Origin of the sequence: Ensifer sp. YR511, from assembly GCF_900103045.1 — a bacterium.
Lineage (GTDB): Bacteria > Pseudomonadota > Alphaproteobacteria > Rhizobiales > Rhizobiaceae > Ensifer > Ensifer adhaerens.
In genome coordinates, this window is the sequence record NZ_FNGR01000003.1 from 303,113 (window position 1) to 417,639 (window position 114,527).

At 63.2% G+C, this 114,527-nt stretch carries 101 protein-coding genes, 3 tRNA genes and 1 riboswitch (2 of these 105 running past the window's edge); of the genes, 42 read left to right on the forward strand and 62 right to left on the reverse strand.

Annotation, left to right across the window (positions count from 1 at the left end; genetic code table 11):
• From yacG to BLU15_RS38905, 9 genes are all read right to left on the reverse strand, one after another.
• Positions 1-123 carry the 5' portion of a DNA gyrase inhibitor YacG gene (gene yacG, locus BLU15_RS08600; RefSeq protein WP_034797000.1) on the reverse strand. Its footprint begins 90 nt before the window's first position, so 123 of the gene's 213 nt are visible here — the first part of the coding sequence; it begins with the start codon at positions 121-123; its stop codon lies beyond the left edge, outside the window.
• Between the two features lie 4 nt (positions 124-127).
• The gene (locus BLU15_RS08605; RefSeq protein WP_034797002.1) at positions 128-748 is read right to left on the reverse strand and encodes a Maf-like protein; all 621 of its coding nucleotides are present in this window, start codon (positions 746-748) and stop codon (positions 128-130) included.
• 147 nt (positions 749-895) lie between these two features.
• The gene (gene infA / locus BLU15_RS08610; RefSeq protein ID WP_004435948.1) at positions 896-1,114 is read right to left on the reverse strand and encodes a translation initiation factor IF-1; all 219 of its coding nucleotides are present in this window, start codon (positions 1,112-1,114) and stop codon (positions 896-898) included.
• A 271-nt stretch (positions 1,115-1,385) separates the two neighbouring features.
• On the reverse strand, positions 1,386-1,853 hold the full coding sequence (locus BLU15_RS08615) for an arsenate-mycothiol transferase ArsC (RefSeq protein ID WP_034797006.1): 468 nt from the start codon (positions 1,851-1,853) through the stop codon (positions 1,386-1,388).
• A gap of 14 nt (positions 1,854-1,867) precedes the next feature.
• Complete coding sequence (locus tag BLU15_RS08620) at positions 1,868-2,344, reverse strand: UPF0262 family protein (RefSeq protein WP_034797007.1); 477 nt, start codon at positions 2,342-2,344, stop codon at positions 1,868-1,870.
• The gene (hisD, locus tag BLU15_RS08625) at positions 2,341-3,645 is read right to left on the reverse strand and encodes a histidinol dehydrogenase (protein ID WP_060522280.1); all 1,305 of its coding nucleotides are present in this window, start codon (positions 3,643-3,645) and stop codon (positions 2,341-2,343) included. Before hisD ends, BLU15_RS08620 begins: the two co-directional genes overlap by 4 nt.
• Positions 3,646-3,688: 43 nt before the next feature.
• Positions 3,689-4,129, reverse strand: a complete 441-nt coding sequence (locus BLU15_RS08630) for a DUF2948 family protein (RefSeq protein WP_034797590.1) — start codon at positions 4,127-4,129, stop codon at positions 3,689-3,691.
• Between the two features lie 106 nt (positions 4,130-4,235).
• On the reverse strand, positions 4,236-5,528 hold the full coding sequence (murA, locus tag BLU15_RS08635) for a UDP-N-acetylglucosamine 1-carboxyvinyltransferase (protein WP_060522281.1): 1,293 nt from the start codon (positions 5,526-5,528) through the stop codon (positions 4,236-4,238).
• Positions 5,529-5,789: 261 nt separating this feature from the next.
• Positions 5,790-6,041 carry a hypothetical protein gene (locus BLU15_RS38905; protein WP_371589643.1) on the reverse strand — a complete coding sequence of 84 codons (252 nt, stop codon included), beginning with the start codon at positions 6,039-6,041 and terminating at the stop codon, positions 5,790-5,792.
• A 151-nt stretch (positions 6,042-6,192) separates the two neighbouring features.
• Here BLU15_RS38905 and BLU15_RS08645 point away from each other — a divergent pair.
• Both BLU15_RS08645 and BLU15_RS08650 read left to right on the forward strand, forming a co-directional pair.
• A tRNA-Thr gene (locus tag BLU15_RS08645) sits at positions 6,193-6,267 on the forward strand.
• Between the two features lie 325 nt (positions 6,268-6,592).
• Positions 6,593-7,327: a DNA helicase gene (locus BLU15_RS08650; protein WP_090294988.1), complete on the forward strand. Its 735-nt coding sequence runs from the start codon at positions 6,593-6,595 to the stop codon at positions 7,325-7,327.
• Between the two features lie 310 nt (positions 7,328-7,637).
• Here the strand turns inward: BLU15_RS08650 and pncB are convergent, their stop codons facing one another.
• The 3 genes from pncB to BLU15_RS08665 form a co-directional block, all read right to left on the reverse strand.
• Positions 7,638-8,942, reverse strand: coding sequence for a nicotinate phosphoribosyltransferase (pncB, locus tag BLU15_RS08655; RefSeq protein WP_034797014.1), 1,305 nt, complete (start codon positions 8,940-8,942; stop codon positions 7,638-7,640).
• 45 nt (positions 8,943-8,987) lie between these two features.
• Positions 8,988-9,587, reverse strand: coding sequence for a bifunctional nicotinamidase/pyrazinamidase (gene pncA, locus BLU15_RS08660; RefSeq protein WP_090295137.1), 600 nt, complete (start codon positions 9,585-9,587; stop codon positions 8,988-8,990).
• Between the two features lie 179 nt (positions 9,588-9,766).
• Positions 9,767-10,954, reverse strand: a complete 1,188-nt coding sequence (locus tag BLU15_RS08665; protein ID WP_034797015.1) for a polysaccharide biosynthesis/export family protein — start codon at positions 10,952-10,954, stop codon at positions 9,767-9,769.
• Between the two features lie 408 nt (positions 10,955-11,362).
• Between BLU15_RS08665 and BLU15_RS08670 the strand changes: the two genes are divergently transcribed.
• The 5 genes from BLU15_RS08670 (at position 11,363) to BLU15_RS08690 (ending at position 24,242) form a co-directional block, all read left to right on the forward strand.
• Positions 11,363-18,874, forward strand: a complete 7,512-nt coding sequence (locus BLU15_RS08670; protein WP_090294990.1) for a type I polyketide synthase — start codon at positions 11,363-11,365, stop codon at positions 18,872-18,874.
• Positions 18,871-20,286, forward strand: coding sequence for an aminotransferase class I/II-fold pyridoxal phosphate-dependent enzyme (locus tag BLU15_RS08675; protein ID WP_060522318.1), 1,416 nt, complete (start codon positions 18,871-18,873; stop codon positions 20,284-20,286). The genes BLU15_RS08670 and BLU15_RS08675 overlap by 4 nt, the downstream gene beginning before the upstream one ends.
• An 84-nt stretch (positions 20,287-20,370) precedes the next feature.
• On the forward strand, positions 20,371-21,210 hold the full coding sequence (locus tag BLU15_RS08680; protein WP_090294991.1) for an SDR family oxidoreductase: 840 nt from the start codon (positions 20,371-20,373) through the stop codon (positions 21,208-21,210).
• A 97-nt stretch (positions 21,211-21,307) separates the two neighbouring features.
• Positions 21,308-22,900: an LTA synthase family protein gene (locus BLU15_RS08685; protein ID WP_090294992.1), complete on the forward strand. Its 1,593-nt coding sequence runs from the start codon at positions 21,308-21,310 to the stop codon at positions 22,898-22,900.
• A gap of 13 nt (positions 22,901-22,913) precedes the next feature.
• The gene (locus BLU15_RS08690; RefSeq protein WP_090294994.1) at positions 22,914-24,242 is read left to right on the forward strand and encodes a capsule biosynthesis protein; all 1,329 of its coding nucleotides are present in this window, start codon (positions 22,914-22,916) and stop codon (positions 24,240-24,242) included.
• 21 nt (positions 24,243-24,263) lie between these two features.
• On the opposite strand, the gene BLU15_RS08695 is transcribed toward BLU15_RS08690, so the two are convergent.
• Positions 24,264-25,451 (reverse strand): MFS transporter, encoded by a 1,188-nt coding sequence (locus BLU15_RS08695; RefSeq protein ID WP_060607073.1) that lies wholly within the window; start codon positions 25,449-25,451, stop codon positions 24,264-24,266.
• A 48-nt stretch (positions 25,452-25,499) separates the two neighbouring features.
• On the opposite strand from BLU15_RS08695, the gene BLU15_RS08700 reads away from it, so the two are divergent.
• Positions 25,500-26,024 (forward strand): Lrp/AsnC family transcriptional regulator, encoded by a 525-nt coding sequence (locus BLU15_RS08700; RefSeq protein WP_034797032.1) that lies wholly within the window; start codon positions 25,500-25,502, stop codon positions 26,022-26,024.
• Between the two features lie 36 nt (positions 26,025-26,060).
• Here the strand turns inward: BLU15_RS08700 and BLU15_RS08705 are convergent, their stop codons facing one another.
• From BLU15_RS08705 to BLU15_RS08740, 8 genes are all read right to left on the reverse strand, one after another.
• Positions 26,061-27,071 carry a KpsF/GutQ family sugar-phosphate isomerase gene (locus BLU15_RS08705; protein ID WP_090294995.1) on the reverse strand — a complete coding sequence of 337 codons (1,011 nt, stop codon included), beginning with the start codon at positions 27,069-27,071 and terminating at the stop codon, positions 26,061-26,063.
• A gap of 144 nt (positions 27,072-27,215) precedes the next feature.
• Positions 27,216-27,668 (reverse strand): RrF2 family transcriptional regulator, encoded by a 453-nt coding sequence (locus BLU15_RS08710; RefSeq protein WP_034797035.1) that lies wholly within the window; start codon positions 27,666-27,668, stop codon positions 27,216-27,218.
• A gap of 233 nt (positions 27,669-27,901) precedes the next feature.
• A complete protein-coding gene (locus BLU15_RS08715; RefSeq protein WP_034797039.1) occupies positions 27,902-28,114 on the reverse strand; it encodes a hypothetical protein in 213 nt (70 codons plus the stop codon).
• Positions 28,115-28,627: 513 nt separating this feature from the next.
• Positions 28,628-31,168 (reverse strand): protein translocase subunit SecD, encoded by a 2,541-nt coding sequence (gene secD, locus BLU15_RS08720; protein ID WP_090294997.1) that lies wholly within the window; start codon positions 31,166-31,168, stop codon positions 28,628-28,630.
• A gap of 111 nt (positions 31,169-31,279) precedes the next feature.
• Positions 31,280-31,687, reverse strand: a complete 408-nt coding sequence (locus tag BLU15_RS39965; RefSeq protein WP_034797046.1) for a hypothetical protein — start codon at positions 31,685-31,687, stop codon at positions 31,280-31,282.
• Positions 31,688-31,852: 165 nt separating this feature from the next.
• On the reverse strand, positions 31,853-33,460 hold the full coding sequence (locus tag BLU15_RS08730) for a 5-guanidino-2-oxopentanoate decarboxylase (RefSeq protein WP_034797049.1): 1,608 nt from the start codon (positions 33,458-33,460) through the stop codon (positions 31,853-31,855).
• On the reverse strand, positions 33,457-34,647 hold the full coding sequence (locus BLU15_RS08735; protein WP_090294999.1) for a pyridoxal phosphate-dependent aminotransferase: 1,191 nt from the start codon (positions 34,645-34,647) through the stop codon (positions 33,457-33,459). Before BLU15_RS08735 ends, BLU15_RS08730 begins: the two co-directional genes overlap by 4 nt.
• A gap of 17 nt (positions 34,648-34,664) precedes the next feature.
• A complete protein-coding gene (locus BLU15_RS08740; RefSeq protein ID WP_060581878.1) occupies positions 34,665-35,288 on the reverse strand; it encodes a TetR/AcrR family transcriptional regulator in 624 nt (207 codons plus the stop codon).
• Positions 35,289-35,573: 285 nt separating this feature from the next.
• Here BLU15_RS08740 and BLU15_RS08745 point away from each other — a divergent pair, with 285 nt between their 5' ends.
• The 8 genes from BLU15_RS08745 (at position 35,574) to BLU15_RS08780 (ending at position 43,441) form a co-directional block, all read left to right on the forward strand.
• Positions 35,574-36,347: an ABC transporter ATP-binding protein gene (locus BLU15_RS08745; RefSeq protein ID WP_034797059.1), complete on the forward strand. Its 774-nt coding sequence runs from the start codon at positions 35,574-35,576 to the stop codon at positions 36,345-36,347.
• Positions 36,348-36,383: 36 nt separating this feature from the next.
• Positions 36,384-37,166, forward strand: coding sequence for a transporter substrate-binding domain-containing protein (locus BLU15_RS08750; protein ID WP_034797062.1), 783 nt, complete (start codon positions 36,384-36,386; stop codon positions 37,164-37,166).
• 104 nt (positions 37,167-37,270) lie between these two features.
• Positions 37,271-37,996, forward strand: a complete 726-nt coding sequence (locus BLU15_RS08755) for an ABC transporter permease (protein ID WP_089043253.1) — start codon at positions 37,271-37,273, stop codon at positions 37,994-37,996.
• The gene (locus tag BLU15_RS08760) at positions 37,993-38,817 is read left to right on the forward strand and encodes an ABC transporter permease (protein WP_034797068.1); all 825 of its coding nucleotides are present in this window, start codon (positions 37,993-37,995) and stop codon (positions 38,815-38,817) included. Before BLU15_RS08755 ends, BLU15_RS08760 begins: the two co-directional genes overlap by 4 nt.
• Before the next feature lies 1 nt (position 38,818).
• On the forward strand, positions 38,819-39,988 hold the full coding sequence (locus BLU15_RS08765; RefSeq protein ID WP_034797071.1) for a M20 aminoacylase family protein: 1,170 nt from the start codon (positions 38,819-38,821) through the stop codon (positions 39,986-39,988).
• A gap of 271 nt (positions 39,989-40,259) precedes the next feature.
• Entirely contained in the window at positions 40,260-41,687 is a 1,428-nt protein-coding gene (locus tag BLU15_RS08770) for a cytochrome ubiquinol oxidase subunit I (protein ID WP_090295000.1), read from the forward strand.
• A complete protein-coding gene (cydB, locus tag BLU15_RS08775) occupies positions 41,677-42,681 on the forward strand; it encodes a cytochrome d ubiquinol oxidase subunit II (protein WP_090295002.1) in 1,005 nt (334 codons plus the stop codon). Before BLU15_RS08770 ends, cydB begins: the two co-directional genes overlap by 11 nt.
• 451 nt (positions 42,682-43,132) lie before the next feature.
• Entirely contained in the window at positions 43,133-43,441 is a 309-nt protein-coding gene (locus tag BLU15_RS08780; protein WP_034797078.1) for a chorismate mutase family protein, read from the forward strand.
• Between the two features lie 32 nt (positions 43,442-43,473).
• Here the strand turns inward: BLU15_RS08780 and BLU15_RS08785 are convergent, their stop codons facing one another.
• Positions 43,474-44,640, reverse strand: a complete 1,167-nt coding sequence (locus BLU15_RS08785; protein WP_090295003.1) for a pyridoxal phosphate-dependent aminotransferase — start codon at positions 44,638-44,640, stop codon at positions 43,474-43,476.
• A 205-nt stretch (positions 44,641-44,845) separates the two neighbouring features.
• Positions 44,846-45,274: a large conductance mechanosensitive channel protein MscL gene (mscL, locus tag BLU15_RS08790; protein WP_034797082.1), complete on the reverse strand. Its 429-nt coding sequence runs from the start codon at positions 45,272-45,274 to the stop codon at positions 44,846-44,848.
• Positions 45,275-45,535: 261 nt separating this feature from the next.
• Here mscL and BLU15_RS08795 point away from each other — a divergent pair, with 261 nt between their 5' ends.
• Positions 45,536-49,039 (forward strand): PAS domain-containing hybrid sensor histidine kinase/response regulator, encoded by a 3,504-nt coding sequence (locus BLU15_RS08795; protein ID WP_090295005.1) that lies wholly within the window; start codon positions 45,536-45,538, stop codon positions 49,037-49,039.
• Between the two features lie 62 nt (positions 49,040-49,101).
• Here BLU15_RS08795 and BLU15_RS08800 read toward each other — a convergent pair whose 3' ends face one another.
• Together BLU15_RS08800 and BLU15_RS08805 are read right to left on the reverse strand one after the other, a co-directional pair.
• On the reverse strand, positions 49,102-49,752 hold the full coding sequence (locus tag BLU15_RS08800) for a response regulator (protein WP_034797087.1): 651 nt from the start codon (positions 49,750-49,752) through the stop codon (positions 49,102-49,104).
• Positions 49,753-49,833: 81 nt separating this feature from the next.
• Positions 49,834-50,253 (reverse strand): hypothetical protein, encoded by a 420-nt coding sequence (locus tag BLU15_RS08805; RefSeq protein WP_034797089.1) that lies wholly within the window; start codon positions 50,251-50,253, stop codon positions 49,834-49,836.
• Between the two features lie 169 nt (positions 50,254-50,422).
• On the opposite strand from BLU15_RS08805, the gene BLU15_RS08810 reads away from it, so the two are divergent.
• Positions 50,423-50,770 (forward strand): DUF952 domain-containing protein, encoded by a 348-nt coding sequence (locus tag BLU15_RS08810; RefSeq protein WP_034797103.1) that lies wholly within the window; start codon positions 50,423-50,425, stop codon positions 50,768-50,770.
• Positions 50,767-51,852 carry a quinone-dependent dihydroorotate dehydrogenase gene (locus tag BLU15_RS08815; protein WP_060522330.1) on the forward strand — a complete coding sequence of 362 codons (1,086 nt, stop codon included), beginning with the start codon at positions 50,767-50,769 and terminating at the stop codon, positions 51,850-51,852. Before BLU15_RS08810 ends, BLU15_RS08815 begins: the two co-directional genes overlap by 4 nt.
• Here BLU15_RS08815 and BLU15_RS08820 read toward each other — a convergent pair.
• From BLU15_RS08820 to BLU15_RS08830, 3 genes are all read right to left on the reverse strand, one after another.
• Positions 51,828-53,183 (reverse strand): MATE family efflux transporter, encoded by a 1,356-nt coding sequence (locus tag BLU15_RS08820; protein ID WP_090295006.1) that lies wholly within the window; start codon positions 53,181-53,183, stop codon positions 51,828-51,830. The two genes, BLU15_RS08815 and BLU15_RS08820, sit on opposite strands and share 25 nt — an antisense overlap.
• Before the next feature lie 308 nt (positions 53,184-53,491).
• The gene (locus tag BLU15_RS08825) at positions 53,492-53,995 is read right to left on the reverse strand and encodes a CAP domain-containing protein (RefSeq protein ID WP_090295008.1); all 504 of its coding nucleotides are present in this window, start codon (positions 53,993-53,995) and stop codon (positions 53,492-53,494) included.
• Positions 53,996-53,997: 2 nt separating this feature from the next.
• Positions 53,998-54,264, reverse strand: a complete 267-nt coding sequence (locus tag BLU15_RS08830) for a DUF6460 domain-containing protein (RefSeq protein WP_034797119.1) — start codon at positions 54,262-54,264, stop codon at positions 53,998-54,000.
• A 162-nt stretch (positions 54,265-54,426) separates the two neighbouring features.
• On the opposite strand from BLU15_RS08830, the gene BLU15_RS08835 reads away from it, so the two are divergent.
• Positions 54,427-55,380 carry a methyltransferase gene (locus BLU15_RS08835; RefSeq protein ID WP_060607105.1) on the forward strand — a complete coding sequence of 318 codons (954 nt, stop codon included), beginning with the start codon at positions 54,427-54,429 and terminating at the stop codon, positions 55,378-55,380.
• A gap of 106 nt (positions 55,381-55,486) precedes the next feature.
• Positions 55,487-56,122, forward strand: coding sequence for a YitT family protein (locus BLU15_RS08840; RefSeq protein WP_034797123.1), 636 nt, complete (start codon positions 55,487-55,489; stop codon positions 56,120-56,122).
• 96 nt (positions 56,123-56,218) lie between these two features.
• Here BLU15_RS08840 and BLU15_RS08845 read toward each other — a convergent pair whose 3' ends face one another.
• Positions 56,219-56,683 (reverse strand): carboxymuconolactone decarboxylase family protein, encoded by a 465-nt coding sequence (locus tag BLU15_RS08845; protein ID WP_034797125.1) that lies wholly within the window; start codon positions 56,681-56,683, stop codon positions 56,219-56,221.
• A gap of 34 nt (positions 56,684-56,717) precedes the next feature.
• Positions 56,718-57,221, reverse strand: a complete 504-nt coding sequence (locus BLU15_RS08850) for an Rrf2 family transcriptional regulator (protein ID WP_060522333.1) — start codon at positions 57,219-57,221, stop codon at positions 56,718-56,720.
• 108 nt (positions 57,222-57,329) lie between these two features.
• On the opposite strand from BLU15_RS08850, the gene BLU15_RS08855 reads away from it, so the two are divergent.
• On the forward strand, positions 57,330-59,876 hold the full coding sequence (locus tag BLU15_RS08855) for a ligase-associated DNA damage response DEXH box helicase (protein ID WP_034797128.1): 2,547 nt from the start codon (positions 57,330-57,332) through the stop codon (positions 59,874-59,876).
• A gap of 114 nt (positions 59,877-59,990) precedes the next feature.
• Positions 59,991-60,716 carry a ligase-associated DNA damage response endonuclease PdeM gene (gene pdeM / locus BLU15_RS08860; RefSeq protein ID WP_060581904.1) on the forward strand — a complete coding sequence of 242 codons (726 nt, stop codon included), beginning with the start codon at positions 59,991-59,993 and terminating at the stop codon, positions 60,714-60,716.
• 51 nt (positions 60,717-60,767) lie between these two features.
• Here the strand turns inward: pdeM and BLU15_RS08865 are convergent, their stop codons facing one another.
• The 4 genes from BLU15_RS08865 to BLU15_RS08880 form a co-directional block, all read right to left on the reverse strand.
• Positions 60,768-61,004 (reverse strand): Lrp/AsnC ligand binding domain-containing protein, encoded by a 237-nt coding sequence (locus tag BLU15_RS08865; RefSeq protein WP_034797129.1) that lies wholly within the window; start codon positions 61,002-61,004, stop codon positions 60,768-60,770.
• Positions 61,005-61,117: 113 nt separating this feature from the next.
• Complete coding sequence (locus BLU15_RS08870; protein WP_060522335.1) at positions 61,118-61,918, reverse strand: TIGR02186 family protein; 801 nt, start codon at positions 61,916-61,918, stop codon at positions 61,118-61,120.
• Positions 61,918-62,844 (reverse strand): sulfite exporter TauE/SafE family protein, encoded by a 927-nt coding sequence (locus BLU15_RS08875; RefSeq protein WP_034797131.1) that lies wholly within the window; start codon positions 62,842-62,844, stop codon positions 61,918-61,920. The genes BLU15_RS08870 and BLU15_RS08875 overlap by 1 nt, the downstream gene beginning before the upstream one ends.
• Positions 62,845-63,184: 340 nt before the next feature.
• Entirely contained in the window at positions 63,185-67,015 is a 3,831-nt protein-coding gene (locus BLU15_RS08880; RefSeq protein WP_090295011.1) for a peptidoglycan-binding protein, read from the reverse strand.
• Positions 67,016-67,489: 474 nt separating this feature from the next.
• Here BLU15_RS08880 and BLU15_RS08885 point away from each other — a divergent pair, with 474 nt between their 5' ends.
• The 6 genes from BLU15_RS08885 to BLU15_RS08910 all read left to right on the forward strand — a co-directional run bounded on the left by BLU15_RS08885 (position 67,490) and on the right by BLU15_RS08910 (position 74,712).
• Positions 67,490-69,286 carry an acyl-CoA dehydrogenase C-terminal domain-containing protein gene (locus BLU15_RS08885; RefSeq protein WP_090295012.1) on the forward strand — a complete coding sequence of 599 codons (1,797 nt, stop codon included), beginning with the start codon at positions 67,490-67,492 and terminating at the stop codon, positions 69,284-69,286.
• Between the two features lie 72 nt (positions 69,287-69,358).
• Positions 69,359-70,567 (forward strand): acetyl-CoA C-acetyltransferase, encoded by a 1,209-nt coding sequence (locus BLU15_RS08890; RefSeq protein ID WP_034797134.1) that lies wholly within the window; start codon positions 69,359-69,361, stop codon positions 70,565-70,567.
• Positions 70,568-70,578: 11 nt separating this feature from the next.
• Positions 70,579-70,983 carry a YbaY family lipoprotein gene (locus tag BLU15_RS08895; RefSeq protein WP_162727257.1) on the forward strand — a complete coding sequence of 135 codons (405 nt, stop codon included), beginning with the start codon at positions 70,579-70,581 and terminating at the stop codon, positions 70,981-70,983.
• Positions 70,984-70,994: 11 nt separating this feature from the next.
• Positions 70,995-73,211, forward strand: a complete 2,217-nt coding sequence (locus tag BLU15_RS08900; protein WP_090295014.1) for an FAD-dependent oxidoreductase — start codon at positions 70,995-70,997, stop codon at positions 73,209-73,211.
• A gap of 165 nt (positions 73,212-73,376) precedes the next feature.
• On the forward strand, positions 73,377-73,805 hold the full coding sequence (locus BLU15_RS08905) for a GNAT family N-acetyltransferase (RefSeq protein WP_090295016.1): 429 nt from the start codon (positions 73,377-73,379) through the stop codon (positions 73,803-73,805).
• A gap of 73 nt (positions 73,806-73,878) precedes the next feature.
• Positions 73,879-74,712, forward strand: a complete 834-nt coding sequence (locus tag BLU15_RS08910; RefSeq protein WP_090295017.1) for a methyltransferase domain-containing protein — start codon at positions 73,879-73,881, stop codon at positions 74,710-74,712.
• Positions 74,713-74,738: 26 nt separating this feature from the next.
• Here the strand turns inward: BLU15_RS08910 and BLU15_RS08915 are convergent, their stop codons facing one another.
• The gene (locus BLU15_RS08915; protein ID WP_090295019.1) at positions 74,739-75,623 is read right to left on the reverse strand and encodes a DMT family transporter; all 885 of its coding nucleotides are present in this window, start codon (positions 75,621-75,623) and stop codon (positions 74,739-74,741) included.
• Positions 75,624-75,843: 220 nt separating this feature from the next.
• Here BLU15_RS08915 and BLU15_RS08920 point away from each other — a divergent pair, with 220 nt between their 5' ends.
• Positions 75,844-76,425: a LysE family translocator gene (locus BLU15_RS08920; RefSeq protein WP_090295020.1), complete on the forward strand. Its 582-nt coding sequence runs from the start codon at positions 75,844-75,846 to the stop codon at positions 76,423-76,425.
• A 68-nt stretch (positions 76,426-76,493) separates the two neighbouring features.
• Here BLU15_RS08920 and BLU15_RS08925 read toward each other — a convergent pair whose 3' ends face one another.
• A complete protein-coding gene (locus BLU15_RS08925) occupies positions 76,494-76,958 on the reverse strand; it encodes an SRPBCC family protein (RefSeq protein WP_090295021.1) in 465 nt (154 codons plus the stop codon).
• Positions 76,959-77,091: 133 nt separating this feature from the next.
• On the opposite strand from BLU15_RS08925, the gene BLU15_RS08930 reads away from it, so the two are divergent.
• On the forward strand, positions 77,092-77,601 hold the full coding sequence (locus BLU15_RS08930) for a winged helix-turn-helix transcriptional regulator (RefSeq protein ID WP_060581860.1): 510 nt from the start codon (positions 77,092-77,094) through the stop codon (positions 77,599-77,601).
• 19 nt (positions 77,602-77,620) lie between these two features.
• Here the strand turns inward: BLU15_RS08930 and BLU15_RS08935 are convergent, their stop codons facing one another.
• Complete coding sequence (locus tag BLU15_RS08935; protein WP_034797145.1) at positions 77,621-78,703, reverse strand: calcium:cation antiporter; 1,083 nt, start codon at positions 78,701-78,703, stop codon at positions 77,621-77,623.
• Positions 78,704-78,890: 187 nt separating this feature from the next.
• Here BLU15_RS08935 and BLU15_RS08940 point away from each other — a divergent pair, with 187 nt between their 5' ends.
• The 3 genes from BLU15_RS08940 (at position 78,891) to BLU15_RS08950 (ending at position 80,908) form a co-directional block, all read left to right on the forward strand.
• Positions 78,891-79,544, forward strand: a complete 654-nt coding sequence (locus tag BLU15_RS08940; protein ID WP_060581859.1) for a S24 family peptidase — start codon at positions 78,891-78,893, stop codon at positions 79,542-79,544.
• A gap of 13 nt (positions 79,545-79,557) precedes the next feature.
• Positions 79,558-80,370, forward strand: a complete 813-nt coding sequence (locus tag BLU15_RS08945; protein WP_034797148.1) for a thermonuclease family protein — start codon at positions 79,558-79,560, stop codon at positions 80,368-80,370.
• A gap of 127 nt (positions 80,371-80,497) precedes the next feature.
• Entirely contained in the window at positions 80,498-80,908 is a 411-nt protein-coding gene (locus tag BLU15_RS08950) for a tellurite resistance TerB family protein (RefSeq protein WP_034797150.1), read from the forward strand.
• Positions 80,909-80,942: 34 nt separating this feature from the next.
• On the opposite strand, the gene BLU15_RS08955 is transcribed toward BLU15_RS08950, so the two are convergent.
• The 3 genes from BLU15_RS08955 to BLU15_RS08965 form a co-directional block, all read right to left on the reverse strand.
• Entirely contained in the window at positions 80,943-81,776 is an 834-nt protein-coding gene (locus BLU15_RS08955) for a transporter substrate-binding domain-containing protein (protein ID WP_090295025.1), read from the reverse strand.
• A 144-nt stretch (positions 81,777-81,920) separates the two neighbouring features.
• Positions 81,921-81,995, reverse strand: a tRNA-Gly gene (locus BLU15_RS08960).
• A gap of 81 nt (positions 81,996-82,076) precedes the next feature.
• Positions 82,077-83,174 carry a 2'-deoxycytidine 5'-triphosphate deaminase gene (locus tag BLU15_RS08965; RefSeq protein WP_090295027.1) on the reverse strand — a complete coding sequence of 366 codons (1,098 nt, stop codon included), beginning with the start codon at positions 83,172-83,174 and terminating at the stop codon, positions 82,077-82,079.
• 74 nt (positions 83,175-83,248) lie between these two features.
• Positions 83,249-83,327: riboswitch (SAM riboswitch) on the forward strand.
• A 44-nt stretch (positions 83,328-83,371) separates the two neighbouring features.
• Between BLU15_RS08965 and BLU15_RS08970 the strand changes: the two genes are divergently transcribed.
• Positions 83,372-84,556, forward strand: a complete 1,185-nt coding sequence (locus BLU15_RS08970) for an O-succinylhomoserine sulfhydrylase (RefSeq protein ID WP_090295028.1) — start codon at positions 83,372-83,374, stop codon at positions 84,554-84,556.
• A gap of 55 nt (positions 84,557-84,611) precedes the next feature.
• On the opposite strand, the gene BLU15_RS39490 is transcribed toward BLU15_RS08970, so the two are convergent.
• Complete coding sequence (locus tag BLU15_RS39490) at positions 84,612-84,785, reverse strand: hypothetical protein (protein WP_156552925.1); 174 nt, start codon at positions 84,783-84,785, stop codon at positions 84,612-84,614.
• On the opposite strand from BLU15_RS39490, the gene apaG reads away from it, so the two are divergent.
• On the forward strand, positions 84,784-85,176 hold the full coding sequence (gene apaG, locus BLU15_RS08975; RefSeq protein ID WP_034797159.1) for a Co2+/Mg2+ efflux protein ApaG: 393 nt from the start codon (positions 84,784-84,786) through the stop codon (positions 85,174-85,176). The genes BLU15_RS39490 and apaG overlap by 2 nt on opposite strands.
• Positions 85,177-85,234: 58 nt before the next feature.
• Here the strand turns inward: apaG and BLU15_RS08980 are convergent, their stop codons facing one another.
• From BLU15_RS08980 to BLU15_RS08990, 3 genes are all read right to left on the reverse strand, one after another.
• Entirely contained in the window at positions 85,235-86,224 is a 990-nt protein-coding gene (locus BLU15_RS08980; protein WP_034797161.1) for an Hsp33 family molecular chaperone, read from the reverse strand.
• A 298-nt stretch (positions 86,225-86,522) separates the two neighbouring features.
• Positions 86,523-87,440 carry an ornithine carbamoyltransferase gene (gene argF / locus BLU15_RS08985; protein WP_034797163.1) on the reverse strand — a complete coding sequence of 306 codons (918 nt, stop codon included), beginning with the start codon at positions 87,438-87,440 and terminating at the stop codon, positions 86,523-86,525.
• Positions 87,441-87,544: 104 nt separating this feature from the next.
• Positions 87,545-88,744 carry an aspartate aminotransferase family protein gene (locus BLU15_RS08990; protein WP_034797165.1) on the reverse strand — a complete coding sequence of 400 codons (1,200 nt, stop codon included), beginning with the start codon at positions 88,742-88,744 and terminating at the stop codon, positions 87,545-87,547.
• Positions 88,745-89,165: 421 nt separating this feature from the next.
• Between BLU15_RS08990 and BLU15_RS08995 the strand changes: the two genes are divergently transcribed.
• Entirely contained in the window at positions 89,166-89,687 is a 522-nt protein-coding gene (locus BLU15_RS08995; RefSeq protein ID WP_034797167.1) for a GcrA family cell cycle regulator, read from the forward strand.
• Between the two features lie 68 nt (positions 89,688-89,755).
• Here the strand turns inward: BLU15_RS08995 and phoB are convergent, their stop codons facing one another.
• From phoB to phoR, 7 genes are all read right to left on the reverse strand, one after another.
• A complete protein-coding gene (gene phoB / locus BLU15_RS09000; protein ID WP_034797168.1) occupies positions 89,756-90,439 on the reverse strand; it encodes a phosphate regulon transcriptional regulator PhoB in 684 nt (227 codons plus the stop codon).
• A gap of 202 nt (positions 90,440-90,641) precedes the next feature.
• Complete coding sequence (phoU, locus tag BLU15_RS09005) at positions 90,642-91,355, reverse strand: phosphate signaling complex protein PhoU (protein ID WP_089043230.1); 714 nt, start codon at positions 91,353-91,355, stop codon at positions 90,642-90,644.
• A gap of 50 nt (positions 91,356-91,405) precedes the next feature.
• Positions 91,406-92,221 carry a phosphate ABC transporter ATP-binding protein PstB gene (pstB, locus tag BLU15_RS09010; protein WP_034797173.1) on the reverse strand — a complete coding sequence of 272 codons (816 nt, stop codon included), beginning with the start codon at positions 92,219-92,221 and terminating at the stop codon, positions 91,406-91,408.
• A 13-nt stretch (positions 92,222-92,234) separates the two neighbouring features.
• Positions 92,235-93,557 carry a phosphate ABC transporter permease PstA gene (pstA, locus tag BLU15_RS09015; protein ID WP_034797174.1) on the reverse strand — a complete coding sequence of 441 codons (1,323 nt, stop codon included), beginning with the start codon at positions 93,555-93,557 and terminating at the stop codon, positions 92,235-92,237.
• Positions 93,554-95,038, reverse strand: a complete 1,485-nt coding sequence (gene pstC, locus BLU15_RS09020; protein ID WP_090295030.1) for a phosphate ABC transporter permease subunit PstC — start codon at positions 95,036-95,038, stop codon at positions 93,554-93,556. The genes pstA and pstC overlap by 4 nt, the downstream gene beginning before the upstream one ends.
• A 94-nt stretch (positions 95,039-95,132) precedes the next feature.
• Complete coding sequence (locus BLU15_RS09025; RefSeq protein ID WP_034797176.1) at positions 95,133-96,167, reverse strand: substrate-binding domain-containing protein; 1,035 nt, start codon at positions 96,165-96,167, stop codon at positions 95,133-95,135.
• A 195-nt stretch (positions 96,168-96,362) separates the two neighbouring features.
• The gene (gene phoR, locus BLU15_RS09030) at positions 96,363-97,628 is read right to left on the reverse strand and encodes a phosphate regulon sensor histidine kinase PhoR (RefSeq protein ID WP_034797603.1); all 1,266 of its coding nucleotides are present in this window, start codon (positions 97,626-97,628) and stop codon (positions 96,363-96,365) included.
• 232 nt (positions 97,629-97,860) lie between these two features.
• Between phoR and ppk2 the strand changes: the two genes are divergently transcribed.
• On the forward strand, positions 97,861-98,757 hold the full coding sequence (gene ppk2 / locus BLU15_RS09035; RefSeq protein WP_034797604.1) for a polyphosphate kinase 2: 897 nt from the start codon (positions 97,861-97,863) through the stop codon (positions 98,755-98,757).
• A gap of 85 nt (positions 98,758-98,842) precedes the next feature.
• On the opposite strand, the gene BLU15_RS09040 is transcribed toward ppk2, so the two are convergent.
• The gene (locus BLU15_RS09040; RefSeq protein WP_090295031.1) at positions 98,843-100,069 is read right to left on the reverse strand and encodes a biotin transporter BioY; all 1,227 of its coding nucleotides are present in this window, start codon (positions 100,067-100,069) and stop codon (positions 98,843-98,845) included.
• Positions 100,070-100,411: 342 nt separating this feature from the next.
• Here BLU15_RS09040 and BLU15_RS09045 point away from each other — a divergent pair, with 342 nt between their 5' ends.
• Both BLU15_RS09045 and BLU15_RS09050 read left to right on the forward strand, forming a co-directional pair.
• Positions 100,412-101,422 (forward strand): NAD(P)H-dependent flavin oxidoreductase, encoded by a 1,011-nt coding sequence (locus tag BLU15_RS09045; RefSeq protein ID WP_034797180.1) that lies wholly within the window; start codon positions 100,412-100,414, stop codon positions 101,420-101,422.
• A gap of 76 nt (positions 101,423-101,498) precedes the next feature.
• Positions 101,499-101,574: transfer RNA gene (locus BLU15_RS09050), tRNA-Thr, on the forward strand.
• Between the two features lie 80 nt (positions 101,575-101,654).
• Here the strand turns inward: BLU15_RS09050 and BLU15_RS09055 are convergent.
• From BLU15_RS09055 to BLU15_RS09080, 6 genes are all read right to left on the reverse strand, one after another.
• Complete coding sequence (locus tag BLU15_RS09055; RefSeq protein WP_210187436.1) at positions 101,655-102,170, reverse strand: hypothetical protein; 516 nt, start codon at positions 102,168-102,170, stop codon at positions 101,655-101,657.
• 350 nt (positions 102,171-102,520) lie between these two features.
• A complete protein-coding gene (locus tag BLU15_RS09060) occupies positions 102,521-103,753 on the reverse strand; it encodes a hypothetical protein (protein WP_090295033.1) in 1,233 nt (410 codons plus the stop codon).
• A 5-nt stretch (positions 103,754-103,758) separates the two neighbouring features.
• On the reverse strand, positions 103,759-104,715 hold the full coding sequence (locus BLU15_RS09065; protein ID WP_089043225.1) for a DUF2950 domain-containing protein: 957 nt from the start codon (positions 104,713-104,715) through the stop codon (positions 103,759-103,761).
• A 20-nt stretch (positions 104,716-104,735) separates the two neighbouring features.
• A complete protein-coding gene (locus BLU15_RS09070) occupies positions 104,736-106,094 on the reverse strand; it encodes a DUF3300 domain-containing protein (protein WP_051659370.1) in 1,359 nt (452 codons plus the stop codon).
• A 396-nt stretch (positions 106,095-106,490) separates the two neighbouring features.
• Positions 106,491-106,841: an EF-hand domain-containing protein gene (locus BLU15_RS09075; RefSeq protein WP_090295034.1), complete on the reverse strand. Its 351-nt coding sequence runs from the start codon at positions 106,839-106,841 to the stop codon at positions 106,491-106,493.
• 17 nt (positions 106,842-106,858) lie between these two features.
• The gene (locus BLU15_RS09080; RefSeq protein WP_034797201.1) at positions 106,859-107,110 is read right to left on the reverse strand and encodes a glycine zipper 2TM domain-containing protein; all 252 of its coding nucleotides are present in this window, start codon (positions 107,108-107,110) and stop codon (positions 106,859-106,861) included.
• Between the two features lie 534 nt (positions 107,111-107,644).
• Between BLU15_RS09080 and ampC the strand changes: the two genes are divergently transcribed.
• Both ampC and BLU15_RS09090 read left to right on the forward strand, forming a co-directional pair.
• A complete protein-coding gene (ampC, locus tag BLU15_RS09085) occupies positions 107,645-108,817 on the forward strand; it encodes a class C beta-lactamase (RefSeq protein ID WP_060581846.1) in 1,173 nt (390 codons plus the stop codon).
• A 248-nt stretch (positions 108,818-109,065) separates the two neighbouring features.
• Positions 109,066-110,280 (forward strand): alpha/beta hydrolase, encoded by a 1,215-nt coding sequence (locus BLU15_RS09090; RefSeq protein ID WP_051659371.1) that lies wholly within the window; start codon positions 109,066-109,068, stop codon positions 110,278-110,280.
• A 20-nt stretch (positions 110,281-110,300) separates the two neighbouring features.
• Here the strand turns inward: BLU15_RS09090 and BLU15_RS09095 are convergent, their stop codons facing one another.
• From BLU15_RS09095 to kdpB, 4 genes are all read right to left on the reverse strand, one after another.
• Complete coding sequence (locus BLU15_RS09095; RefSeq protein WP_090295038.1) at positions 110,301-110,993, reverse strand: response regulator; 693 nt, start codon at positions 110,991-110,993, stop codon at positions 110,301-110,303.
• Entirely contained in the window at positions 110,990-113,686 is a 2,697-nt protein-coding gene (locus BLU15_RS09100; protein ID WP_090295039.1) for a sensor histidine kinase, read from the reverse strand. The genes BLU15_RS09095 and BLU15_RS09100 overlap by 4 nt, the downstream gene beginning before the upstream one ends.
• Before the next feature lie 82 nt (positions 113,687-113,768).
• The gene (gene kdpC / locus BLU15_RS09105; protein WP_060581843.1) at positions 113,769-114,338 is read right to left on the reverse strand and encodes a potassium-transporting ATPase subunit KdpC; all 570 of its coding nucleotides are present in this window, start codon (positions 114,336-114,338) and stop codon (positions 113,769-113,771) included.
• A gap of 2 nt (positions 114,339-114,340) precedes the next feature.
• Positions 114,341-114,527, reverse strand: the 3' end of a protein-coding gene (gene kdpB / locus BLU15_RS09110) for a potassium-transporting ATPase subunit KdpB (protein ID WP_090295041.1). The gene runs 1,931 nt beyond the window's last position; 187 of the gene's 2,118 nt are visible here — the last part of the coding sequence; its start codon lies beyond the right edge, outside the window — the gene reads right to left on this strand; the stop codon is at positions 114,341-114,343.

A 114,527-nucleotide genomic window follows, 5' to 3' on the forward strand; every position in this document is an offset into this window, starting at 1 on the left:
GCGGCAGCGGTCGGAGCAGAAGGGATAGTGTTCCCGATGCGACGGCCGGCCACATTCCGGACACGGGCGCGGTGCACGCAGGGGCGCAACGTTCGAAGCGCTTTTCTTCGTTTCGTCGGTCACTCGTTCAGCCTTCCAGCCAACGATTGTGCACGTCATAGCCTTCGCCGACAAGCAGGCTGACGGTTTCGTAAAGCGGCAGGCCAACGACGTTGCTGTAGGAGCCGACGAGCTTGACCACGAAGCTGCCGGCGATGCCCTGGATGCCGTAGCCGCCCGCCTTGCCGCGCCATTGGCCCGAGGCGAGATAGCTCTCGATATCGAAACCGGACAGGCGCTTGAAGCGCACCTTGGTGTCGACGACCTTCTGGCGCACGGTCTTGTCCGGGGTGATCAGGCAGACGCCGGTGTAGACGCGATGACTGCGGCCGGAAAGAAGATGCAGCGCGCTCGAGGCTTCGCTGACGAGTTCCGGTTTCGGCAGGATGCGGCGGCCAACGCAAACGACCGTATCGGCTGCCAGAATGTAGCTTCCGTCCCAGCCGGCCTCGCCCTTGACTGCAGCAAGCGCCGCTCGCGCCTTTTCGGCCGACAGGCGCCTTGCGAGCGAACGCGGATGTTCGGCACGCTTCGGCGTCTCATCGAGATCCATCGGCATCAGGCGCGCGGGCTCGATGCCGGCTTGCGCCAGAAGCTCGACGCGACGCGGCGAACCGGACGCAAGTATCAGTTTCTTGGCCACTGTCATCGGAACGAGCCGTCACTCCAAAGCAATTCCAGCAAAATGCGATAGGCGGTTTACGTCTGGAATTGCAATCCAACCAAAGGTTAGAGCGTTTTCGCGATTCGAAGTAGAAGCGGAAATGCTCCAGGAATTGCTAAGAGCCGGAGCGGCTTACTTGAAGCGGTAGGTGATACGGCCCTTGGTAAGGTCGTACGGGGTCATTTCAACGAGAACCTTGTCGCCGGCAAGCACGCGAATGCGGTTCTTGCGCATACGACCGGCAGTGTGAGCGATGATCTCATGCTCGTTTTCGAGCTTCACGCGGAAGGTCGCATTCGGAAGCAATTCGGTGACCACGCCCGGAAATTCAAGGACTTCTTCTTTCGCCATGTAGGACTGTTCTTTCTATCTTTGTTTAGGGAACCGTCAGGTATCCCGAAAAATTCGCCGGAAACTACACAATCGACGAGGATTTGTGAACCATCTAAGACCGGCTTTTGCGCTTTTGTGACGGGCTACTGTGCCGCGCGTCGGATCAGAAGCGCGAAGCCGCTATAGCACTTCGTACCGCTCCATGTCTCTAGTCTTAAATCGATCGAGATTTACGCCGGCATGGAAGCGACGGAGACTGCGGACCGCGCGGGGATTTTTCGCAACACTCTCAAGCGTCTTCCGACTTCCTGGAGCCGATCAACCGATGATTGATCAGCGTCGACAGGTGATCGCGCACGGCGCGGTAGGCATCGACGATCTGCTCGCGCGTGCCGGCAGCCACCGTCGGATCCGGCGTCGGCCAGTAGACCACGTCGACGGCCATGGAGCGCGTCAATTCGAGCGCCTTGTGATGCGCCTCCGGCGCCAGCGTGACGATAAGGTCGAAATAGTCATCCTCGAGTTCATCGAGCGTATGCGGCTGGTGGCGACCGAGGCTCAGGCCCACTTCGGCCATGACCACGTCGACGAAGGGGTCGCGTTCGCCATGCCGCACGCCGGCGGAGGCGACATAGGTTCCGGCCGGCAGCGCCGCCTTGGCGAGCGCTTCGGCCATCGGCGAGCGAATAGCGTTCATGCCGCACATGAAGAGGACCGAGCGGGGCATTTTCAAGCGCTGAGCCTCGGTTCCCGCCATGCCGGTCGTCGCCCTCACCCGCGCCAGTAGAGCACGCAGACGAGCGTGAACAGGCGGCGGGCGGTATCGAAGTCCAGCCGGATCTTGCCGGAGAGGCGATCCATCAGCGTCTGCGAACCCTCGTTGTGAATGCCGCGGCGCCCCATGTCGATCGCCTCGATCTGGCTCGGCGTCGCCGAGCGGATCGCTTCGTAGTAACTTTCGCAGATCATGAAGTAGTCCTTCACGATCCGGCGGAACGGCGTCAGCGACAGAATATGGGTGGCGACGTCGCTGCCCTTGTCGGTCGAGATCGCAAAGACGAGCTTGGCGTCGACGAGCGAGAGATTGAGCTTATAGGGGCCGCCTGGATGGCCGACCGGCTCGAACAGGTTTTCTTCGAGCAGGTCGAAGATCGCAACCGCGCGCTCATGCTCCACGTCAGGGGTCGAGCGGCCGATGGTCTCGTCCAGAACGACATCGCAGAGACGCTGGTTGCGGTCCGCCTTCATCCAGCGTCCCCGAGATTGAGGCGAATGGCGACGGAGCGCGCATGGGCCTCAAGGCCTTCGGATTTTGCCAGCACGATGGCCGCCGGTCCGAGGATCCGCAATTGTTCGGCATCAAGCCGCAGGATCGACGTGCGCTTCATGTAATCCAGCACGCCAAGGCCGGAGGAGAAGCGCGCGGAGCGGGCGGTCGGCAGCACGTGGTTGGAGCCGCCGACATAGTCGCCGATGACCTCGGGCGTGTGGCGACCGACGAAGATCGCGCCGGCGTTGCGGATCTTGGCCACCATCGGTTCGGGGTCGGCAAGCGCCAGCTCCAAGTGTTCGGCAGCGATGCGGTTCGCGAGCGGCACGGCCTTCTCAAGATCGGGCACGAGGATGACGGCGCCGAAATCGCGCCAGCTTGCCGACGCCGTTTCGGCGCGTGGCAGCGTTTTCAGCTGCCGCTCGACCGCGCTCTCGACCGCCTGGCCGAAATCCGCATCGTCGGTGATCAGGATCGACTGGGCGCCGACATCGTGCTCGGCCTGGGCCAAGAGATCGGCTGCGATCCAGTCCGGATCGTTGTGCTTGTCGGCAATAACAAGCACTTCGGAGGGGCCGGCGATCATGTCGATGCCGACCGTGCCGAAGACCTGGCGCTTGGCCGCAGCCACATAGGCATTGCCCGGGCCGACGATCTTGGCAACCGGTGCAATCGTCTCGGTGCCATAGGCAAGGGCGGCCACAGCCTGCGCGCCGCCGATGCGGTAGATTTCCTCGACGCCGGCAAGGCGTGCAGCAGCCAGCACCGCCGGGTTGATCTTGCCGCCGGTTGCCGGCACCACCATGACGATGCGGGACACGCCGGCAACCTTTGCCGGCAGCGCGTTCATCAGCACCGAGCTCGGATAGCTCGCGGTGCCGCCGGGCACATAGAGGCCGACGGCATCGACCGCAGTCCAGCGCGAGCCGAGGCCGACGCCCATGGCGTCCTGGTAGATATCGTCCTTCGGGCGCTGGCGGGCATGGTGCGCCTCGATGCGGGTGGCGGCGACCTTTAGCGCGCCGAGAACTTCCGGCTCGACCGCCTGGATCGCCGCATCGATCTCGGCGGCGCTGACCGCCATCGGCGTCGTCTGGAAATCGACGCCATCAAAACGCTTGGAGTATTCGGCGAGCGCCGCGTCACCGTGTGCCCGCACGTCGTCGATGATCGCCTTGACCACCGCATTGACGTCCTCGGACACCTCTCGCTTGGTCGTCAGGAATGCCGCGAACTTTTGTTCGAAGTCACCGTCGAGAAAATTGAGCCTGATTGCCAAAGGGGACGTCCTTGTATGCCAGTGTCGGTCGGGTCGATCAGCGTCAAGCGCCTTCGGGATGCTTGGGCTTGAAAGCGGTTTCCCACGCCCCGCCGGTATCCGCAAGCTGCGTTTCGATGCATTCGACGTCAAGCGCGATCGAGGCGTCGCCAGCCAGAACCAACTCCAGCGTGCCTTCCGGCCCCTCGCCCTGCAGCGCGAACTTCAGCGTCAGCAGATCGAGCACCGCCTCGCCGTCACGCCGGTCGAAGCCGACGGAGCGCACTGCATTCACACGTTTGAAGAGGAGAGCCGCACGCCGGCGCTCAAAGGAGCGGCGCTTGCCATCGGCCGTCTCCCAGACGAAGCGGTTGACGATGAGAGAAAACTGCTTGCGACGCGCGTCGTATTCCAGGCCCGAAACCTTGAACACGGCATCCTGGACGTGGGCGGAGACGACAGCGAGATCCTCCTCGTCGAGCGCCAGCAGCTTCAATCCGGTCATGCCATCCATTCCTTTCGTTTCGCCGCACATCTTGCCGTGCCACAATTGAAATGGACATAGGATGTTGCGCCTGAAACCGCAACGGTATCAGGCGCAACCGTTCAAATCAGTCGCTGACGCGCTCGACGTGCGCGCCGCACCGGGTAAGCTTCTCTTCGAGCCGCTCGAAGCCGCGGTCGAGATGATAGACGCGCGAGACCATGGTCTCGCCTTCGGCGGCTAGGCCGGCGATGACGAGCGAGACGGAGGCGCGAAGGTCGGTCGCCATGACAGGCGCGCCCTTCAGGCGGCTGACGCCCTCGATTTTCGCCGTCTGGCCGGAAAGCGAGATCTTGGCGCCGAGACGGGCGAGTTCCTGCACGTGCATGAAGCGGTTCTCGAAGATCGTCTCGGTGATGTGCGAGGTGCCCTTCGCCATGGTCATCAGACCCATGAACTGCGCCTGCAGGTCGGTCGGGAAGCCCGGGAAGGGATCAGTGACGATATCGACCGGCTTAATGCCGGCGCCGTTGCGCACGACGCGGATGCCGCTGTTGGTCTCGGTGATCTCGGCGCCAGCGCGGCGGATCGCTTCCAGCGCCGTGTCGAGCAGCGCCATGTCGGTGTCTTCGAGGATGACGTCGCCACCGGTCATGGCAACGGCCATGGCGTAGGTGCCGGTCTCGATGCGATCGGGAAGAACGCGGTGACGGGCGCCGGAGAGCGAGCGAACGCCCTCGATGGTGATCGTCGAGGTTCCCTGGCCGGTAATCTTGGCGCCCATGGCGTTCAGGCAGTTGGCGAGGTCGACGACTTCAGGCTCGCGCGCGGCGTTGCCGAGCACCGTGGTGCCGTTGGCAAGCGTCGCTGCCATCATCAGCACATGGGTGGCGCCGACCGACACCTTCGGGAAGGTGTAGCGCGCGCCGATCAGGCCGCCAGCCGGCGCCGTCGCGTTGACGTAACCGCTGTCGATCTCGATGTTGGCGGAAAGCGCCTGCAGGCCTTCGATGAAGAGATCGACCGGACGCGTGCCGATGGCGCAACCGCCCGGCAGCGATACCCGCGCCTTGCCTTCACGGGCAAGCAACGGGCCGATAACCCAGAAGCTCGCGCGCATCTTCGAGACCAACTCGTAAGGGGCGGTCGTGTCGACGATGTTGCGGCAGGTGAAATGGATGGTGCGGGCGTAGCTCTCGCCCTGGCGCTCGCGGCGACCGTTGACGGAGATATCCGCGCCATGGTTGCCGAGGATACGGATCAGCTGCTCGACGTCGGCCAGATGCGGCACGTTTTCGAGCGTCAGCGTGTCGTCGGTCAGAAGCGACGCAATCATCAGCGGCAGGGCCGCATTCTTGGCGCCCGAAATCGGGATGACGCCGTTGAGCTTGTTGCCGCCTACAATCCTGATGCGATCCATGAGGCCTCTCGAACGGGCTTGGCCCGCCTTTCCAAAATAATCCGATGTTGTCTGAAGGCGCCTCTTTAGTGGAGACGCCGCGAAATTAGAAGTGCCTTGAACGCCGCGCATCCCTTCGGACGCCTGGCGCTGTAACATTTAGGTCGCTGCACAGTTTTCCCCCGCGATCGGTCCCGATTTAACGGACCTGTGCAATCGAACGCCGATGGAGATGCCACCGGCAAATTGAGAACGAAGCGGCGATGCCGCTTCCTGCCCGTACTAATCTTGGGATTCGTCCGTTTTTGCGGCAGGAAGACCGCTGACGTCATCGGCAGCGCCAGATCGGCGCGCCCGCATCTGCTGCTTGCGGCGCATGAGGTTGTCGCGCAAGGTCCTGGCAAGACGCGCCTTTTTCAGGTCCGCCTCGGTTGTATCCTTTATCTTTTTCTGGCGCACCTTGCCATCCGCCTGCCGTTCGTCAGGCGGAGGCACGGCTTTGCCGCCTTCTTCGTCGTCTGTTTGCATGCCCATGCCATAGCGCAAAACCAGGGTCTTCGGAAGCACCGGTGACTTTTCTCACAGCTCTTCGCGAAAAACTTCGAATTGCGGCTTGCACTCGCCGCTGAGCTATGGCAATAGCCCCCTCGCTTGATGCGGCTGACACACGAACCGGCCGCCAGATGCTGCTATAGCTCAGGGGTAGAGCACTCCCTTGGTAAGGGAGAGGCCGAGAGTTCAAATCTCTCTAGCAGCACCAGTTTTCTCTTAAAGAAATCAAATTGATACTCGCTCGTAGCACCGCGTGCTTTTGCGGTCTGCGAATGTTTTCGCCTGTCCTATCGCCCCAAACGAGCAGGATCTACGGCGCCCGCGAAAGACGCGCCCCAGGCCGCAGAATTTCTCATCGGATGCAATTTTCGCCTGCTGCCATCTGCGTTATGCTGCGATTCGGGCGCGCCCACGCCTCCCCCCTCCGATTGGGAAAGTAGATTTCATACCGGGCACTCTCATCATCGAACCGACTGTTGGGGCAATGCGCACAAGGAGGGACTGCGACGATCGCTCGTACCAGGAGGTTGCCGATGAAACTGACTGCACCGATCTACCATTTGAAACGCAGGGCGAAACGCCTGTGCCGTGAAGAAGCCATCCCGCTCCATGAAGCGCTTGATCGCATTGCCGTTCAGGAGGGCTACTCCACTTGGAGCCTGCTTGCGGCACGACAAGCGACTGCCGGCACCGCGGCGAGTATGCTTGCCCGGCTCGCTCCCGGAGATCTCGTGGTCCTCGCCGCACGCCCCGGCCAGGGCAAGACGCTGAAGAGCCTCGAGCTTGCCGTAGAGGCGATGAGGGCCGGCCATCGCGCCTACTTCTTCACACTGGAATATACCGTGACGGACGTCATCGAGCGTTTTGCGGCCATCAGGGCCGACCATGGCCGGTTTGCCCCGCTGTTCGAGATCGATTGCTCCGACACGATCAGCGCCGACCATATCGTCGGCAAGCTGTCCAAGGCCGATCCCGGCACGCTGGTGGTCGTCGATTACCTCCAGCTTCTCGATCAGCGACGTGACAATCCCGCACTTGGCGATCAGGTGCGCAAATTGAGGGCATTCGCGCGGCAACGCGGGCTGATCATCATCTTCATCTCGCAGATCGATCGATCCTTCGAAGCCGCCGTGAAACCACTTCCGGACCTGGACGATATCCGGATGCCGAACCCCGTCGATCTCCGGCTTTTCGACAAGGCCTACTTCTTGAACAAGGGCGAAGCGAGGCTGCTGGCGATAAACCGAAACGAGAGCCTCCCTCGCTGACACGCGGAACGTATTTCCCGATGCTGCGTTAACGTTTCAAAGGCAGCAACGCGGAGGCTTCTCAATGAAAGGTATCGTTCTCTGGCTTATGGGCGTGCCGCTCATCGTCATCATCCTTCTCTACATGTTCGTATTCTAGAGAAGCAAAATGCAACGGCAGGTTGGCATATTAACGCAACCTTAAGATTCCACTGCCAGATTTGATATTGCGATGATGGACAATCGCAACATCTTTGATCCCCTTTTGAAACCGGCTCCTGCCGGTTTCTTTTTTTGATGCGCTCGTTTCGTACTTGGCGTTACTTGGCGGTTAGACCTTGACCGCCTGCTCCACGAAATCCTGCGAGCCGAAGAACTTGAGGTAGCGCTCGACCTCGGCCGGGTCACCGGTCGCCTTGCGCGGATTGTCGGAGAGTTTTACCGCCGGCCGGCCATCGGCCTCGCTGACCTTGCAGACGATCGAGATCGGACTGAGGCCGCTGATTTCCGTCGGCGCGCAACCGGCAAAATCATTGGTGAGGTTGGTGCCCCAGCCGAAGCTCATGCGCACGCGCCCCTCGAAGTGGCGGTACGTCTCGATGATCGTGTCGACGTCGAGACCATCGGAGAAGATCAACAGCTTTTCCCGGGGATCCCGTCCCATCTTCTTCCACCAGGCGACGATTTTTTCGCCACCTTCGATCGGCGGCGCGCTGTCCGGCCGAAAGCCCGTCCAGTCCGCCACCCATTTCGGCGCGTCGCGCAGGAACGCCGCTGTGCCGAAGGCATCGGGCAGCACGATCAGGAGATTGCCGCCATAGAGTTGGTTCCAGTCCTGCAGCACCTTGTAGGGGGCGGCGGCCAGTTCCTTGTCGTTGCGGGCAAGGGCCGCGGCCACCATCGGCAATTCGTGTGCGTTGGTACCAAGCGCCTCCAGATCGTTGTCCATGGCGAGCAAGACATTGCTGGTCCCGGAGAACGAACTGCCAATCCCTTCCTTCAACGCCTCGACGCACCAGCGCTGCCAAAGGAAGCTGTGGCGGCGGCGCGTGCCGAAATCGGAGATCCTGAGGTTAGGGTACTGCCGCAGCCGCTCGACTTTGGACCACATCTTGGCCTTGGCGCGGGCATAGAGCACATCGAGGGTAAAGGGACCGAGGCCCTTCATCGCCGAGCGCGAGCGCAGCTCGTTGATGATCGCCAGCGCCGGGATCTCCCACATGGTGGTCTCCGCCCAGCGGCCGCGGAAGGTCAGCTCGAACTGGCCGTCGCTGCGTTTCAGCTCATAATCCGGCAGGCGGAACTTGGCGAGCCAGGCGAGAAACTCCGGCGAGAAGATCTGCTTGCGGCCATAGAAGGTATTACCCGCAAGCCAGATCATTTCCTTCTTGGAGAAACGCAGTTCGCGCGCGTGATCGAGTTGCTCGCGCAGTTCCTGCTCATCGATCTCGTCGGCGAGCCGCACCGTCTTCGTGCGGTTGATCAGCGAGAAGGTCGCATCGACATCCGGATAGAGCTGCCAGATCATCTGCAGCATCAGGAGCTTGTAAAAATCCGTGTCCAGCAGGCTGCGTACGATCGGGTCGAGTTTCCAGGCATGATTGTAGACGCGCCTGGCGATATCGGTCTTCGTCATCGGTGAAATTGCTCCTTCCTCTTGGGCGAGGCTAGATCATCTCGGCTAGTTCAGCTCGACGCCGGCATCACGCATACGCGTCACCATGGCATGAAGCGAGCCGTTGAGGTCGATGCCCCGACAGGCATCGAGAACGACCGTGGTCGAGAATCCCTGCGCCACCGCGTCGAGCGCGGAGAAGGCGACGCAGAAATCGGTCGCGAGCCCGCAGAGCGTCACCTTTTTGATACCGCGGTCCCTGAGATAGCCGGAAAGGCCGGTCGGCGTCCGGCGGTCGTTTTCAAAGAAGGCGGAATAGCTGTCGATTTGCGCGCGGAAACCCTTGCGGATCAAAAGTTCGGCGCGGATCCATTCGAGCGCCGGATGGAAATCGGCACCGGCGCTGCCCTGCACGCAATGATCCGGCCAGAGCGTCTGCGCGCCATAGGGCATGGCGATCATTTCGAAGGGATTTTTGCCGGGATGGCTGGAGGCAAAGCTGGAGTGGCCGGAGGGATGCCAATCCTGGGTCAGAACCACATGCTCGAAGCGGCCGATCAGCCCGTTAATCATCGGCACGATCTCGTCGCCGCCCGCAACACCAAGCGCTCCGCCCGGGCAGAAATCGTTCTGCACATCCACGACGATCAACGCTTTATCCGCCATCATTCACCTCTGGACGATCAACTGCTTATCGATCACCAAAATCGATTTAAGTCCAAGATCAATCACAGAATTTGAGCGACGACAAGCCAGTTCCGCAGGCTTCCGAGATCGGAAGGGCAGATAAGCAAAAAGGGCGTCGGCCATGGCGGACGCCCTCGAACAAATGCGATCGAAAACGATCAGTTTCCGAGATTGTTGATGTTATCTGCGATCGAGAAGCCGGAATTGGCGATGCCGACCGGCTGGGCGACGAAGTTCAGGAACTTCGAGAAATCGACCGACGGGTGACGCGAGGCATAGATGACGTCGCGGTTCTTGACCGGGAAGGTCTGGCCGACAATCAGGCTGTCAGGCTTGCTCATGTCAAAGCGGTAGACGATCGGGTAGCGCCCCACGCTGTCGGTCTTCATGCCCTTACGCAGCATTTCGTTGAAACGCTGCTGACCGAGCAGGCTCATGACCACATCAGGCTCTTCGTAACGGAAGATGAAATAGCCCTTCATGTCGAGCGTGTAGTCCGAGCCACCGCCCGCAAGGCCCATCGCCTCGAGCAGATTGAGATCGTTGGCGCCGAATTCGACGCGCTGGTTGGCCTTGACCGCACCGAGGATCGTGAAGCGGCGCGGATCGCGCGTCACGAAGATCTGGTCGCCCGGCTTGACGTGGATATTTTCCGACGGGTTCTCGATGATCGACTTCAGGAGAACCGTTCCGGTCTTCTTGCCGCGCACCAATGTGACGAAGGTTTCATAGGGCTGCGCGACCGGGCCACCGGCCTTGGCGATGACCTCATTGATTGTTTCGTCGACGAGACTCAGCGGCACCACCGACGATTTGCCGACGGCACCCGAAACCGTAACGTTACGCGATGCGGTGCTCATGCTCGTGACGATGACGTCGGGCTCAACCGCCTTCTGCTTCAGCGCTTCCAGAATTTCCTGGCGCGCCTGCTCCAGTGTCAGGCCGGCAAACTTGACGGGGCCGACATAGGGGATGGCAGCCTTGCCATCCGGCTGAACGACGAGATCGATGCTCGTCTGCTTGGAGTCCTGCGTCGAGAACAAGCCGTCGCTGCCGGCTTCGAAGATCGAGACCTTAAGCTGGTCGCCAACGCCGATGACGACGCGGCCAACACCGCCGCCAATGCCGAAACGGCGATTAAGCGTCGAGGAGACATAATCGGAAACGAGACGCGCGGAGCGTCCGTCCACATCGACGATGTCGAAAACCGTTGCATTCTGGCGGCCGATCTCGGCGCCTGACTGGCCGGCGTCCTTGACGATCGCTCCGGCCAACGGCCCCTCACCAGGCACAGCCTGGCATCCGACGAGGGCGGAACAAAGCAGAAGGGCACTGACTCGTTTCAACTACGACACTCCACATTCGGCACAGCCATGATTTTGCTCATGGTTCCGCGCCGCATCATCCCCCGGCAGGGAATTTCGCCGGTCTCTGAAAAGCACAATCACCGTCCCACAACAAGTCACCTCAAGACCAAGACGGGCAATTTATTTGAGCCCGCGTCTTTCTGGTCATACCTTCGATACCTTGAGCGTGGTTTGTCGCCCAATCCGACTTGGACTGGCGTTGACAGCGTGTATATCTTCAGTCTTTGGGGTTGAAAGCTAGGGACTTTAAGTTAAAAGCTGACTAATGAGGCGGAACGAATATAGCTGGGGATAGCCCGCAAGCATGACGATTGGCGATTGCATTTCAACTTCCGCCGCGCAATCGCAGGTGCAACTTTAACGGCATTTTAGAGCGTTCGATCATACATGGCTGTTGAGATTATTGGGCGTGCATGCCTCGCCCCTGGAGCAGAATCGCCCTCGGCGTTGTTCAAACTTCTACGTCAGGGCAAGTGCACCGTCACCAGCATTCCATCGGATCGCTGGGACGTGGCGCGATTCTGGCATCCCGTCATGGGCACGCAGGGGAAGACCTATTCCTTCGCGGCCGGCGTGCTGGATCAACTCTATGATTTCGATCCGGCCGTCTTCGGCATGTCGCAGCGCGAGGCCATGTATATGGACCCGCAGCAGCGCGTGCTGCTCCAGCTCGCCTGGCGGGCGCTTGAAGACGCCAACATCTCGGCGACGTCGCTGCACGGCGAAAACGTCGGTGTCTATATCGGCGCATCGAGCCTCGACCACGCCAACCTGACGGTCGAGGATCCGGCCGCGGCTGGCCCGTACTTCATGACCGGCAACACCCTGTCGATCGTCTCCAACCGCATCTCGCACATCTTCGGCCTCAGCGGCCCGAGCATGACGGTCGACACCGCCTGTTCCTCCTCGCTGGTCGCCCTCGACCAGGCGATGCGGGCGCTCAACGCCGGGGAGATCGACACGGCGATCGTCGGCGGCGTCAACATCCTTGCCCACCCCCTGCCCTTCGTCGGCTTCGCCCAGGCACGCATGCTGTCGCCGGAAGGCCTCTGCCGCGCCTATGACAACGACGGCGCCGGCTACGTGCGCGCCGAAGGCGGCGTGGTCTTCGTGCTGCGCCGTTCCGATCGGGCGCGCCGCGAGAAAGACCGCAGCTATGCGCGCATCGTCGCGACCGGCGTGAATTCAGCCGGCCGCACCAACGGCATTTCGCTGCCGTCGCGCGAAGCCCAGGCCAACCTGCTGAGAGCGATCTACGAAGGAAACGGCATCGACGCCAATCAGGTGGCCTTCGTCGAAGGCCACGGTACCGGCACCAAGGTCGGCGACCCGGCGGAAGTCTGGTCGATCGGAACGGTCATCGGCGCCAAGCGCCGGGCGCCTGTGCCGATCGGCTCGATCAAGTCGAACATCGGCCATACGGAACCCGCCTCCGGCCTCTTCGGCATGCTGAAGGCCATGATGGCGCTTGAGAACAACTACCTGCCGGCTTCGCTGCATTTCGACACGCCAAACGAGCATATCGACTTCGATGGTCTGAACGTCCGCGTCACGGCAAACCCGATCGAGCTTCTGCGCGGTAAGCGCGCGCGCCTTGCCGGCATCAACTCGTTCGGCTTCGGCGGCGCCAATGCGCACGTCGTTATCAGCGACCCGGAACCGGCCGCCGATGAAAAGGCCGCAAACCCGTCGTCTTCGGGACATGTGTTCCTCGCAAGCGCTCATACGCAGTCGAGCCTGGAAGCCCTTCTCAAGGATTACAAGACCGCTTTCGCGCATGCTTCCAAGAGTGAAGCCCGTGCGATGATCGCCGCATCGGGTGCCAACCGCACCCATATGCGCCATCGGTTTGCCGCTCGCAGCGACCAGCCCGAAGATATCGTCCGTGCGATCGCCAGCCACCTGGAAAAGCCCGGCTCGGATATCGGTGAGGTCGGCGAGGCCGTCGTTCGCGACGCCAAGGTCGCGTTCGTGTTCTCCGGCAACGGCTCGCAATGGGCCGGCATGGGTGTGGAAGCCTTCCGCGAAAACCTGCATTTCCGCCAGTGTTTCACCTCGGTCAGCGCGCTGTTCAAGTTCCATTCGGATATCGCGCTCACCGATCTCCTGACCGATCCTGATCTCGACAAGAAGCTTGCCGACACGAAGATCGCCCAGCCGCTGCTGTTTGCGGTGCAGGCCGCCCTGTCGGATTCGCTGGTTGCCATGGGCATCAAGCCGGTCGCCGTCTTCGGTCACTCCGTCGGCGAAATCGCCGCGGCCTATGCCGCCGGCGCGCTGTCGCTCGTCGATGCCGTTTCGATCGTTGCGAAACGTTCGCTGCATCAGGACCTGCTTGCCGGCCACGGCACGATGGCGGCCGTCATGCTCGGTGAAGAGGCTGCTCGCGCCTTTGCCGAGGCTCGCGGTCTTGACGAACTCTGCGTTGCTGCGGTCAACGCCCATAATTCCGTGACGATCTCGGGCCCGGCCGACCAGATCTCGGCCTTCCGCGATGCCGCCCGCAAGGCGAAGATCCCGGTCCAGATCCTCGACATCAACTATCCGTTCCATCATCCGATCATCGATCGGGCGAAGGATGCCTTCCTCTCGGACATCCCCGATATCGCACCGCGCCGCACCGAACTCGCCTATCTTTCGACGGTCACGGGTGCCGCGCTCGAGGGCACGCAGCTCGATCCGGAATACTGGTGGAAGAACGTTCGCGAGCCGGTCCGCTTCCAGGCGGCTGCGGAAGCCGCGATCGAAATGGGCTGCCGCCTGTTCATCGAGATTTCGCCGCGCCCGATCCTGTCGTCCTACGTCAAGGAGACGATCAAGCAGGCAGCAGCCCCCGGCATGGTGGTGCCCACGCTGCTCAGAGACGTCGCCGAAAGCGGCCAGGATCCGATCTCGGCCGCGATGGCACGCGCCGTTGCGCACGGCGCCGTCGTGGATACGACCCGGGTATTCGGCAAGCGCAATGCATCGATCGCCCTGCCAAGCCTGCCCTTCGAGCCCGTCGAACTGCGCCCAGCGGCAACAACTGATGCCACCGACCTGTTCGGCCGGATTGCCAGACCATACCGCCTGACCGGCTGGCGCAGCGATCCGAACAGCGGCAGCTGGAAAAACCATATCGACGCCCATCTCTTCCCGGATCTTGCCGAACACGTGGTGGACGGCAAGGCGATCCTGCCGGGCAGCGGCTTCATCGAGATCGCCGTTGCTGCGGCACAGCAGTTCTATGGCAGCGAAGAAGTCGAGATCACCAATCTCGAAATCGTCCGGCCGCTGGAACTCAGCGACACAAAAATCATGGAGCTGTCGACCGTCCTTTCGCCAGAGACCGGCGACCTCGAAATCCGCTCGCGTGAACGGCTGTCGGAAGACGACTGGGCCGTGCACGCGGTTGCCCGCTGCCGCAAGCCGCTGCCGGCCGGGGACCGCGCCTATCCGTCGCTCGCAGGCCTCGCCAAGACGGCAACGGTGGCACCGGGTCGCGCCTATGAGACGGCGCGGCAATTCGGCCTCGACTACGGTCCTCGCTTCCAGCTGCTCGCAAAAGCGGTTGCCTATGGCGACCGCCTGGTCGATGTCGAGCTGAAGACGGCCGAAGCCACCGGACACCCGCTGGTCAGCTATGCCCTGAACCCGATCTCGGTCGATGCGACCTTCCACGGGCTGGTCGCGCTCTTCGACCGATTCACCGGCGACAAGAGTGGCGCACCCTATATTCCCGTCCGCTTCGGTTCGGTTCGTGTCGTCAATGGCGGCCTGCCGATCGCGCGCGCGATGATCGAAATTGAACGCGTCAGCACCAATTCGATCAAGGCGAAGTTCCACTTCTTCGGCCAGTCGGGCGAGCCGATCGCGCATTTCGAGGATTGCCGTTTCCGCCGCACCTATCTGCGCAAGCACAAGACGCTCGATGCGCTGTCCTTCCACTACGAGGCAGTACAATCGGAAGTCGCCCTGCCAGGCCTTCTGCGCAACAGCCTTGTGCCGGTATCGATCGCAATGCCGGCCCCCGGCGAGGCTGGTGTCGACAATGCGACGCTGCTCTTCAATGCCGCGATCTACCGCGCCTGCCAGGAGATCGCCCTCAAGCTCGGTAAGGGGCGTTCCACGATCCAGGGCGGCAATCTGCCTGGCGATTTCGCCTTCCAGTGTTTTCTGACGAGCTGCCTCTACGTGCTCGAAGATGCCGGGCTCTGTGAGCACAAGGATGGTGTGTGGACCGTCGCGCAGGAATTCAACCTGCCGAGCGTGCCTGAAATTCTGAGCGAGCTTTACGGCGAACGGCCTGACCGCGCCGTCGAGGCCGTGCTGATCAATAACGCCTATGCGGAAGCCCTTGCCCGCATCGACGCCTTGCATGCGGGCGACGAAGCGGCCTCGGGATCGAGCTTCATCAGCGACGCCACGATCGACCATCAGGCGGTTCATTCGGAGGCAAGCCGCCAGCGCATGGCCTTCGTGCTGGAGGCTCTCGAAACGGCCCTATCGGCACAGTCCGCCGGAGCGCGCCTGCGCATCGTCGAACTCGGCAGCGTATCCGCTGGTTTCACTAAGCGTCTGGCCACTCTTGCCGAAAAGCATGGTGCAAGCCTCACCGTGTTCGAAGCTCGCGATAACGCCCAGCGCGGCCTTGAGCTAGCCTTCGAAAACGACGCCCATGTACACATCCTCAAGAAGGGCGAACTCGCGACGCTTGCGGCCTTCGATCTTGCTGTCAGCGCGTCCGACGGGTTCTACGGCCTGATCGAGGACGATGTGGCGGTTCGCACAGCGTTGCGCACGGCACTGCGCCCTACGGGTGGGCTGATTGCCGCGGTCAGCGCGCCATCGCTGTTCAACGACTTCGCGCTTGGCCTGTCCGAGGGCTGGTTCGCGCGCAGCCAGACGGCGGAGTTTCCGATCGGCAACCTCGCGGCGGCGCCGCACTGGCAGAAATGCCTCGACGATCTCGACCTGCGGGACACCGACATTGCCGACCGCGAATGTGCAAGCGGCAACGTCATCCTGCTCGAAGCACGTGGCGCAGCAACTGCTGCCGCAGACGCGGCGGTGCCGGCATCCGTCCCCCACCTGCTGCTGGAGATCGCGGGGCACGAACAGCGCGAGCCCTCTGGTTCAGCCATTCGCGTCAGCCTGACCGGCGACGCGGCTGCGGACAAGGCCGCGCTCCTGCCAGCCCTCGAGACGCTGGGGGGCCAACCGCTTCGGGCAGTCTTCCTTGCCTTGCCGGCGGCCGCGTCGCGCACCGACGATTCCGCCTCTCTACAAACACAGATCCTCGCGCTCGGCACGTTTGCCGAAGCATTGCGCCAGCATATCGGCGGTACGGAGCCAGCGGACGACAAACGGCCCCGTCTCGTGCTTGTCGCGCCGGGCGGCGCACCGATCGCCAGCCGGACGGTCGGCGCGGCGGTCGCAAGCGACGGCGTCAATGCCGGCCTCTGGGCTTTCGCACGCGTGCTTCAGAACGAATACGAGTTCCTCGACGTCCACTCGCTCGACATCGACGGTTCACCGACGACGGATGCTGAGATGGCTGCGGCATTGCCGCTGCTTGGCGCGATGGGAGTAAACCGCGAATGGCTGCTCGAAGGCGAGGCTGGCGCTGCGCTTTCGGAGATCCGCGCCGTGCCTGGCCCAGTCGACAATGCGCACGCGGCAACGGCTGACTTCAAGGCTGCAACCATCCGCCAGCGCGTCAGCTCTCAGGTCGGCAGCATCGTCTGGGAAGAAAGCGACATCCCCTCGGCAGGCCCGGGTGAAGTCGTCGTCGCGGTCGCAGCCACCGGCCTCAACTTCCGCGACGTAATGTGGGCGATGGGCCTTCTGCCGGAAGAGGCGCTCGAAGACGGCTTCGCAGGCGCGACGATCGGCATGGAGCTTTCCGGCCACGTGGTCGCGGTCGGCGACGGCGTCGATGACCTCGCCGTGGGCGATGCCGTCATGGCGATTGCATCCTCCGCCTTCTCGACCCACGCGGTCGTTTCGCGCGCCGGCGTCGCCAGGTTGCCGCAATCGGTCAGCCCCGTCGCCGCGGCGACGGTTCCGGTCGCGTTCCTGACTGCCTATTATGCGATGGTCGAGCTTGGCCGGATCCAGCCTGACGAAACGATCCTCATCCATGGCGCCGCCGGCGGCGTCGGCCTTGCCGCGCTGCAGGTCGCAAAGCTGAAGGGCGCCAAGGTCATCGCCACGGCAGGATCGCGCGAGAAGCGTCGCTTCCTGTCGATGCTGGGTGCCGATCACGTCTTCGATTCCCGTTCGCTCGATTTCGTCAACGACGTTCGCGCCGTGACGGGCGGTGAAGGCGTCGATCTCGTGCTCAACTCGCTGTTCGCCGAGGCCATGGAGCAGAGCCTGGCGCTGGTGAAGCCCTTTGGCCGCTTCCTTGAACTTGGCAAGCGCGACTATTACGCCGACAGCAAGATCGGCCTTCGGCCGTTCCGCCGCAATGTCAGCTATTTCGGCATCGACGCCGACCAGTTGCTGGTCAATCAGCCGAAGCTGACCAAGCGGATCTTCACCGAGATCGGAGCACTGTTCGAAGACGGCAAGCTGACGCCGCTTCCCTATCGCGCCTTCGACTTCGACGAGATCGGCAACGCCTTCCGACTGATGCAGAATGCCGGGCATATCGGCAAGATCGTCGTGCTTCCTCCGGTCGCCGGCACGCACCGCGTTGCCAAGCGTCCGCATGGCGGCATGAAGGTCGATCCGAACGGCATGCATCTCGTCGTCGGCGGCATCGGCGGTTTCGGCCTGGCTGCCGCCAACTGGCTCGTCGAAAAGGGTGCGACGAAGGTCGCGCTCTGCTCACGCCGCGGCCTGGCGGACGCCGAAACGACGGCAATGATCGAAGCTTGGACGAAGGCTGGCGTATCCGCCACGGTTCATGCCTGCGACGTCACCGATCCGGCAGCGACGGAGCGCCTGCTCAAGACGTTGCGCGCAGTGGCACCGCTGCGCTCGATCGTCCATGCCGCAATGGTGCTCGACGACGCGCTGATCAGCAACCTCAACCGCGAGCGAAACCGGCCGGTCATCGACACCAAGGCCAAGGGTGCCGCGGTTCTCGATCAACTGACCAGCAACGACAAGATCGACAACTTCATCCTGTTCTCGTCGGCGACGACACTCGTCGGCAACCCCGGACAGGCGAATTACGTCGCGGCCAACGGCTATCTCGAAGGTCTCGCCCGCGCCCGTCGCGCACGCGGCCTTGCGGGTCTCGCCGTCGGGTTCGGCGCCATCGCCGACAGGGGCTATCTGGTCCAGAACACGGATGTGAACGACATCCTCGCCAAGCGCATCGGCAAGACCGCGCTGAAGGCGCAGACGGCACTCGACATGGTCGAGAGCCACCTGGCCTTCGATCCAGGCACCGTCGATGCGGCAACCGTGATGATCTCGGAGATCGACTGGTCGGCGGCACGCAATCTGCCTGTCGCCAAGAACGCGCTCTTCGAAGTCATCCTGCGCAGCGCCGACCAGCATGCGACGGGCGGCGAAGGCACCAAGATGGACCTCGTCGCGATGATCGAGGGCAAGTCGCCACAGGAAGCCGAAGACATTCTCTTCGACCTCGTCGCCGGCGAAATCGCCGCAATCCTGCGCGTATCGAAGGATACGGTCACGCGCAGCAAGGTTCTGAAGGAAATCGGGCTCGACAGCCTCATGGCCGTCGAACTCGGCATGAGCTTCCAGCAGAACACCGGCTTCGACATGCCGCTCAGCGGCGTCGCCGACAACACGACGGTTGGCGATGTCGCCCGCAAGCTCTATGAGAAGGTGAGCAAGCGCGACCAGAGCGACGATGCCGAGCCCGCCGACGACAAGATTGTCAGCGAACTTGCGCAGCGGCACGTCGGAACGGCGAAGGAAAAAGCACAAGGCCAATGAGCACGAACGGAAACGGTCCAGGCGCATCCAAGATGACCAGCAGCCTCAAAGAGAACCTGCTGGACCGGATGAGAAACACGCATCAATCCTCCGAGCGCAACCGCATGGCGCGCTCGGAGCGGGAGATGCCGCCGCCGGCGCGCCGGCAGCAGGCCCGTTTCGAAGACCTGCCGGAATACAAGCAGGTGATGACCCAGAAGTTCGCAAGCGAGCAGCTCGGCATCGCCAATCCATTCTATCGTGCGCACCAGACGGCGGCGGGCGCGACCACCGTCATCGACGGCCGGAAGCTGATCAACTTCGCCTCCTATGACTACCTTGGCCTCAATCGCCATGCGGAGGTGCTTGCGCGGGCACGCGATACCATCGGCACCTTCGGCATTTCCGCCTCGGCGAGCCGCCTCGTCGCCGGCGAGCGCCCGGTGCATGTGGCGCTGGAAGAGAAGATCGCCGGCTTCTATGGCGTCGATGCCGCCGTCTGCTTCGTCAGCGGCTATCTCACCAATGTCGCCGCCATCAGCTGCCTGATGGGACCGAAGGACCTCGTCGTCCACGACGAGTTCATCCACAACAGCGCCCTTGCCGGCGTCAAGCTCTCGGGCGCGACTCGACGCCTGTTCAAGCACAATGACGTCGCCGACCTCGAACACGTGCTACGCACCGTCGCCGGCGACTATCGCCGCATCATGGTCATCGTCGAGGGCATCTACTCGATGGACGGCGATGTCGCCGACCTGCCGGCGCTTCTGAAGCTCCGGGCCGAATACGGCTTCTGGCTGATGGTCGACGAAGCGCATTCGCTCGGCGTTCTCGGCAAGACCGGCCGCGGGCTTGCAGAGCATTTCGGCGTCGATCCCCGCGAGATCGACATCTGGATGGGCACGCTCTCCAAGACCACGTCGAGCTGCGGCGGCTACATCGCCGGCAGCGAAGCGCTGGTCGAGGTGCTGAAGGCATCGGCCGGCGGCTTCGTCTACAGCGTCGGCCTTGCGCCGGTGCTGGCGGCCGCGGCAACCACAAGCCTGGAGGTGCTGGAACGGGAGCCGACGCGCACGGCGGCGCTGCGCCGCAACGGCGCGCTCTTCCTCAAGCTTGCCAAGGAAGCGGGGCTCGACACCGGCCTCAGCAGCGGATTTTCCGTGGTTCCGGTTCTGGTTGGTGATTCCCTGCGTGCGGTGCAGCTGTCGAACGACCTGCTTGCCGAAGGGGTCAATGCGCTGCCGATCATCCACCCGGCGGTCCCGGAAGGCCTGGCTCGGCTGCGCTTCTTCATCACCAGCGACCACACGGAAGAGCAGATCCGGCGCACGGTAACACTCACGGCCGAGCGTCTGGCCGACCTTACCGAACGCAACTTCGGCCTTGGCGGCATCGACATCGACCAGATGATGAAAGCGCTCTCGGCGCGCTGACCCGATCGCATTTGCTGTCGGGTCAGGTGGTCGCGGAAGCAGAGCCGCTTCGCACTCTCCCGAACTCTGGAGCGGAATACCAGCATGGCGCATGTGATCATTACCGGTGGCTCGAGCGGTATCGGATTTGCGGTCGCATCGATCTACGCGGCGCGCGGGGCGCGCCTCTCGCTGATTGCCCGCTCCCGTGGCCTCCTGGAAGGCGCGCAGGCAAAACTTATCGCATCCAGTGGGGCGAACGCCGACAGCATCCGGATCGAGGCCGCCGACGTCGCGGTGGAAAACGATGTCGAAGCGGCCATCCGTCGGTGCGAACAGGCCTTCGGCCCCTGCGATATCCTGGTAGCATCGGCCGGCATTGTCGAACCCGGCCGGTTCGAGGAGCTCGACAGCGCTTCGTTCCGGCAGCAGATGGACACCAACTTCTCCGGCACGGTGCATGCGGTCCGGGCGGTCTATGACAGCATGAAGCGGCGCCGTCGGGGCCGGATCATGATGATCTCGTCCGGCGCAGGGCTACTCGGCATCTATGGTTATTCGGCCTATTGCGCCTCCAAGTTCGCCGTGCACGGCTTCGCCCAGGCGCTGCGTTCAGAAGCCCGTCCGCACGGCGTCAGTGTTTCCGTCTGTTTTCCGCCGGATACGGAAACGCCGCAGTTTCAGCGCGAGCTGGCGGCTCGCCCGCCGGAAGCCGCCAGGATCATGGGCACGGTCCGGCCCTGGCCGGCCGAAGCGGTGGCCAAGCGGATCGTCAAGGGAACAGACCGCGGCCGGTTCGAAGTCTATTTCGGCACGACATTGTTTCTACTTGGACGCTTCGCTCCCGCCGTTCGTCCCCTGCTCAACTGGTGGTTCGACCGGGCGATTGTGCGGTGCGGCAACACGGCGACGCATAATCGTGGAGTGTCCGAGCACCGGACCTGACGGTGCTTGTACCTAGCATCGATAAGATCTAAGTGTCGGGCGGACGCTGTGCCGCATAAAGCGGCATCGGCCGGCATGAAGACATGAAGGTTTCCGCTTGGCGTTGCTTCCCTTTCAGCTGCACGACTATCCGATAACACTGACGCTTAGTTGTTATCTGCTGTCCTGCGCGGTGATCTTCTTCACCGACCGTTTCGCTCTGCCGAAGCGGGAGCGGCGCGCCAATCCTTCGCCTTTCGGACGCACGCAGGACGTGATCGACGTGCTTGCCCGCCTGCCTGTCATCGCTCTGGTCTTTGCCGGTTTCTTCGCCGGATCCTGGCGTCCGCTCTATGCGGCGGCGGGCACGATGAGCTTCTTCATCATCTTCACCGGCATTTCCCGCGCCAAGTTCAAGTTCATCCGTGAACCGCTGATCTTTTCCGACATCGCGCTGGTCGTCGACGTGTTCAAGTACAAGACGATCTTCTATGCGAGCTCACTGAACGTCGTCTTCTGGACCGTCGCCTTCCTCTACGTCTTTGGCGTTTCCGGCCTTTACATGTATTTCGAGCCGGCGATTCTGCCGGACCGGGGCAATGCCTTCTGGATCCTCGTGATGCTCGGCATCGCCTATGGTCCCTGGCTCCTGCTCTTCTACGGCCCGGTGAACCGCCCGACGGCCGCGCTGGTACAGCGGCTGCTCAAGGTCCTCGACGTCAAGATGAACACGGTGCGCTTCGGTACCTTCGGCTCGGTCGTCTTCCGTTTCATCATCTGGCTCGGTGTGCGTCGCGAAAAGATCGTCGCGGATCTCTCCAAGATCGTCCGGACCGCCGTGCAGGATCTGATCGGTGACGACGGCTCGCCGCTGATCGTCGTCTGGCAATCGGAATCCTTCATCGACATGCGGCACTTCGGCGTCGATACGCTGAAACTGCCGACGCTCGACCGGCTGCGGCGCGAGGCGGTTCAGTGGGGCCGGCTCAGCAGCGTGTTCGAAGGCGGCTATACGCTGCGCACCGAATTCGCCGTGATCAGCGGCCTGGTGCCCGACGATATTCATGTCGACGCCAGCTATCCCTATCTGCGCGCATCGCACTATGCCGACGTCGTCTGGCCCGGAAAGTTGAAGCGTGCCGGCTGGAATACCCACTTCATCCATCCTTATGACCGGACCTTCTTCCTCAGGCACAAGGCGATGCCGCAGCTCGGCTTCTCCAAGCTGACGATGCTCGACGGTTTCGACCATCGCCCAGAGCGAGACGGACCCTACGTCTCCGACGAGAAGCTCGCGGCGAAGGTGATCGACGCAAGCGAGAAGCTGCCCGAAGACGAAAGCGGCTTCATCTTCGTCGCATCCATGGCCAATCACGGTCCATGGGAGCCGGGCCGCGTCGGCGACCTCACCAATCCCGTCGACATCTATCTGGCCATCCTCGAGCAGTCCGATGCGGCGCTCAACACATTGAGCGAACACCTCGACAAGCTCGACCGTCCGGTCTGGCTCGTCTTCTACGGCGATCACGCACCGCTGCTCAAATCCTTCGCCGACCCCTTCCCGGATCCGCGCACCGACTATCTGATCGTGCCGCTCGCCAAGGCGAAGCGGTCGTCCCATAAGCCGGCCGAACCGAGCAGCGTCGAGGCCTGGAACCTGATCGAGGCGCTTCTCAACCACGCGAACCTGAGAAAGGATACGCTGCGCTAGCGGTGGTCTGCGGATGGAGAACTCTTCGACGACATCGGCCGGTGGGGCCGCACGGCCGAGACAGCGGGTCTTCCTGTTCCTGCAGGGCCCCTCCTCGCCGATCTTCCGCAAGATCGCCGACCGGCTCGAAGCCCTCGGCCACCGCTGCCTGAGGATCAATCTGAACGTCGGCGACCAGATCTTCTGGCGCCGCAAGGGCGGCTTCAACTATCGCGGCACGGCGGCCGCCTGGCCCGGCTATCTCGAGGCATTCATCGCGGCCCACGGCGTCACGGATATGCTGTTTCTCGGCGAAGAGCGGCCCTACCACAGGGCGGCCACCGCCGTCGCCCGGCACGCCGGCGTCAGTGTCGCGATTGTCGAAATGGGCTATCTGCGGCCGGACTGGCTGACGCTCGAGCGCAACGGCATGTCGTCGAACTCCCATTTTCCGAACGACGCCGGTCAGATCCTTTCGGCAGCGTCAAACCTGCCGGAGCCGGACTGGCGCAAGCGCTACAGCCAGACGTTCCTCGCCGATGCAAGCTACGATCTGCTCTACAATCTGCCGAACGTCTTTTTCTGGTTCCTGTTTCCGCACTACCGCCGTCACGGGATTTTCCATCCGCTCGCCGAATACGCCGGCTGGGTGCGCCGGCTGCTATCCGAAAAACGGCGCAGCGCGGAAGCGGTGGCGACCGTTACGAAGCTCCTTTCGGACGATGCCCCCTACTTCGTCTATCCGCTTCAGCTCGAAACCGACTTTCAGCTCAGGGCGCATTCGCCCTTCCACAGCCAGAAGGATGCAATCGCTGACGTCCTGACCTCGTTCGGCGCCTTTGCCGCGCCGAATGCACGCCTGGTCTTCAAGGTGCATCCGCTCGACAACGACCTGATCCCGTGGCGCAGCTTCATCGAGCAGCGAGCAGCGGCGCTTGGCCTGAGCGGGCGCGTCGTCTACCTGGACGGCGGAAATCTCGATACGCTTGGCGAGGCGAGCGCCGGCATGGTCACGGTGAATTCGACGGCCGGATTGCACGCCCTGAAGCAGGGGCGGCCGGTCAAGGTGCTCGGCACTGCCGTCTTCGATATTGCCGGTCTGACCGACCAGCAGCCACTCGACGGTTTCTGGCAGGCGCCCCAGGCGCCGGAGCCTGAACTTAGTGTCGCAATGTTCCGCCTGCTTGCCGCGTCGATCCAGGTGCGCGGCAACCTTTATTCCCGCGCCGGAACCGATGCCGGCGCGGAAGCGATTGCCCGGCGGCTGAACGAAAGCAGCCTCAACGAACCTGGCGCCTTTATTGACCCCGCGCCGCGCCAAAGGCCTGCGAAACGCGCGCCTTCCGCTTCCCGCCAAGGGTAGCCGTTTTCACATCGCGGGGACCTAGCGCGGCGCGAGCGCTGCGGCGATTGCGGCGACCAGCATCAGGCCGGCCGCGGCCAAGGGCAGCGCGGAAAAACCAGCCCCGCCATAAACCACGCCGAAACCAAGCGTTCCCAAAAAGAGCGACAGATAAGTGACGCCGCTGTTCAGCCCCATGATCGCGCCACGCCTTGTGGGATCGAGCCCCGTCAGCCGCATGATCAGCACGTTGAGACCAAAATGGTTGGCAAGGCCCCAGAAAAAGACGACGACCAGCATGGCCGTGTAGGAGCTACTCACGGCGGCCATCGCCGCATAGACGCCGGCGACGACGAGAAAAATCAGAGGCAGCAACCTGCCAGCGCCGAAGCGGTCGATCAGCCGGTCGAGTAGTGCCGCCGCACCGAAGCCGAAGCCGTAGGAAACGGCCACGAGGCCATTGGCGCTGAGGGGCAACCCGAGCGCTGCGTGCAGGTGTTCGCCGATATAGGCATAAACGCCGTAGAAGGCGGCCATGAAGGCGGCACAGGCGATCAACAGCGGTCCGGCGCCACGCACGCCAAGCGCCGCGAGCGGCGACGTCGTCTTGCCGGCCAGACCTTCCCGCACCGGCGCGAGCCTGACGGCAGCGCAAGCAACCAGTGTGGCTACGGCAACGACGAAGTAAACGGCGCGCCATCCTCCGAAGTCAGCAATCGCTGCCGATAGTGGCACGCCGGCCACCATGCTGAGCGTCCAGCCGGTCAGCACCAGGCCGATCGTCTCGCTCTCCCGTCCGGCCGGCGCGATGACCGAGGCCAGCGTGTAGATCGACGGAAGCGCAATGCCGGTGGCGACGCCGACAACGAGTTGGGCGGCGACCAGGAACGCCAGCATGGGCGCAAGCGCGCTACCGGTGAGCCCGGCGGCCAGAAGCAACAGCGCGGCAGCCAGAATGCGATGAGGGCCGTACCGGTCGATGAAGCGGCCAAGGAAGATGGCGCTGACGGCCGTGCCTAGTCCGAAGGCGGCCGAAGCGACCATTACCGATGGAACATCCGTGCCGAGGCTCCGCGCCACCTCCGGCGCGATTGGTCCAAGCGCCAGCGAGTTGGAGCCGATGACGCCGATGCAGACGGTCAGGACATAGGCGAAGGGCGGGATGCGCGCCCTGTCGATCGAGGTCCTGTCGATCGAATCTGGCGAAATTTGTTGATTGATGTTCGTCATTCCTCCATTTTTGCAGAATGAAATTCAGCAACAAGAGGAATTCTCGGTATGGACCAAAATACAGATGACGTTCGGCGGAAGCGTCCGCCGGAGCGCGACCTCGACGCGATGGACCGAAAACTATTAGGCGTCCTCGTCGAGGACGCGACCACAAGCTATGCCGAGCTTGGCGAACGCGTCGGACTTTCGCCGCCGGCGGCGCATGAACGGGTGAAGCGGCTCCGGCGTTCGGGCGCGATCCGCCGCGTGTCGGCGCTCATCGATCCGGACGCGGTCGGAAAGACGCTGCTTGCCTTCGTCCATGTCGACACGACCGGCTGGGGCAAGACGCAGGCGCTGCTTGCGATCGAGGAATGCCCTGAAGTGGAAGAGATCCACTCGGTCGCCGGCGACACCTGCATGCTGCTCAAGGTGCGCACAGAAAGCACGCATGCGCTCGAAGGGCTTCTGGCGCGGCTCTACGACACGCCCGGCGTCAAGGCGACGCGCAGCTATGTGGTGCTTTCCACCTATCTGGAACGGCCGGTGCAGCCGGGCACGACGAGCGACTGGCCCGCCGTGGTGAAGGGGTAGGCTGCTCTCGCCAGGCGGAGGGCCGCCTTGGCAGTCTCAGACGACGCCGGCGCGCAGCAGGTCGTGAATATGCAGGATGCTGACCGGCGCCCCGCCGTCGTCGACGACGAAGAGCACGGTCACCTTATGCTGCTGCATGAATTCCATGGCGCCGCTTGCAAGCACGTCGCCGCGGATCACGCGCGGATTGCGCGACATCACCGCCTCGACCGGTTGCAGCAGCAGGTCGCCGGACATGTGACGACGCAGGTCGCCGTCGGTGATCACGCCGGCCAGCTTGCCGCCATCGTCGATGATGCCGACGACACCGAAACCCTTGGACGACATCTCGATCAGCGCCTCGCTCATCGGGCGTCCGACGCTGAGAAGCGGCATCTGGGCGCCGTCATGCGCCAGCTCGCGAACAAGCCGCAACTGCGCGCCGAGCTTGCCGCCCGGATGAAAAGTCTTGAAATCCTCGGCCGAAAAGCCGCGCCGCTCCAAAAGCGCGATGGCGAGCGCGTCGCCGATGGCGAGTTGCAGCATGGCCGAGGTCGTCGGCGCGAGGCCGTGCGGACAGGCTTCCTGAACCTTCGGCAAGACGATCGGCACTTCCGAGTTGCGGGCAAGCACGCTGTCGCGGTTGGCGCAGATCGAGACGATCGGCACGTTGAAGCGCTTGGCATAGGTGAGCATGTTGGCAAGCTCGGCCGTCTCGCCCGACCAGGAGAGCAGGATCAGCACGTCCTGCGAGGTGACCATGCCGAGGTCGCCATGGCTCGCTTCGGTCGGGTGCACGAAGTAGGCGGATGTTCCGGTCGATGCCAGCGTGGCTGCAATCTTGCGGCCGATATGGCCGCTCTTGCCGACGCCGGAGACGACGACGCGCCCCTGGCTTTCGCCGATCAGTTCGACGGCTTCGACGACGCTGCGCGCAAAAACTTCGTCAGCGCCAAATTGGTCCGCCAGCGCCCTGATGCCGGCCATCGCGGTCGTCAGCGTCCGGCCGATCGACTCCAAAGCCGCAAGTGCAGTGCGATCATCCGCCGATGCATGTCTCAAACCCATGATGACCCCAATTCTGCGAAGACTTAAGCAACAGGCACGAATTTGCCCGCCAGACCATTGACGGCAGATAAGCGCTTTTTCTTGGCAAACCAAGTCTTGGAAGCAGAGTTCGGGGGAAAACTGGCGTGAACCGCGGCGTTTTCGTCAGCCGGCGCGCTTTTCTTCCATTTCCAGCGGCATCGACTTGTCGGCCGCGAATTCTTCGAGCGTCATCGAATCAAGAATGGCGGCAACGGCATCACGGACCGTCGTCATCGATACCCGCACCTGACAGGTCTCGGGATCGTTACAATCTTCGCAGACCTCGTAGGCCGTGCGGCTCGCACAGCGGATCGGCGCAAGCGGCCCGTCCAGCGTGCGGATCACGTGACCGATACGGATTTCCGAAGCGGGCCGCGAGAGCGAGTAGCCGCCGCCGGGCCCCTTTTTCGAGCGCAGCATGCCGGCGTTGCGCAGCTCAAGCAGGATCGTGTCCAGGAACTTCTTGGGAATATTGTTGCGCTGCGCGATCTCGGTAATGAAGGCAGTTTCCCCCGGCTCCAGCCGAGCAAGATCGACCAAGGCCTTCAGGCCGTACTTTCCCTTCTTCGTCAGCATTCCGGCACGCTTTCCCTGCGGCGGCACCCCAGAAAACGGGAATCATCCGCGCAAATGCAAATATATATTGGCATAGCACAAGAAACGTACTGCCAACATATAATTATAGTGGGGAATTGACCGATGTCGCGGGCAATTGCGTGCGGCCGATGCGGCAAGATTTGCGGATGTCTTCGCGGTGGATGCGGGAGAAAAGCCGAAACCGGCTTTTCTCATCCGCTTCAAGTGCGGCTTCAGGCAGCGGCGCTGTGGTTCTGCCGCTTGGCCTGGACGGCCTGGTGGGCCAACAGCTGCCGGATTGCGGCGCGCGCTTCATCGGCCGAGCCGAAGCGCTTCGCGTCCAGGTCCCAGACGTGATACTTCACCGCCAGGAACTTGAAGCGATCTTCATCCGGGACAACAACGCCGACGGCTTCGCCGCCAAATTCGATAACCTGCTTGCTCATACAAATAACGCTCCATCCACGCTGTCGGCGCGGAAACTTTCAATTTCGGCAAAAGATAAAGTTCGAGGGGTTCGAAGGTCACATTCGGCAAAGATTGCGAATGAGCCATTTTTTCTCTGTTGCGCGACAAAGGAGACGCGTGCCGAAGAAGGCGGCGGTCGAGACGGTTTCGGACATGTCACACTCCTTTGGCTGGCCCGGCATCAGCAATGCCGGAGCGTTCGATGAACAACCGTGAGGCGGACTCCCCGCGTTCACGTAGTGGCAAACTAGAATAATCTACCAATTCCGTCAATTAAAAAGATGAAGACGCAGAAAAAATTTCTTCACCCTTTAAATTCAAGGGGCGATGTACGCAAAATCCATCCACCCGTTCCGGACCCGGAGACCTACGCTATTTAGGAAGCGAAGAATCAGTCTGCAAGGCACGGGTGGATAAAGACAGCACATTCGGACAAAAAAGGGGCGGCCCGTCGGGCCGCCCCTTCACGTTTTGTGTTCCAGTGCCGGATGTCAGGCAGCAGGCGTGCCCGCCTGCGGCGTGGTTGTGCCACCGCGGGATGCTTCGCGATCCTTCCACCAGCGATTGAGGAACAGCAGGATCGGGCCGCCGATATAGATCGACGAGGTCGTTGCCACGATCACGCCGAAGATCATCGGCCAGGCGAAGCTCTTGACGGCATCTCCGCCCCAGATCGCCATCGGCACCAGCGAGAAGGCCGTGGCCATCGAGGTGAAGATGCATCGCGCGATCACCTGGTTGATGCTCATGTCGATGAGATCCGAGAACGGCATCGACTTGTACTTCCTGAGGTTCTCGCGCATGCGGTCATAAACCACGACCTTGTCGTTGACCGAGTAGCCGATCATCGTCAGGAGCGCGGCGATGGCCGTCAGGTTGAAGTCGATGCCTGTCAGCGCAAAGAAGCCGATCGTCTTGGTGATGTCGAGCAAGAGGACCGCGATCGCGCCGACGGCGAAGTGCCATTCGAAGCGGAACCAGATGTAAAGCAGGATCGCCACCATCGCGAGGCCAACGGCGAGGAAGCCCGAACGGGCAAGCTCGGTGCTGACGGTCGGACCGACGACTTCGGTTCGCTCGAAGCTCGCGTCCGGGATCGTCTGGACGACGGCATCCTTGATGCGGTTGAGCGCTACGGTCTGCTCCTGCTCGCCGCCCGGCTGGCGCTGGACGCGGATCAGGACCGATTTGTCCTGGCCGAATTCCTGCAGCGCCACTTCGCCGATGTTGAGCGCTTCGAGATTGTGGCGAAGCGTCGGAAGGTCGAGCGTGTTCTTCGAGGTGGTCTCGACCTGGATACCGCCGACGAAGTCGATGCCGTAGTTGAGGCCCGGCGTGAAGAACAGCACGACGGAGCTGACCGACAGGAAGGCGGACATGCCGATGGCGACGAAGCGGCCCTTCATGAAGGAGAAGGACGGAAGCTTCGGAACCTTGCCGAACAGCGACGGGATCTCGAGCTTCTTCATCTTCCGGCGGACGACGACCTCACGCATCATCAGGCGAACGACGGTGATCGAGGTGAACATCGAGATGATGATGCCGAGCATCATGGTGACGGCAAATCCCTTGACCGGGCCGGAGCCGAAGGCGAACAAGAGCACGGTGCCCGAAAGCGTCGTGACGTTACTATCGATGATGGTCGCGTAGGCCTTGTTGAAGCCGATATCGAGCGCCTTCATCGCGCCGGCACCCGCTTCCGTTTCTTCACGGATACGCGCGTTGATCAGGATGTTGGCGTCCACCGCCATGCCGATGCCGAGAATGATACCGGCTATACCCGGCAAGGTCAGCGTCGAGCCGAGCATGGCGAGAAGCGCGATGGTCAGGATCGTGTGCAGCACCAGGCCGACATTGGCGATCATGCCCCAGGCGCCGTAGAGCACGACCATGAGGGTGACGACGAGCGCGAAGCCGGCAAGACCGGTGTAGATGCCCATGCGGATCGAGTCGGAACCGAGGTTCGGGCCGACGGAGCGTTCCTCGATAACGGTGAGCGGTGCCGGAAGCGCGCCGGAGCGCAGCAGCGCCGACAGAACGGTCGCTTCCTGTGCGGTGAAGTTGCCGCTGATCTGGCCGTTGCCGCCGATGATCGGCTCGCGGATAACAGGAGCCGTCAGGACCTTGCCGTCAAGAACGATCGCGAAGGGCCGGCCGACGGCAGCCTGGGTGATTTCCGCGAACTGGCGGGCACCGAGCGTGTCGAAGGTGAAGGACACGATCGGTTCGTTGGTGCGCTGGTCGAAGCCGGCCTTGGCATCGGCCAGGCGCTCGCCCGAAATCGCGACGCGGCTTTCGACCGCATATTTGTTGTTGTCGTGGGCGCCCGGCAGAATGTCGACGCCGCGCGGCGCCGGCTGGTTGGGATCCACGGTCTGGTCCACCATGTGGAAGCTCATCTGCGCGGTCGAGCCCAAGAGCTGGCGCAGTGCCGTCGGATCCTCGAGGCCCGGAAGCTGGACGAGAATGCGGTCGGAACCGACACGCTGGATCAGCGGCTCGGCAACGCCGACGGTGTCGACGCGCTGGCGGATGATCTCGAGGCTCTGTTCGACGGCCTTGGTGGTGCGGTCGGCAAGGCCGGCCTCTGTCATCGCGATGTTGATGCTGTCGCCGTTCTCGGTCACCTCGATATCGGAAGCCGCGCCGCCGAAACCAAGCGTGCCGACAGGGGCCGCCAGCTCTTTCAGCTTCGGCAGAACCTTTTCGCGGTCGGCCGGATCTTCGATCTTCACGGTAACGGTATCGCCGGCGATGCGGGCCGAGGAGGCCGAGATGCGCTCGGCGCGGAGCGCCCGGCGCGTATCGTCAAGCAGGGTTTCGAGCCGAGCTTTGCGAAGGCCGGCAGCATCGACTTCGAGCACGAGGTGCGAGCCGCCCTTGAGGTCGAGGCCGAGGGTTACCGGCTTGACCGGCAGCCAGCCTGCAAATTGTTCACGTTGTGCCGGCGTCAGCACGTTCGGAAGCGCCGCGATACATCCGAAGATGATCACGACGACATAGACGAGAATCGCCCATTTCGATGTACGCATGTTGTGGTTCCAGAAGAGCCTGCGCGGGCACGGGGCGCGTCGTCAGGGCTTGTTTCATAAAGGGCAGAGCTGCAGCCGAAGCCGCCAGCCAGCCAAAATCCGCGTTGTGGATCAGGCGCCGGGAGGCGCGCGAATATGGGGGCCAGGGTTCGAGGCCCCGCCAAGATACGCAGCGAACTCGCGGAAAATCCGCCCGTCCGACGAACGGGGAAGTTCGAGTTCGAGCGATGCCGGCAAGAGCGCCGGCAAGCCATCATCGGCCGCGGACTTGGCGTCCTTGCGCTCGGCCGTAAACCGAAGGTCTGAAAGCGGTGTCGCCCGCGAGAGTTGCCGGGCGGCGGGACGGTCAGTCGAACCGGTGTCGGTGACGTTGCCGGCCTGGGCACCGGAGGCCGAACGGGACGGGATGCTCTGTCCGACCGAGATGACCTGCATTGCGAAGGAGGCGCAGAACAGCCACAGCACAGCGAGAAGCCGGCCGGCCTGTATGTTCTTGCTGCCACCACCCATGCGGTCCATCGAGGACGCGGTCCCTTTCCCTGGCGATTGCACGCCAGCGAGACGAAAATTGAGCCCGAATGCCCGACCTTACCTAGAGAACGTGGCCGGAATCGAGCATGGGCGCCTTTAACACCATTCCGGGCCGGAAAAGTCAAATCCGGCCCGTTTCGTGGTTGTCGTTGCTCAGGCCGTGATGCCGCTCGTTCGCCGCTCGTGGATCTCGATAAGCGACGGTCCCTTGCGCTTCGCCGCCTCGGCGAGCGCCTGTGAGAGATCGGCGACGGAAGCAAGCCGCCGTCCCTCGACGCCATAGGCCTTCGCCGCCATCAGGAAGTCCGGCGCCGAAGGCTTGACGCCCTCCGGCGTAACGCCGGCATCGACCATGTAGCTTTCGATTTCCTGGTAGCCGTCATTGTTCCAGACGAGGAAGATGACCTGCGCCTGCGCATCGACGGCAGACCCGATTTCAGCGAGCGAAAACTGGAAGCCACCGTCGCCGACGAGACAGACGACCGGCCGAGACGGATCGGCGACGGCTGCACCGACGGCTGCTGGCGGCGCATAGCCCAGAGAACCGTAACCGGTCGCCGAATTGAACCAGCTACGCTGCCGCGGTGCATCACAGTAGAGGTTGCCGGCATAGACGGCCTGGGTCGAGTCGCCGACGACGGTGCAATCCGGCAGAGACTTGTAGATGGTGTCGATGATGCCGATCTCGGCCCGCATCTTCGGCGTCAGTTCCTTCAGCGCCGCCCTCCGCGCCGTTTCGGCCCGTCCCGCTCCATCCTTCGCAGCATGACCGGGGAGAAAGGCGAGGATGCCCGCCGTCGCCGCCTTGGCGCCGGAGAGGATGGAGAGCGCCGCATGCGGCCCGCGCGCGAGCTGCGCCGCATCGATGTCGGTGCGGATCAGGTTGCGCAGGGCCGGAAAGCCGCCATCGGCATACATGTCGTAGTCGGTCTGGCCCATTTCGGTGCCGAGCGCCAGCACCAGGTCGGCCTCCTTCAGCAGCGACCGCACCGCCTTCAGGCTGGGGCTCGCAGGAACCCTCAAGGGACTGCCCGAGAACATGCCGCGAGCATTGACAGTGGTGACGACGGGCGCACCGATCTTTTCGGCAAGCTCCGCAACTTCCGCCTCCGCCGTCAGGGCGCCGCCGCCGCAGATGATGACCGGGCGCGAGGCGTCGGCGCAGAGGATCGCCGCGCGCTGCAGCGTCTCGCTGTCGGAGCGCGGTCGGGTGGCCGTTGCCGGCCGCAGCGCCTGCGGCGTGATCTTCGCCGACATCACGTCGGTCGGGATCTCGATATGCACCGGTCCCGGCCGACCGGAGACGAGCACCGAGAAGGCGCGGTCGACGACGAAAGGCAGGTCTTCCGGATTGAGGAGCGTGTGCGAATAGAGCGCCAGCGTCTTCATCATGCCGTGCTGGTCGGGCAGCTCGTGCAGCAGGCCGCGCCCATGGCCGAGCGAATCGCGGCGATTGACGCCTGAAATCACCAGCATCGGGATCGAATCCTGGCGCGCCTGCGCCATCGCCGTGATGGTGTTCGTGAGGCCGGGCCCGGTGATGACGAGGGCAACGCCCGGCTTGCCGCTGACGCGGGCATAGCCGTCGGCCATGAAGCCGGCGCCCTGTTCATGCCGTGGCGTCACGTGGCGGATCTTCGATGCAGCGAGGCCCCGGTAGAGCTCGACCGTGTGCACGCCGGGAATGCCGAAAACCACCTCGACGCCATTGGCCTCGAGCAGGTCGACCAGGACTTCTCCAACCGTTCTTTCCATGGTCATGCGCAGCGCTCCTTGCGCAGGCTGGCCCGCTCGGCAAGTGCGGAGATGCGGCGGCAGGCCTCGTCGATGGCACCATCGGGCACGGTCAGGCTGACGCGCAGATAGTTCTGTGCTTCATCGCCAAAGGACGATCCGGGCATGACGGCAACCCCCTCTTCTTCGAGCAGCGCCCAGGCAAACGCATCGCCGTCGAGACCGGTTCCGGAAACATCGATCAAGATGAACATGCCGGCTTCCGGCGCGAACACCTCGATGCCGGGCGCCCCGGCAAGGCCGGCGACGATCTGCTCTGCCCGCGACTTGTAGGACAAGCGCATCCGGCGCGCCGTATCGATGTCATGCGTCAGGGCATAGGCCGTCATGTCCGCGATGAAGGGCTGCGTGCCGAAAAGCATCGTTTCGGAGACCGGCAGCAGCCGCTCGGTGAACTCGACCGGGCCGACCGCCCAGCCGCTGCGGAAGCCGGGCGCGGCGTGCGACTTGGAGATCGACGAGACGACGATCGTGCGTTCGGCGAGATCCGGATTGTCGAAGGGCGAGGCAAAGACGGCGTCGAACACCAGCTCCTCATAGACCTCGTCGCAGACGATCCAGAGATCGTGACGGCGCGCGACCTCGCCGATCGCGGCAATTTCTTCCGCCGTCAGCACGGCGCCGGTCGGATTGTGTGGCGTATTCAGCAGCAGCACGCGGCTCTCCGGTGTGATCGCTTTTTCCAGATCTTCGGCCTGCATGTGGAAGCCGAATTCCGGCTTCAGCGGCACCAGCACCGGATGCGCGCCGGTCGAGCGGATCACGCCTTCATAGGTCGCATAGAGCGGATCGCCGACGAGAACGGCATCGCCGGCCTCCGCCAACCCGAGAATCACGGCGAAGAGAGCCGTCTGCGTGCCGGGGAAGCAGAGCACGTTCTCGTTCGTCACATCGGCACGGCGACGACGGTATTTCTCCGCGACGGCCGCCACGACCGTCGGTTCACCGCGGCCGTTGGAGTAGCGATAGCGCCCCGCATTCATCGCGCGCTGGCATTCATCGAGCAGGGCGCGGTCCGGCGGAAGATCCGGTTCGCCGATCGTCAGTTCGATGATGTCGGCACCACTCGCCTTCAATTGGCGGGCACGGATATGCAGCGACCATTTGCCCGAACCAAGATCGGCAAGACGTTCGGTGATGGACGCGTAGCGCATGGTGCTTTCTCCCGTTTTCATTGTTTTGCAGTTCCGATCTTCGTGCCGAGCAGCGCTTCGACCGAAGACATGGCGATGGCGACGAGCTCGCCTTCGCGAAAGAGATCGCCGGCAAGGCAGCCCTCGACCCAGAGGCCGTCGACCAACCCGTTGATGGCGATGGCGAAGGCCCGGCAGGTTTCGGCGTCGGCCGGCTTGCCTTTGGTCGCAAGGAAATCGGCAAGCAGTTCCTGCAGCGAATTGCGAAAGGCGAGATAGCCTTCGCGGTGGATCTCCGACAGCACCGGATCGACCCGGACCTGGCTGATGAAGGCGGCCCAGAGCGAGATGCTGCGGCTGTCCGCCACCGGCTCGGTGAGGTTGATCGCGATGAAATCCCGGAGCCGGGTTTCCGGATCGCCCTCGACCTTGCTCGCCTTTTCGGTGAGCGAGGCGATGACGGCGCGATAGGCCTCGGCAACCATCTGGTCCTTCGATTCGAAGTAGTGGCGCACCAGCCCGGCGGTCACCCCGGCGCGGATCGCGATCTGCCGTACGGTTGCGCCCTTCAGCCCGAATTCCGAGATGCAGTCGAGCGTCGCTTCGATCAATTCCTGGCGGCGCTCGCCTTCCGGCGCGCGGTGAAAACTGCGTCTGTTCATGCGGCACTCTGCTCTCGAGCCGGCCCAAAATGCTGTTCAGGCGCGGTCGGCAAAGGCTTCGGCCATAACGGCAGCATGGGCGGCTCCTTCGGGAAATCGAACGATCGGCGGGCGTCAAAAAATCGACGACGTCTATTATTATACGCTTGAACAATAGCGGCACAAGTGCAACCATGCCGGCCAACAAAAACCCGTGACAGGCCAAAGATGCCGTACGGAAGACGACAGGGGAACTGTTTCGATGCTGACAGAAAAAGCTCGCAGAGCCATGGGAGCGGCGCGCCGATGACGGATGCGGCCCAGGCAATCGCGGTCACTGACCTGCACAAGCGTTTCGGGCCATTGGAAGTGCTGAAGGGAGTTTCGCTCACAGCGAAGCAGGGCGACGTGATCGCCATCATCGGCGGCAGCGGTTCCGGCAAATCCACTTTCCTTCGCTGCATCAACCTCCTCGAACTCCCCTCCGCCGGTAGCGTCAGCGTGCATGGCGAAAAGATCCGGATGAAATCCGACGGTCGCGGCGGCCTGGTGCCGGAGGACCGCAAACAGGTCCAGCGCATCCGCAGCCAGCTCGGCATGGTGTTCCAGAGCTTCAATCTCTGGCAGCACATGACCATCCTTGAAAACGTCATCGAGGCCCCGATCCATGTGCTCGGCAAGCCGAAGGCGGAAGCGGTCGCCACCGCCGAAACCCTGCTGAAACGCGTCGGCCTCTACGAGAAACGCGACGCCTACCCGGCCTTCCTTTCCGGCGGCCAGCAGCAGCGTGCCGCGATCGCCCGGGCGCTTGCCATCCAGCCGCTCGTCATGCTCTTCGACGAGCCGACCTCGGCACTCGATCCCGAACTGGTCGGCGAAGTTCTCACTGTCATCGGGGACCTCGCGCGCGAAAAGCGCACGATGATCCTCGTCACCCACGAGATGAAGTTTGCGCGCGACGTCGCCAACCACATCGTCTTCCTCCACAACGGCGTGATCGAAGAACAGGGCCCGCCTGAGGCGATCTTCGGCGCACCGAAATCGGAAAGGCTCAAGAAGTTCATCAGTTCCATTCACTGAATTCCTGAATGCTAAACAACCAAAAAGGGGAACAGCATGAAGAAGGCATTGAAAGTCCTGGCCGTTGCGGCGGCGATCGCCGTGAGCGGCGGCGTCGCGGCGTCGGCGGAAGCGCTGAAGGTCGGCGTCGCAGCGGAGCCCTATCCGCCGTTCACAGCGCCTGACGCCAGCGGCAAATGGGAAGGCTGGGAAGTCGAGTTCATGAACGCAATGTGCGCCGAGGCCAAGCTCGAATGCGTGCTGACGCCGGTTGCCTGGGACGGCATCATCCCGGCACTGACGTCGAAGAAGATCGACATGATCATCAGTTCGATGTCGATCACCGATGAGCGCCTGAAGACCATCGATTTCTCCGACAAGTACTACAACACCCCGACCGGCATCATCGGCACCAAGGGCGTCGAGATGAACTCCTCGCCGGAAGGGCTGAAGGGCAAGACGCTCGGCGTCCAGGTCTCGACGGTCCACCAGGCCTATGCCGCCAAGCACTTCGCGCCGGCGGGCGTCGAGGTCAAGGAATACCAGACGCAGGACGAGGCCAACAATGACCTCGCCGCCGGCCGCCTCGATGCGGTGCAGGCGGATGCCATCGCGCTCAAGGCGTTTCTGGCGACCGACCAGGGCAAGGAATGCTGTGAATACAAGGGCGACGTTGCCGAAGACGTCGCCGTGATCGGCCCGGGTGTCGGCGTCGGCCTGCGCAAGGGCGAAACCGAGCTCAAGGACAAGATCAACGCCGCCATCAAGGCGATCCGCGACAACGGCACCTACGATACGTTCTCGAAGAAGTACTTCGACTTCGACATCTACGGCGGATAAGGCGCGATCGGCCGGCGATCGAACCATCGCAGCGCTTGTCGCGTCTGACAAAGACCGCAGCGCTGCAGCGATCGCCGGCCGGCGCCATCGGAGCTCGACGACGCATGGCTGCGGATTCCCTCATCAATTGGGGCCTGCTCTCGCTTACAGCACCCGGCTGGGGCGGCGTATTGCTGCAAGGCTTTTTCAATTCCATCCAGATCGCCGTCGGCGGCTTCACGCTCGGCCTGGCGCTCGGCATCGGCGGTGCATTCGGCAAGCTCTATGGCGGCCCGGTCCTGCGCGATCTGCTCGAATGCTACACCACGGTCGTGCGTGCAGTGCCCGAGTTGGTGCTGATCCTCTTGCTCTATTATGCCGGCACCGACCTGCTCAATCAGGTTCTGGCGTTGTTTTCGGTTGGCCCGGTCGACATTAGCGGCCTGATGGCCGGCATCTTCGTCATCGGCGTCGTCCAGGGTGCCTATTCGACCGAAGTGTTGCGCGGCGCGATCAAGGCGGTGCCCGCCGGGCAGATCGAGGCGGCGCGCGCCTATGGCATGTCGCCGGCCATGGTTCTGCGCCGCATCACCCTGCCGGCGATGTTGCCCTATGCCATTCCCGGCCTCTCCAATCTCTGGCTGATCGCCACCAAGGACACGGCCCTTCTCGCCGTCGTCGGCTTCAGCGAGTTGACGCTGGTCACCCGCCAGGCGGCCGGCACGACCAAGGCCTATCTCCTGTTCTTCCTGGCGGCCGGCGCGCTCTACCTGGCGCTGACGCTCATCTCCAACGTCTTCATCGGCATGCTCGAACGCCATGCCCGACGCGGTTTTGCGGAGAGCCGATGACCGACGAAACCACCCACGCCGTTGCGTTTACGCCCGAAGACCTGCCGACGGCGAAGAGCTTCTTCCTGCCGCACCGCATCCTCATGATGCTGGTCTTTGCCGCCTTCGTCGTCGCCGTCGCCGTCTTCATGCGCTGGGACTGGCTGCCGCGCTACCTGCCACGGCTTGGCTGGGGCATCCTCGTCAGCCTGATGATGCTCTTCAGCACCGCCATCCTCGGCTTCCTGCTGGCGGTGCCGATCGGCCTCGTGCAGGTCACCGGCCCCTGGTTCCTGAAACTGCCGGCCAAGGTGTTTTGTACCGTGATTCGCGGCACGCCGCTGCTGTTGCAGCTCTGGCTGCTCTATTACGGTCTCGGCTCGCTGTTCCCGCAATTTCCGGCGATCCGCCAGTCCTTCCTCTGGCCTTACCTGCGCGAAGCGTGGCCCTATGGCGTGGCGGCGTTGACCATTTCGTTTGCGGCCTATGAGGGCGAAGTCATGCGCGGCGCTTTTGCCGGCGTTCCGAACGGCGAGCTTGAGGCGGCGAAGGCCTATGGCATGGGCCGCTGGACGATGTTCCGCCGCATCTGGCTGCCGCGCGCCATCCATCGGGCTCTGCCAACGCTCAACGGCGAAACGGTGCTGCAGCTGAAATCGACGCCACTTGTCGCGACCGTGACTGTCGTCGACGTCTATGCGGTCATCTCCAAGGTGCGGCAGGAAACCTTCCTCACCTACGAGCCGCTGCTTTTGCTCGCGCTCATCTACATGTGCCTCACCGGTATTCTGGTGGTGGCTTTCCGCACCTTCGAAAATCGCATACCAACCCGCGGTGCCTGACATGAAGCTTTCCCCCTCGATCACCAACGCCATGCCGGAACTCGTCGCCATTCGCCACGACCTGCATGCGCATCCGGAACTCGGACTGGAGGAGACGCGTACTTCCGCCTTCATTGCAAAACACCTGGAGAGTCTCGGCTACGAGGTGACGACGGGGCTTGCGAAAACCGGTGTCGTCGGCACGCTCAGGAACGGCAACGGCAAGCGCTCGATCGGCATCCGCGCCGACATCGATGCGCTGCCGATCCTGGAAGAAACCGGGCTGGACTATGCCAGCAAGACCTCGGGCCTCATGCATGCCTGCGGCCACGATGGCCACACGACGATGCTGCTGGGTGCTGCCCGCGCGCTTGCCGAGCGGCGCAATTTCGACGGCACGATCCACCTGATCTTCCAGCCGGCCGAGGAGAATTTCGGCGGCGCCAAGATCATGATGGACGAGGGCCTGTTCGATCAGTTTCCCTGCGACGCCGTCTTCGCGCTTCACAACGAGCCGGGTCTGCCTTTCGGCCAGTTCGCCCTTAGAGAAGGCCCGATCATGGCCGCCGTCGACGAGGCGCGCATCACCGTGCATGGACGCGGCGGGCATGGCGCGGAGCCGCAGGAAACAGCAGATCCCATCGTCTGCGGCGCCTCGATCGTCATGGCGCTGCAATCGATCGTCTCGCGCAACATCCATCCGATGGATCCGACTGTGGTCACCGTCGGCGCCTTCCATGCGGGCTCGGCCAGCAACATCATTCCCGAACGCGCCGAGATCGTCGTCGGTATCCGCTCATTCGAGCCCGATGTGCGCGACGAACTCGAACGCCGCATCCGCATGATCGCCGAGGCGCAGGCGACGAGCTTCGGCATGCGCGCGACCGTCGACTACCAGCGCAGCTACGATGCGACGATCAACCACAAGGCCGAGACGGACTTCGTCCGCGATCTCGCGGTCCGCTTCGCCGGCGCCGACAAGGTGGTCGATCTCGCCCGCCCCTTCATGGGCAGCGAGGATTTCGCCTATATGCTGAAGGAGCGGCCGGGGACCTACTTCTTCCTCGGCTCGAAGGTCAGCGACGACGACAGGCCGCTGCATCACCCCGGCTACAACTTCAACGACGACCTGCTGCCGATCGGCGCGGCTTTCTGGACGGAGTTGGCCGAGGCCTATCTCGCGCGCCGCTGATATCCCGCTCACCTTTCGCCAATATGCCGCAGCGCAACATTGCCGCAGTGTGACAACGTGGCGGACGCGCTGTCATTGACGTTTGGCAAATTTGGCGCAGATTCAAGTGCATGCTGAAAAGCCGGTGCAACCCCAGGATTTGCCTCGGCCAGAGGCCAAGACAGGTTCCCTGATCGACGATCGGTCACCGGACAAATGATGCAGCAGCCAGAGCATTGCGGCCTACGCTTCCGTGAGGCGTCGCATCCGCGTGTCTGAAAGGATTGCGCCCGTGTTTGAGAGTTTCGATGCGACCCTGCTCGCTCGCTTCCAGTTCGCCTTCACCGTTTCCTTCCACATCATCTTCCCCGCCTTTTCCATCGGGCTTGCGAGTTACCTCGCGGTGCTCGAAGGGTTGTGGCTGTGGAAGAAGGACGAGGTCTATCTCGAACTCTTCAATTTCTGGAAGACGATCTTTGCCGTCGCCTTCGGCATGGGCGTCGTTTCCGGCATCGTCATGTCCTATCAGTTCGGCACCAACTGGAGCGTCTTTTCCGACAAGGCCGGGCCGATCATCGGGCCGCTGATGGGCTACGAGGTGCTGACCGCCTTCTTCCTCGAAGCGGGCTTCCTCGGTGTCATGCTGTTCGGCCTCAACCGCGTCGGGCCGAAGCTGCATTTCTTGGCAACCGTCATGGTCGCCGTCGGCACGCTGATCTCGGCCACCTGGATCCTTTCGGCGAACTCGTGGATGCAGACGCCGGCCGGTTTCGCGATGAACGAGGCGGGCCAGTTCGTCCCGGTCGACTGGTGGGCGATCGTCTTCAACCCCTCCTTCCCCTATCGCCTCACCCACATGGTGCTGGCGGCCTATCTCACGACCGCCTTCGTCGTCGGCGCCTGCGGCGCCTGGCACCTCATCCGCAAGACGGCGCCGCGGCGGGCGCGAAAGATGTTTTCGATGGCAATGTGGATGGCGGCGATCGTCGCGCCGATCCAGATCTTCGCCGGCGACATGCATGGTCTCAACACGCTGGAGCACCAGCCGGCCAAGGTGATGGCGATGGAGGGGCACTACCAGAGCCATCCGGACGGCGCGCCGCTCATCCTCTTCGGCATTCCGAACTCGCCTGAAAAGCGCGTCGATTACGCGATCGAGATCCCGAAGCTTTCGAGCCTGATCCTGAAGCATGATCTGAACGCGCCGCTTGCCGGTCTCGATACGATCCCGGGAGAACTTCACCCGCCTGTTGGTATCGTGTTCTGGTCATTCCGGGTGATGGTCGGCCTCGGCTTCGCCATGCTCGGCATCGGGCTCTGGTCGCTCTGGTGTCGCTATCGCGGCACGCTCGACAGCAATGTCTGGCTGCACCGTGCCGCGATCGCCATGGGGCCCGCCGGCTTCGTCGCCGTGCTCGCGGGCTGGGTCACGACCGAAGTCGGCCGTCAGCCCTATACCGTCTACGGCCATCTGCTGACGGCAAACTCAGTGGCGCCTATCGCGGCACCCGCGGTCGCCGCCTCGCTGATCGCCTTCATCATCGTCTATTTCTTCGTCTTCGGTGCCGGCACTTTCTACATCCTCCGGCTGATGGCGCGATTGCCGCGCGATCCGATGCCGGAGCTCGGCGAAGGACCATTGCGCAGTTCCGGCATCATGCCGGGCCCCGCCATCCACAGCAGCCATGCGAACATTAAGGGAGGCCATAATGGAGTTTGATCTGCCGTTCATCTGGGCTGGCATCATCGCCTTTGCGGTGCTCGCCTATGTCATTCTCGACGGCTTCGACCTCGGTGTCGGCATCCTCTTCCCGTTCTTCCCGGAGAAGCACGACCGTGACGTGATGATGAATTCCGTCGCCCCGGTCTGGGACGGCAACGAGACCTGGCTGGTTCTTGGCGGCGGCGGCCTGATGGCGGTGTTTCCGCTGGCTTACGCGACCATCCTGCCCGCACTTTACGCGCCCATCATCGCCATGGTGATCGGCCTCATCTTCCGCGGCGTCGCTTTCGAATATCGCTGGCGCACGCGGCGGGCCGAATATCTCTGGAACTGGGCCTTCTCCGGCGGCTCGATGCTGGCCGCCTTCGCGCAGGGGATCACGCTCGGCGCCCTCGTCCAGGGCATCCCGGTCGAGAACCGTGCCTATGTCGGCGGCTGGTGGGATTGGCTGACGCCGTTCTCGATCATGACCGGCATCGCCGTCGTCGTCGGCTATGCGCTGCTCGGCGCTACCTGGCTTGTGATGAAGACCCACGGCGACCTTGCCGACCGGGCCCGCGACCTCGCGCTCAAATGCTCCTTCGCCACCGTCGCCGCCATGGGCATCGTCAGCCTGTGGACGCCGTTCCTGGAGCCGCAGTATCTGGACCGCTGGTTCGGCTATCCGACGGCGATCTTCAGCGTCATCGTGCCGGCGCTCGTTCTCGGCTGCCTTTATGCGCTGATCACGGGTATCCGCAAGCGCCACGACAGCCGGCCGTTCATCGCCGCACTGGGCCTCTTCGTGCTCGGCTATGCCGGCATCGGCATCAGTTTCTACCCCTATATGGTGCCGCCATCGCTGACGATCTGGGACGCGGCCGCGCCTGAAGAAAGCCTCTCCTTCCTGCTTGCCGGCGCTTTGGTGCTGGTGCCGATCATTCTCGCCTACACCGCCTATTCCTACTGGGTGTTCCGCGGCAAGGTCGATCCGGAGGAGGGCTACCATTGACCAGCGAAACAGGAACCGGCCGCAAGCTTCTCTGGTTCGTTGGCCTCTGGTGCGCGGGGGTGGCGGCCGTCACCCTCGTCGGCCTTGCGATCAAGCTGATGATCGGAACGTAGTCGATCCATTGGAGCGGGATGCGGGCGGAAAACCGCAGACACTTTTCCTCATCCCGTTCTAAAAAGCCTCGCTCAAGCTTGGCCAGCTAACTTCCCTTAACACGTCAGCAGGCGATCGCCGCAGACGGAGACAGGACCGCACCCTCCTCCCCTGCAAAGCGATCGCCTGCTGAGGTGACCACCTCAAGGGTCGCCGGCTGCGACCCTGTTGCCCCTTCCAAGATAGCTCGCCGTTTGTTAGCAGTGCGCCGCAGAAGCGCCCCGCTTGCTGAGAGCCGAGGGACGCTCGAACATCCTGGGCCCGCGCTTGGCCGCATCCAGGCAATTGGACGAGACAGATGCAGAAAACCCCCGCGCAATGCGAAACCATGGCCGACGTGCGTGCCGAGATCGACCGTCTCGACCAGGCGCTGATGGCGCTGTTTGCCGAGCGCTGGGGCTATATTGACCGCGCGGCCGAGATCAAGGCGCCGCTGAAACTGAAGGCCGACATTCCGGCGCGGGTGATGGAAGTGCGCGAGAATGCCCGCAAGAACGCTGCGCGCGTCAACCTCGATCCTGATTTTTACGAAGACATCTGGGCGCGGCTGATCGGCCACGCGATCGCTCATGAGCAGAAGCTGCTTGGCGAAACCGGCGACGAATAACGTCGCCGCCTCGCTCTTTCAATCTACGGCCGTCAGCGCCCGAGAATGTAACCCTGGAGACGGTCCGCCGCTTCCCTCACATGGTCCGGATCGCGCAGGAAGCAGGCGCGCATGAACAGCGAGCCGCCGTCGCCGAACGCCGTTCCCGGCGCCAGGCCAACGCCGGTCTTGTCGACGATGTCGATCGCCGCCGCGCGCGAATCGGTGACGCCGTCGATCTTCAGGAACGCATAGAGCGCGCCATCGGGTTTGAGCGTTTCCACCCGGTTGGTGGCGATCAACGCGTCGCAGAAGACGTCCCGGTTCTTCGCCGCCTTGGCGACATTGGCATCGACGAAGGCGTCGCCCTCGTCGAGCGCCACGACGGCACCGCGCTGCATGAACTGGGCGACACCCGAGGTCGAGTATTGCACCAGGTTTTCGAGCACCTGGCCGATCGCGGGCGGAGCCACGATCCAGCCGACACGCCACCCGGTCATCGACCAGTTCTTCGAGAAGGAATTGACGAAGAGGATGCGGTCGCCTTCCTCCATCACGTCGAGGAAGGACGGCGCGCGGGCGCCGCCATAATAATAGAGCGCGTAGATCTCATCGGCGATGATCCAGAGCCCCTGCCTGCGCGCCAGCGTCAGGATCGCGGCCAACTCCTCGCGGGTCGCGGTCCAGCCGGTCGGGTTCGACGGCGTGTTGATGAACAGCGCCTTGGTCTTCGGACCGATCGCCGCCTGCAGCCGATCGAGATCGAGTTGCCATTTGCCGTGTTCGAAACGAAGCTCCACCGAGACCGGGCGAACGCCGGAGAGATCGGCGGCGGCGGCAAAGTTCGGCCACGCCGGCGTCAGAAGCACCATCTCGTCGCCGGGCGAGGCGATCGCCTCGATCGAGAGCTTGATCGCCTGCATGCCGGAGCCGACGACGTAGAAATTCTCGGGCGAAAGCGACTTCTGAAAGCGCCTTTGATAGTAGCGCGACAGTGCCTCGCGCAGCGGCGGGATACCGCGCTGCCAGGTGTAGAAGGTCTCGCCGCCGGCAAGCGCATCGCGCGCAACGTCGCTGATGAAGGCAGGCGTCGGCAGGTCGCCTTCTCCGACCCACAGCGGGATCAGGCCATCGCGCCCGCGTGCATAGTTCACCACCTCGACGATGCCGCTTTCAGGTGCCGAAAGCGCACGGGGACTGATGGTGCTGAGGATGGTCATCGGCGGGCTCCGGATGCACGACGTTAAAGGCCGCGGCCTTTAGATCATCGTGAAAGATTCCAATGGACTAGAGCGACATGGACCGCTCCAGCTTGCCCGTTGCTTCTAGCCGCTTTCGCCAAGGCGATCACGCGACTTTATCTGACCGGTTTATCGATTTTTGTGATGTTTCGCGGCCCCGGCGAAGCCAGGGCCGCGAGGAAAATCACGCGCGCTGCTTCAGCAGGTCGCGGATTTCACCGAGAAGCAGAATGTCTTCCGGCGGGGGCGCGGCCGGTGCTTCGTCCTTCTTCTTCTCCATCGAAGCGCGCATGCGATTCACCGCCTTGATCATCAGGAAGATGATCCAGGCAAGGATCAGGAAGTTGATGAGCACGGTGATGAAGTTGCCATAGGCAAAGACGGCACCCTGTTGACGGGCGGCGGCGAGAGACGTCGCCGTCACGTTCGCCGAGAGCGGCAGGAAATAATTGGAGAAATCGAAACCGCCGCCGGTCAGCGCACCGACGATTGGCATCACCAGGTCCTCGACGACCGACGTTACGATCTTGTTGAAGGCGGCGCCGATGATGACACCGACCGCGAGATCCATCACGTTCCCGCGGGCAATAAACTCCTTGAACTCATTCAGCATAAATCTCTCCGTATTATCCCCGTTTGAAAACGGCTGGCGGCGCTGTCCCGCGCTGCAAGCGTTTACGGAAACTAAACCAAAGCGGGCAGCGAGAAAACCTTTCTTTGCCTTTGGTCAATTGGCAGCGGATGGAGCAGGAACGGGAAGGCAGCCTGTGCTGTACACCGATTTCTCGTGTCGAGCCTTGAACTTAAGACTCATGCGGCAGGCAATTCTCAACCCGGCGGACTTGTCCTATGCTCCGCCCTGGAGGAATGAGGCATGCTTTCGGGTTCGGTCATCTTTGCCTCGGCCTTCGCCTATCTGCTGCTGCTGTTTGCAGTGGCTAGCTATGGCGACCGGCGGGCCAGGAGGAACAGCGCTGCGCTGAAGGGCAGACCGCTCGTCTATGCGCTGAGCCTTGCCATCTATTGCACCTCCTGGACCTATTTCGGCGGCATCGGCCTTGCTGCCGAACGCGGACTCGAGTTCACCGGCATCTATATCGGCCCGATCCTGATGTTCACGCTCGGCATGCCGCTGATCCGCAAGATCATCCGCCTTGCCAAAACCGAGAAGCTGACCTCCGTCGCCGACTTCATCGCCGCCCGCTACGGCAAGAACCCGGCGGTGGCCGCCATCGTCGCGCTGATCTCGCTGGTCGGCGCCATTCCCTATATCGCGCTGCAGCTGAAGGCGATTTCGAGCTCGGTCGCAGCGATGATCAACACCAGCGACTACGGCATCGGCGCCGGGCAGAGCTACGTCGATCTTCCCCTGCTCGTCACATTGTTTCTCGCCTGCTTCGCCATCGTCTTCGGCACGCGCCATACGGACGCAACGGAGCATCAGGACGGCCTGATCCTTGCGATCGCGATGGAATCGCTGGTCAAGCTGGTGGCACTCGTCACCGCCGGCTTCTACATCGTCTTCGTCATCTTCAACGGACCGGCTCACCTGTGGTCGCTGGCGGCAGAGAGCCCCGCCGTGCAGTCGGCGCTCTCCTACGAGACCCCTATCGCCCGTTGGGTGCTGTTGATCGTCACGTCGGCTTTCGCGATCATCATGCTGCCCAGGCAGTTCCACGTGACGGTCGTCGAGAACCGCACCGAAGGCGAGCTTCGCACCGCGGGCATCCTCTTTCCACTCTACCTGATCGGCATCAATCTCTTCGTGCTGCCGATCGCGATAGCCGGCATCCTCACCTTTTCCGGTTCCGGCGACGCGGATCTCTACCTGCTGACCTTGCCGCTCGCCAACGGCCTGCCGGTGCTGACGCTGATCACCTTCATCGGCGGTTTTTCGGCAGCGACCGCGATGGTGATCGTCGCATCCGTGGCACTGTCGATCATGATCTCCAACGATATCGTCATGCCGGTGTTCCTGCGCCGCAACCTCAGCCAGCGCGGCGGCTTGCAGGAAAACCTCGCGGGAACGCTGCTCAACATTCGCCGTTCGGCGATCTTCGTGGTGTTGTTGCTCGGCTATGGCTACTACCGCTCCGCCGATATCAGCGCCGGCCTCGCCTCGCTCGGCCTTCTGTCTTTCGTCGCCATCTCGCAGATGGCGCCAGCGCTGCTCGGCGGCCTCATCTGGCGACAGGCGAATGCCCGCGGCGCGATCACCGGCATGGTCTCGGGCTTCCTCGTCTGGGCCTATCTGCTCTTCCTGCCGAGCCTCGGCGGACCCGACAATTCCCATGTGGCGACGACGATCTTAAGCTTCCTGTTGCCGTTCACCGACCTCTTCTCCGGCCCCAACGCCGACCCGCTGGTCAACGCGACGGCGCTCAGCCTGCTCGTCAACTGCGCCACCTATGTTCTCGGATCGCTGACCCGCACACCGAAGCCGATCGAACGCTTCCAGGCCGGCGTGTTCATCACCCGGCGGTCGCGAACCGAAGGCGCCTTTCGCGGCCGCAAGACCAAGGTCACGGTGCGCGACCTCAAGGCGACGATCGCCCGTTACATGGGTGCTGAGCGCATGCAGCGCTCGTTCCATACGTACGAGCGCCAGACCGGCCGCTGGCTGGACGACAATGCGCCAGCCGACATGGCCGTGGTGCATTTCTCCGAGCAACTGCTCGGCAGCGCCATCGGCTCGTCCTCCGCCCGGCTGGTGCTTTCCCTGGCGCTGCAGCGCGGCGACGACACATCGTCCGAGACGGCCTGGCTGCTCGACCAGGCGAGTGAGGCGCTGCAATACAATCAGGATATGCTGCAGACTGCGCTCTCGCAGATGGACCAGGGCATCGCCGTCTTCGACAACGCCAACAACCTGATCATCTGGAACCGGCGCTTCCGCCAGCTTCTCGACCTGCCGGAGGCAGCCGGCCAGGTCGGCTTCCCGCTTGCCGATATCGTCTCGATCCTCACCAAGCGCGGCGATATTCGCAAGGATCAGGAAAAGGGGCTGGTCGCCAACTTCCTGACGCTAGACAAACCCTTCCTGCTCGAACTGGGCAACGGCGAGCGCATCATCGAAGTGCGCACCAACGCCATGCCCGACAAAGGCATCGTCACCACCTATACCGACATCACCCAGCGCGTCGCCGCCGACATGGCGCTGAAGCAGGCGAACGAGACACTGGAACTGCGCGTGGCCGAGCGCACCGGCGAATTGACCCGGGTGAACCGGGAGCTCGCCGAGGCGCGCGCGGCCGCGGAAGAGGCCAATATCGGCAAGACGCGGTTCTTCGCCGCCGCCGGCCACGATATCCTGCAGCCGCTGAACGCCGCCCGCCTCTATTCCTCGTCGCTCGTCGAGCGGCTCGGCGAGTCCGACAACAGCACGCTGGTCGAAAACATCGATTCCTCGCTGGAATCGGTCGAGGCCATCCTTGGTGCCGTGCTCGACATATCGCGCCTCGACACCGGCGCCATGAAGGCGCGGATACAGTCCGTTCCGCTCAACGAGCTGCTCAGAAGGATCGAGACGGATTTCGCCCCGATGGCGCGGGCCAAGGATCTCGAACTCATTATCATGCCGACATCGCTCGTCGTGCGCAGCGATCCGAACCTGCTGCGCCGCGTCGTCCAGAACCTGGTCTCCAACGCGATCAAATACACCCTGGCCGGCAAGGTGCTCGTCGGGGTGCGCAGACATGGCGCCATGGCGACGATCGAGGTGCTCGATTCCGGCATCGGCATTCCCCAGTCGAAGTTCCGCACCGTCTTCAAGGAATTCGCCCGGCTCGACGAAGGCGCCCGTACGGCGTCCGGTCTTGGGCTCGGCCTTTCGATCGTCGACCGCATCTCGCGCGTGCTCAACCATCCCGTCAGCCTGCAATCGACGCCCGGCAAGGGCACGGGCTTCAAGGTGACCCTGCCACTTGATGCCAGCGCCGGCGAACGGGTCGCTGTCCGTCCGGTGCCACAGAGCAAGGCAAGCGAGGCGCTGAACGGCCTGCGGGTGCTTTGCATCGACAACGAACCGCGGATCCTCGAGGGTATGCGGGTGCTGCTGTCAGGTTGGGGCTGTATCGTCAGTACGGCGGAATCGCTTTCTGCCTGTTCAGATTTCGGCGTGGAGCCCGGCGAGAAGCCACACGCCGTCATCGCCGATTATCACCTCGACGACGGGACCGGCATCGAGGCGGTCGCCCGCATTCGGGCATCGACCGGCGAAGCGACGCCGGCGCTGCTCGTGACGGCCGACCGCTCGCCGGAAGTGCGCGCCGCGGCCGAACGCGACGGCATCGCGATCCAGAACAAGCCGGTGCGCCCGGCGGCGATGCGCGCCTGGCTGACGCAACTTTCGACGGCGGCACGAACGGCTGCGGAATGAACGGCTCCCACGTTGTGGGGCCGCCTGGGACGAGAGAAATCACAAAGCCAAGGCCGGCCGCATCAGGCGGCGGCGACGGTGCCGATCTTCGAAAGCTGGATGACCGCTTGGGTGCGGCTGTCGACATTGAGCTTTAGCAGGATCGCCGAGACATGCGCCTTGATCGTCGCCTCGGAGACGCCGAGTTCGTAGGCGATCTGCTTGTTGAGCAGGCCCTCGCCGAGCATACTGAGCACGCGGGACTGTTGCGGCGTCAAGGTCTGCAGGCGCTGGAGCAGATCGGCGACCTCGGGTTCGTATTCCTGAGCCTGGTCGTAGCCCGCGGGAACGAAGACCTCGCCGGCCATCACCTTCTCGATCCCCTCGCGGATTTCCTCGATGCCGGCCGATTTCGAAAGAAAGCCGGACGCGCCGAGATCGAGCGCGCGATGGATCGTCGCCGGGTCGTCATGGGCGGAAACCACCATGACCGGCAGGCTCGGAAATTCGGCGCGAAGTGCGATCAGACCGGAAAGCCCGCTGACGCCGGGCATGGTCAGGTCGAGCAGCATGAGATCGGCGTCAGGGTTGTCGGCCGCCGCCTTGCGCGCGGCTGCGAAATCGCCGGCCTCGACGATGGCGGGCGCGCCGTCCACGCCGCTCAGTGCCTGGCGCATTGCGCCCCGAAACAGCGGATGGTCGTCCGCGATGATGATGGTCATGTCCGGTGTCATGCTGCTCCCTCCCAAGAGCCCGGGCTGAAATCTGCACGCCCCCACGCGCCGATCCGCATCCCGCATGGCCGATCCGGAAACTCAGGTCTTCTGCGGCTCCTGAGCGGGGTCGCTGCCTTCGAGATCCTTCACGATATCCATGAACCTACGCATCATTCTTTCCATGATGCCCATTGCCCGGTCAATCTCTTCCTCAGCCGGAAGGTCCTGTTTTGCGACACTTTCACCGGCTTTGGCCGCCTTTTCCAAAGCATCGACCCGCTTCGTCAGGAGGTCCAACTCCTGTTCAAAAGCGGCCCGCTCGTCGGCGGCCATGCGGCACACCAACTGGCCGTCCTTCTCCTGGCAGAGCGATACCTCGCCGGTCTGGGTATCGAGCCGGGCGATACCGGTGTCGGACTTCTGCATGCTGTAGCGTCCGGGGGACGGATCCTGCGCGCTGGCGCCGCCGGCCAGAGCCAATCCGGTACCGAACAGAAGTATGGCAGCAGCGTTTTTCATGACATCTTCTCCGTTACGATCCTTGTCGGAACATCACATGTGCGCGAACGAGAAGAGCGAAATCGGTCTTCACCGCCGATTATGCGCGAATCGTCGTCCTTCTGCGATGGACAATCGCCGATATTTACGGCAAGGCCACGACAGAAGATTACGGGGACAGACGGGCACCATGAGTTCCATCATCTACAAAATCGTTCCGGCATTGCTGTGGCAGGAAGCCAAGCGCAGCGGGCGCTTCGACGGCGCGCCGGTCGATCTCGCCGACGGTTACGTCCATTTTTCGACCGGTGAACAGGTGGTCGAGACGGCAGCGCGCTACTTCGAGGGACAGGAAGGCCTGCTTCTGGTCGCCGTCGACGGCGACGCACTTGGCGAAGAGCTGGTCTATGAACCCTCGCGCGGCGGCGCCCTCTTCCCACATCTCTATGCCCCCCTCTTCCTGTCGGCCGTTCTCTGGGAAAAGCCCCTGCCGCTCGGCGCCGACGGCGCGCATATCTTCCCGGAACTTGATGCATGAACCCGCTGACCAGCCTTGCCCGCCGCGGCCTTTTCCTCTTCGATCCGGAGGCCGCGCACGGCCTTTCGATCAAGGCGCTGAAGACCGGGCTCGTACCGAACTGTCCCGCCAGGGCCGACAAGCGGCTTGCGCAGACAGTCGCTGGCATCGTTTTTCCGAACCCGATCGGCATGGCGGCCGGCTACGACAAGAATGCAGAGGTGCCGGAAGCACTTCTGAAGATCGGCTTCGGTTTCACCGAGATCGGCACCGTCACGCCGAAGCCGCAGGCAGGCAACGACAAGCCGCGCATTTTCCGCCTGGTCGAGGACGAAGCGGTGATCAATCGCCTCGGCTTCAACAATGAAGGCCATGGCGCAGCGCTGGCGCGGCTGAAGGCCTGTTCGCGCGATGCGCTGATCGGCGTCAATATCGGCGCCAACAAGGACAGCGCCGACCGCATCGCCGACTATGTCAGCGGCATCCATACGTTCTACTCGGTCGCCCGCTATTTCACCGCCAACATCTCCTCGCCGAACACGCCGGGTCTGCGCGACCTGCAGGCGCGCGAAAGTCTCGCCGCCCTGTTGTCGGCGGTGCTTGCCGCGCGTGACGAAGAGGCGCTGCGCAGCAATCGCCGTGTTCCCGTCTTCCTGAAGATCGCGCCCGATCTCACCGAAGAAGGCATGGACGATATCGCTGCCGAAGTGCTGGCACACAATCTCGACGGCCTGATCGTCTCCAACACGACGCTTTCGCGCGACGGCCTCAAGGATCAGGCCCAAGCGAAGGAGTCCGGTGGCCTCTCGGGCAAGCCACTGTTTGAAAAGTCGACGGCGGTGCTTGCCCGCATGCGCAAGCGTGTCGGCCCGAAGCTGCCGATCATCGGCGTTGGCGGCGTCAGCTCGGCCGAAACCGCGGCCGAAAAGATCCGCGCCGGCGCCGATCTGGTTCAGCTCTATTCCTGCATGGTCTATGAGGGCCCTGCCCTGCCGGGCCGCATCGTACGTGGCCTCTCGGATCTCTGTGAGCGCGAGCGTCTCACCTCGATCCGCGATATCCGCGACAGCCGTCTCGACTACTGGGCCGGCAGGAACGTCTGACGCGCCTTCATCGGGATCCGCGACAAGAGGAACAGCCCGCGCATCAACAGGAACAGGTTGAGCCCCGCCCACAGGCCATGATTGCCGAAGGCGGGGACCAGCACAGCGAGCGCTGCGGCATAACCGACAAAGGCCGCCAGCATCATGTTGCGCATCTCGCGCGACCAGGTGGCGCCGATGAAGACGCCGTCCATCAGGAAGGCGAGCGCGCCGGTCATCGCCGTCACTGCCGCCCAGGGCAGATATTCGTAAGCCGCCGCGCGAACATCCGGGGCCGTCGTCAGAAGATCGATGAGCCTGCCGCCGAACAGCAGGAAGGCAACGGTCGTCACCAGTGCAAGCCCCAGCGACCAGGCGGCCGTCAGCCGCAGCGCACGGTCGAAGGCCGGGCGGTAACGGGCGCCGATCGAGCGGCCGATGAGCTGTTCCGCCGCATTGGCAAGGCCGTCGAGATAGTAGCCGGCAACGAGGAAGATCGTCATTAGCACCGCATTGGCGGCAAGCGTCACAGGCCCGAAGGCGGTGCCGATGCGGGTCATCAGCGTGAAGGCGGCCAGCAGCAGGAACGAGCGGATCATGATGTCGCGGTTGAGGCCGAAGAGCGGCTTCAGCCGTTCGCGATCGAAGATCTCGGCCCAGCTTGGCGCATCCTTGCGGTCGAAGCGTCCACAGACGATGGCAAAGCCGACGAGCGCGCCGATCACCTCTCCGGTAACGGTTGCGAGCGCCACTCCCATCACACCCCAGCCGAACACCAGGCCGAGCAGGATCGACAGCACGATGTTGATGCCGTTGATCAGCGTCTGCAGCATCAGCCCGATGGTGCCTTCGCCGCGGCCGAGCACGAAGCCAAGGATGGCGTAATTGGCAAGCGCCGCCGGTGCCGAAAGGATGCGACAGAGAAAATAGGTGCTGGTGACATCAGCCACCTCCGGCTCCGGTCCCATCAGCCAGAGGCCACCGGACAAAAGCACCGGCGAAACGAGCAGGCTGACCGTGCCGCAAACGAGCGCAATGATCAGCGATCGCCAAAACACCGCCTGCTGCTCGCGCCGGTCGCCGCGGCCATAGGCCTGGGCAACCAGACCCGTGGTCGCTGCCCGCAGGAAGTTGAAGCTGGTGAAGATCAGGTCGAACAGGATGGCGCCGACGGCAAGGCCCGCCAGCAAGGTTGCCTGCCCCATGCGGCCGACAACGGCGGTATCGACGAGGCCTAGCAAGGGCGTAGTCAGAAAGCCGAGCGTCATCGGCAACGCGATCGCCAGGATCAGCCGATGGGTGACATGGAACGGGCCGGCAGCGTCGCTCGGCGAGGCGGAAGAGGCGGTCATCGAACGGTCCGGGCGTGGTAGGTGAGAGATGACCGTTTTAGGGAATGAGCATGGGGGGATGCAAGCGCGTCGTGCAGCTCGGCGAAAACGTCCCAATGCGGCAAGAGCCCTTCACCCTAGCCCTCTCCCCCGCAAGCGGGGAGAGGGACGTGGCGAACGCAACGTCACCCCCGGCATCGATCGAAGGAAAGTCCGGATATCAGTCACAGTGGATTGGAAGGGCGCGGCAAGCGTCCTACTCCCCGCCTGCGGGGAGATTGTCCGGGCAGGGGGATGAGGGGCGCAGTTCCATACGAATGCGGACGCTATCAGCCCGAAAGTACCATCGCCCAGAACGGACGGTTGCCGGAGGCTGCGTTCTGCGCGACGGCAACGCCCAGGCCACGGTAATTGCCGAGCATGTTTTCGAGATGCTTGGGCGACCTGTACCAGGCGTCGTAGGCGCGTTCGGCATCGTCCTGGCCCACGGCGATGTTTTCGGCGGCCGGAAGCGTCACGCCCTGGCCCTTCATGCGGTCGTAGAAACTGTCGTTCCAGCCGATCAGGTGCTGCATCTTGCCGGCCTTGGCCATGCGCGCCGCCTGGTTCATCGCAGCGACGGACGCCGCATGGTCGGCGACGAGCTCGGTCAGGCCCTTACCCTTGCGCAGCTTGTTGACATAACCGAGGCTCGCTGCGGTCTGGTCGCTGCCGGTGCCGCTTTCGGGCATCAGCACCTTGGACGTCGTGCAGCCGGCAAGTGCGCTGAGCGAGAGGATGGCGGTCGCACGCAGCAGGCCGCGGCGTTCGATCAGAAGAAGGCGGTCCTGCATCGTCAACGCCGAAAGTTCAGGACGCGCAGGATGACGAAGGCCGGCACAACGATCACGGCGCCGAGCAGCAGATAGTCGCCGACCCGACCAAGCGCTGCAAAGCCGGTGTACCAGAGGTCGAGCAGGAAGTTGCGGACGGCGAAGTAGATATCGGTCGGATACCAACCGAACATCCTCATCACGAAGCCGACGAGGATCGACACCACGATGAGCTTGACCAGCACACGCAGCGGCGAGTCACCCAAGAATCTGTTCATTCCGTCCGACATCAGCGAACTTCTCCTGTTTGTCTTCACATAAGCCGCGATCGGCAACGTCGCAAGTCACCGGCCCCGGCGGGCACGGCCCGCGCTTCCGATCGCGCCAGATTCCGCTTGTATTTTGCGGCATCCGGCGTCAGAAGCGCTAATCGCAACCAACATCTCACATTGATGACGCTCAACCAGCTCTCCTCCGGCGACCTGATCGCCGACCGCCGCGCCGACTACGCAAAAATGCTTGCCGAGGGCGGCGAGCCCGCAAGTGCGGCCGAACTCATGGCGCAAGCGCTGGAACAGGCACCCAACTGGGCAGCCGGCTGGTTTCGGCTCGCGGACTATGAAGAAAAATCTGGCCGGAAAGAGGCGGCGATCGAAGCGCTGAGGAAAACGCTGGCGCTCAGCCCCCAGGATATCTTCGGCGCCGGCCTCAAACTGGCTCTGCTTGGCGCTGCGGCCATGCCCGAACAGCCCCCGAGCCTCTATGTCGAGCGCCTCTTCGACGACTATGCCGATCGCTTCGACAAGGCCCTGGTGGAAAAGCTCGGCTACACCGTGCCGCAGAAGCTCGCAGCCCTCATTCAAAGTCATATCGGGCAAAGCCACACGGGAGGCCTCATCTTCGAGCATGTGACGGATCTCGGCTGCGGCACCGGCCTCTTCGGCGAGCGCATCCGGGATCAGGCACAGTTCCTCGAAGGTTTCGACATCTCCATCAATATGCTCGCCAAGGCCGAGGCGAAATCCACCTACGATCGGCTGGCGCGCGCCGATCTCTCTCTTTCGCCGGAGGTTTCCGGCATCTTCGGCAACTTCGCCACCGCCCGAGCCGATCTCGTCAGCGCCGCCGACGTTCTCATGTATCTCGGCAATCTCGACAGTGTCTTCGACATCACCACGCGCCTGCTCGCCCCTCAGGGCCATTTTGCGTTCTCGGTGGAGGACGCCGGCGATGGGGAGGAGTTCCTGCTGCGGCCGTCGCTGCGCTACGCTCACAGCGAGACCTATGTCCGCGGCCTCTGCGCAACGCATGGACTGGAGCTTGTGGCCATGGAGCACACGGTCATCCGCATGGATGCGGGAGAGCCAGTCTTCGGCATCCTGTTCCTGGCGCGCAAGCCTGCATAAAACGCAAGGCAGAGTCGCAAAAATAGGTCAGCATAACTGACATATTTTTCTTGATTGTTGTTGTGCATTGCAGCATTGCTCAAGCCATCGCAATCGAGGATTTGCCATGGCCCAGATCAGCAGCGTTTTCGGTCTCTGGAACACCAGCCCGACCCGGCACTCCGCCGTCGAGGACCTGCAAGGCATCTTTACCGGCAGCCTGATTGCGGCGCTCGGCCTCTATTTCCTCGCAAGCGCCGGCCTTTTGACCGGCAGCACGGCGGGCGTCGCCTTCCTTTTGCACTATGCTTTCGGCATCAATTTCGGCCTCGCCTTCTTCCTGCTCAACCTGCCGTTCTTCTATCTTTCGCTGAAGCGGCTGGGCCCGGCCTTCACGGTCAAAACCTTCATCGCCATCGGCGTAACCTCGTTCCTGACAGACATCCAGTCGCGCCTCTTCCAGATCGGCACGATCCAGCCAGCCTGGGCGGCCCTGCTCGGCGGACTTCTGCTCGGCTACGGCCTGCTTGCGCTCTACCGCCACCGCGCCAGCCTCGGCGGCGTCGGTATTCTCGGCATCTATCTGCAGGAGCGCTTCGGCATTCGCGCCGGCCTCGTGCAGCTTGCGATCGACATGGTCGTGCTCGTCTTCGCCTTCGGCGTGACTTCGCCCACCGTCGTTGCCTGGTCGGTGCTCGGTGCTGTCGTCTTGAACCTGTTCGTGGCCATCAACCACCGCGCCGATCGTTACATCGCGCTCTAGAACGCCGTACGTTCATCTGAACGCGGATGCTCTAGGATGCAGAGCAGCTAGCCCCGAAGCGGACCTCGGGGCTAGCTGGAGGTTCCTCACGCGATATCAGGCGGCCTTGACCGGCTGATCGACCGGATGCTGCGAGCGCAGGCCGACAGCGACACGGTTCCAGACATTGATGACGCCGATCGCCATGGTGATCTTGGTGATTTCAGCCTCGCTGAAGTGCGCGCGCAGCGGCTCGAAATCCGCGTCGGGTGCGCCGGTCTGGGCAAGGTTGGTCAGCGATTCCGTCCAAGCGAGCACGGCGCGCTCACGCGCGTCATAGATCGGCGATTCCCGCCAGGCGCAGATCAGGTGAATCCACTGCTCGCTCATACCGGTGTGGCGCGCCTCTTTCACATGCATGTCGATGCAATAGGCGCAGCCGTTGATCTGCGAGGCGCGCAGCTTGATCAAGTGGATCAGCCGCGGCTCCAGGCCGGATTCCTTGACGATGTAGCTGTCGAAGGCGGCCGCGGCCTTGTAGGCATCGGGAGCGGCTTGAACGAAGTTGAAACGCGGCTGCATGGACTTCTCCTTGGGCTTAACGGGTTGATGGGGGTCAGGCGCTGGCGGACGATTTGCGCTCGTTGATCGCCAGAAAGGCTTCGGTTCGCGCCCATACGCTGCCGTCATCCTTCGCGTTGAGGTCATCCAGGATGCTGGCGATGGTCACGCGCCTGAGTTCGGTGCGGTAGGCCTGCTCGGCTCTCAGCATCGCAACATTGATGGTGCAGGGCGCGGTCGGCTTGCAGGCATAGGGATTGGGACCGCGCAGCCGGATCTCGTTGCACCGGAACGCCGGCTCCGGGCCTTCGACCGCAAGCACGATATCGAGCAAGGTAATCTTCTCCGGCGTCTTCGCGAGCCGGTAACCGCCCTTAGGACCCGGAACTGCCTCCAGCAGTCCGGCACCGGACATCGCCTGCAGGTGCTTCAAGAGATAGCTCGTAGAGACGCCATGGAACTCGGCAAGAGCGGCCGCCGACAGGGTGCTGCCGGGCTGAAGACAGCTCAGCATCGTCACGCTGTGAATGGCCTGCTCGACCCCGTCACCGAGTTTCATGGGCGGCTCCTTAATCGTGGATAATTTTTGTCTATGATTAGACCGCGAGTCAATGCCTGTGATTGCACCCATCGGACAGGCTTCTCTTTTGGCGGATTTGATCTACCTTTGTTCTCCGTGAACAGGATCGATTCCAGAGAGCCGCAGGGCGATGCCCTGACCCTGCCCGCTCCCTTTCTGCGCTGGTTCGGCGAGAAGGGCTGGCGGCCGCGTGCGCACCAGCTGGAGCTGCTCGCCCGCGCCGAGGCCGGGGAAAGCACGCTGCTGATCGCGCCGACCGGCGCTGGCAAGACGCTCGCCGGCTTCCTGCCTTCGCTGGTCGATCTCACCCGGCGCGGCAAGATCCCGCCGGGCGCAGCCTTCGTCGGCATCCACACGCTCTACATCTCGCCTCTGAAGGCGCTCGCCGTCGATATCGAGCGCAACCTGATGAAACCGGTCGGCGAAATGGGACTGCCTGTGCGCGTCGAAAACCGTACGGGCGATACGCCGACCGCCAAGCGTCAGCGACAAAAACTCAATCCGCCCGACATTCTGCTGACGACGCCGGAGCAACTCGCGCTGCTGCTCGCCAACGGCGAGGCGCAACGCTTCTTCAAGGACCTGCGCTACGTCGTCTTTGACGAGCTGCATTCGCTCGTCACCTCCAAACGCGGCCATCTTCTCTCCCTCGGTCTGGCGCGGCTGCGCCGGCTGGCGCCCGGCCTGCAGACGATCGGCCTTTCGGCAACGGTCGCTGACCCGATGGATCTGCAGCGTTGGCTGGCGCCGCAAGAGCCGGACGCGCACAACCATGCCGGTCTCGTCCAGGTCCAGGGCGGGGCCAAGCCGCAGATCTCCATTCTGAAGACCGAGGAGCATGTGCCTTGGGCCGGGCACTCGGCACGCTACGCCATCGCCGATGTCTACGAAGCGATCAAGGAGCACGGCACCACCCTGCTCTTCGTCAACACCCGCAGCCAGGCGGAGCTGCTCTTCCAGGAGCTCTGGACGATCAACGACGACAACCTGCCGATCGCGCTGCATCACGGTTCGCTCGACGTCGCCCAGCGCCGCAAAGTCGAGGCGGCGATGGCCGAGAACCGCCTTCGGGCGGTCGTTGCGACCTCGACGCTCGACCTCGGCATCGACTGGGGCGATGTCGATCTCGTCGTGCATGTGGGCGCACCGAAGGGCGCGAGTCGCCTTGCCCAGCGCATCGGCCGCGCCAACCACCGCATGGACGAACCGTCGAAGGCGATCCTGGTGCCGGCCAACCGCTTCGAGGTGATGGAATGCCAGGCCGCACTCGACGCCAACTATATCGGCGCGCAGGACACGCCACCCGTCGGCAAAGGCGCTCTCGACGTGCTCGCCCAGCACGTGCTCGGCATGGCTTGCGCCGCGCCTTTCGATCCGCTCGCATTGTTCGATGAAATCACCACCGCCTCGCCTTATGCGACGCTCGCCTGGGAGACCTTCGAGCGCGTCATCGATTTCGTTGCGACCGGCGGCTATGCGCTGAAGACCTACGAGCGCTATGCCCGCATCCGCAAGACCAAGGACGGGCTCTATCGCGTCTCCAATCCGCTGGTGGCGCAACAGTACCGGCTGAACGTCGGCACCATCGTCGAATCGCCGATGCTCAACGTGCGTTTGGTCAAGCGCAACGCGCGCGGCTCGCTTGGCCGCGGCGGCATGCCGCTCGGCAAGGTCGAAGAGTATTTTCTCGAAATGCTCTCGCAGGGCGACACCTTCATGTTCTCCGGCAAGGTGCTGCGTTTCGAGGGCATCCGCGAAAACGAGTGCCTGGTCAGCCAGGCCTTTACCTTCGATCCCAAGGTGCCGAGCTATGCTGGCGGCAAGTTTCCGCTGTCGACCTATCTCGCCGAGCAGGTCCGCAGGATGCTTGCCGATCCAGCGCGCCGGGCAGCGCTGCCGGAACAGGTGCGCGACTGGCTGTCCTTGCAGAAGGACGTCTCGATGCTGCCGCGCGAGGACGAGCTTCTGATCGAGACCTTTCCGCGCGGCAGCCGCCATTACATGGTCATCTATGCCTTCGAAGGGCGGTTGGCGCACCAGACGCTCGGCATGCTGCTTACCCGCCGGCTCGATCGCGCCGGGCTGAAACCGCTCGGTTTCGTCGCCACCGATTACTCGCTGGCGGTCTGGGCGCTCGACGACCTCGGGGCCACCTTCGAGCTCAGGCGCGGCGCGCTTGCCGATCTCTTCGACGAGGACATGCTCGGCGACGACCTCGAAGCCTGGCTCAACGAATCCTTCCTGCTCAAACGGACCTTCCGCAACTGCGCCGTCATCGCCGGCCTCATCGACCAGCGCCATCCCGGCAAGGAAAAGACCGGCCGGCAGGTGACGGTCTCGGCAGACCTCATTTACGACGTATTGCACGCGCACGAGCCGGATCACCTGCTGCTCGAAGCGACCCGCAACGATGCGGCGACGGGGCTTTTGGACATCGCCCGCCTCGGGGATATGCTGAAGCGAATCAAGGGCCACATCACGCATCGACGGCTCGACCGGATCTCGCCGCTGGCGGTGCCCGTCATGTTGGAGATCGGCAAGGAAATGGTCCAGGGCGAAGCGCAGGACTTCCTGCTGTCGGAAGCCGCCGACGACCTGATCCACGAGGCGATGGGCGGTCTGGATGTGGATTGATAGGAAAATGGTTTCGAGAATGAGCAGTCTGTCGATGTCGGCGGGTTACCCCCCTCTGGCCTGCCGGCCAGAGGGGGGTATTATCCTCGCAACACAATGTGCGAGACCGTGACCATGCATCGCCTCGCCCACGCCCTCTCGGCCCAGACGACTGCCCCCCTCCTCCATGCCCAGACAATCGTCAACGGCGTCATCGCGATCTGCGATCCGCTCGGTAGCCTCTACCTGCCGGAGACGGGCACGCTGGTCGTCTCCGACCTGCATCTGGAGAAAGGCTCCGCCTTTGCCCGCCGCGGCATGCTTTTGCCGCCTTACGATACGCTGGCGACGCTGCGCGTGCTTGAAGCGGCGATCGCGCGGCACGACCCGAAGTTCGTCATCAGCCTCGGCGACAACTTCCATGACCGCGTCGGTTCGGCGGCAATGCCCGATGATTTCCGGCACATGATTGCCGCCATGGCGCATGGGCGCGAATGGGTCTGGATCAACGGCAACCACGACCCGGACGGCGCTTTCGGCCTGCCGGGCGCCTCGATGGACGAACTCGGCCATGCGGGCCTGACCTTCCGGCACGAGCCGAAGCGCGGCGATGCCGTCGGCGAGATCGCCGGGCACCTGCATCCGGCTGCAACGGTGGTAAGACGGGAAAGAGCGGTGCGCCGCGCTTGCTTTGCGACCGATGGCACGCGCATGCTGATGCCGGCTTTCGGGGTCACCACTGGCGGGCTCGATCTCAGGCACCGGGCGATGACCGGCCTCTTCGACCGCAGCAAGCTTGTCGCCCATATGCTCGGGCGCGACCGGATCTATTCGGTTCGCTTTGCCAATCTCATCGCCTGAAGAGGGCGGGGAAAACGGCGCGGCTCTCCCGCGCCGGGGATCCGCCGGTAATCAGAAGGCGTTGAAGGTCAGCGTCGTCAGCGAGCGCGAGATGCCCGGCACCGTGGCAATGTTGTCGTTGATGAACTTGCCGATGTCCTGGCCTTCTTCGATATAGACCTTGATGATCAGGTCGTAATCGCCGCTCGTCGAATACATCTCCGAAACGATCTCCTTGCGGTAGATCTCGTCGGCAACCTCGTAGGTCTTGCCGGGAGCGCACTGCAACTGGACAAAAATCGGTTTCATCGAGCTTCCTCTGTTTTTTATTTGCCATGGCATGCGCTGATGAAACGCATTCGGCATGCCTTTCCATAGCGCTCCGGCGCGCAAAAGGAAACGTCGGCGAAGATCGCCCGTCACTATTCCTTGCGGAAGATCACGCTGGCGCCCCAGCCGGTGATGACGGCGAGCAGCACGGCCATGAGGCCATAGAGCAGCGGCTGCTGGTGTGCCGCCTGGGTGATGAACTGTTCCAGGCCGGTCTTGACGACACGCAGCGGCAGCGCCTTGGCGGCGACGAAGACGCCGTCACGGAAGAGATAGGCGCGAACCACATGCACGCCGTTCGGCACGTTGGCCGGCAAGCGCACCGAGGCCTTGAAGAGGCTGGAGCTGATGAACTGCACGCCGCCGGGATCGCGCTCGTAGACGCCGCTGGTCTCGCGGATGCGGCGGAAGGCGTTGCGGAATTCGCCGAGATTGCTGCCGTCACCCACGAAGCCGAGCGGCACCAGCCGCATGTGGTCGACGCCGATGCCCATGTTGCCCATCTCGCCGGGCGGCGCGATCGTCTCGATATCGCGCGTCGACGACAGCGAATAGGATTCAGGCACCAGCTCGAAGGTCATGGAGCTGGTGTTCACCCAGATGCCGAAGACGCGCTCCTTCTTACGCACCGTCGCGTTGTCCTTGGGCCCTTCGAGGCTGACGACGATGTTGTAGCGCCCCTGGGCCAGCAGGCCCTGATCGAAGCCGTCGACGGCGCCGAAGATCGTCAGGTCGGCGCCGCGGAAATCGGAAGTGATGGCGATCTCGTCGGTGGAGATGCCGATCTCCAGCTTCTCGGTGAAGTCGGCATTCTCGTCCTGGATGGCTGCCTGCGCCGGGGCGGCGAAAGCCAGAACAAGGAGAGCGAGAGCTGTGCGGGCGAGGCGGATCATCAGAAACCGAACCCCGCGGATACGACCGAATAGACGTCCTTCGGCGGAATGATGAGCTCGATTGCCAGACGGATGCCGACGGCAAGAACAAGCAAGGCCAGCAATGCGCGCAGCTGTTCGCCGCGCAGCTTCTGGCCGACGCGTACGCCGTATTGGGCACCGATGACACCGGCGATCATCAGTACGAAGGCGAGCACGATATCGACGGTGTAGTTGGTCGAAGCCTGGACGATGACCGTGTAGGCCGAAACGAAGATGATCTGGAACAGCGACGTGCCGACGACGACGTTGGTCGGGATGCGCAGGAGATAGATCATCGCCGGCACCATGATGAAGCCGCCGCCGACACCCATGACCGAGGTCAGGATGCCGATGCAGAAGCCGAGGGCGACAACCGGGATGACGCTCAGGTAGATCTTCGATTTCTTGAAGCGCATCTTCAAGGGCAGGCCATGCACCCAGTTGTGCTGGCCAGGGCGACGCAAGGTCGTCTGCTGGTTCTTGGCCGCCTTGCGCATGGCGACGACGCTCTCCCAAAGCATCAGGCCGCCAACGGTGCCGAGCAGCACGACGTAAAGCAGCGAGATCACCAGGTCGAGCTGGCCGAGGCGACGCAGCAGCGAGAACAGCCAGACGCCGACGGTCGCGCCGGCAAGACCACCGCATAAGAGCACCGTGCCGAGCTTGATGTCGATCGTGCCACGCCGGAAATGCGTGATCGCCCCCGAAATCGACGAGGCCACCACCTGGTTGGCACCGGTCGCTACCGCTACGACGGGAGGAATATTGTAGAAGATCAGGAGCGGGGTGATCAGGAACCCGCCACCGACGCCGAACATGCCGGACAGAAAGCCGACTGCGGCGCCCATACCGAGAATGATGAGTATGTTCACCGACAACTCTGCGATGGGCAGATAAATCGACACGCCGGGACCTCGATATGCCAACGGCCCGCGATGCGGGCGAACCAGTCAGTGTGGCAATCAAATCACCACGATTGAGGGAATATTCGAAGGGCCGGCACCTCTCCCGAGGGCGAGGCGGCCTCCGTCATGCACTCCTGCAGCGTTGCGCTTCCGCCAGGACGTGCCAAGGCCACGAATCGGACCTTGATTGCTGCATCGGTTCTTCCTTAGCCCGATTCCGATTAAGGAATTATGCAGCAGCCCGAGATTTCAACCTTTTCAGCCACATGGCGGATGGCTGCGCCACCCGCAACCCGTGTCGCCCGGCTCTGCGGCTTTATTACGGCGCAAGGCCCAAGGGTCAGGAATTGCGCTTCAGCAATTCCTTGACCAGCTGCTCGGTGATTTCGCCCGTCGGCTCCTGGCCGACCGACTTCTGGAAGGCCTTGATGGCGGCGACGGTCTTCTTGCCCATCTGGCCATCCGGCTTGCCAGCGTCAAAGCCGTTGTTGTTGAGGATCGCCTGGATGTTGCGGACCGCCTTGCTCATGTCGACGCTGGCGGTCTTGTTGGCCGGGCCAACCCAGGCATCCGGAACGTCGACGCTGTTTGCCTTGGCGTCGACCGGCTCAGCCTTCCAGGCTTCCGCCTTGGCCTTGGCGCTTTCGAGCTGCTCCGGCTTCATCGCCTTGGCAACTTCGTCGCGCTTGGCGCCGGCATCGAGATCGCCTTCGCGGGCAGCCGCCGAGAACCACTTGTAGGATTCCGTCAGGTCCTGCGGCACGCCGTTGCCACGGGCGTAGAGAACCGCAAGGTTGAACTGGCTGTCGCGGATGCCGAGCTCGGCCGCCTTCGCAAACCACTTCGTTGCCTCGTTGAAGTCAGGCGCGCCATCGCGGCCGCTTGCCAGCATCACCGCGAGGTTGTGCATGGCGCTGGCGTTGCCCTGGCCAGCGGAAGCGATATAGAGCGCCTTCGCCTTCGCCGCGTCGCGCGTCACGCCGGTGCCCTTCTCGTAGAGGGTCGCGAGGCGGTACTGTGCCGGCACGACACCGGCATCGGCGGCGCGCTGATACCATTTGGCGGCTTCAGCCATGTTTTCCTGAACACCACGGCCCTCGGTGAAGCGCACGGCGATTTCGTAGAAGGCGAGCGGGTCGCCGCCCTTGGCCGCGGTCACCAGCGCGACCGGACCGAAACCTTCCGGCAACACGACGTCGGTGGGCACAGCGGCAGCAGCTGTCGTCGCCGGGGTCATCGCGGCGCCATCGGCCGGCGCGCTGGCGAGCGAAGCGTTCGCCACCGGCGACGCTGCGGCCGGAGCCGGCTGGAACTCGGTGACCGGCGTCGGCGTCTCGGCGACGGGCGCAAGCATCGGCGCCTTGTCTTCGGGCGTTGCAAAGGTGGTCGTCGGCACGGTCGTTGCCGTCACCGCGATCGAGGCCTCGGGAAGCTTCACGGGCGTTTCGACGGAATCGAGCGGTGTCGCAACGGCCGTCTCAGACTCGGTAACCGGTGCTTCCTGCGCCGCGACGGTCGTGCCCTGCACCAGATGGTCGTCGGCGGCCTTGAACTCGGCTGCCTGCGGAGTGACCGTCTGCTCGATGACCGCGACCGGTTCGACCGGCATCTCGTCCTTGTTCAGCATCGAGCTGACCAGCGGGTAAGACATGATCGCCAAAAGGACGGCGCCGACGGCCATGAGGATCGGCCGGCGATGGCGGGCGAAGGCGCCGCCGATGCCGGACGTCGCGGCCTTTTCGCCGGTCTTGTTGAGGGTGTCGGTCTCTTCGACGGCAAGCTGGGCGGCGCGGCGGGCGGCGGCGATGAAGTCCGATTTGTCGCCATCGGCCGGTTGGATGCCTGCTTTGTTCATCTGCCCGGCGCGCACGCGTTCCAGGATCTTCTTCACGTCGGGAACGCCGGAGCCCGGCTCGAGCAGCTGGTTCGCTTCTTCCGGCGCGAGCATTTCGGAGGGATCGATCGACGGGGTCGGCTCTACGAGCTTGCGTGCCTGTTCCGGCGCCGGTTCCGAGCGCTTGCCGGAAAAGCGCCGGGTGAGGCCGGCGAGCAGGCCGGTGCGGGCGGCGGCAGCCGGCTCGCGCTCTTCTTCGAGCTCGACGGTCGAAATCTGCGCATCGTCGGCAAGGGCTGTTGCCGGTTCGGCGGGTTGAACCGCGACGGCCTGGTCCTCTGCCTGGAGGGCACGGACATTGCGCTGCAGGTCGTCGTAGCGATCATCAAGATCGCCGCCACCGAAGGGGTCGTGGAACTCCGGCTGTGCGGCGCGCGGCATCTGAGCCGCTTCGCGCACCACCGCCATGGCAGGCTGCGCCGCCATTGCCGGCTCGCGGTTTTCGATGCGCTCCAGCTTGTCGGCAATGTGGACGAGCGTTTCGTGCAGCGCCTCGAAGGTGCGCGCAGTCCGCTCTTCGCTGGAGCGGCTCAAGTCCTCAAGCGTCCTCAAGTCTTCGGCGAGTGCCGAGATCGCTGCCAGATCGCCACCGGCGGAGGCCTGCGAAGGACCGTTCTTGGAATAGGCTTCCATCACAGCTTCGGCGGCCTGGCGCGCGGCTTCCACGATGTACTCGTCGCTGGTCGAGAAATAGTCCTCGAGCGCGGTCATGCGGCTTTCGTAGTCGACGGGCATGGCGCTTTGGGCGACGTCCGCCCGCGGCTGGCTGACCAGCGTCGACAGGTTGGCAATCTGGGCTTCAAGATTCTGAAGTGCTGCGCGGTCGTCGAACGGCGCGGCGTAGGTCTCTTCCAGACGCTGCGCGATACCGACCAGGCGATCTTCCAGCCGGTCGAAGCGCGGATCGGACGCGGGCTGGGCGCCATGGGTGTCAAGCTCGTCAATCCGGCGGGCGAGATAGTCCAGCCGCTCGGCGAGCGCATCGTTGACGCTGCCCTGGTCGAGAGCTTCGATCTTGCGGGAAATGTCCGACAGGTAATCGTTGAGGTCTGACTGCGCGGTCCTGCTGCTGCGCTCCATCATCAGCGACAGCTGGTCCAGCCGCTCTTCCAAGCGGGCAGCCGCCTTTTCACCGGCGAGATCCTCGACCCGGACGGTCAAGGCTTCGAGGCGCGCACCGAGCCCGCCGTCGTTCGGGCGCGACAGGCTGTCGATCTGGCGGGAGAGATCGCCAAGCCGGCTTTCCAGGCGATTGACAAAGCCGGAATCCAGCCCGGACGTCGTGCGAGTGTTGGCCGCGATGGCGCGGCTGATTTCGTCGAGACGGCTGTCGAGATCGGCAAACTGCGAGACGAGGCGGCGATCGTCCGGCTGGATCTGGCGACCGAGCATTTCGATCGCCTGGGCGACGGCGATCAGCTTGTCTTCCAGCGCGTCGACGGCGGAGCTTCCCTGGAGCGAGCCGATCTGCGACTTGATTTCGTCCAGGCGATAGGCGAGCGCGACCAGTTCGTCGTCGCGGTTCTGATCAAAGGCGATCAACCGGTCTTCGACACCGCTCCAGCGGTTTTCCATCCGGCGCATGCTGTCTTCGCGCGCGAGACCGTCGATCATCGCGCGCAGGTCGTCAAAATCGCCGCGCAGCGCATCGGCCTGGGCGGGCGATGCCTGGCGGCCGAGATGCTGGATGCTTTCGGCAAGGCGCTGCATGTCGCCGCGCACGTCTTCGGCAAAGCTGTGATCCTGCGCCTGCGCCTTGATGCCGCGAATTTCGGTGCGCAGCGAATTCATCTCGCGCGTCAGGCCGTCAGTGATGTCGCGCTTCAGGTCCTGGCGCAAACCGACAAGCGCTTCGGCGATATCGTTGACCGCGGAGGCGGGCCGCGGAGGTTGGTTGTGAAGCGGTTGCTGGCGCGGCTCTTCGACGTAACGATCGGAGATCGGGCGCTCGGAAACAGGTCGTTCGGGGGCATAACGTTCCGGCTCGCGCTGCGGCATCCGGTCGCGAAGCGTCGGGCGCTCGCGCGAGGTGCTGAGGCTGCGCTGGCGCTGCATGATTTCGGCGACGGCATCGCGGGGCGAGGCCGTTTCCCGCACGGGTTCGCGGGCGGGCTGGCGCTCGGGCGGCCTTGGCGCCGGGTCGCGGGCCGTGCCGCTCATCAGGCCTTCGATCCGCGCCTCCAGTCCTTCGATGGTGCGGTTCAAGGCGTCGAGCGACGGCCGCTCGCTATAGGACTGGCTGCCTGCGCGCTGAGGATTTGATCGCAATCCGCTCATGTTGTTCTTCGCCCCTGTCGTCGGCCATCTCGAAAGTCGTCACGGAAGAAAACTGCTTTCTTCACCCCTGTGGCGCTTCCGACGCGGGCAAAACTACAACGATGCGACGCCAGGACAGGTTGCAGCTTTGACCATCTCAACACGCACCTTTCACGAAACGTGGTAAACAAGCGGTTAACCTGCGGATGATTTTTTAACGATTTGGCAGGATCGTGCGAAGTTGAGGCGCCGCGGTGCCGCCGACCTCCCCCACACACCACCAAACTGCACGACACGCAATTTTTGACGTTTACGCAAACGTCAAAATTTTGTAGCATCCGGCCAACGATGCGAGACCGCCCTGGAGCATCCCGCTGTCCCGTGGAAGCACGGGAGGGAGACGATGCCCTGGAATCAATGAGGATGGCGGCGCATCCTGCAACCGGGCGTCGACGACGAGAGACGGCAGCCCGAAGCACCAAAGGCGAGGAAAGAATGCCCATCTACAAGGCTCCGGTCGACGATACCCTCTTCATCCTGAACGACGTGCTCGGCATCGAGCGCTACAACAACCTGCCCGGATTTGCCGATGCGACGCCCGACATGATCGAAGCGATCGTCGGCGAAGCTGCCAAGCTTGCCGAAGAAGCCCTGTTTCCGGTCAACCTTTCCGGCGACCAGGAAGGCTGCAAGCGTCGCGACGACGGTTCGGTCAGCGTGCCGAAGGGCTTCAAGGAAGCCTTCGACCTCTACCGCGAAGGCGGCTGGCTTGGCCTTGCCGTGCCCGAAGAATTCGGTGGCCAGGGCCTGCCCTATACGCTGCACACCGCCGTCGGCGAATACATGTCGTCGGCCAACATGGCACTGACCATGTATCCGGGCCTCACCCAGGGCGCGATCGCCGCGATCCTCGTGCATGGCACGGACGAGCAGAGGCAGGCCTACCTGCCGAAGATGGTTGCCGGCACCTGGACCGGAACGATGAATCTCACCGAGCCGCATTGCGGGACGGACCTCGGCCTCCTGCGCACGAAGGCAGTGCCCACCGGCAACGGCGCCTACAAGATCTCCGGCCAGAAGATCTTCATCTCTGCCGGCGAACACGACATGTCGGACAACATCATCCATCTGGTGCTCGCCCGCATTGAGGGCGCGCCCGAGGGTGTGAAGGGCATTTCACTGTTCATCGTACCGAAGTTCAAGCTTGATGCCGCCGGCGAGCCGGGCGAACGCAACGGTGTTTCTTGCGGCGCGATCGAACACAAGATGGGCATCCACGGCAACTCGACCTGCGTCATGAACTATGACGAGGCCGAGGGCTATCTCATCGGCACGGAGAACAAGGGCCTCAACGCCATGTTCGTGATGATGAACGAGGCGCGCCTCGGCGTCGGCCTGCAGGGTCTCTCGATTGCTGAAATCGCCTACCAGAATGCCGCCAACTATGCGCGCGACCGCATCCAGGGCCGTTCGCTCTCCGGCCCGAAGGCGCCGGACAAGAAGGCCGACCCGATCATCGTGCATCCGGACGTGCGCCGCACCCTGATGACGATCAAGGCCTTCAACGAAGCCGGCCGCGCCTTCACGCTCTGGACCGCGCTCAAGTCCGACATCGCCCACCGCTCCGACAATGATGCCGACCGCCAGACGGCCGACGACCTCCTCGGCCTGATGACGCCGATCCTGAAGGGCGTACTTACCGACAAGGGCTTCGACCATGCCGTCATGGCGCAGCAGATGTTCGGCGGTCATGGCTACATCGAAGAACACGGCATGAGCCAGTATGTCCGCGATGCCCGCATAGCGATGATCTATGAAGGCGCAAACGGCATCCAGGCGCTCGACCTCGTCGGCCGCAAGCTAGGCCTCAACGGCGGCCGCGCCGTCATGGCGCTGTTCAAGGAGATCGGCGATTTCTGCGAGGAAAACCGCAGCAACGAAAAGCTCGCCGCCTATACCAAGGCGCTGAAGAAGGGCCTCAACGACCTGCAGGCGGCCACCATGTGGTTCATGCAGAACGCGATGGCCAAGCCCGACAATGCCGGCGCCGGCTCGACCGACTACATGCACCTCTTCGGTCTCGTCGTCCTTGGTTACATGTGGGCGAAGATCGCCAAGACCGCCGAGGAAAAGCTTGCCTCTGGCGAAACGGCGCGCGCAGACTATCTGAAGAACAAGCTGATCACCGCGACCTTCTTCATGGAAAGGATCCTGCCGGAAACGGCCCTGCGCAAGGCCCGCATCGAAACCGGCGCCGACACGCTAATGGCGCTTGATGCGGCCGCTTTCTAATCCCGCCGCGGGTTCGATCTAAAATGTTTTGACGGGCAGCACCTGACGGTGCTGCCGAAAGGGAGATGAGACATGACGAAAGTCTTCGTTTACGACCACGTGCGCACACCGCGCGGCCGTGGCAAGAAGGACGGATCGCTGCACGAAGTGCCGTCCGTTCGCCTGGCAGCCAAGATGCTGGAAGCGGTGCGTGACCGCAACGACCTCGACACCTCGACCGTGGACGACATCATCATGGGTTGCGTCGATCCTGTGATGGACGCAGGCGCGGTGATCCCGAAGGCTGCCGCCTTCGAAGCCGGTTATTCGACCCGTGCGCCTGGCATGCAGATTTCACGCTTCTGCGCCTCCGGCCTCGACGCCGTCAACTTTGGCGCAGCCAAGATCGCCCAAGGCGCCGACGACATCGTGATTGCCGGCGGCGTTGAATCGATGTCGCGCGTCGGCCTCGGCATGTCGGGCGGCGCCTGGTTCATGGACCCCTCGGTCAACTTGCCGGCCTTCTTCATGCCGCAGGGCGTTTCGGCCGACCTGATCGCCACCAAGTACGGTTTTAGCCGCGACGACGTCGACGCCTATGCGGTCGAAAGCCAGAAGCGTGCGGCGCACGCCTGGGAACAGGGCTACTTCAAGAAGTCCGTCGTGCCCTTCAAGGACCAGAACGGCCTGACCATCCTCGACCGCGACGAGCACATGCGTCCGGGCACCGACATGCAGGCGCTCGCTTCGCTCAACCCGTCCTTCCAGATGCCGGGCGAAATGGGCGGCTTCGAAGCCGTCGGCATCCAGGCGCATCCTGAAATTGAGAAGATCAACTACGTGCACCACGCCGGCAACTCCTCGGGCATCGTCGATGGCGCTGCTGCCGTGTTGCTCGGCTCCAAGGCCGGCGGCGAAAGCATGGGCCTGAAGCCCCGCGCCCGCATCCGCGCCTTCGCCAACATCGGCTCCGACCCGGCACTGATGCTGACCGGCCCGGTCGACGTCACCGAGAAGCTTCTGAAGCGCGCCGACATGAAGCTGTCGGACATCGACCTCTTCGAGCTCAACGAAGCCTTCGCGGCCGTCGTGCTGCGCTACATGCAGGCCTTCGACATCCCGCACGACAAGATCAACGTCAACGGCGGCGCGATCGCCATGGGCCATCCGCTCGGCGCAACCGGCGCGATGATCCTCGGCACCGTGCTCGACGAACTGGAGCGCCGCGATCTCAACACCGCGCTCGTCACGCTCTGCATCGGCGCCGGCATGGGCACGGCCACGATCATCGAAAGGGTCTGACGATGGACGTGATGCGCCGCACCCTTCTCGGAGTGATGGGCCTGGGGCTGCTTGCAGCCGCGGGCTGCGTCTCCGACGAGGAGGAAGGCGGCGACAGCTTCACGCTCACCGGTGCGATCTCCAATGTCGCGAGCGGCCCGGTTCCGGCCGGCACCGTCACGATCCGGCTCGAAGAGCAGGGCGTGATGGACGTCGCCGCCAAGCTGATCGCCGAGACTTCGGTCGTCAGCGACGGCAAGGCCACCCGCGTGCCCTTCGTGCTGCAGGTGCCGAAGCCCGAACTCGACAAGGCTGTCGACGCGGGCTTCACCATCCGCGTCGAGCGCGACGGCCGGCTGATCGCCACCAACACCAGCAAGCAACGTTACAGCGGCGGATCGAACGTCTCGCTGCAGATCGAACCCATTCTCTACTGAGGGGGAGAACCATGACGAAGTATACCAATTTCAAGATCGAGACCGACGCTGACGGCATCGCGCTCGTCACCTGGGACATGCCTGAGAAGTCGATGAACGTCTTCACTCAGGAGGTGATGGAAGAGCTCAACGCCATCGTCGACCAGACCACGGCCGACGCAGCGGTCAAGGGCGTCGTCTTTACGTCCGGCAAGTCGAGCTTCTCCGGCGGCGCCGACCTTTCGATGATCAAGTCGATGTTCACCTTCCAGCAGGAAGAAAAGAAGAAGGATCCGGATAACGCCGCCCAGAAGCTCTTCGACCTCGTTGGCCGCATGACCGGGCTCTTCCGCAAGCTCGAAACCTCGGGCAAGCCATGGGTATCGGCGATCAACGGCACCTGCATGGGCGGCGCCTTCGAGCTTTCGCTCGCCTGCCACGGCCGTGTCGCGTCGAATTCCAAGTCGGTCAAGATCGCGCTGCCGGAAGTCAAGGTCGGCATTTTCCCGGGCGCCGGCGGCACCCAGCGCGTGCCGCGCCTGACCAATGCGCAGGACGCGCTGCAGATGATGACGACAGGCTCGTCGCTGACGGCAGCCCGCGCCAAGGCGCTTGGCCTGGTGCATGAAGTCGTCGATGCCGACAAGCTGGTCGACGCGGCCAAGGCGATGATCAAGAACGGCCTGAAGCCGGTCCAGCCGTGGGACGAAAAGGGCTACAAGGTTCCGGGCGGCGGCATCTGGACGCCGGCTTCGGCCCAGCTCTGGCCGGCCGCTTCCGGCATCCTGCGCCGCGAGACCTACGGCAACTATCCGGGCGCCGTCGCGATCCTGAAGTGCGTCTATGAAGGCCTGCAGGTACCGTTCGACACGGCGCTCAAGATCGAGCAGCGCTACTTCACCGAGATCCTTCAGACGACCGAAGCCTTCTCGATGATCCGCTCGCTGTTCGTCTCGATGCAGGAACTCGGCAAGGGCGCCCGTCGTCCGGCCGGCGTGCCGAAGTCCGAATTCAAGCATGTCGGCGTCGTCGGCGCCGGCTTCATGGGCGCCTCGATCGCCTATGTGACGGCTGCTGCCGGCATTGCGGTGACGCTGATCGACCGCGACATGGAAGCGGCCGAAAAGGGCAAGGCGCATTCGGAAGGCCTGGTCAAGGATTCGATCGGCAAGGGCCGCCTGACCAAGGAAGAGGGCGAGGCGCTGCTTGCCCGTATCACCCCTTCGGCCGACTACAATGACCTGAAGACCGCCGGCCTCGTCGTCGAAGCGGTGTTCGAGGATCGCCAGGTCAAGAAGGACGTGATCGAGAAGGTGGAAGCGGTGATTGCCGAAGACGCGATCTTTGCCTCCAACACCTCGACGCTGCCGATCACCGGTCTTGCCAAGAACTCCAAGCGCCCGGGCCAGTTCATCGGCGTCCACTTCTTCTCACCAGTCGAGAAGATGATGCTGACGGAAGTGATCCTCGGTAAGGAGAGCGGCGACAGGGCGCTCGCCGTGGCACTCGACTATGTCGCGGCGATCAAGAAGACGCCGATCGTCGTCAACGACACCCGCGGCTTCTACGTCAACCGTTGCGTCTTCCGCTACATCCACGAAGCCTATGACATGCTGATCGAAGGCGTGCCGCCGGCGATGATCGAAAATGCCGCCAAGATGGCCGGCATGCCGGTCGGCCCGCTGTCGCTCAACGACGAAGTGGCGATCGACCTCAGCCAGAAGATCCTCAAGGCCACCGTCGCCGACCTCGGCGAAAAGGCTGTCGATCCCAAGCACCTGGCGCTGATCAACAAGATGGTCGACGATCTCGACCGTCGCGGTCGCAAGAACGGCAAGGGCTTCTACGAGTATCCGGCCAAGCCCGCCAAGAAGTATCTGTGGCCGGAGCTGAAAACCCTCTATCCGCAGAAGAACGCAGACAAGATCGATGTCGAGGTGCTGAAGCAGCGGCTTCTCGCGACGATCGCGCTCGAAGCGGCCCGCACCATGGAAGAAGGCATCGTCACCGATCCGCGCGAAGCAGACGTCGGCTCGATCCTCGGTTTCGGCTTTGCTCCCTACACCGGCGGCACGCTCTCCTACATCGACGGCATGGGCGTGAAGGCCTTCGTCGAGATGTGCGAGACGCTCGCCAAGGATTATGGCAACCACTTCAAGCCGACGGCACTCCTCAAGGAAATGGCCGAACGCGGCGAGACCTTCTACGGCCGCTTCGACCCCTACGGCGAGAAGAAGCAGGCGGCGTAAGGTTCGCTCAATAGCATTGGAAGCAGGCCCCCTCGAGGGCCTGTTTTCGTTTGAGCACGGCCTGCTCGAGGCCCTTGCCGGCTTAGCGCCCACCCGGCCGCCATCACTCTGTTACGGTTGTGGTGCTAGGCCTGCGCGGATTGAACCACACTCCATGACGAAGCCATGACCAAAGCCGCCCTCCGCCCCGCCGTCCCCGGCGACGAACCCTATCTGCACTGGCTGGAAGAAGCCTGCATGCGCAACTATGCGATCGCGCTTTGGGGCAGCTGGCGGCCTCGGCTGGCGGATGCACTCATCCTCGGCGAGCATCGCATCATCGCCGTGGGGCACGAGGATGTCGGCTGCGTATCTGTCACGCGGCGCGAGGACCATTTCTGGGTGAACAAGCTTTACGTCGCGCCCGGTCACCAGAAGTGCGGCTACGGTGCGATCGCGCTTCGCCAAGTGCTCGGTGAAGCAAGGGCGATCGGCCTGCCCGTGCAGCTCAGCGTGCTGACGACCAATCCGGCGGTGGCGTTCTACCGCCGCGAAGGTCTTGTGATCTATGAAGAAACCGCCGAGCGGCGCTTCATGACGTCTGACGCGCGTTAAGCTTATCAGCATCTTCTGATTGACGCTCTTCGCGCGCAGGCGCATCCTCCGCGAGGTCAGAGGGGGACACGCCATGAGCGAGCCTGATCTCTATCTTCTTGGGCGCGCCGGGCCCGAAGAAGAACGCCTGAAACGACAGATTGCCAATCTCGCCCCTGATTCCGACCAGCAGCTCGAACGGGTCGGAATCCGGCCGGGCGAACGCGTCGTCGATCTTGGCTGCGGCCCCGGTGGGGTTCTGCACCTACTTGGCAAACGCGTCGGGCCAAACGGATCGGTGCTCGGCATCGAACGCGATCCGAATTTTGTCGAACTCGCCCGCCGTTTCGTTGCCGGCCATGCGCTCCCCCAGGTGGATGTGCGCGAGGGCGATGCCTATGCGACAGGCCTGCCGCGCCGTTCCTTCGACGGCGCTCATATGCGGCTGGTGCTCGTCAACGTGCCGCGGCCAGAGCTGATCGTGCTCGAAATGGTGTCATTGGTACGGCCGGGTGGCTGGATCGCGAGCTTCGAGGCCGATTTCCTCGGACATATCTGCGATCCGCCGCTTGCCGCCTGGGACCGGCTGCTTGCCGCCTATGTCGCCTATTCCGCCGCCAGAGGCATCGACCTCAATATCGGTCGCCGGCTGCATCGTCTGTTCCGGAACGCCGGTATCGAGGCGATATCCGTCGACGCGGTCGAGCATGTCTATCCGCCGGGTCACGACCGCCGGCCGATCCTTCGGGATTTCATCGACAATGTCCGCGGCGGGCTTGTCGCCGAAGGCTTCATCGGCCAGGCCGAGCTCGATGCCGATCTGGAAGCACTCGACCAGCATCTTGCCGACCCAAACGTGCTCGTGACCTCACACATGTTCTTCCGGCTGACCGGCCGTGTTCCCGAGGCGCTCGTCATCCAAGCATGACGACGATTTCCGTCCGTCCCGTATCTCTAAGCGGCGGCACCGGCGCGCCGATGCGCCAGTCGTTCGCCGACGATGATCAGCAGGCCAGCCGCAAAGATCAGCCCGGCGCCGGCAAAGACGTTGGTGGCCGGAACGTCGCCCCAGATCAGGAAGCCGAGCCCGAAGGCCCAGACGAGCGAGGTATATTCGAACGGCGCGATCACCGAGATCGGTGCCCGGCGCATGCCCTCGAACAGCGCGTACTGGGCGATGCCGGCGATGACGCCGGTTCCGGCCATCAGCGCGACGTCGAAGAGCGCCGGCGGTGTCCAGAAAAAGCCGACGGCAAGCCCGGTCATGGCGATGAAAAAGACGTTGGAGATCGTCATCTGCACCAGGGTCGTTTCCTGAAGTGCCGTCTTGCGCAGCATCACCGTGCCGATCGCCCAGAAGACGGCGGCGATAAGCGCCAGGAACACCGGCAGCGACAGTTTCATGCCGGTGCCGAGCGGATCGCAGGCGATGAGCACGCCGACGAAACCGATGAACACGGCGAACCAGCGGATCGGCGGAACGTCCTCCTTCAGGATCGGTACAGCAAGCAGCGTCACGATGATCGGCGCGGCGTAGTAAAGGGTGGTCATCTCCGCCAGGCCGAGGTCGCGCGCCGCGTTGAAATAGGAAAGCCACGCAGCGAGCAGCAAAAGATTGCGCACGAAGAGCGGTTTGATCACCGGCGACGAGATGGCGCTGCGCACCAGCTTGCCGCGACCGATCACAAGGCAGAGCAGGAGAATGGTGATGCTGCGGGTAAACAGGATCTGCCAGACCGAGTAGCCGACGACCAGCCATTTGACCGACGCATCCTGCAGCGAAAACAGGAAATAGGAAAACGTCGTCATGACGATGCCTGACAGGACGGTCTTGTTCATGGGAGCCTCGATCACGCCGGCGGGAGGAGAAGCGGCGGAGCCCGTCTGATAGCGCGGCCGCGACGGGCGCGGAAGGGGCATGTCGGGGCGGCGCTGTGGCGATTTCTTGGGGTGGCTTGCACCACGGATCGGACAGCAAGCTTGATGGAGATCAAGAACCGGCGCTTGCGCCGCTGCTAGAAGGCAGCGATAACGACCATGAAACTCGGGTCCCAACGACATGCAGCCGCTCGCCTTTGCCCTTGCCGCCCTCGTCCTGCTCGCGACGCCCGGTCCGACGAATACGCTGCTTTGGCTCTCCGGCGCATCGGCCGGGCTTCGCCGGTCGCTGCCGCTTTTGACCGGCGAGCTCGGCGGCTATCTCGCGGTGATCATTCCCGCCGTCGCGTTGCTCGCACCGTTCCTTGCCGCCCATCCGAACCTCGGCCTGGCGCTGAGGCTCATTGCCGCCTGCTGGGTTCTCTACCTCGCCTATGCGCTCTGGACGACCGATGCCGAGCGCAGCGAAGGTGTCGTCATCTCCATCCGACAAGTCTTCCTCACGACGCTGCTCAATCCGAAAGCCCTGATCGTCGCCCTGGTGCTGTTGCCGCAGACAGGACTGGCAGCCGTCTGGCCCTGGATCGCCGGCTTCTCCCTGCTGGTCATCGCCGCCGGGTCGACCTGGATCGGGGCCGGCGCCCTGCTGGTGCAGATGTCCAAGGGTCTTTCGGCTTCGCACCTGCCGCGCCGGATCGCCGCCGTCTGCCTCACGCTCTTCTCCGTCGGCATCGCCGGCAGCGCGATCGCCGCCATGCACTAGCAAAAATCCCGGAGGACCAGCACGTGTCCTCCGGGAATCGATCGCTATGCGCGGCCAAACGTTGTGCCTCAGGCAGCAACCGCCTCGCCGAGTTCCTTGGCCAACGCCCCCATCAACTCTTCCCAGCCTCCGCGGCGGTACTCGAGCTTGTCGAGCCCGTCGAGGAAGGCCACCTGTTCGGTAAAGACGAGGCGCGTTCCGGTGCCCGCAGGCTGGATATCGACCGTGGCGACGGAGGCAGAAATCCGCCTGTCGTTCTGCGTCATCGTATAGGCAAAGATGATCCGGCGGTTCTCGACGATATCGAGATAGACGGTATCGTCGTAATAGGTCGTCCCGTCGTCCACGCTGAAGCGACCGCTTTCGCGGCCGCCGACGCGGAAGTCGTGGGTGATCTGCGCCCCGGCTTCGACGTTGACGAACCAGCGCTCCTTTGCGGCTGGCTCCGAGAACGCCCTGAACACCTCAACCGGTGTCGCCTTGAAGTTGCGTTCAATGGTGAAGCTCGAATGTTCCACGGATCTGTCGATCATGTCCTGCCTCCTCTGGGTTGGAAATTGATGGCTTATACACAACTGGTTTCGATTATGAACTGCTATAATTTTGAAATCAGTTGAACGTTAGCGTCAGTGATGCGATAATGCAAGCGGTTTTAAAGAGGTGCCAATGAAGGACGACATGCGCTCGGGTTGCCCGATCAATCTTTCGCTCGAAGTGTTCGGCGACAAATGGAGCCTGCTGATCATTCGCGACATGATCTTCGGCGGCAAACGGCACTTCCGGGAGCTGCTGCGATCGCAGGAGGGTATCTCATCGAATATCCTTGCGGATCGGCTGAAGATGCTGGTCGAACAGGGAATGCTGACGAAGCGCGACGACCCCACGCACAAGCAGAAGGCGATCTACAGCCTGACGGAAATGACGATTGCACTCGTGCCGATCATGGCCCAGCTCGGTGCCTGGGGACGGCGCTACCTGCCGGTCAGCGAAGAGCTCAGCATTCGCGCCGAACTCATGGAGAACGGCGGCCCTGCGCTCTGGGATCGCTTCATGGACGAGCTGCGGCACGACCATCTGGGGATGCCGCTCGATGGCCCGCCGCGGGTGCGCGCCACGCTCCAGGCCGCCTATGAAGAGGTGGTCGCCAGGAAGGCGCAGGAAAAGGCGACGGCCTGACGCTCGCCCGGCGGCCGGTTCAGAGCCCGATCGCCGAGAGCATGACGAAGGTGGCAAACAGCACGAAATGCGTCATGCCCTCGATGGCGTTGGTCTGGCCGTCATTGAGGTTGATCGCGGCAACGATCAGCGTGATCGTCACCATCACCGTCTGCACCGGCGACATCGCCATCAGGAACGGCTGGCCGGTATAGAGCGCGATCGCCTCCATCACCGGCACCGTCAGGATGACGGTCGAAAGCGAAGCGCCGAGCGCGATATTGACGACCGCCTGCATGCGATTTGCGAGAGCGGCGCGCATGGCGGTCATGATCTCCGGAGAGGCGGAAATCGCCGCGACGACGATGGCCGTGACAGCCGGCGGTGCACCGCTCCCTTTCAAGCCCGATGTCAGCAGCGACGACATCACTTCCGCCAGCACACCGATCAGCACGATGCCGAGGATCAGGATCACGATCGACGGCAACACCGGCTGGTCGGGGCCGCCCTCTCTCGCGCTCCCCTCGCCCTTCGCCTTCGGATAGCTGTAGCTGAAGAAGTAGCTGTGCACGCCCACCTGCATGCGCAGGAACAGGGCGTAGAGCGTGATCATCGCGCCGATGGTGAAGGCCGAGTAGAGATGCCATTTCGCCGCCGGCACGAATTCCGGCACGATCATAGAAATCCCCATCGCCGTCAGGATCATCACGCTGTAGGTGCGGGCGGAATCGTCATTATAGGGCTGTTCGCCGTGCTTCAGACCTCCGAGAAGGGCTGCGAGGCCCAGGATGCCGTTGATGTCGAGCATGACGGCCGCATAGATCGTGTCGCGCACCAGCGTCGGCGAGGTCTCGCTGGTCATCATGATCGCCAGAACGACGACTTCGACGAGCACCGCCGAGAGCGTGAGGATCATCGTGCCATAGGGATCGCCGACCTTGGATGCCAGAACCTCGGCGTGATGCGACACCCGCAGCGATGCAAGCACGATCGCAACCACCAGACCGGCGGCACCGAGAAGCGTTGCGAGGCGCCCCATCTCAAGCAGGCGATCTTCGAGCGCAAGCCCGGCGACCGCGGCAAGCATGGCGACGATCAGCAGGCGTTCCGCTTTCATGCGCATCAACAAAACGCCCTCCACCGAAAGCCTGTCCTGCCCATCACCGGAACTATAGGGGCCGCGTCCCGCAAATCAAATGACGGAAAGAGGACTATTTTCCTCCCGATTCTTTACCGCCCTGCAGCGTTTCGGTAGTGTGGCCGGGAACCAAAGCAGCAAGTGGCCGCCTGCCCGGCCTGGATCTCTCGTCATGTTGTCTCACGGCACGATCTGGCACGCTATCGACACCCTGGCCGAGCGCCACCAGCTCTCGCCGTCCGGCCTCGCGCGCCGTGCCGGCCTCGACCCGACCTCCTTCAACAAATCCAAACGTCGCTCCGCCGACGGGCGCGAGCGCTGGCCCTCGACAGAATCGATCGCCAAGGTGCTGGGGGCGACGGGCGCCACCATGGACCAGTTCACCAGCCTACTGCAGCCGGAGGGGGTCCCAGCGCCTTCCGAGCCGGTGGCCGCTGCCACGATCCCGCTGATCGGCTTTGCCCAGGCGGGTGCCGGCGGCTACTTCGACGATGGCGGCTTTCCCGCCGGTCAGGGCTGGGACGTCATCGACTTTCCGACGGATGCGGAAAAGCGCAGCGGCACCTATGCGCTCGGGGTCCAGGGAGACAGCATGCTGCCGCTCTACCGCGACGGCGACATCCTGATCGTCGACCCCGGCGCGCCGATCCGGCGTGGCGATCGGGTTGTGGTGAAGACGCAGGAGGGCGAGGTCATGGCAAAGGTGCTCACGCGCCAGACGCCGCGTGTGATCGAACTTCTATCGCTCAATCCCGAGCATCCGAACCGGAGCTTCGAGACCAGCCAGATCGAATGGATCGCCCGAATTATCTGGGCCAGCCAATAGGACGTCCTTCCTGATGCGGCAGCATTTCTACACCCTTGCCGGCGGCATCGCCGCAATCGCCCTTTTCACCGGCATCCTCTATGCGGGCGCTGTTGCCATCCGCGACCGTGAGACCGCCGCCACACCGGAACTCGTTCTCGAAACGCCCGACATGACAGATTTCGAGGCGACGCCGGATCAGGCCGACGACGAGGTCCCGCTCGATCCCGGCGGCGCGGCGACGACCAGCGAACAATCGCCCACGACGGAAAATGCGGCACGCGCCATCGAGCCACAGCAGTTCGGCCTGCCCGATACGGTCACCAGTGCGCCGCTCGAACGGGTGGAACCGCGTGCGCCGTTGTCGGAACCGAAGAAGGAAGCGAAGGCCGCCGGGCCGACCGTACTCTATCGCCCGGTCGCGGTCGCCGCCGGTGTGATCCAGTTCGACAAGCTGACGCTGCAGATCGACGGCATCGAGCCGGAACAAGCGGAGCGGACCTGCGAAAGCGCCGGCAAGAGCTGGCCCTGCGGCATCGTCGCGCGAACCGCCTTCAGAAACTTCCTGCGCGCACGTGCGGTCAGCTGCGATCTGCCCGAAGGAGATTCCGGCCCTTCGGCCACCGCCTCCTGCACGCTTGGCGGACAGGATCTTGCCACCTGGCTCGTCGACAATGGCTGGGCAACGCCGGTTCCCGGCTCGACCCTCGAAAAACGCGCCGACGCAGCACGCCAGGCGAAGCTCGGTTTTTACGGTGACGATCCGCGCGACCTCAGCCACACGCCGATGACATTCGACGATCCGACCCTCGGCATCGGAGTGGACGCTTCGCAGCCGGACTTGTAAATAGCCGCGACAATTCCCAGCTCTCGACCGTCTGCCGAAAGCGGCAGACGGCTCAACTCTTTGAAACGACGCAATTCCGGATCAGGAACCGTGCCATCCCTGGAATCGCTCTACCGCCGGAAAGCCCATGCAACCAAGCCTCAGCCACCACGAAGCTCTCATCTATGTCATGGTGATGATGTCGGCGGTCGACCGCGAGATGAGCGACGACGAGTTTGCCCGCATCGGCCGGCTGGTTCAATTCCTGCCCGTGTTCGACGGCTTCGACGAGGACAGCCTCGTCCATATCGGCCATGAATGCTCGGCGCAGCTGGCGGCGCCCGAGGGGCTCGACATCATGCTCGAGATCGTGCGCGAAGCGCTGCCGGAGAAGTTCCACGAGACGGCCTATGCGCTCGCCGTCGAGATCGCGGCCGCCGACCAGCGCATCCGCAACGAAGAAATCCGCCTGCTGCAGTTGCTGCGCGACCGGCTTGGCCTCGACAAGCTGACCTGCGCCGCTATCGAGCGCGGCGCGCTCGCCCGCTTCCGCCGATAGGCCGGCCGGTGATCACGCCGAAAAGTTCTGGCGCCTAATAGATTCCGTTCGGGAAGTAGCGCAGGTAGATTTCCTCCAAGCGGCCGCTGCGCGACAGCGCCAGCAGCGCGTGATCGATCGCCTGGGTCAGGGCAGGCTCGGACTTGCGGTTCATGATCGTCAGGCCTTCACCGAGGAAGCGCTGCGAGAAGTAGGCGCCATCGACAAGCGTGCAGCAGCCGCCAGCAGCGCTACCCGAGATCCAGAAGGACAGCTGCATGCCGTCGGAAAACACCGCCGGCACATCGCCCTTCTGCAGAGCCGTCAGCATGGCCTCGCGGTCGGGATAGACCTTGGCCTCGATCTTTGGGAAAAACGCCTTGAACATCGCCTCATGCGTGGTTCCGGCGACGACACCGACCGGCTTCCCCTTGAGATCGCTCGGTGCCGAGACTGCGCCGGCCGCCTTGGTATTGACGGCGAAGCGCGCTGGAAGCCGCATGAAGGCGCGGGAAAAGCCAAAGCGTTGGCGCAGTTCCGGACCGACGGCGATACCGGCGGCCACCGCCTCGCCCTGCCCCTCTTCCAGTGCCGGCAGCAGCTCCGCATAGGTCACGGCCTGGATCTGGCATTTGGCCTCGATGTCGAGCTCGCGGCAGATCTCGCGCACGAGATCGACATGAAATCCCGAAAGCTTGCCGGACTGGTCGATGAAGTTGAACGGCGGAAAGTCCACCGTCGTCAGGAAACGCAGGCGCGCCAGGCCCGTGAGGTCGGGCTTGGCGATGCGTTCGCGCGCGTCGAACAGCAGCGGCAGATCCTTAGCCTCGGCCGCAAGCGGCGTCGCGATCAAGGATACGCAAAGGGCGAAAAAGGAAAGAACTTTCATGGGCAGCGGCCGGCACGTCTCATGTGGCAGGGGCGGCCCTTGGAACCGCGGTGATTCATCGAGCGGTAAAGTAACCGGCCGCAGCGCAGCTGACCATAGGCCGCCACGAGAACGCGGTTACACAAGGAACGGGACGAGAAAGAATGGAGCGGGTGATCGGGATCGAACCGACGACATCCAGCTTGGGAAGCTGGCGTTCTACCGCTGAACTACACCCGCGGCGCCTGCGAAACTTCCCGAACCGGGGCGATCTGTCAAGCACCCTTGCGCGGGATCGCGTAAGGGGCGCTGCAAAATCCCCTACTCGGCGCGGAAATGCTTCGAGAGCTTCAGGCCCTGCGCCTGGTAGTTGGAGCCGACGCCGAGGCCATAGAGACCATCCGGCCGTTCCAGCATGTGTTCGTAGATCAGGCGGCCGACGATCTGGCCGTGTTCGAGGATGAACGGCACCTCGTGGCTGCGCACTTCCAGCACGGCACGGCTGCCCGTGCCGCCGGCCGAGGCATGGCCGAAGCCCGGATCGAAGAAGCCGGCATAATGCACGCGAAACTCGCCGACCAGCGGATCGAACGGCGTCATCTCGGCCGCATAAAGCGGCGGAACATGCACCGCCTCGCGCGAGACGAGAATGTAGAACTCATCCGGATCGAGGATCAGTTCGTCGCGGCCGCGGCTGTAGAGTGGCTCCCAGAAATCGAAGATCGCGTGCTGCGCTTTCTTGTCGACGTCGATGACGGCGGTGTGATGCTTGCCGCGATAGCCGATCAGGCCTTCGGGCCCGGTGCCCTTCAGATCGATCGACAGCGCGATGCCGCCGCCGCTGACGTTCGGCTTGTCGCTCGCCACCAGCACGTCGCTCTCGTGCAGCGCCTGCAGTTCCTGCTCCGACAGAATAGACTGGCCCATGCGGAAGCGGATCTGCGACAGGCGCGAGCCTCGGCGCACGACGATCGGGAAGGTGCGCGGGCTGATTTCGAGATAGAGCGGACCGCTGTAGCCGGCCGGGATCTTGTCGAATTCCTGGGCGCGATCGGTGATGACGCGGGTGAAGATGTCGAGGCGACCGGTCGAGCTTTTCGGGTTGGCCGAGGCCGACATGCCCTCAGGCAGTTCCAGGCTTTCCATCAGCGGCACGATGTAGACGCAGCCCGTTTCCAGCACCGCGCCATCGGTCAGATCGACGACGTGCAGCTTCAGCCGGTCGAGCTTGTCGGCAACGAGGTGAGACGGGCCTGGCATGAAGCTTGCGCGGACGCGGAAAGCCTTCGAGCCTAGGCGCAGGTCGAGGCTTGCCGGCTGGATCTGATCGACATCCAGCGGCTTCTCGCTTTTGAGGCGTCCCGATTCTAACAGCGCGGCGATCGCGCGATCGGCCAAAATCCCAGTGTCGCGGCCCATTGCAGTCCTCTTTTCAGTTGCGAGACAAAACCAAACTCCGGGAATTGACGCAAGCGTACCCTGGCAGTATTGAAGCTTTATCCCGTGGTGATTTGGCCGGTCGGCTTGCAGCCACGTTAAACAAGTAGCTAAAAAGGCCGGGTGTCAAACCGGCCCTTCACGCGGCCGGTTTTTTTGTTTTTGAAAGTGACCGTCACATGAGCAAAAACTGGCGCCCCGCAACGCAACTGGTCCATGGCGGGACCACCCGTTCCCAGCACGGAGAGACCTCCGAGGCGATCTTCCTTACCCAGGGCTTTGTCTACGAGACGTCGGAAGCTGCGGAAGCTCGTTTCAAGGGCGAGACCGAAGGCTTCATCTACGCCCGCTACGGTAGCCCGACCAACGACATGTTTGAAAAGCGCATGTGCATGCTGGAAGGCGCCGAGGATGCGCGCGCCACGGCATCGGGCATGGCTGCCGTCACCGCCGCAATTCTCTGCCAGCTGAAGGCCGGCGACCACATCGTCGCCGCCCGCGCCCTCTTCGGCTCCTGCCGCTGGGTGGTCGAGACGCTGGCGCCGAAATACGGCATCGAGTGCACGCTGGTCGACGGACGCGACCTCGCCAACTGGGAAAAGGCGATCCAGAAGAACACCAAGGTCTTCTTCCTCGAAAGCCCGACCAACCCGACGCTCGAAGTCATCGACATTGCCGGCGTTGCCAAGCTCGCCAACCAGATCGGCGCCAAGGTCGTCGTCGACAACGTCTTTGCGACGCCGCTCTTCCAGAAGCCGCTGGAACTCGGCGCCCATATCGTCGTCTATTCCGCCACCAAGCATATCGACGGTCAGGGCCGTTGCCTCGGCGGTGTCGTGCTTTCCGACAAGGAATGGATCAACGAGCACCTGCACGACTACTTCCGCCACACCGGCCCGGCGATGTCGCCGTTCAACGCCTGGACGCTGCTGAAGGGCATCGAGACGCTGCCGCTACGCGTGCGTCAGCAGACGGAAACGGCCCGCCGCGTGGCCGACTTCCTGGCAGAACAGCCGCAGGTCGCCAAGGTCATCTATCCTGGCCGCAAGGATCATCCGCAGGCCGACATCATCGCCAAGCAGATGACCGGCGGATCGACGCTCGTCGCCTTCGAACTGAAGGGCGGCAAGGATGCAGCCTTCGCGCTGCAGAATGCGCTGGAGATCGTGCGCATCTCCAACAACCTCGGCGACAGCAAGAGCCTGATCACCCATCCGGGAACGACCACGCACAAGAACCTGACCGACGAGGCCCGCGAAGAGCTCGGCATTTCCGCTGGAACCGTGCGCTTCTCGGCCGGCATCGAGGACAGCGACGATGTGGTGGAAGATTTCGCCCGCGCGCTGAAGGCCGTGAAGTCCTGATTTTACGAAGACACGGCCGCCGTGATCAACGGCGGCCGACGCCGCTTGCCGGCCATCACGAGATGGTTTCCGGCGGCGCGGCGCCAAGGTGCCAGGCACGTTTCACCCGCTCGATCGCGTCAGCACGGCCATCCGTCCCATCATGGGATCGCACAATCTTGCCGTTATTCTTGACGAAACCATCTTGCTGTAGAATACCCTGAAAGACCTGAAGCAAGGTGATGCCCATGTATCGCGCTTTGACCCGCGACATAGAAGTTACGGTGGAGCCGTACTATCTCGAAGAGCAGTCGGATCCCGATGACGGCCGCTATGTCTGGGGCTATCGCATCGTCATCTCAAACCACTCGGACGCGTCCGTGCGGTTGATGACGCGCTACTGGCACATTACCGATGAGAACGGGCAAGTCGACGAGGTCAGCGGTCCGGGCGTCATCGGCGAGCAGCCGCTGCTCAATCCCGGCGATACCTATGAGTATTCGTCCGGATGCCCTCTGGATACGCCCTCAGGCGTCATGTTCGGCCACTACAGCATGGAATCGGAAGGCGGAGAGACCTTCAACGTTGCCATCCCCGCCTTCTCGCTCGATTCACCCGGGCTCGTGCGCACCCTGAACTGAAGCGCGTCCTTCGGACTAGCGTCGCTCTAAATCGCGGCCAGTCGGCCGGAAGCGCCCGCTACTGCGGGCGCACCTCGCTTGCTTCGAAGCGATAGGTCGTCGAGCAGAACTCGCAGGTCACCTTGACTTCGCCATCGTCGATGGTGCTTTCGAGGTCGTCCGTGCTCAGGTTGGACAACACCGACTGAAGCTTCTCGCGCGAGCAGCTGCAGCGGTCGTAGACCGCCTGCGGTTCGTAGACGCGGACGCCGCGCTCGTGGAACAGGCGATAGAGCAGCCGCTCGGTTCCGACCATCGGATCGGTCAACTCGTCCATGTCGATCGTTTCGACCATCACCTTGGCTTCGGCCCAGAGATCGTCGTCACCGAACGCGCTTTCACCATCATCACCATCACCGCCGGAAAGGTCGGGCTGGCGCATGCGTTCCGGCGCTTCCGGCAGGAACTGGGCGACCATGCCGCCGGCGCGCCAGCGATGGCGCGGCTTGCCGTTTTCGTCGCGATCGAGAAGCTCGGCCACGCCAAGGCGCACCTTGGTCGGGATCTGCTCCGACTGTCGGAAATAGACGCCGGCGATTTCTTCCAGCGTCGCTCCGTCGAGCGCAACGATCCCCTGGTAACGCTGGGTATGGGCGCCCTGGTCGATGGTGAAGGCGAGCACGCCCTTTCCGAGCAGCTCGTGCGAAAGGGTCCGGCCGTCCTTTTCGGCAGCGGCAAGCGCTTCCTGATCGTAGCGGGCATAGGCGCGCACGCGATCCGGCGTCGAGAAATCAGCGACCACCAGATCGACAGGGCCATCGCCCTGAGTCTGGACGATCAGCTTGCCTTCAAACTTCAGCGAGGTCCCGAGCAACACGGTGAGTACAACGGTTTCAGCAACCAGACGCGCGACCGGAAGCGGATAGTTGTGGCGCTCGAGGATTGCGTCCAGCATGGGGCCGAGCTGCACGGCGCGGCCGCGCACGTCGAGGCCTTCCACCTGGAAAGGCACGACGTGATCGTCACCGGCAAAGTCGAACTCACCAAGCCCTGGCGTCATGTCAGTCATGTCTTGCTCCTTGCCTTCAGCCACCAAGCTGCACCAGAGATATTGCTATCCCCGCGCAACGTGCTCGCTGTCTCAGTTGATCCCGCGATAAACGGATTGTCCACCAGGTATGTGCCGCCGCCATAGCAACGCACCACCTCGACGGTTGCGCGCTCACTACTTTCAGGAGCGCCCGTATGCCGCCTAAATCGTGTCGCACGTGGACAATGTCAAGTGCGGTGAACACGCCCCTATATGGCGCACGCTCGGCGGAGCGCACTGAAGCCTCTTCGCCGTCGCGCGCGACCGGGCAGCCGGCTCAGACGAGCCCCATGCACCAGGCAATGACCGACTTCTGTGCGTGCAGCCGGTTTTCCGCCTCGTCGAAGACCACCGACTGCGGGCCGTCGATGACCTCGTCGGTGACCTCTTCGCCGCGGTGCGCCGGCAGGCAGTGCATGAACAGCGCATCGGAGGCCGCACGCTTCATCAGCGCTTCATTGACCTGGTAGGGCTGGAAGACGTTGTGCCCGCGGGCGCGATGTTCCTGGTTCATCGAGATCCAGGTGTCGGTCACGACGCAATTGGCGTCGGCGACGGCCTGTTCGGCGTCATGACACAAAAGGACCTCGCCGCCATTGTTGCGCGCCCAGTTCAGGAACTTGTCCTGCGGCTCGGAACCGAGCGGCACGGCCATGTTCATGCGGTATCCGAAGCGGGCAGAACCTTCGATCAGCGAATGCAGCACGTTATTGCCGTCGCCGGTCCAGGCAATCGTCTTGCCCTTTACCGGACCGCGATGCTCCTCGAAGGTCAGGATATCGGCCATGATCTGGCAGGGGTGCGTATCGTCGGTCAGGCCGTTGATGACCGGGACCGTCGCATGCTCGGCCAGTTCCAGAAGGCGGCGATGGTCGGTGGTGCGGATCATGATGGCGTCGACGTAACGCGAGAGCACCTTGGCCGTGTCGCCGATCGTCTCGGCGCGGCCGAGCTGCATTTCGGTGCCCGACAGAAACAGGGTTTCGCCGCCGAGCTGGCGCATGCCGACATCGAAGGAAACGCGGGTGCGGGTGGAGGGCTTTTCGAAGATCATCGCCAGCATCTTGCCGGCGAGCGGCTTCTCGGCAGTTCCGGCCTTGGTCGCCGCCTTTCGGACGCGCGCATCGTCGATGATCGTCCGGAGGTCGGCGGCCGTCATGGCCGAAAGATCGAGAAAATGTCTGGTGCCTGCCATCGTACTCGGTTCCTGTCTGAAAAATCGGTCCCTGGTGCGGCACGCTATCCACGTGCCCGCACGAAGGTCATTCTAACGCCTTAGTCGTCCCTGGGTCGCTACCTTCAGGCCGCGGCGTTGCCGCTTGCCTTGCGAACCGCCTCGGCGGCGCGTTCGATACGTGCGAGCCCCTCGCGCGCCTCTTCCGCCGTCACGGTCAGCGGCGGCAGCAGACGCAGCACATTTTCGCCCGCCGGCACGGCCAGGAGCTTTTCGGCGCGGATTTCCTTCAGCAGATCGGCCGAAGGGCCCTTCACCTTGATGCCCAGCATCAAACCGTCGCCGCGGATGTCCTCGATGACATCAGGGAAACGGTCCTTGAGCGACGCAAGGCCCTGGCGGAAGACCAGCGCGACATCGCGCACATGCGTCAGGAATCCGTCGGCCAGAACGACGTCGAGCACGGCGTTGCCGACGGCCATGGCCAGCGGGTTGCCGCCATATGTGGAGCCATGCGTGCCCGCCACCATACCAGATGCGGCTTCCTCAGTCGCGAGGCAGGCGCCGAACGGGAAGCCACCGCCGATACCCTTGGCGACCGCCATGATATCCGGACGGATATCCGCCCATTCATGGGCAAACAGCTTGCCGGTACGGCCGACGCCGGTCTGGACCTCGTCGAGGATCAAGAGCAGGCCGAACTCGTCGCAAAGCGCGCGCAGTTCCTGCATGAATTCCTTGGTCGCCGGACGGATGCCGCCCTCGCCCTGGATCGGCTCGATCAGGATCGCTGCGGTTTCCTCGGTGATCGCATTCTTGACCGCGGCGATGTCGCCGAACGGAACCTGGTAGAAGCCCGGCGCCTTCGGCCCGAAACCTTCGATGTATTTCTGCTGACCACCGGCGGCGATCGTCGCGATCGTGCGGCCGTGGAAGGCGCCTTCGAAGGTGATGACGTGGAACTTCTCCGGGTGGCCCTTGGAGAAGTGGTAACGCCGTGCCGTCTTGATGGCGCATTCCAGCGCTTCCGCGCCCGAATTGGTGAAGAAGACCTTGTCGGCAAAGGTCACTGCCGTCAGCCGGCGGCCGAGGCTTTCCTGGCCCGCAATTTCATAAAGGTTGGACAGGTGCCAGACCTTGTCGGCCTGCGCCTTCAGCGCCTCGACCAGGTGCGGGTGCGCGTGGCCGAGCGAGTTCACGGCAACGCCGGCACCGAAATCGAGATAACGCGTGCCGTCTTCAGCGATCAGCCAGGCGCCCTCTCCTCGCTCGAAACGCAACGGCGCGCGCATGTAGGTATCGTAAAGCGGCGTGGTTGCAGTCATGCGAGGCTCTCCTTCACTCCAGATCGACATCGATCCCGCGCCTCACGCGGGCCGATAAAAATCAAAAATGCCGCCTTTCGGCGGCGCAGGCACTATTCCCATTTCGCGCTGCAATGTCAACAAAACCAAGCCTTGCAGCGCAACATGAAGGGTCGATTCCTGGCAGCAGAAAAATCGTCCGGGAGGGCTTGCAAAAATGCAACGCTGGCCGAGCAAGTTGGGGAAAACTACGAAATCGATTCGGCCTGATTCCCGGGACTCTTGCCACAGAGTCCAGCGGTCAGTACGTTAACATTCAATTACTAGACGCATGCGGCGGACCTAGTCACCAAAAGAGTTATCGCGTTTGCAACCCCGGGGTTTAGCCGGGGTGCGGTGAGGGATTCTGCCATCCCCAACGCTGAGAACGGAGAGTGCAGAAATGAACTGGACTGACGAGCGGGTGGAGAAACTGAAGAAGCTTTGGTCCGAGGGCCTGAGCGCAAGCCAGATCGCGGCGCAGCTCGGCGGCGTCAGCCGTAACGCTGTCATCGGCAAGGTTCACCGCCTGAGCCTGCCAGGTCGCGCCAAGGCCGGCGGCAGCACCACGACAGCAGCCCGTCCGAAGCGCCCGACTTCGGCACCGCGCGCACCGAACTACGCTTCGCGCGTTTCGACCCGCCCGGTTGCACGCGCGGCCGGCGCTGTCGTTCTCAAGGAAGAAATCGAAGTCGATCTCGTTGCCGAGCAGGATTTCAGCACCCGCACCGACGTTGTCGTGCCGATGTCGCGCCGCCTCGAGCTGACCCAGCTCACCGAGCGCACCTGCAAGTGGCCGATCGGCGACCCGCTGAAGGAAGAGTTTCACTTCTGCGGCAACGATTCCCCGGAAGCCTCGCCTTACTGCACCTTCCATGCGCGGCTGGCCTACCAGCCGTCGGGGGAGCGCCGCAGGGCCCGCTGAGAAGCTGGACGGCATCAATAAAAAAGGGGCCGATCGGCCCCTTTTTTTCTTGGCGACTTTCAGACCGCTCAGCTTTCGAGCGAATAGCCGGCGCCGCGAACGGTGCGGATGACGTCGGGCATGTTCGAGAAGTTCAGAGCCTTGCGCAGACGACCGACATGCACGTCGACGGTGCGCTCGTCGACATAGATGTCATGCCCCCAGACGCCATCCAGAAGCTGCGAGCGAGAGAAGACGCGGCCCGGCGAGGACATGAGGAACTCCAGAAGACGGAACTCGGTGGGGCCGAGGCGCACTTCGCGGCTGCGGCGATGAACGCGGTGGGTCTCGCGGTCGAGTTCGATGTCGCCGCAGCGAAGCAGCGTCGACAGCACCTCGGGCTTTGCCCGGCGCAGCATCGCCTTGACGCGCGCCATCAGCTCCGGCGTCGAGAAGGGCTTGACCACGTAGTCGTCGGCACCCGTCGCCAGACCCCGGACGCGCTCGCTTTCCTCGCCGCGCGCCGTCAGCATGATGATCGGCAGACGTTCGGTCTCCGGACGCTGGCGCAGCCGACGGCAAAGTTCAATGCCGGAAACACCGGGCAGCATCCAGTCGAGGATAAGCAGGTCGGGCAGCCGCTCCTGAAGCCGGATCTCCGCCTCGTCGCCCCGCAGGATCGTATCGACGTCGAAGCCCTCGGCTTCCAGATTGTAACGCAGCAGAACGCTCAGCGCCTCTTCGTCTTCGACTACGGCGATTTTTGGCAACATCAGGTAACGTCTCCTTACCGCGGGCGGCCTTTGGGCTCATCGGCCCGGCCGGCGCTCAGACACTCTAAATCTGGAGCACATCCGCCGTTTTCAAAGGCGGGGCGAAAACCGCATGCTTCAGATACAGGAATTCGGGGCCGCGACCGAAGCCGCGACCGGATCAGATTTCAAAGGGCATGCATGCTTACGGCGCGCTTGGCGCTCAGTCGTTGACCGAGCCCAGCGTCGACGTAGTGTCATCCTTCGGACGCTCACCTTCCGGCTGAGCACCCGTCGCCATGTAATAGATCGTCTCAGCGATATTGGTCGCGTGGTCGCCGATGCGCTCGATGTTCTTGGCGCAGAACAGAAGATGCGTGCAGGGCGTGATGTTGCGCGGATCTTCCATCATGTAGGTCAAGAGCTCGCGGAACAGCGAGGTGTAGATCGCGTCGATCTCCTCGTCACGCTCGCGGATGCTGTTGGCCTTTTCCGGCGAGCGCGAGGCGTAGACGTCGAGCACTTCCTTGAGCTGGACGAGAGCGAGCTCTGCCAGATGCTCGAGGCCACGGGCGAGCTTGCGCGGAATGCCGGAGCCGGCGACCGCGATCACGCGCTTGGCGGTGTTCTTGCCAAGGTCGCCGACGCGTTCCAGATCGGAGGCGATGCGGATCGACCCCATGATCTCACGCAGGTCGGCGGCGACCGGCTGACGCTTGGCGATCGTGACGATCGCCTTCTCACCGATCTGGCGCTCGGCGTCGTCGAGGACGGTGTCGTCCGAGATCACCTTCTGTGCGAGAGCCAGGTCGGAGTTGACCAGCGCGCGAACGGACTCGGCGACCATCTGTTCGGCGAGGCCGCCCATCTCCGAGATGCGGCGCGTCAGGTACTTCAGTTCTTCGTCATAGGCGGACATGATATGCATGGACATGATCGTCGATCCTTACGGGCGCTTTGCAGTTACTGTTGCAGCCTTATGCGGCCTCAGCCGAAGCGGCCCATGATGTAATCCTGGGTGCGCTGGTCATCCGGATTGGTGAACATCTTGTCGGTGTCGTTCTCCTCGACGAGATTGCCGAGGTGGAACATGGCGGTGCGCTGCGAAACGCGGGCGGCCTGCTGCATCGAGTGGGTCACGATGACGATCGTGAAGTTCGTGCGCAGCTCGTGGATGAGCTCTTCGACCTTGGCGGTCGCGATCGGATCGAGAGCCGAGCACGGCTCGTCCATGAGGATGACTTCCGGGCTGACGGCGACGGCACGCGCGATGCAGAGACGCTGCTGCTGACCACCGGAAAGGCCGGTGCCGGGCTCCTGCAGACGATCCTTTACCTCGTTCCACAGACCGGCCTTCTGCAGGCTGGTCTCGACCACCTCGTCAAAGTCGGCCTTGGTGCGGGCAAGTCCGTGAATCCGCGGGCCGTAGGCGACGTTGTCGTAGATCGACTTCGGGAACGGGTTCGGCTTCTGGAAGACCATGCCGACGCGGGCGCGCAGTTCGACGACGTCGATCGTCGGGTCGTAGATGTCGTCCTCGTCGAGCGTGATCTTGCCGGTGACGCGGCAGTTCTCGATCGTGTCGTTCATGCGGTTCAGCGTGCGCAGGAAGGTCGACTTGCCGCAACCCGAAGGACCGATCAGCGCCGTGACCGTGTTCTCGCGGATGTTGAGGTTGACGTCGAAAAGCGCACGCTTCTCGCCGTAATAGACCGACACATCCTTGCCGATCATCTTGTAGGGCACGGTGTTCATTTTCTGATCCAGAGCCTTCTCGACTGCTGCTTCTGACATGATGTTCATAGTAATTACCTCACTACCAGCGGCGCTCAAAGCGACGTCGCAACAGAATGGCTCCAAGGTTCATGACGACCAGGAAGATGAGAAGAATGATGATTGCGCCGGAGGTGCGCTCGACGAAGGCGCGCTCCGCCTCATTGGCCCACATGTAGATCTGCACCGGCAGTGCCGTCGACGGTTCCATCGGCGAACCGGGAAAATCGACGACGAAGGCGACCATGCCGATCAGGAGCAGCGGCGCGGTTTCACCAAGCGCGTGGGCAAGACCGATGATGGTGCCGGTCAGGATGCCCGGCATCGCCAGCGGCAGCACGTGGTGGAAGATGGTCTGCATCTTCGACGCACCGAGACCGAGGGCCGCCGAGCGGATCGACGGCGGGACCGCCTTCAACGCCGCACGGGTGGCGATGATGATCGTCGGCAGGGTCATCAACGTCAGCACGAAGCCGCCGACGACGGCTGCCGAGCGCGGCATGCCGGCGAAGTTGATGAAGACGGCGAGACCCAGGAGGCCGTAGACGATCGACGGAACGGCCGCGAGGTTGTTGATGTTGACCTCGATCAGGTCGGTCAGCCGGTTCTTCGGCGCAAACTCCTCGAGGTAGATCGAGGCGGCGACGCCGATCGGAAGCGACAGCACCAGCACGATCAGCATCATGTAGAGCGAGCCGAGGGCAGCGACGCCGACGCCTGCCGCTTCGGGACGACTGGAGGCGCCGAAGGTGAAGATGCCGGTGTTGAAGCTCTTCTTCAGGATGCCGGCGCTCGCCAGCTCGTTCATCCAGGTCACCTGCTGGTCCTTGACCTTGCGCTTGCCCTCATCGACCGAGAGATCGATCTGGCCCTTGAAGGCGGAGTCGATGTTGGCCTCGGCCAGCAGCGTGACAGGAACCGTCTTGCCGATGATCGACGGGTCGGCGGCGACCATGTCGCGCAATAGCGTGCGGGAGCTCGCGGAAACCATGTCGGTCGCCTGCTTGACCTGCGGCCGCTTGGTGGCGTCGATGCCGAGCTGCTTGACGAGCGCGTCGCGCACCAACAGCGGATAGTTGGCGGTCATCAGCACCTTGCCGTCGGTCGCGCGTTCGCCTTTGGGGTCGATGACCTTTTCGGTGAATTCGATCGGCAGCGTAATCGTCGTCTGCTGGAATGCGGTGTAGCCGTTGGAAAAGACGGTCCACAGCAGCAATGCCAGGAAGAAGAGACCGGTGCTGATCGCGGCCATGCCGTAGAAGCGGAACCGGCGTTCGGCAGCATAGCGACGCTTGATGCCGATATCGCGCTTGGCGGATGCGGGACGGGCGGAGATCCGGACGGTCGGGGAAGCGATGTCGGTCATTCGTACTGTTCCCGGTATTTGCGCACGATGTAGAGCGCGTAAATGTTGAGGCCGAGCGTGATGACGAAGAGCGTGATGCCCAGTGCAAAGGCCACCAGCGTCTGCGGCGAGGTGAACTCGAGGTCACCTGTCAGCTGGTTGACGATCTTAACGGTCACCGTCGTCATCGGCTCGAAGGGATTGATCTGCATGCGGGCCGCCACACCGGCTGCCAGCACCACGATCATGGTCTCGCCGACGGCGCGCGAGGCGGTGAGCAGCAGCGCGCCGACGATGCCCGGGAGGGCTGCCGGAAGGATGACCTTCTTGACCGTCTCCGAGCGGGTGGCGCCAAGGCCGAGCGAGCCGTCACGAAGTGCCCGCGGCACCTGGGTGATGATGTCGTCCGACAGCGACGACACGAATGGGATCAGCATGATGCCCATGACGATGCCCGCCGTCAGAACGCTCTGTGCCTGGATGAAGTTCTGGTAGTTGCCGGTCATGAGACCGTTCATCTGGGCGGAGATGTCACGCAGGAACGGGCCAACGGTCACCAGCGCAAAGAAACCGTAGACGATGGTCGGGATGCCGGCGAGCACTTCGAGCAGCGGCTTTGCGGTCGAACGCAAGCGCGGGCTTGCATATTCCGCCATGTAGATCGCCGCGAAGAGGCCGATCGGCACCGCAAACAGCATGGCGACGAAGGCGATGTAGAGCGTGCCGGCAAGAAGCGGGATGAGGCCGAACTGGCCCGAAGCGCCGCCGCTGCCGGCAGCGGCAAACCGCGGATCCCATACCGTGCCGAAGAAGAACTCGAACGGCGAGACCATGGTGAAGAAGCGTCCGGCTTCCGACAGCATCGAGGCGACGATGCCGACCGTCGTCAGGATGGCGATGGAGGACGCGACGATCAGCGAGCCGAGAATGACCCGCTCGACCTGGTTGCGGGCGCGGAAGCGGGTCGCGACGTTGCGGATGGCGTAGACGCCGCCGGCAATCGCGATCAGCAGAACGGCGACCGTCATCAGCCAGCGGTTGGTCGCGGTCATCGCGTTGAAGTGCTTGGCGACGGTGACCATGTAGGGATCGCCTTCGCCAGCAAGGGCAACGCCCTTGGACGCGAGCGTCGCGCGAAGATTGGCGGAGCCGCCCTCAAGGGCTGCGAGTTCCTCGCCGCTCAGGCGCAGAAGGCCACCGGCAACGGATTTGACCTGACCGAGCGCGAGCTGCACGGCGGCAGGGCCCTGGCTCTGGACGCTATCCGGCAAGGCCGCGCGCGTGCTTCCGTCGATATACACGGGAGCGGCGAACAGCCAGGTGCCGAGAACGAGTGCGGCCGGAAGCATCGCCCAGATGGCGACGTAGCTACCGTGATAGCCCGGCAGAGAATGAAGGTTGGAGAGCTTGCCGCCGGACTGCGCCAGCGAACGGGCGCGGCCTGCAAAATAAGCAATGAAACCAATAACAATAATGAGCAAAAGAAGGAGCGAAGTACTCATCCGCACGTCTCCCCGGCATCGCCCGTCATGGGTGCCGGCAAATCGAATGAAGGCATGCCCCGGCGCGAAGACATCGCGCCGGGGCTTGTCATTATCAGAGCATGTTGCCGGCAGAGAAAGCCTTGCGGATTTCTTCGCGCTCAGCGTCCGGAGCGGCAACGAGGCCGTATTCGGCGAGCGGGCTTTCCGGGCCGATCATCTGGTCGTCGAGGAAGAACTCAACATATTCCTTGAGGCCCGGGATAACGCCGAGATGTGCCTTCTTGACGTAGAAGTACAGCGGGCGGGAAACCGGGTACTCGCCGGAAGCGATCGTTTCGGTCGACGGTACGATGCCGTTGACGGTCGCGACCTTCAGCTTGTCGGCGTTGTTTTCGTAGAATGACAGGCCGAACACGCCGATGCCGTTCTTGTTGGCAGCGATACGGGCGAGCGTTTCGGTGTAGTCGCCGTCGATGTCGACAGCCAGGCCGTCCTTGCGGACTGCGACGCACTTGCTGTGCTGCTGCTTTTCATCGGCAACGGCAGCCTTGATCACGTCAACGGCGCCAGCGTTCTTGCAGCCTGCAGCGAGGATCTTCTCTTCGAAGACTTCGCGGGTGCCGTGCTTTTCACCCGGGATATAAGCGGCGATTTCGACGGCCGGCAGGGCGGCGTTGACTTCGGACCACTTCTTGTAGGGGTTGGCGACGATCTTGCCGTCGACGACGACTTCAGCAGCGAGCGCCTTGTAGAGGTCTTCCGGCTTCAGGGCGAGGTCGGCATTGCCGGCGTCGGTCGCAAAGACGATGCCGTCATAACCGATCTTCACTTCCTGGATTTCGGTGACGCCAGCGGCCTTGCAGGCCTCGACTTCGCTGTCCTTGATCTTGCGCGAGGAGTTGGCGATGTCGATGGTATCAGGGCCAACGCCCTTGCAGAATTCCTTCAGGCCAGCGGAGGAGCCGCCGGATTCGACCACCGGGGTCTTGAAGTCGGGGAAGGTCTCGCCGAACGTCTCGGCGACGATTTTGGCGTAGGGAAGAACGGTCGAGGAGCCAGCGACCTGAACCTGATCGCGAGCGGCGGCTGCGCCGGCAAATGCGGCCGAAGCGACCAGCGCCGCGACAGTGAGTTTAAGAGCTTTCATAAAAGTTCTCCCGGAATGGGCTTGTGTTGGTGTGCGCCAAGCGTTGCAGCGCTCTTCGCCGTCTTATCGGCTGCCCCTAACTAGCTGCCGATGGCCACACCTTTTATGTCAGTTCGACGAAACATTTATGACAGCTCATGTTATTGAAAATGCTAATGAAAAATGGACACCCCCGGGTTTTCCCGCGCCAATATGTCAGAAGCGGACCGTAAAGGTCGTGCCTTTGCCGACCTCTGAATGGATGAGGAGCCGGGCACGATGCCGCGTGAGAATGTGCTTGGCGATGGCAAGGCCCAGGCCGGTACCCTTCTTCGAGCGGCTGGCCTCGACATTGACCCGGTAAAACCGCTCGGTGATGCGCGGCACATGCTCGGCCGGAATGCCCGGGCCATAGTCCTTCACGACGACTTCGGCCTCGCCTCCCTCGCCGCCATGCAGGATTACGTCCACCTTCTTGCCTTCCTGGCCGTACTTGCACGCATTCTCGATCAGGTTCTCGAAGACCTCGATGAGTTCGTCGCGTTCGCCGCGGACGACCACGGGCTTGTCCGGCACCACGAGCGAGACGGTGACATCCAGATCCTTCGCCAGCGGCAGCAGGCTGTCGCGGACATGCCCGAGCAGCGGCGCCAGATCGACGGGGTCATCGGGCGCGATATGCGAGCGCAACTCCAGCCGCGACAGCGACAGCAGATCGTCGACAAGCCGGCTCATGCGCGTCGCCTGCTCGTGCATGATGCCGAAGAACTTTTCCTGCGCCTTCAGATCGTTGCGCGCCGGACCCTGGAGCGTCTCGATGAAGCCGCGCAAGGATGCCAGCGGCGTGCGCAGCTCGTGGCTGGCATTGGCGACGAAGTCCGAGCGCATGCGGTCGATACGGCGCGCCTGAGAGATGTCGCGATAGGTCAGCAGGAAGATCCGCTTGACCGGCCCGTCGCCCGGAATTTCAGCCGGAGCGACCCGCACCACATAGACGGCGTCGGACGGCAACTGCTCGTTATGCTCGATCTGGTTCGCCTTGCCGGTCGCCATCGTCTCGCGGACCATGTCGAGGATGCCGGGCGAACGCACCCGAGCGGCAAGATAGGTGTTTGGCGGAATGGTCCCGAAGGCCTTCTCGGCTGCGATGTTCTGGAACACCACCGTCTCGTCGGCAGCAATCACCAGAACCGGCATGTCGAGCGCGTTCAGCGCGGGCACCAGCGGGTCGCTCGCCGGGCCGGCAGCGACCACCGCCTTGGCCGGGCTCAGAATAACCGAGGTTGGCGCGCTACGGTTGAGCAACGCGGCGACGAGAACGATCCAGAAGGGCAGGACAATCAGGAAATGAATACCCGCGACGGTCGCAAGGATCGCCAGGAGCACGGTGAGCCCCAGCAGCCAGCGCTCTGCTTTCAGCCGCGGAACCAGGTTCCGCCAGAACGCCTTCGAACCGTCCACCTCGACATCCTCATGAATCACTTTCTTTTCCTCCCGGACCAAAATGGTCGAGGAATAGCGATCCTTCATGACATGATTTTCACGACCGGCTTGAATCCGCAACGCAATTATGGCCTCCTCCAACGAAATCGGGTCGCGAGCGCCTTGTTTATCCGATGACAGGCGCAGGCCCGAAAGTTTGAAAACGCGCATGATCCTTCCGATGATCGAAGCCGGTTTTCGGGCCCGTGCGCCAAGCCGAAAGGGCGAACCGATGGCAGCGACGGATACGGCGGACAAGGCGGAGAACCGCGCGGTGGAACTCGAAATCGGCGGCAAGAGTCGCGTTTTCGACATCGACAATCCCGAGTTGCCGAAGTGGATCGACGACGCGGCATTTTCTTCCGACGACTACCCCTACAAGAAGAAGCTCGACGACGACGAATATCTGGAAACGCTGGAAAAGCTGCAGGTCGAACTGGTCAAGGTTCAGCTCTGGCAGCAGAAGACCGGCAAGCGCATGATGGCGTTGTTCGAGGGCCGGGACGCCGCCGGCAAGGGCGGTGCGATCCATGCGACTATGGACAACCTCAACCCTCGCTGGGCGCGTGTCGTCGCTCTGACCAAACCGACCGAAACCGAACGCGGGCAATGGTATTTCCAACGTTATGTCGCGACCATGCCGACGGCCGGCGAATTCGTGCTGTTCGACCGCTCCTGGTACAACCGCGCCGGCGTCGAACCGGTCATGGGCTTCTGCACACCCGAAGAGCACAAGCAGTTCCTGAAGCAGGCTCCCCGCTTCGAGAAGATGATCGTGCATGAGGGCATCCAGTTCTTCAAATTCTGGATCAACATCGGCCGCGAGATGCAGCTGAAACGCTTCCACGATCGCCGCCACGACCCACTGAAGATCTGGAAGCTGTCGCCGATGGACATCGCGGCGCTCAACAAATGGGACGATTATACCGCCAAGCGCGACGAGATGCTGAAGGAGACCCACACGGATCATGCACCCTGGACGGTGGTACGCGGCAACGACAAGCGGCGAGCCCGGCTCAACCTGATCCGCCACATCCTTTCCTCGCTCGATTACGAGGGCAAGGACAAGGGCGCGATCGGCGAGGTCGATGACAAGATCATCGGATCCGGCCCCGGTTTCCTGAAATAGACGCCGGCCCTGTCAAAACCGATGACGCCGATGGGGCCGGCAGGTTTTCCCGCCGCCCCACCCCGGAAAGCCTTGGCGACCGGTCTTATTGCCCCGGCAGGACGCGGATGGCGTAGAGGCTGAGGCTCTTGCCCTCACCGCTGATATCGCTGTTGATCACGATCTGGCCTGGCGAGCTCGGCGCCAGGCTACGGTCGAAGGTGATCTTGAACAGCATGTCGAGCCGCTCGTCATGCACGGTGAAGCGATGGCGCCCGCATTCGCCGAGCGAGGAGAAATTGCACTCGACCGCGAACTCCGTGGTCTTGCCGGGCTCGGCCTGCACGGTCAACGCCAGCGTCGACGTCTTGCCGGAGAGTTCCGCCAGGACCGAGGCCGGGATTTCGATGGTGATATCCCCTTCCGCGTCGGCGACCGCCGATGTCAGCTGCACGCGTCGCCCACCTTCATCGTCCACCGGCTCGACCTTTGCCTGCGCTCCGGGTGCGATCGCGCCGGTTTCCTTGGGCGTGAAGACCTCGACCCAATCGCCGGTAAAGCCCTGCTGCGCGCCGAGCGTCCGCAATCCCGCCGCGCCATCGAAGTCTTCCGACGCAACCGATGCCGGGGGATTGGCAACATTCGTGTCGCGCTCGGCGGCAGATTTCAGCAGGTCATTGGTCTGCACCCACCAGGCCGCGGCCCCTGCTGCGGCGGCAAGCGTGACGACGACCATGGTGAAGGACAGAAAGCGGCTGCGCTTGCGCCGGCGTTTGCGCGTATCTCCGCGGACCGTGGGCGCGATGCTCGCAGTTTCGCCAGCATCTGCCGCGCTCTCGGCGGCTGCACGCGTCGATACCACCGGACCGTCGCGATCGGCACGCAGACCACCGAGACCGCCATCGCTCGCCGCCTGGCGCGGCGCGTCGCCGGCAAAACCGGGTTCCCGACGACCGGCCGCCGGGGCCTGTGGCTGGCTCTGGGGCGGAGTCTGGGCTTGAGGTTGGGGTTGGGCCTGCGTCGGTGACCGGACTTGCGGCTCGACCCGTGGCTGTGCCGGCCCGCGCGCCCGCGCGGCATCGTCGAGGCTGACCACCGGAGGTGCCGGTTGTCGCGTCCTCAGTGCCGCTCTCTCTTCCGTTTCGATCGCATGGATGACGGCTTCGAGCCGATGGCGCTGCTGGGCGATGACGTTGCCGTCCTCGATCCCCTGTTTCTGCAACCCGGTTTCGAGCGCCTGACGGGCAGATTGATAAATGCGCGCCCGCGTTTCCGCATTGGCGCGATCGGAGCGCTCAAGGGCATTTCTGATTGCAGTCTCAAGTCCGCTCACATCAAGTCCTTCTGTGTAGGCAGGGCTTTGGACCTGCCGGCGCGCCGCGGTTGACCACCGCTCTCGATCCAACCGCAAGGGCATAAGGGTTAAATCTGGAGGCACGCCGTTGGTTTTGTTAACAATTGCGTAACCGCTGCTGCCAGAATCCGCAAGTCCGGCGACGGGCGCGACCGGCCAAGGCCGGGGAAAACGCTTTCCTTCACGGCGCCTGTGCGAAAAAAGAGGCGGCGACATCGCGGCCAAACCGCCCTTTGCAAGCGGCAAACTTGCTGCTATCTATTTTGACGTTTACGCAAACGTCAAAAATTTGGCGCGCCTTACCGAGGGATGGAGAAACCGATGCCGCTTCCGCCAATTCTTTCCGGAACGACGAGACTGCCGGTTGTCGGCGCCCCCCTGTTCATCATCTCCAACCCGAAGCTGACGATCGCGCAGTGCAAGGCTGGCGTGATCGGCGCCTTCCCGGCGCTGAACGCCCGCCCGCAATCGCAGCTCGACGAATGGCTGGCCGAGATCACCGAGACGCTTGCCGACCACGACGCCAAGAATCCCGGCCGGCGGGCCGCCCCCTTTGCCGTCAACCAGATCGTGCACAAATCCAATGCGCGGCTCGAGCAGGACCTGATGCTCTGCATCAAATACAAGGTGCCGGTCGTCATCTCCTCGCTCGGCGCCGTGCCCGAGGTTAATGCGGCCATCCATTCCTATGGCGGCATCGTGCTTCACGACGTCATCAACAACCGCCACGCCAATTCGGCGATCCGCAAGGGCGCCGACGGCCTGATCGCGGTGGCCGCCGGCGCCGGCGGCCATGCTGGCACGCTTTCCCCGTTTGCGCTTGTCCAGGAAATCCGCTCCTGGTTCGACGGGCCGCTGCTTCTCTCGGGCGCGATCGCTACCGGCGGCGCCATTCTGGCGGCCCAGGCGATGGGCGCCGACATGGCCTATATCGGCTCGCCCTTCATCGCGACGGAAGAGGCGCGCGCCAGCGACGCCTACAAGCAGATGATCGTCGACAGCAACGCCGCAGACATCGTCTACTCCAATTACTTCACCGGCATCCACGGCAACTACCTGAAGCCCTCGATCTCGGCCGCCGGCATGGACCCGGACAATCTGCCCGAAGCCGACCCGTCGAAAATGGACTTCGGCGCGGCGACCGACGGCGCCAAGGCCTGGAAGGACATCTGGGGATGCGGCCAGGGCATCGGCGCGGTCAAGGAAGTGACATCCGTCGCCCGCATGGTCGACCGGCTCGAGCGCGAATACGATGCAGCGCGCACCCGCCTCGGCCTGCACTCCGCACCCGCAGCGACAGCCAACAAGGAATTTTCAAGTTCTCGCAACTGATGGCTTGAAATCTCGGCGCTTTGCGTTTATCAGCGCCTCACATTCGTTCCGCGGGCTTCCGCGGAACTGCCTCCGGGCCGCTTTAGCTCAGTCGGTAGAGCACATCATTCGTAATGATGGGGTCACGTGTTCGAGTCACGTAAGCGGCACCATTCCTCCTTGAAAAGAAAAGCACGATCGCCAACGGCGAAAGTACCACTCTGTCGTCGGACAAACGATCGCCGAGATTGCCCTATCTCGCTCGGACTTTCCAGCCGTGCTTGGCATCAGACACGGTTCCAGGTGACTTCACGTCGGTCACCCAAATCTCCAGTCCATTGGCACCCGGTCGTTGACGCTTTTGCGGAAACCACGGCCGGTTCGGGTCGACGGCAATCAGCATGCCTTCATCATTGCCGATCGCGGCAAAGCTGGACGAGGCTGGCCCCACCGTTCCGACACCGAACGTCCAGGCCGCCTCGGCCACCATGCCCTCGACATCATCGGAGGGAACGCCGACCTCGCTCAGGCAGGACAGGTCAGCGCCGCTGAACGGTCGCTTGTCCGCGGGATGGATCAGCCTGCGGCGGCCGATCAATTCGAGCACGGCATTGTCGGGGCCGTCGAAGTAGATCGACCTTGATTGCCAATCTCCTTCAAGGGCAAAGCACGCTTCTCCACCCGGCTCCTTTTGGAGCAATGTCCGCCCCTCCAACCAAGCGACGGCCATGTCAAAACGCGCAAAGGGGATGTTGAAGGCCAGGTGCACGCCGTGCGGCGCTCCCTCAGCCGCCGGGATCAGCTGAATTTCGCTCCGCCCCACCTGGATGGAGTTCCCGGCGGTCGGCAGTTCGAGGACGTCGCGAAAGAAGGCAGCACTTTTGGCGACGTCCGATGCCGGCAGAATTAGTCTGGAGATGTGCATGAAGTCCGATCCGTCACATGGCAATTGGCTCTATCGGACAAGTTCATAAGACCTCAACTTAAGTTGAGGTCAAGACGCTTCCCGATCCTGGACCACGGACAGCCGGATTTTCTGTTTCGAACCTCACCACAACGAGCCCAAACAGACAGGCCGAGCCTGATCAGGGCACGGCCTCCCCGACGAAGCGACGCGCGTCACAGCAGCAACAGCTTCTTCAGCACCGAAAACACTTCCTTGTAAGGCAGCCTTGTCGCGCCTGCGACGGCGAAGGGAATAAGAGCGGCGGCAGCGACCGGCACGACGGCGTCGCGGCTGATGAGCATGGTCGAAAGCTTCTTGGTCGCATCGAACAGTTTGCCGGGGTCGGCCACGTCGTCGTCGGGTTCCTCGGTCGCGTCGGCTGCCACGTTGCGGCCGAGCACCTTGCGCTCTGCTGCGCGCTGGAAGCGGGTCGCCTGCACGCCGAACATCAGCAGCCCGGTTTCCTTCAGCCGTGCCAGCGGCTTGGAAAAGGCCGACAACGGATAGGCGAAGAAGGCGATCACGATCGCCAGCCACCCGCTCATGATCATGCTGAACGTCGTCATCGACAGCGTCTCCTGCAGCAGGTGCTTCATGACCGCTGCCGCGATCGCCGCGCTCATGCCGAAGACGAAGAACATGTAGGCGTTCGGATATTGCGACAGAAAGCCGAGGCCACCCTTGCCATCGGGATGGGCGGCGACGAGGCGAAGCTCCAGTTGAGCGATCTTGCGCAAAAGTCGCGCCCAGACGAGGTGCCGCCATACCCCGCGCAGGAACAGGAAGACGAAGAGCGGTAGGCTGACGCAGATCGACCACCAGCCGGCAGCGGTAATCCTGTTGCCCTCGGCCGTATGCTCGACGGCCCAGAACGAGGCGTCTGTCGTATGGAAGTTCAGGAAGGAAAGCAGCGCCGCGACCGCGGCGAGTGCCAGGCAGACGGTTTCCGCCAGCCCGGAATCGCGTTGTTTCAGCGCGTTGGAAATCGCGCGCGCGGCTGATGGCATCGAGGTCGGAGCGATGAGCGGCGCGCGCGAAAACTGTCCGAGCTTGATGCGAAGGCCCCGCTCGACCTGCTGTTCGGCCAGCACGAAAGCGGCAATCGCGACGAAGAACTTTGCCCACACGCCCGGATCGGTCAGATAGGCGCCCTGGGTATGGTCGAGCGACAGGCTGTCGGGCAGGCCAAGCAGAAAGGGAACGCCCCAGGCAAGCGCGACGAAAAGCAAAGCCCGCTTTCCTGACTGCAGCGCGTTCGCACGCAACAGCTTCAGCCTTGCCTGCAGCTCGAAGAACGGGCCGCCATGGGACGCGAGGTACTCGGCGATCTTTCCCTGCCGAGCTGCCGGCGCGGCATCCGCCGCGTCGCCGCCGGATGCCTTGGCGCCTGGGTCCGCTCCGCTCATGGCGCTCAATCCTCCACGACCTGCCAGTTGTCGTTGGGATTGAACTGCCGGATCCCTTCAGCAACGCTCTCGGTCTTGTCGCCCAGATCGGCCTGGTAGACGGTGCCGTTGCGGTTGACGACGAAGGTGTGGACGCCCGTTGCGCCATACTTCACCGGCCAAGCGACCAGAGCGAAGCCCGCAATCATGTTGCCGTTGATGATGTAGTCGAACTTGCCGCCGGCGATGTTGTCGCCCTGGCTCGTCAGCACGCGGTAGCGATAACCGAAATAGCCCTTGCCGGCCTGGGCCCTGGCAAGCACTGCGCCATCGGCGAGCGCTTCACCCGCGGGACTCTGTGGCTGGCCCTCGCCCGCGGGCCAGTAGAGCCCGTCGGTCTTGCCCTCGCTGCTGATCAGCTTCTGCGCGTATTCGAGCACGCCGTCGCCGTCATGATCTTCCTGCGCATATTCCTCCTGCGCCTCGACATAGGCGCGGACCGTCGCGATCGTGTCGAGTTCGTTGCGGCCGACCAGGCGATTGGCGATCTCCTCGAGACCGGTATAGGTGTCGAAGGCCCATTTTCCGTCGTCGCCCTTGGCAATCGGGAACGGGAAGGGCCAGAGCACTTCGCCGATCTCCAGTACCTTTCGGTTTTCGACGTCCTGTACGGCCACCTTCTTCTTTACGCCCGCCTGGATATCGGCGTAGGCGTCCATCACCCCGTCGCTGGTCTTGGCCTTGGCCGCATCCAGCCCCACCAGGTTCGCGAGCTTGTCGAAATCGCCCGAACCAACGGCGGCCTTGAACGCATCGATTGCCTGTTCCGGTGTGTCGAACGCCGGCGGATCGCTTGCGGCCGCATAGTCGGAGAGCGGCGTGTGCGCCGCGGGATCCTGCGCAGAAGCGACCGTCGCCGAGCCGCTGGCGAGCACGGCGGCTGCAAAGGAAGACAGGAGCAGATCATGTACGCGCTTGGTCATTTTCGTTCTCCTCCCTTGAGTTACCGGTGCCGTCCGCCGCCGCCGCCACCACCACGCCTGATCTCACGGTGCGGCTGGCCACCGCCGCGCTGGCCGCCACCAAGCGCCTGGCGGCCGCGGTCCGACTGCATCTTGGTCACCCGTCCGCTCTGGACCTGACCAAGGGCGGATGGTTTTCCGCCACCGCCACGATCGATCTTGCCGCCCGGCTTCGGCTTGGCGACCTGGCGATCGGCCCGGGCCGCCGGCTTGGCATTGCCGATCTTGTCGCCCTGAGGTCTCTGCTTGACCTGGTTGCCCGGTTTGCGGTCGCCAGGAGCTGCGTTGGTTCGCCCGAGATTTTCCCGCTGGCGCGCCTCGACCTTGCTCTTGCGGACATCGTCGACCGAGATCCGGCTACCGGATCTATTTGCCGCCGCGCCGATCTCGTTGGTGCGGGCCACCTTCGCCCGGTTGGCGATGTTGTTGCCTTTCGCCGACTTGAAGTCCCGCTCCATGGAGGTGCGATCGATCTTGGCGAACTGGTTCTTGTCGAAGCTGATCTTGCTGCGGTCGACATTTTTCCAGTCGACGTCGTTGAATTTCACCTTGCCGTTGATGTTGTTGAAGCAATTGTTGCAGTCGATATCGACATCGCCGCCGTTCCAGCGCCCGCCCCAGACGCCCCAGTCGTCCCAGTCGACGACCGCGGCAAAGGCAGCCCCCGTGACCACGCCGGCAAAGAAGGTCGCCGTCGGATAGTAGTAGTTCGGATAGGGCTCGGGATAATAGGCGATCGGGGCCGGCTGATAGCCCGGATCATAGAGCATCTGCGGCTCGTATTGGGGGACGTAGATTTTCTCCGGATTGGCGGCCTGGATCACGACGTTGTCGTTTTCCTGTTTCACCACCACCTTGTCGTCCGACTTGATGACGCCGTCGGCGACGGCCTTGTCGCGCAATTGCTGGATGGCGACGAGCACGTCCTTCTGCTGATAGGCGAGCGCGTCGCTGAGCGACTGGGTCCAGTCGAGGTCGTCGCTCATCATCTTTACGATCTGAGGATAGTTCAGAAGCGAGACGATGCTGCCGTCCCAGCTGTCCTTCGGCTTCATGTCCTTCTTGGTCTGCGAAACCTCGAGGAAGCGCTCGGCCTCGACGATCTGCAGCGGGTAGAGCGAGGCAGAGGTCACGAGTGCGACGAGTTCGTCGGGGTAGAGCGCAATGCGCGCGACGAGGACCTCGAGCTCATCTTCGCTGAGCGGTTGCGGCGCCTCTTCGGTCGCCGCCTGGGCGGCGGCCTGCTCCTGCGCCAGCGCAGTGCCCACCGCAAACGAACCCGTCAGCAAGGCAAGCAACGCCACCGTTGGCGCACGCAAAGAACGAGGTCGGTCGAACATGGTCTCTCCTATCCAGGCACAACGATCAACAAACGAGCCTGGGAGATCCCCCGGCTTGGACGTCACGGCGCCGGCCATACGCGGCCGGCGGGGCAATCGCGAGAATTCCCATTCGCTGTCATCGACGTCCCCTTCCGCACGCTTGCGTGGAGAACCTGGTCGCTTGTCAGAAAGCCGAATGGGACAATCAGGAAGAGCGGCATGAGCACCGGCAGCCAGCTGGCCAGCTGCCGGTGAATTTTAGACATGAGAAACAGAACGCCCGGCAATTGCAACCGGAAAATGAGGACGTGCGTGCGCGCACGCCGTCTTTGCTTGCGCGAGAGCCGGGCCGAAGCTCGTGCCCGCCAGCCGCGAACGTCCCGGATCAAGGGCGGTCGGCATCGGCTCCGAGCATCATTTCAGGCTGCCGTCGCCGCTTCGATCCGCGGTCTTGAAATCCGCCATCACCCGATCAAGAAACTCGTTCCGGCTGATCTTGCCGTCGCTGTTGGTATCCGTGGCGGCAAATTGCTGAGCGTTCAGCGCCTGCTTCGTCTCGTCGGACGTAAGATTTCCGTCCTTGTTCTTGTCGAGATTGTCGAAGGCGCTCGCCATGAAGGCCTCGTACTCGGACCGCTCGACCGCGCCGTCCTTGTTGCTGTCGAGCGCGCTCATCTGTCCCTGGTTCATCGTCGCAGCTTGCTGCGCGATCGCCGGTGTGATCTGGCCGAGCGCAAGCACGCTCATAAGAACGATTTTCTTCATTCTGCTCTGTTCCTCGATCAATAATAGCGGCATGTCAGCGCGTTGCCGGCAGCAGCGCCGAGTGTCGCTCCACCACCAACGGCCCATAGCTGACCGGTGCCTGAACCAATGGTCGAGCCGATCAGGCCGCCGACAATGGCCCCACCAACGGTTCCGGCAATGCAGCCGAATTCGTTGCCGGTCGAACCGCTCTTGGACATATAGGCCGATTGGCACCCCGATAAGGCTAGGGCGCCGGCAAGAACGATAGTTATGGTCTGCTTGCTCATCTTATCCTCCAATATGGCCGTCTGATTGCAATAGAGATCGGCGGAGGCGCCATTGAGTGGCGTCGGATGTAAATAAGCTTCCGAATATTCTCCCGGAATCGGGGGAGACTCTTCTGTTGGATCAGAAGCAGCTCGCGGATTAGACATGCAGTCTGGCAACAAGAGGGCCTTGAACTGCCGGCGAATACTACGCCCGAGAACCCCCGATGACAACGGACAGCGTGATTTTGTAGAGCGCACGGCGCCGGCGCCCCTCCCCGCCGCCCTTTCGGCCTCTGGAATCGTCTCCCGCGCGGCGACATCTCACCTTAGATTTTCTAGGGTCTCCCTCGAAATATCGTCATTTGTGCCGTCGGGCCGGGCGGTCTAGCTCTTTGCCGTCCCGTTGGGCACTTCTTGCAGGGTCTCCATGGCCTGGCGGGACATGGGCCGGCAAAGCGCCAGCTCGGACCCGACACAGCATCTCCGACCGTGGCCGGCGACCCTCCCACACCGCGCCACCGACAGCATACCTATCGAGAGAGAACACATCGAATGGATAGAATGGCGACAATTAAATTAGGTCTTTCTACTGCAATCCTTGCGACCCTGGCGTCCAGCGCCTTCGCCGAAGGCGGCGAGCGGGCGCAGATTGCCGCTGCCGTGGACAAGGCGATCCGCCCTATCATGCGCGAACACAAGGTGCCGGGCATGGCCGTCGCCGTCACCGTTGAAGGCCGGCACTACTTCCTGAACTACGGCGTCGCTTCCAAGGAAACGAACGCACCGGTTACCGAGAATACGCTGTTTGAACTGGGCTCGATCAGCAAGGCCTTCGCCGCGACACTGGCGTCCTATGCGCAGGTCACCGGCAAGCTCTCCTTCGACGATCATCCCGGCAAGTACATCCCGGCCTTTGCGGGCACGCCGATCGACAAGGCGACCCTCCTGCATCTTGCCACCTATACGGCTGGCGGGCTGCCGTTGCAGTTTCCCGATGCGGTCAAGAGCGACGCCGACATGGTCGGCTATTTCAGCACATGGAAACCGGAGGCCAAGCCCGGCAAGACGCGTCGCTATTCCAACCCGAGCATCGGCCTCTTCGGCCACACCGCGGCATTGGCGATGGGCGGCAGCTTCAGCGCGGTTCTCGAAAGCGAGATCTTTCCCAAGCTCGGCCTGAAGCACAGCTATGTCCGCGTTCCCGATAGCCAGATGGGCAGCTACGCCTGGGGCTACGGCAAGGCCGACAAGCCAATTCGCGTCACCGCCGGTACGTTCGACGCGGAGGCCTATGGCGTAAAGTCATCGGCGATAGACATGATCCGCTTCGTCGAAACCAACATCCAGCCTGAACTTCTCGACGGCGCGATCCGCAAGGCGGTCGAAGGCACCCATGTCGGATATTTCGACAGCGGCAAGATGGTGCAGGGGCTGGGCTGGGAACAATACCCCTACCCCGTTTCGCTGGAGCGGCTGCTCGACGGCAATTCGCGCGACATGGCCCTGAAAAGCAACCCGGTCAAGGCATTGGATCCCCCGAAGCGCCCCGATGGCTCGACGCTCTACAACAAGACCGGCTCCACCAACGGCTTCGGCGGCTATGTCGCCTTCGTACCGGAGAAGAAGATCGGCATCGTGCTGCTTGCCAACCGCAACTACCCGAACCCCGAGAGGATCAAGGCTGCCCACGCGATCCTGAAGTCGCTGGAAGCGGCGGCGAAGTAACGGCAGATCGCCCGCGTCAGTTTCGCGTCGCGGCAAGCCCGCGACACGGGAAACGACATCCATCAACAACTCTGCAGCGAATCTTCAATCAGCGCCTGCTTGCATATTGACGCCGAGTATTGTCATCTGCATTTCGCGAAAGCGCGATCAGATGCAGTCGAGTTCAGGCGTATGTGGGGATGCCGATGTTCGAATGGGTGGGAGTTCAGGGTTCGTTACATCGGGGAGGCGCAGGCAGGGGGCGGACAATGTTCGTGCTTGCGGCGCTGACGCTGCTTGCCGGCTGCGGCGGCCATGCCAAGGGTGTGATGGCGCCCGTCGCACTCACCACTCCGGTCCCGGGCGCATCCACCGTCGACATGCTTGTCGCAACCACGCGCGAACCCTCCGGCGATCCGGCAACGCTCTTTTCCGGCGAGCGCGACGCCAATACTTTCCTTACCGACGTCGCGGTTTCGATCCCGCCGGAAACGGCACGCAAGTCTGGCACGGTGCAATGGCCGCGCAAGCTGCCGCCGGATCCGGCCAAGGAATTCGCCGTCACGCGGGTGAACGAGCTCAAGTCGCTCGATGAAGCCAAGTCCTGGTTCCTGCAGCACGATGTCGGCGGCAATGCCTTCGTCTTCGTGCACGGCTTCAACAATCGCTACGAGGATTCGGTCTACCGGCTGGCGCAGATCGTGCATGACTCGGAGGTCCAGGCAACGCCGGTTCTCTTCACCTGGCCTTCGCGCGCCAACGTGTTCGACTACAACTACGACAAGGAAAGCACGAACTATTCGCGCACGGCGCTCGAAGACATTCTGAAAAAGCTATCCGACGCGCCGAAGGTCAAAAGCATAACCATCCTCGCCCATTCCATGGGTACCTGGCTGACGATGGAATCGCTCCGGCAGATGGGCATCCGCGACGGCAACGTGCCGTCCAAGATCGAGAACGTCATCCTCGCCTCGCCCGATATCGATCTCGATGTCTTCGCCAAGCAGTTTGTCGAGATGGGCAAGAAACGGCCGAAGTTCACCATCTTCGTTTCGCAGGACGACCGCGCCTTGGCGCTTTCGAGCTTCATCTCGGGCGACGTTTCACGCCTTGGCGCAATCGACCCGTCGGCAGAGCCTTATCGCACTCAGCTTGAAAGGGCCGGCATCACTGCCATCGATCTGACAAAGGTTAAGTCTGAGGACGGCCTGCACCACGGAAAGTTTGCGGAAAGCCCCGAGATCGTCCAGCTCATCGGCACGCGGCTCGCCACGGGGCAGACGCTCACAGATTCCGATATCTCGGTTGGAACCGGCATTGCCGCGGTCGTTGCCGGCACGGCGAGAAACGTCGGCAACGTCGCGGCCGTGACGGTCTCGGCGCCTGTGTCGATCCTCGAAAACCCGCAGCCGGCAAAGAAGAAGAAGGTGGTCGTCGGAGACACGCTGGCGACCGACATGCCGACGCCGGTGAAGATAAAGTAAGGCTTGGCGGCAGCCTGCCGTCAGCCCTCGTCACCGACGAAGCGATAGCCGACGCCCGGCTCCGTACGGATGATCTGCGGATCGGCCGGATCGCGCTCGATCTTGCCGCGCAGCTGGCCGATGAAGACGCGCAGATAATGCAGGTCTTCGCCGTGCGCGACGCCCCAGACCGAGGTAAGCAGCGTCTTGTGGGTGACGACACGGCCGGCGTGATGCGCCAGCATCACCAGGAGGTCGTATTCCTTTGGCGTCAGCCGGACGGGCTCGCCGTCCTTCGTCACCACCCGCTTGATCGTGTCGATCGAAACACCATCGGCGGAAAGCTGCGTGTGGCCACCTTCCATCTGCACCCGGTGGCGAAGGGCCGCACGGATGCGGGCCGTCAGTTCGCCGATACCGAAGGGCTTTTCGATGTAGTCGTCGGCGCCGAGATCGAGTGCTGCGATCTTTTCGCTTTCCCGGTCGCGGGCCGACAGGATGATGATCGGTACCTGCGACCAGCCGCGCAGGTTGGCGATGACCTCCTTGCCATCCATATCGGGCAGGCCGAGATCGAGGATGACGACATCCGGCGCCATCGTCGCCGCCGCCTTCAGCGCCTCGGCGCCGGTCATCGCCTCGCGAACGTCATAGCCGGCAGCACTCAGCGCGGGTTTCAGGAAACGCTGGATCTGGGGCTCGTCGTCGACGACGAGGATACGCTCCACGCTCATGCACGGTCCTTTTCGGAGATTTCAGCCTTGGCGGCGGGAAAGCGCATGGAAATGCGCGTGCCGCGGCGGCGAAGCGCCGGGCTCTCCGCCTTGATCTGCCCGCCCATCGCTTCGACGAAGCCCTTGGCGATCGACAGTCCCAGCCCCGTTCCCGGAGTGCGGCCATCCGCCTTGCCGCGGCGGAAGAATTTCTCGAAGACCTGCTCGAGGTCCCGCGGCGGAATACCCTTGCCGAGGTCGGTCACTGACAGCACGATCTCGTTGCCGTCGGTACGGGCATAGATGCTGATCGGCTCTTCGCCGCCATATTTGTTGGCATTGTCCAGCAGGTTGAAGAGCACCTGGCCGAGCAGCACGCTGTCGCCCCGCATCAGGGGCAAGTCAGGGGCGATGCTGGTTTCGATCTCGCGCTCGGGAAAATATTTGCGAGCGCGATCGACCGCCGCCCGCACCACGTCGGCGACATCGACCCAATCGCGCTTGGCATTGACGGTACCGGCCTCGATGCGCGTCATGTCGAGCAGGTTGGCGACAAAGCGCGTCAGCCGACCGCCCTCCTCCTCGATCGACTGCAACAGGTCGTCGCGGCTTTCCGGCGGCATGCGATCACCGAGCTGGCGCAAGCTGGTGACGGCGCCGGTAATGGTCGCAAGCGGGGTTCTCAGATCATGCGAAATGGATGAAAGAAGGGCAGCGCGGAAGCGCTCGCCCTCGAGCTTTGCGGCCTGGTCGAGGCTTTCGCGTGACAGGCGGGCGCGGTCGACGGCGATCGCCGTCTGGTCGAGGATCGCTGCCAGCGCCCGCTCCTCGTTGATCTCCAGTGGCTTGTCGGCCTGGACGAAGCCGCAGACGCCGACGACGCCGTGCGGGCTCGTCAGCGGCCGGAAATGGAAAGGGCTGTTCGGCAGGGTTCCCGTGCCGTTGCCGGCCGGCTCGCGTTTGTCCATCGCCCAACGCGCCGCCATGATGTCGGTGACGTCGAGCTCGGTGTCCGGCGGCCAGGCGGCTTTCAGCTGCAGGTCTCCGTCCTCAGGCAGAAGCAGCGCTGAACTGCGTTTCAGCGTCGACTGCATCTGCGTCACCGCCGCCCAGAGCACGTCGTCGGCCTTGGCGGTGCCTGATAGCTTGCGCGAAAAATCATAGAGCGCCTGAGTCGCGGCGGCGCGCTGGCGGGCGGTCTTTGCCTGCTCCCGTACCCGCGATGCCAGGCTGCCGGCAAGGGCTGCGGCAGCGAGGAAGACGACGAGCGCAAAAACCTCGTGCGGCTCGGCGATGGTGAAGGTGCCGGTCGGTTTGATGAAGAAGAAGTTATAGGCGAGCACCGAAAAAAGTGCTGCCGCGATTGCCGCGATGTGACCGGCATAGGTCGCCGAGGCCAGCACCGCGAGCAGATAAAGCAACGAGATGTTGGGCAGGACGACGAAACGGCCAAGCAGCAGGCCGACGGCGGTCGAGACGACGACCGACCCGGCGGCGATGCCGATCGCGCGCCCACTTCCCGGCGGCAGCGTCCGTTTCATCTTCGTTCGCCGTTTGACGGGCACCGTCTCGCGATCGGTCACAAGGTGAATGCCGATGCCGGACACGCGCTCGGCCAAGGCGTCGGGAAGCGACTGGCGAAACAGCCGCATCGGGAACGGCTGGCGGCGCGCGCCGATGACGATCTGCGTCGCGTGTTCCCGGCGCGCCAGCTTCAGGATTTCCTCGACGAAGTCGTTGCCGATAATACGGCGCGTCTCGGCGCCGAGACGTTCGGCAAGACGGAAGGTTTCGTCGAGCCGGCGCACGTCTTCGCCATCGCCGCTCTCGCGGTCGGCGCGCTCGATGAAGACGACGATCCAGGGGGCATTCAATCCTTCGGCGAGCCGGCTTGCCGTGCGCACGACCTTTTCGGACAACGGGTCCGAACCAATGCAGACGAGCAGCCGCTCGCCGCTTGCCCAGATGCCTTCGATGGCGTTCTGCTTGAGATAGTCGACCATCTGGTCGTCGACCCGGTCGGCTGTCCGCCTGAGCGCCAGTTCGCGCAGTGCCGTCAGGTTGCCAAGGCGGAAGAAGCGGTCGACGGCGCGCTGTGCGCTGTCGGGCAGATAAACCTTGCCCTCCTTCAGCCGCTCGATGAGCTCGGCCGGCGACAGATCCACAAGTAGTACGTCGTCAGCGCGCTTCAATACGGTATCCGGCACCCGTTCGCGCACGGGTACACCGGTGATCTGGGCGACGATATCCGAGAGGCTTTCGAGATGCTGGATGTTGAGCGCCGTCCAGACATCGATGCCGGCGGCGATCAGTTCCTCAACATCCTGATAGCGCTTGGGGTGCCGGCTTTCGGCCGGATTGCTGTGGGCCAGTTCGTCGACGACGATGATCCGGGGACGCCGCGCGAGGGCCGCATCCAGGTCGAACTCGGAAAGCATTCGGCCGCGATGGTTCACATCGCGGCGCGGCAGTATCTCCAATCCGTCAATGAGCGCAGCGGTCTCGCTGCGCCCATGCGTCTCCACCAGCCCGACGACGATATCGACACCGTCATCCTTCAGCCGGCGGGCCCGCGACAACATCGCATAGGTCTTGCCGACGCCGGGAGCGGCACCGAGGAATACGGTCAGTTTTCCCCGGCGGTCCTGCGCGGCAAGCGCCAGCAATGCGTCTGGATCCGGGCGACTTTTGGCGTCGCGTTCACTGTCGGGCATTCATGATCTCAGGCGTGATCGATTCTAATAGCTTAGAGCGGGATGCGGGCGGAATACCGCAAGCACTTTTCCGCATCCCGCTCTAGGTTCGAGGCGCATCAAGGGCCAGGTTGAGTTCTAGCACATTGACGCGCGGCTCGCCTACGACCCCGAACAGCCGATCCTCCGTCGCCTTGGCGACCAGAGCGGCGACATCCGCTTGGCTCAAGCCCCGCGCCTTGGCGACGCGGGCGACCTGGGCTTCGGCGAAGGCCGGCGTGATATGCGGGTCGAGCCCGGAACCTGACGTGGTTGCCGCATCCGCCGGAATTTCTCCCGCAAGGCCGGCAGCTTTCAGGCGCTCGACATCGGCTGCGACACGGTCCCTGAGCTTGACCGAGGTGGTACCGAGGTTGGAGCCGCTCGAAGCCCCCGCGTTATAGGCGTCCGGACCGGTCGCGGAGGGCCGCGGCCAGAAGTATTTGTCGGAAGTAAAGTTCTGGCCGATGAGGGCGGAACCGATGAGGGTACCGTCCTTCTCGATGAGGCTGCCATTTGCCTGCGCGGGCATCAGCACCTGCGACGCGCCGGTGATCGCAAAGGGATAGGCAAGGCCGGTGATCGCGGTAAGTAGCACGATCATGACGATGGCGGGGCGAAGTTGGTTCAGCATGGTTACACCAGATTGAGTGCGTTGACGGCGAGGTCGACGAGCTTGATGCCGGCAAAGGGCAGGACAATGCCGCCGAGGCCGTAGACAGCCAAGTTGCGGCGCAGAAGGGCAGCCGCACCGACCGGCCGGTACTTGACGCCCTTCAGCGCCAGCGGGATCAGCGCGACGATGATGAGCGCGTTAAAGATC

Bases quoted from the DNA above. Each gene is read 5' to 3' on its own strand.
- BLU15_RS08755 (WP_089043253.1), top strand. From the start codon at position 37,271: ATGGCTGCGGATTCCCTCATCAATTGGGGCCTGCTCTCGCTTACAGCA.
- BLU15_RS09100 (WP_090295039.1), bottom strand. From the start codon at position 113,686: ATGCCCGACAGTGAACGCGACGCCAAAAGTCGCCCGGATCCAGACGCA.
- BLU15_RS08650 (WP_090294988.1), top strand. From the start codon at position 6,593: ATGAAACTGACTGCACCGATCTACCATTTGAAACGCAGGGCGAAACGC.
- BLU15_RS08950 (WP_034797150.1), top strand. From the start codon at position 80,498: ATGCAACCAAGCCTCAGCCACCACGAAGCTCTCATCTATGTCATGGTG.
- BLU15_RS08700 (WP_034797032.1), top strand. From the start codon at position 25,500: ATGGACCAAAATACAGATGACGTTCGGCGGAAGCGTCCGCCGGAGCGC.
- BLU15_RS08750 (WP_034797062.1), top strand. From the start codon at position 36,384: ATGAAGAAGGCATTGAAAGTCCTGGCCGTTGCGGCGGCGATCGCCGTG.
- phoB (WP_034797168.1), bottom strand. From the start codon at position 90,439: ATGTTGCCAAAAATCGCCGTAGTCGAAGACGAAGAGGCGCTGAGCGTT.
- BLU15_RS08695 (WP_060607073.1), bottom strand. From the start codon at position 25,451: ATGACGAACATCAATCAACAAATTTCGCCAGATTCGATCGACAGGACC.
- secD (WP_090294997.1), bottom strand. From the start codon at position 31,168: ATGCGTACATCGAAATGGGCGATTCTCGTCTATGTCGTCGTGATCATC.
- BLU15_RS08915 (WP_090295019.1), bottom strand. From the start codon at position 75,623: ATGAACAAGACCGTCCTGTCAGGCATCGTCATGACGACGTTTTCCTAT.
- mscL (WP_034797082.1), bottom strand. From the start codon at position 45,274: ATGCTGAATGAGTTCAAGGAGTTTATTGCCCGCGGGAACGTGATGGAT.
- pncB (WP_034797014.1), bottom strand. From the start codon at position 8,942: ATGACGAAGACCGATATCGCCAGGCGCGTCTACAATCATGCCTGGAAA.
- BLU15_RS39490 (WP_156552925.1), bottom strand. From the start codon at position 84,785: ATGGGCATCACCTTGCTTCAGGTCTTTCAGGGTATTCTACAGCAAGAT.
- BLU15_RS08840 (WP_034797123.1), top strand. From the start codon at position 55,487: ATGGCCCAGATCAGCAGCGTTTTCGGTCTCTGGAACACCAGCCCGACC.
- BLU15_RS08995 (WP_034797167.1), top strand. From the start codon at position 89,166: ATGAACTGGACTGACGAGCGGGTGGAGAAACTGAAGAAGCTTTGGTCC.
- BLU15_RS08760 (WP_034797068.1), top strand. From the start codon at position 37,993: ATGACCGACGAAACCACCCACGCCGTTGCGTTTACGCCCGAAGACCTG.
- BLU15_RS08630 (WP_034797590.1), bottom strand. From the start codon at position 4,129: ATGACCGGATTGAAGCTGCTGGCGCTCGACGAGGAGGATCTCGCTGTC.
- BLU15_RS08605 (WP_034797002.1), bottom strand. From the start codon at position 748: ATGACAGTGGCCAAGAAACTGATACTTGCGTCCGGTTCGCCGCGTCGC.
- BLU15_RS08735 (WP_090294999.1), bottom strand. From the start codon at position 34,647: ATGCGCTACGCGTCCATCACCGAACGTCTTGCCGATCTTGGTTCGGGC.
- BLU15_RS08810 (WP_034797103.1), top strand. From the start codon at position 50,423: ATGAGTTCCATCATCTACAAAATCGTTCCGGCATTGCTGTGGCAGGAA.
- BLU15_RS08780 (WP_034797078.1), top strand. From the start codon at position 43,133: ATGCAGAAAACCCCCGCGCAATGCGAAACCATGGCCGACGTGCGTGCC.
- BLU15_RS08880 (WP_090295011.1), bottom strand. From the start codon at position 67,015: ATGAGCGGATTGCGATCAAATCCTCAGCGCGCAGGCAGCCAGTCCTAT.
- BLU15_RS08680 (WP_090294991.1), top strand. From the start codon at position 20,371: ATGGCGCATGTGATCATTACCGGTGGCTCGAGCGGTATCGGATTTGCG.
- pstC (WP_090295030.1), bottom strand. From the start codon at position 95,038: ATGAGTACTTCGCTCCTTCTTTTGCTCATTATTGTTATTGGTTTCATT.
- murA (WP_060522281.1), bottom strand. From the start codon at position 5,528: ATGGATCGCATCAGGATTGTAGGCGGCAACAAGCTCAACGGCGTCATC.
- BLU15_RS08730 (WP_034797049.1), bottom strand. From the start codon at position 33,460: ATGACCATGGAAAGAACGGTTGGAGAAGTCCTGGTCGACCTGCTCGAG.
- BLU15_RS09080 (WP_034797201.1), bottom strand. From the start codon at position 107,110: ATGAGCAAGCAGACCATAACTATCGTTCTTGCCGGCGCCCTAGCCTTA.
- BLU15_RS08890 (WP_034797134.1), top strand. From the start codon at position 69,359: ATGACGAAAGTCTTCGTTTACGACCACGTGCGCACACCGCGCGGCCGT.
- BLU15_RS39965 (WP_034797046.1), bottom strand. From the start codon at position 31,687: ATGGACCGCATGGGTGGTGGCAGCAAGAACATACAGGCCGGCCGGCTT.
- argF (WP_034797163.1), bottom strand. From the start codon at position 87,440: ATGGCAGGCACCAGACATTTTCTCGATCTTTCGGCCATGACGGCCGCC.
- BLU15_RS08675 (WP_060522318.1), top strand. From the start codon at position 18,871: ATGAGCACGAACGGAAACGGTCCAGGCGCATCCAAGATGACCAGCAGC.
- BLU15_RS09070 (WP_051659370.1), bottom strand. From the start codon at position 106,094: ATGTTCGACCGACCTCGTTCTTTGCGTGCGCCAACGGTGGCGTTGCTT.
- ampC (WP_060581846.1), top strand. From the start codon at position 107,645: ATGGATAGAATGGCGACAATTAAATTAGGTCTTTCTACTGCAATCCTT.
- BLU15_RS08965 (WP_090295027.1), bottom strand. From the start codon at position 83,174: ATGGGCCGCGACACTGGGATTTTGGCCGATCGCGCGATCGCCGCGCTG.
- infA (WP_004435948.1), bottom strand. From the start codon at position 1,114: ATGGCGAAAGAAGAAGTCCTTGAATTTCCGGGCGTGGTCACCGAATTG.
- BLU15_RS08690 (WP_090294994.1), top strand. From the start codon at position 22,914: ATGGAGAACTCTTCGACGACATCGGCCGGTGGGGCCGCACGGCCGAGA.
- BLU15_RS09090 (WP_051659371.1), top strand. From the start codon at position 109,066: ATGTTCGTGCTTGCGGCGCTGACGCTGCTTGCCGGCTGCGGCGGCCAT.
- BLU15_RS08795 (WP_090295005.1), top strand. From the start codon at position 45,536: ATGCTTTCGGGTTCGGTCATCTTTGCCTCGGCCTTCGCCTATCTGCTG.
- BLU15_RS08980 (WP_034797161.1), bottom strand. From the start codon at position 86,224: ATGACTGACATGACGCCAGGGCTTGGTGAGTTCGACTTTGCCGGTGAC.
- apaG (WP_034797159.1), top strand. From the start codon at position 84,784: ATGTATCGCGCTTTGACCCGCGACATAGAAGTTACGGTGGAGCCGTAC.
- BLU15_RS08825 (WP_090295008.1), bottom strand. From the start codon at position 53,995: ATGCAGGACCGCCTTCTTCTGATCGAACGCCGCGGCCTGCTGCGTGCG.
- BLU15_RS38905 (WP_371589643.1), bottom strand. From the start codon at position 6,041: ATGGGCATGCAAACAGACGACGAAGAAGGCGGCAAAGCCGTGCCTCCG.
- BLU15_RS08955 (WP_090295025.1), bottom strand. From the start codon at position 81,776: ATGAAAGTTCTTTCCTTTTTCGCCCTTTGCGTATCCTTGATCGCGACG.
- BLU15_RS08765 (WP_034797071.1), top strand. From the start codon at position 38,819: ATGAAGCTTTCCCCCTCGATCACCAACGCCATGCCGGAACTCGTCGCC.
- BLU15_RS08820 (WP_090295006.1), bottom strand. From the start codon at position 53,183: ATGACCGCCTCTTCCGCCTCGCCGAGCGACGCTGCCGGCCCGTTCCAT.
- BLU15_RS08745 (WP_034797059.1), top strand. From the start codon at position 35,574: ATGACGGATGCGGCCCAGGCAATCGCGGTCACTGACCTGCACAAGCGT.
- BLU15_RS08870 (WP_060522335.1), bottom strand. From the start codon at position 61,918: ATGATCCGCCTCGCCCGCACAGCTCTCGCTCTCCTTGTTCTGGCTTTC.
- BLU15_RS08940 (WP_060581859.1), top strand. From the start codon at position 78,891: ATGTTGTCTCACGGCACGATCTGGCACGCTATCGACACCCTGGCCGAG.
- ppk2 (WP_034797604.1), top strand. From the start codon at position 97,861: ATGGCAGCGACGGATACGGCGGACAAGGCGGAGAACCGCGCGGTGGAA.
- BLU15_RS09045 (WP_034797180.1), top strand. From the start codon at position 100,412: ATGCCGCTTCCGCCAATTCTTTCCGGAACGACGAGACTGCCGGTTGTC.
- BLU15_RS08815 (WP_060522330.1), top strand. From the start codon at position 50,767: ATGAACCCGCTGACCAGCCTTGCCCGCCGCGGCCTTTTCCTCTTCGAT.
- BLU15_RS08710 (WP_034797035.1), bottom strand. From the start codon at position 27,668: ATGCTGACGAAGAAGGGAAAGTACGGCCTGAAGGCCTTGGTCGATCTT.
- BLU15_RS08740 (WP_060581878.1), bottom strand. From the start codon at position 35,288: ATGAACAGACGCAGTTTTCACCGCGCGCCGGAAGGCGAGCGCCGCCAG.
- BLU15_RS08845 (WP_034797125.1), bottom strand. From the start codon at position 56,683: ATGCAGCCGCGTTTCAACTTCGTTCAAGCCGCTCCCGATGCCTACAAG.
- BLU15_RS08885 (WP_090295012.1), top strand. From the start codon at position 67,490: ATGCCCATCTACAAGGCTCCGGTCGACGATACCCTCTTCATCCTGAAC.
- BLU15_RS08935 (WP_034797145.1), bottom strand. From the start codon at position 78,703: ATGCGCATGAAAGCGGAACGCCTGCTGATCGTCGCCATGCTTGCCGCG.
- BLU15_RS08670 (WP_090294990.1), top strand. From the start codon at position 11,363: ATGGCTGTTGAGATTATTGGGCGTGCATGCCTCGCCCCTGGAGCAGAA.
- BLU15_RS09095 (WP_090295038.1), bottom strand. From the start codon at position 110,993: ATGAGCGTGGAGCGTATCCTCGTCGTCGACGACGAGCCCCAGATCCAG.
- pdeM (WP_060581904.1), top strand. From the start codon at position 59,991: ATGCATCGCCTCGCCCACGCCCTCTCGGCCCAGACGACTGCCCCCCTC.
- BLU15_RS08615 (WP_034797006.1), bottom strand. From the start codon at position 1,853: ATGGCGGGAACCGAGGCTCAGCGCTTGAAAATGCCCCGCTCGGTCCTC.
- BLU15_RS08945 (WP_034797148.1), top strand. From the start codon at position 79,558: ATGCGGCAGCATTTCTACACCCTTGCCGGCGGCATCGCCGCAATCGCC.
- BLU15_RS09065 (WP_089043225.1), bottom strand. From the start codon at position 104,715: ATGACCAAGCGCGTACATGATCTGCTCCTGTCTTCCTTTGCAGCCGCC.
- pncA (WP_090295137.1), bottom strand. From the start codon at position 9,587: ATGGCGGATAAAGCGTTGATCGTCGTGGATGTGCAGAACGATTTCTGC.
- BLU15_RS08910 (WP_090295017.1), top strand. From the start codon at position 73,879: ATGAGCGAGCCTGATCTCTATCTTCTTGGGCGCGCCGGGCCCGAAGAA.
- BLU15_RS09060 (WP_090295033.1), bottom strand. From the start codon at position 103,753: ATGAGCGGAGCGGACCCAGGCGCCAAGGCATCCGGCGGCGACGCGGCG.
- BLU15_RS08705 (WP_090294995.1), bottom strand. From the start codon at position 27,071: ATGGGTTTGAGACATGCATCGGCGGATGATCGCACTGCACTTGCGGCT.
- cydB (WP_090295002.1), top strand. From the start codon at position 41,677: ATGGAGTTTGATCTGCCGTTCATCTGGGCTGGCATCATCGCCTTTGCG.
- BLU15_RS08930 (WP_060581860.1), top strand. From the start codon at position 77,092: ATGAAGGACGACATGCGCTCGGGTTGCCCGATCAATCTTTCGCTCGAA.
- BLU15_RS08785 (WP_090295003.1), bottom strand. From the start codon at position 44,640: ATGACCATCCTCAGCACCATCAGTCCCCGTGCGCTTTCGGCACCTGAA.
- BLU15_RS08970 (WP_090295028.1), top strand. From the start codon at position 83,372: ATGAGCAAAAACTGGCGCCCCGCAACGCAACTGGTCCATGGCGGGACC.
- BLU15_RS08925 (WP_090295021.1), bottom strand. From the start codon at position 76,958: ATGATCGACAGATCCGTGGAACATTCGAGCTTCACCATTGAACGCAAC.
- BLU15_RS08920 (WP_090295020.1), top strand. From the start codon at position 75,844: ATGCAGCCGCTCGCCTTTGCCCTTGCCGCCCTCGTCCTGCTCGCGACG.
- BLU15_RS08990 (WP_034797165.1), bottom strand. From the start codon at position 88,744: ATGACTGCAACCACGCCGCTTTACGATACCTACATGCGCGCGCCGTTG.
- BLU15_RS08805 (WP_034797089.1), bottom strand. From the start codon at position 50,253: ATGAAAAACGCTGCTGCCATACTTCTGTTCGGTACCGGATTGGCTCTG.
- BLU15_RS08850 (WP_060522333.1), bottom strand. From the start codon at position 57,221: ATGAAACTCGGTGACGGGGTCGAGCAGGCCATTCACAGCGTGACGATG.
- BLU15_RS08865 (WP_034797129.1), bottom strand. From the start codon at position 61,004: ATGAAACCGATTTTTGTCCAGTTGCAGTGCGCTCCCGGCAAGACCTAC.
- BLU15_RS08835 (WP_060607105.1), top strand. From the start codon at position 54,427: ATGACGCTCAACCAGCTCTCCTCCGGCGACCTGATCGCCGACCGCCGC.
- kdpC (WP_060581843.1), bottom strand. From the start codon at position 114,338: ATGCTGAACCAACTTCGCCCCGCCATCGTCATGATCGTGCTACTTACC.
- BLU15_RS09025 (WP_034797176.1), bottom strand. From the start codon at position 96,167: ATGAAAGCTCTTAAACTCACTGTCGCGGCGCTGGTCGCTTCGGCCGCA.
- BLU15_RS08830 (WP_034797119.1), bottom strand. From the start codon at position 54,264: ATGTCGGACGGAATGAACAGATTCTTGGGTGACTCGCCGCTGCGTGTG.
- BLU15_RS08895 (WP_162727257.1), top strand. From the start codon at position 70,579: ATGCGCCGCACCCTTCTCGGAGTGATGGGCCTGGGGCTGCTTGCAGCC.
- BLU15_RS08905 (WP_090295016.1), top strand. From the start codon at position 73,377: ATGACCAAAGCCGCCCTCCGCCCCGCCGTCCCCGGCGACGAACCCTAT.
- pstB (WP_034797173.1), bottom strand. From the start codon at position 92,221: ATGAACATCATGTCAGAAGCAGCAGTCGAGAAGGCTCTGGATCAGAAA.
- BLU15_RS08800 (WP_034797087.1), bottom strand. From the start codon at position 49,752: ATGACACCGGACATGACCATCATCATCGCGGACGACCATCCGCTGTTT.
- BLU15_RS08715 (WP_034797039.1), bottom strand. From the start codon at position 28,114: ATGAGCAAGCAGGTTATCGAATTTGGCGGCGAAGCCGTCGGCGTTGTT.
- BLU15_RS08620 (WP_034797007.1), bottom strand. From the start codon at position 2,344: ATGAAGGCGGACCGCAACCAGCGTCTCTGCGATGTCGTTCTGGACGAG.
- BLU15_RS09075 (WP_090295034.1), bottom strand. From the start codon at position 106,841: ATGAAGAAAATCGTTCTTATGAGCGTGCTTGCGCTCGGCCAGATCACA.
- BLU15_RS08900 (WP_090295014.1), top strand. From the start codon at position 70,995: ATGACGAAGTATACCAATTTCAAGATCGAGACCGACGCTGACGGCATC.
- pstA (WP_034797174.1), bottom strand. From the start codon at position 93,557: ATGACCGACATCGCTTCCCCGACCGTCCGGATCTCCGCCCGTCCCGCA.